Origin of the sequence: Streptomyces sp. STR69 (genome assembly GCF_024519455.1) — a bacterium.
In the GTDB taxonomy this organism is placed as follows: domain Bacteria; phylum Actinomycetota; class Actinomycetes; order Streptomycetales; family Streptomycetaceae; genus Streptomyces.
Window position 1 is genome coordinate 1 of the sequence record NZ_JALJRY010000004.1, and the last position, 113,733, is coordinate 113,733.

The 113,733-nt window shown below is 70.3% G+C and carries 105 protein-coding genes and 2 pseudogenes (1 of these 107 only partly in view); 59 read left to right on the forward strand and 48 right to left on the reverse strand.

All coding sequences use genetic code 11. The features are described from left to right. Positions 1-607, forward strand: a 607-nt coding sequence (locus tag OC490_RS08410) for a GH12 family glycosyl hydrolase domain-containing protein (protein ID WP_262057208.1), incomplete at its 5' end; no start/stop codon positions are given. A gap of 346 nt (positions 608-953) precedes the next feature. On the opposite strand, the gene OC490_RS08415 is transcribed toward OC490_RS08410, so the two are convergent. The 6 genes from OC490_RS08415 to OC490_RS08440 form a co-directional block, all read right to left on the reverse strand. Then, entirely contained in the window at positions 954-1,334 is a 381-nt protein-coding gene (locus OC490_RS08415; RefSeq protein WP_262057209.1) for a nuclear transport factor 2 family protein, read from the reverse strand. Positions 1,335-1,368: 34 nt separating this feature from the next. Then, positions 1,369-1,779, reverse strand: coding sequence for a nuclear transport factor 2 family protein (locus OC490_RS08420; RefSeq protein WP_262057210.1), 411 nt, complete (start codon positions 1,777-1,779; stop codon positions 1,369-1,371). 2 nt (positions 1,780-1,781) lie between these two features. After that, the gene (locus OC490_RS08425) at positions 1,782-2,591 is read right to left on the reverse strand and encodes an MBL fold metallo-hydrolase (protein ID WP_262057211.1); all 810 of its coding nucleotides are present in this window, start codon (positions 2,589-2,591) and stop codon (positions 1,782-1,784) included. A gap of 44 nt (positions 2,592-2,635) precedes the next feature. After that, positions 2,636-3,244: a DsbA family protein gene (locus OC490_RS08430; RefSeq protein WP_262057212.1), complete on the reverse strand. Its 609-nt coding sequence runs from the start codon at positions 3,242-3,244 to the stop codon at positions 2,636-2,638. Positions 3,245-3,399: 155 nt separating this feature from the next. After that, on the reverse strand, positions 3,400-3,894 hold the full coding sequence (locus OC490_RS08435) for a MarR family winged helix-turn-helix transcriptional regulator (RefSeq protein ID WP_262057213.1): 495 nt from the start codon (positions 3,892-3,894) through the stop codon (positions 3,400-3,402). 183 nt (positions 3,895-4,077) lie between these two features. Beyond that, positions 4,078-5,283 carry an FAD-dependent oxidoreductase gene (locus tag OC490_RS08440; RefSeq protein WP_262057214.1) on the reverse strand — a complete coding sequence of 402 codons (1,206 nt, stop codon included), beginning with the start codon at positions 5,281-5,283 and terminating at the stop codon, positions 4,078-4,080. Positions 5,284-6,088: 805 nt separating this feature from the next. Here OC490_RS08440 and OC490_RS08445 point away from each other — a divergent pair. Then, positions 6,089-7,876: an MMPL family transporter gene (locus tag OC490_RS08445; RefSeq protein ID WP_262057215.1), complete on the forward strand. Its 1,788-nt coding sequence runs from the start codon at positions 6,089-6,091 to the stop codon at positions 7,874-7,876. Beyond that, positions 7,873-8,523 carry a response regulator gene (locus OC490_RS08450; RefSeq protein ID WP_262057216.1) on the forward strand — a complete coding sequence of 217 codons (651 nt, stop codon included), beginning with the start codon at positions 7,873-7,875 and terminating at the stop codon, positions 8,521-8,523. The genes OC490_RS08445 and OC490_RS08450 overlap by 4 nt, the downstream gene beginning before the upstream one ends. 100 nt (positions 8,524-8,623) lie before the next feature. On the opposite strand, the gene OC490_RS08455 is transcribed toward OC490_RS08450, so the two are convergent. Then, a complete protein-coding gene (locus OC490_RS08455; RefSeq protein ID WP_262057217.1) occupies positions 8,624-9,046 on the reverse strand; it encodes a YjbQ family protein in 423 nt (140 codons plus the stop codon). Between the two features lie 122 nt (positions 9,047-9,168). Between OC490_RS08455 and OC490_RS49315 the strand changes: the two genes are divergently transcribed. The 6 genes from OC490_RS49315 (at position 9,169) to OC490_RS08480 (ending at position 14,374) form a co-directional block, all read left to right on the forward strand. Then, positions 9,169-9,252 (forward strand): putative leader peptide, encoded by an 84-nt coding sequence (locus OC490_RS49315; RefSeq protein ID WP_315986669.1) that lies wholly within the window; start codon positions 9,169-9,171, stop codon positions 9,250-9,252. 127 nt (positions 9,253-9,379) lie between these two features. After that, positions 9,380-10,273 carry an ABC transporter permease gene (locus tag OC490_RS08460; protein ID WP_262057218.1) on the forward strand — a complete coding sequence of 298 codons (894 nt, stop codon included), beginning with the start codon at positions 9,380-9,382 and terminating at the stop codon, positions 10,271-10,273. Continuing rightward, complete coding sequence (locus tag OC490_RS08465) at positions 10,246-11,013, forward strand: ABC transporter ATP-binding protein (protein ID WP_262057219.1); 768 nt, start codon at positions 10,246-10,248, stop codon at positions 11,011-11,013. Before OC490_RS08460 ends, OC490_RS08465 begins: the two co-directional genes overlap by 28 nt. Positions 11,014-11,087: 74 nt before the next feature. Then, on the forward strand, positions 11,088-12,113 hold the full coding sequence (locus OC490_RS08470; RefSeq protein ID WP_262057220.1) for an ABC transporter substrate-binding protein: 1,026 nt from the start codon (positions 11,088-11,090) through the stop codon (positions 12,111-12,113). A gap of 1 nt (position 12,114) precedes the next feature. Next, positions 12,115-13,257 carry an LLM class flavin-dependent oxidoreductase gene (locus OC490_RS08475; protein WP_262057221.1) on the forward strand — a complete coding sequence of 381 codons (1,143 nt, stop codon included), beginning with the start codon at positions 12,115-12,117 and terminating at the stop codon, positions 13,255-13,257. Between the two features lie 40 nt (positions 13,258-13,297). After that, positions 13,298-14,374, forward strand: a complete 1,077-nt coding sequence (locus OC490_RS08480) for an NAD(P)-binding domain-containing protein (protein WP_262057222.1) — start codon at positions 13,298-13,300, stop codon at positions 14,372-14,374. A 159-nt stretch (positions 14,375-14,533) separates the two neighbouring features. On the opposite strand, the gene mltG is transcribed toward OC490_RS08480, so the two are convergent. Continuing rightward, entirely contained in the window at positions 14,534-15,379 is an 846-nt protein-coding gene (gene mltG / locus OC490_RS08485; protein ID WP_262057223.1) for an endolytic transglycosylase MltG, read from the reverse strand. Positions 15,380-15,422: 43 nt separating this feature from the next. Beyond that, positions 15,423-17,231: an ABC transporter ATP-binding protein gene (locus OC490_RS08490; protein ID WP_262057224.1), complete on the reverse strand. Its 1,809-nt coding sequence runs from the start codon at positions 17,229-17,231 to the stop codon at positions 15,423-15,425. A 131-nt stretch (positions 17,232-17,362) separates the two neighbouring features. Between OC490_RS08490 and OC490_RS08495 the strand changes: the two genes are divergently transcribed. After that, on the forward strand, positions 17,363-17,830 hold the full coding sequence (locus OC490_RS08495; protein ID WP_262057225.1) for a MarR family winged helix-turn-helix transcriptional regulator: 468 nt from the start codon (positions 17,363-17,365) through the stop codon (positions 17,828-17,830). A 21-nt stretch (positions 17,831-17,851) separates the two neighbouring features. Here the strand turns inward: OC490_RS08495 and OC490_RS08500 are convergent, their stop codons facing one another. Then, positions 17,852-18,490: an HD domain-containing protein gene (locus OC490_RS08500; protein ID WP_262057226.1), complete on the reverse strand. Its 639-nt coding sequence runs from the start codon at positions 18,488-18,490 to the stop codon at positions 17,852-17,854. A 109-nt stretch (positions 18,491-18,599) separates the two neighbouring features. On the opposite strand from OC490_RS08500, the gene OC490_RS08505 reads away from it, so the two are divergent. Continuing rightward, the gene (locus OC490_RS08505) at positions 18,600-19,592 is read left to right on the forward strand and encodes a GlxA family transcriptional regulator (RefSeq protein ID WP_262057227.1); all 993 of its coding nucleotides are present in this window, start codon (positions 18,600-18,602) and stop codon (positions 19,590-19,592) included. A 15-nt stretch (positions 19,593-19,607) separates the two neighbouring features. Here OC490_RS08505 and OC490_RS08510 read toward each other — a convergent pair whose 3' ends face one another. Continuing rightward, the gene (locus tag OC490_RS08510; protein ID WP_262057228.1) at positions 19,608-20,285 is read right to left on the reverse strand and encodes a TetR/AcrR family transcriptional regulator; all 678 of its coding nucleotides are present in this window, start codon (positions 20,283-20,285) and stop codon (positions 19,608-19,610) included. A 59-nt stretch (positions 20,286-20,344) separates the two neighbouring features. On the opposite strand from OC490_RS08510, the gene OC490_RS08515 reads away from it, so the two are divergent. Then, positions 20,345-21,205 (forward strand): SDR family NAD(P)-dependent oxidoreductase, encoded by an 861-nt coding sequence (locus OC490_RS08515; RefSeq protein WP_262057229.1) that lies wholly within the window; start codon positions 20,345-20,347, stop codon positions 21,203-21,205. A 64-nt stretch (positions 21,206-21,269) separates the two neighbouring features. Here the strand turns inward: OC490_RS08515 and OC490_RS08520 are convergent, their stop codons facing one another. The 3 genes from OC490_RS08520 to OC490_RS08530 form a co-directional block, all read right to left on the reverse strand. Then, positions 21,270-22,670, reverse strand: coding sequence for a cation:dicarboxylate symporter family transporter (locus OC490_RS08520; protein WP_262057230.1), 1,401 nt, complete (start codon positions 22,668-22,670; stop codon positions 21,270-21,272). A gap of 176 nt (positions 22,671-22,846) precedes the next feature. Next, a complete protein-coding gene (locus tag OC490_RS08525; RefSeq protein ID WP_262057231.1) occupies positions 22,847-24,466 on the reverse strand; it encodes a peptide-N4-asparagine amidase in 1,620 nt (539 codons plus the stop codon). A 10-nt stretch (positions 24,467-24,476) separates the two neighbouring features. After that, positions 24,477-25,205 carry a L,D-transpeptidase family protein gene (locus OC490_RS08530; RefSeq protein ID WP_410098601.1) on the reverse strand — a complete coding sequence of 243 codons (729 nt, stop codon included), beginning with the start codon at positions 25,203-25,205 and terminating at the stop codon, positions 24,477-24,479. Positions 25,206-25,427: 222 nt separating this feature from the next. On the opposite strand from OC490_RS08530, the gene OC490_RS08535 reads away from it, so the two are divergent. The 4 genes from OC490_RS08535 (at position 25,428) to OC490_RS08550 (ending at position 30,220) form a co-directional block, all read left to right on the forward strand. After that, a complete protein-coding gene (locus tag OC490_RS08535; RefSeq protein ID WP_262057233.1) occupies positions 25,428-27,269 on the forward strand; it encodes an ABC transporter ATP-binding protein in 1,842 nt (613 codons plus the stop codon). Continuing rightward, complete coding sequence (locus OC490_RS08540) at positions 27,266-29,047, forward strand: ABC transporter ATP-binding protein (RefSeq protein WP_262057234.1); 1,782 nt, start codon at positions 27,266-27,268, stop codon at positions 29,045-29,047. Before OC490_RS08535 ends, OC490_RS08540 begins: the two co-directional genes overlap by 4 nt. 375 nt (positions 29,048-29,422) lie before the next feature. Then, a complete protein-coding gene (locus tag OC490_RS08545; protein WP_200708992.1) occupies positions 29,423-29,899 on the forward strand; it encodes a DUF5709 domain-containing protein in 477 nt (158 codons plus the stop codon). 51 nt (positions 29,900-29,950) lie between these two features. Then, positions 29,951-30,220 carry a type B 50S ribosomal protein L31 gene (locus tag OC490_RS08550; RefSeq protein ID WP_262057235.1) on the forward strand — a complete coding sequence of 90 codons (270 nt, stop codon included), beginning with the start codon at positions 29,951-29,953 and terminating at the stop codon, positions 30,218-30,220. 44 nt (positions 30,221-30,264) lie between these two features. Here OC490_RS08550 and OC490_RS08555 read toward each other — a convergent pair whose 3' ends face one another. Then, entirely contained in the window at positions 30,265-31,056 is a 792-nt protein-coding gene (locus OC490_RS08555; RefSeq protein WP_262057236.1) for a metal-dependent hydrolase, read from the reverse strand. Between the two features lie 145 nt (positions 31,057-31,201). On the opposite strand from OC490_RS08555, the gene OC490_RS08560 reads away from it, so the two are divergent. Further along, positions 31,202-33,715 (forward strand): DEAD/DEAH box helicase, encoded by a 2,514-nt coding sequence (locus OC490_RS08560; protein WP_262057237.1) that lies wholly within the window; start codon positions 31,202-31,204, stop codon positions 33,713-33,715. 19 nt (positions 33,716-33,734) lie between these two features. Continuing rightward, entirely contained in the window at positions 33,735-34,598 is an 864-nt protein-coding gene (locus OC490_RS08565; protein ID WP_262057238.1) for an acyl-CoA thioesterase, read from the forward strand. A gap of 20 nt (positions 34,599-34,618) precedes the next feature. Here OC490_RS08565 and OC490_RS08570 read toward each other — a convergent pair whose 3' ends face one another. Further along, positions 34,619-35,545 (reverse strand): DUF6397 family protein, encoded by a 927-nt coding sequence (locus OC490_RS08570; RefSeq protein ID WP_262057239.1) that lies wholly within the window; start codon positions 35,543-35,545, stop codon positions 34,619-34,621. A 126-nt stretch (positions 35,546-35,671) separates the two neighbouring features. After that, entirely contained in the window at positions 35,672-36,085 is a 414-nt protein-coding gene (locus OC490_RS08575) for a roadblock/LC7 domain-containing protein (RefSeq protein ID WP_019062680.1), read from the reverse strand. Between the two features lie 92 nt (positions 36,086-36,177). Between OC490_RS08575 and OC490_RS08580 the strand changes: the two genes are divergently transcribed. Continuing rightward, positions 36,178-36,606 carry a PPOX class F420-dependent oxidoreductase gene (locus OC490_RS08580; protein WP_262057240.1) on the forward strand — a complete coding sequence of 143 codons (429 nt, stop codon included), beginning with the start codon at positions 36,178-36,180 and terminating at the stop codon, positions 36,604-36,606. A 10-nt stretch (positions 36,607-36,616) separates the two neighbouring features. On the opposite strand, the gene OC490_RS08585 is transcribed toward OC490_RS08580, so the two are convergent. The 5 genes from OC490_RS08585 to OC490_RS08605 form a co-directional block, all read right to left on the reverse strand. Then, positions 36,617-37,219 carry a GTP-binding protein gene (locus OC490_RS08585; RefSeq protein ID WP_262057241.1) on the reverse strand — a complete coding sequence of 201 codons (603 nt, stop codon included), beginning with the start codon at positions 37,217-37,219 and terminating at the stop codon, positions 36,617-36,619. Positions 37,220-37,401: 182 nt separating this feature from the next. Beyond that, on the reverse strand, positions 37,402-37,815 hold the full coding sequence (locus OC490_RS08590) for a DUF742 domain-containing protein (protein ID WP_262057242.1): 414 nt from the start codon (positions 37,813-37,815) through the stop codon (positions 37,402-37,404). Between the two features lie 22 nt (positions 37,816-37,837). Continuing rightward, positions 37,838-38,275 (reverse strand): roadblock/LC7 domain-containing protein, encoded by a 438-nt coding sequence (locus OC490_RS08595; RefSeq protein WP_262057243.1) that lies wholly within the window; start codon positions 38,273-38,275, stop codon positions 37,838-37,840. Further along, complete coding sequence (locus tag OC490_RS08600) at positions 38,272-40,800, reverse strand: nitrate- and nitrite sensing domain-containing protein (protein ID WP_262057244.1); 2,529 nt, start codon at positions 40,798-40,800, stop codon at positions 38,272-38,274. Before OC490_RS08600 ends, OC490_RS08595 begins: the two co-directional genes overlap by 4 nt. Before the next feature lie 54 nt (positions 40,801-40,854). Further along, positions 40,855-41,628: an MHYT domain-containing protein gene (locus OC490_RS08605; protein ID WP_262057245.1), complete on the reverse strand. Its 774-nt coding sequence runs from the start codon at positions 41,626-41,628 to the stop codon at positions 40,855-40,857. A 152-nt stretch (positions 41,629-41,780) separates the two neighbouring features. On the opposite strand from OC490_RS08605, the gene OC490_RS08610 reads away from it, so the two are divergent. The 3 genes from OC490_RS08610 to OC490_RS08620 all read left to right on the forward strand — a co-directional run bounded on the left by OC490_RS08610 (position 41,781) and on the right by OC490_RS08620 (position 43,837). Further along, positions 41,781-42,380 (forward strand): class I SAM-dependent methyltransferase, encoded by a 600-nt coding sequence (locus OC490_RS08610; protein WP_262057246.1) that lies wholly within the window; start codon positions 41,781-41,783, stop codon positions 42,378-42,380. 134 nt (positions 42,381-42,514) lie between these two features. Continuing rightward, on the forward strand, positions 42,515-42,811 hold the full coding sequence (locus OC490_RS08615) for a hypothetical protein (RefSeq protein WP_262057247.1): 297 nt from the start codon (positions 42,515-42,517) through the stop codon (positions 42,809-42,811). A gap of 135 nt (positions 42,812-42,946) precedes the next feature. After that, complete coding sequence (locus tag OC490_RS08620; protein WP_262057248.1) at positions 42,947-43,837, forward strand: hypothetical protein; 891 nt, start codon at positions 42,947-42,949, stop codon at positions 43,835-43,837. Between the two features lie 130 nt (positions 43,838-43,967). Here OC490_RS08620 and OC490_RS08625 read toward each other — a convergent pair whose 3' ends face one another. Beyond that, entirely contained in the window at positions 43,968-44,150 is a 183-nt protein-coding gene (locus tag OC490_RS08625) for a hypothetical protein (protein ID WP_262057249.1), read from the reverse strand. 153 nt (positions 44,151-44,303) lie between these two features. Next, on the reverse strand, positions 44,304-45,368 hold the full coding sequence (locus OC490_RS08630) for a fatty acid desaturase family protein (protein WP_262057250.1): 1,065 nt from the start codon (positions 45,366-45,368) through the stop codon (positions 44,304-44,306). Between the two features lie 389 nt (positions 45,369-45,757). Here OC490_RS08630 and rox point away from each other — a divergent pair, with 389 nt between their 5' ends. Together rox and OC490_RS08640 are read left to right on the forward strand one after the other, a co-directional pair. Next, positions 45,758-47,194 (forward strand): rifampin monooxygenase, encoded by a 1,437-nt coding sequence (rox, locus tag OC490_RS08635; protein ID WP_262057251.1) that lies wholly within the window; start codon positions 45,758-45,760, stop codon positions 47,192-47,194. A gap of 127 nt (positions 47,195-47,321) precedes the next feature. After that, on the forward strand, positions 47,322-48,668 hold the full coding sequence (locus OC490_RS08640) for an esterase-like activity of phytase family protein (RefSeq protein ID WP_262057252.1): 1,347 nt from the start codon (positions 47,322-47,324) through the stop codon (positions 48,666-48,668). A gap of 22 nt (positions 48,669-48,690) precedes the next feature. Here the strand turns inward: OC490_RS08640 and OC490_RS08645 are convergent, their stop codons facing one another. Both OC490_RS08645 and xylA read right to left on the reverse strand, forming a co-directional pair. After that, positions 48,691-48,936, reverse strand: a complete 246-nt coding sequence (locus OC490_RS08645) for a hypothetical protein (RefSeq protein WP_262057253.1) — start codon at positions 48,934-48,936, stop codon at positions 48,691-48,693. A 362-nt stretch (positions 48,937-49,298) separates the two neighbouring features. After that, the gene (xylA, locus tag OC490_RS08650; RefSeq protein ID WP_262057254.1) at positions 49,299-50,465 is read right to left on the reverse strand and encodes a xylose isomerase; all 1,167 of its coding nucleotides are present in this window, start codon (positions 50,463-50,465) and stop codon (positions 49,299-49,301) included. Between the two features lie 132 nt (positions 50,466-50,597). Between xylA and xylB the strand changes: the two genes are divergently transcribed. The 14 genes from xylB to OC490_RS08720 all read left to right on the forward strand — a co-directional run bounded on the left by xylB (position 50,598) and on the right by OC490_RS08720 (position 65,437). After that, a complete protein-coding gene (gene xylB / locus OC490_RS08655; protein WP_262057255.1) occupies positions 50,598-52,043 on the forward strand; it encodes a xylulokinase in 1,446 nt (481 codons plus the stop codon). A gap of 28 nt (positions 52,044-52,071) precedes the next feature. Further along, entirely contained in the window at positions 52,072-53,304 is a 1,233-nt protein-coding gene (locus tag OC490_RS08660; protein WP_262057256.1) for an ROK family transcriptional regulator, read from the forward strand. Positions 53,305-53,489: 185 nt separating this feature from the next. Continuing rightward, positions 53,490-54,974 (forward strand): APC family permease, encoded by a 1,485-nt coding sequence (locus OC490_RS08665; RefSeq protein ID WP_262057257.1) that lies wholly within the window; start codon positions 53,490-53,492, stop codon positions 54,972-54,974. Continuing rightward, positions 54,971-55,984 carry an acetamidase/formamidase family protein gene (locus OC490_RS08670; RefSeq protein WP_262057258.1) on the forward strand — a complete coding sequence of 338 codons (1,014 nt, stop codon included), beginning with the start codon at positions 54,971-54,973 and terminating at the stop codon, positions 55,982-55,984. Before OC490_RS08665 ends, OC490_RS08670 begins: the two co-directional genes overlap by 4 nt. A gap of 19 nt (positions 55,985-56,003) precedes the next feature. Further along, on the forward strand, positions 56,004-56,603 hold the full coding sequence (locus OC490_RS08675) for an N-acetylmuramoyl-L-alanine amidase (protein ID WP_262057259.1): 600 nt from the start codon (positions 56,004-56,006) through the stop codon (positions 56,601-56,603). Between the two features lie 206 nt (positions 56,604-56,809). Beyond that, complete coding sequence (locus tag OC490_RS08680; protein ID WP_262057260.1) at positions 56,810-58,087, forward strand: GAF domain-containing protein; 1,278 nt, start codon at positions 56,810-56,812, stop codon at positions 58,085-58,087. 120 nt (positions 58,088-58,207) lie between these two features. Continuing rightward, positions 58,208-59,731, forward strand: coding sequence for an aldehyde dehydrogenase family protein (locus OC490_RS08685; protein ID WP_262057261.1), 1,524 nt, complete (start codon positions 58,208-58,210; stop codon positions 59,729-59,731). Positions 59,732-60,013: 282 nt separating this feature from the next. Beyond that, positions 60,014-61,045 carry a cation diffusion facilitator family transporter gene (locus OC490_RS08690; protein ID WP_262057262.1) on the forward strand — a complete coding sequence of 344 codons (1,032 nt, stop codon included), beginning with the start codon at positions 60,014-60,016 and terminating at the stop codon, positions 61,043-61,045. A 73-nt stretch (positions 61,046-61,118) separates the two neighbouring features. Beyond that, positions 61,119-61,454 carry an ArsR/SmtB family transcription factor gene (locus OC490_RS08695; protein WP_262057263.1) on the forward strand — a complete coding sequence of 112 codons (336 nt, stop codon included), beginning with the start codon at positions 61,119-61,121 and terminating at the stop codon, positions 61,452-61,454. Then, a complete protein-coding gene (locus OC490_RS08700; RefSeq protein WP_262057264.1) occupies positions 61,454-62,170 on the forward strand; it encodes a cation transporter in 717 nt (238 codons plus the stop codon). The genes OC490_RS08695 and OC490_RS08700 overlap by 1 nt, the downstream gene beginning before the upstream one ends. After that, on the forward strand, positions 62,140-62,481 hold the full coding sequence (locus OC490_RS08705; protein WP_262057594.1) for a hypothetical protein: 342 nt from the start codon (positions 62,140-62,142) through the stop codon (positions 62,479-62,481). Before OC490_RS08700 ends, OC490_RS08705 begins: the two co-directional genes overlap by 31 nt. Beyond that, positions 62,439-63,395, forward strand: coding sequence for an alpha/beta hydrolase (locus OC490_RS08710; RefSeq protein WP_262057265.1), 957 nt, complete (start codon positions 62,439-62,441; stop codon positions 63,393-63,395). The genes OC490_RS08705 and OC490_RS08710 overlap by 43 nt, the downstream gene beginning before the upstream one ends. 485 nt (positions 63,396-63,880) lie before the next feature. Then, on the forward strand, positions 63,881-64,546 hold the full coding sequence (locus OC490_RS08715; RefSeq protein ID WP_262057266.1) for a DUF4097 domain-containing protein: 666 nt from the start codon (positions 63,881-63,883) through the stop codon (positions 64,544-64,546). Positions 64,547-64,618: 72 nt separating this feature from the next. After that, a complete protein-coding gene (locus OC490_RS08720; protein ID WP_262057267.1) occupies positions 64,619-65,437 on the forward strand; it encodes an alpha/beta fold hydrolase in 819 nt (272 codons plus the stop codon). A gap of 42 nt (positions 65,438-65,479) precedes the next feature. On the opposite strand, the gene OC490_RS08725 is transcribed toward OC490_RS08720, so the two are convergent. Then, positions 65,480-67,030 carry a hypothetical protein gene (locus tag OC490_RS08725; RefSeq protein WP_262057268.1) on the reverse strand — a complete coding sequence of 517 codons (1,551 nt, stop codon included), beginning with the start codon at positions 67,028-67,030 and terminating at the stop codon, positions 65,480-65,482. 493 nt (positions 67,031-67,523) lie between these two features. On the opposite strand from OC490_RS08725, the gene OC490_RS08730 reads away from it, so the two are divergent. The 5 genes from OC490_RS08730 (at position 67,524) to OC490_RS08750 (ending at position 74,172) form a co-directional block, all read left to right on the forward strand. Then, positions 67,524-69,116, forward strand: a complete 1,593-nt coding sequence (locus tag OC490_RS08730) for a hypothetical protein (RefSeq protein WP_262057269.1) — start codon at positions 67,524-67,526, stop codon at positions 69,114-69,116. Positions 69,117-69,159: 43 nt separating this feature from the next. Continuing rightward, positions 69,160-71,910 carry a serine/threonine-protein kinase gene (locus OC490_RS08735; protein ID WP_262057270.1) on the forward strand — a complete coding sequence of 917 codons (2,751 nt, stop codon included), beginning with the start codon at positions 69,160-69,162 and terminating at the stop codon, positions 71,908-71,910. Between the two features lies 1 nt (position 71,911). Beyond that, positions 71,912-72,073: a hypothetical protein gene (locus tag OC490_RS08740; RefSeq protein ID WP_262057271.1), complete on the forward strand. Its 162-nt coding sequence runs from the start codon at positions 71,912-71,914 to the stop codon at positions 72,071-72,073. Between the two features lie 82 nt (positions 72,074-72,155). After that, positions 72,156-73,511: a vWA domain-containing protein gene (locus tag OC490_RS08745; protein WP_262057272.1), complete on the forward strand. Its 1,356-nt coding sequence runs from the start codon at positions 72,156-72,158 to the stop codon at positions 73,509-73,511. 106 nt (positions 73,512-73,617) lie between these two features. Then, positions 73,618-74,172, forward strand: coding sequence for an FHA domain-containing protein (locus OC490_RS08750; RefSeq protein ID WP_262057273.1), 555 nt, complete (start codon positions 73,618-73,620; stop codon positions 74,170-74,172). A gap of 8 nt (positions 74,173-74,180) precedes the next feature. On the opposite strand, the gene OC490_RS08755 is transcribed toward OC490_RS08750, so the two are convergent. The 3 genes from OC490_RS08755 to OC490_RS08765 form a co-directional block, all read right to left on the reverse strand. Further along, positions 74,181-76,151: a potassium transporter Kup gene (locus OC490_RS08755; protein WP_262057274.1), complete on the reverse strand. Its 1,971-nt coding sequence runs from the start codon at positions 76,149-76,151 to the stop codon at positions 74,181-74,183. A gap of 406 nt (positions 76,152-76,557) precedes the next feature. Further along, a complete protein-coding gene (locus OC490_RS08760) occupies positions 76,558-77,304 on the reverse strand; it encodes a phosphotransferase family protein (protein ID WP_262057275.1) in 747 nt (248 codons plus the stop codon). A 267-nt stretch (positions 77,305-77,571) separates the two neighbouring features. Further along, positions 77,572-78,246, reverse strand: a complete 675-nt coding sequence (locus OC490_RS08765) for a hypothetical protein (protein ID WP_262057276.1) — start codon at positions 78,244-78,246, stop codon at positions 77,572-77,574. Positions 78,247-78,768: 522 nt separating this feature from the next. On the opposite strand from OC490_RS08765, the gene OC490_RS08770 reads away from it, so the two are divergent. Further along, complete coding sequence (locus tag OC490_RS08770; protein ID WP_262057277.1) at positions 78,769-79,029, forward strand: hypothetical protein; 261 nt, start codon at positions 78,769-78,771, stop codon at positions 79,027-79,029. A 140-nt stretch (positions 79,030-79,169) separates the two neighbouring features. Here the strand turns inward: OC490_RS08770 and OC490_RS08775 are convergent, their stop codons facing one another. Both OC490_RS08775 and OC490_RS08780 read right to left on the reverse strand, forming a co-directional pair. After that, positions 79,170-79,541, reverse strand: a complete 372-nt coding sequence (locus tag OC490_RS08775) for a hypothetical protein (protein WP_262057278.1) — start codon at positions 79,539-79,541, stop codon at positions 79,170-79,172. A 100-nt stretch (positions 79,542-79,641) separates the two neighbouring features. Then, positions 79,642-79,935, reverse strand: coding sequence for a hypothetical protein (locus OC490_RS08780; protein WP_262057279.1), 294 nt, complete (start codon positions 79,933-79,935; stop codon positions 79,642-79,644). A 48-nt stretch (positions 79,936-79,983) separates the two neighbouring features. On the opposite strand from OC490_RS08780, the pseudogene OC490_RS08785 reads away from it, so the two are divergent. Further along, positions 79,984-80,259, forward strand: a pseudogene (locus OC490_RS08785) (IS5/IS1182 family transposase); the annotation flags it as partial. A 12-nt stretch (positions 80,260-80,271) separates the two neighbouring features. Here OC490_RS08785 and OC490_RS08790 read toward each other — a convergent pair. Both OC490_RS08790 and OC490_RS08795 read right to left on the reverse strand, forming a co-directional pair. After that, positions 80,272-80,766: a hypothetical protein gene (locus OC490_RS08790; RefSeq protein WP_262057280.1), complete on the reverse strand. Its 495-nt coding sequence runs from the start codon at positions 80,764-80,766 to the stop codon at positions 80,272-80,274. 61 nt (positions 80,767-80,827) lie between these two features. Continuing rightward, the gene (locus OC490_RS08795) at positions 80,828-81,586 is read right to left on the reverse strand and encodes an ATP-binding protein (RefSeq protein WP_315986663.1); all 759 of its coding nucleotides are present in this window, start codon (positions 81,584-81,586) and stop codon (positions 80,828-80,830) included. A gap of 93 nt (positions 81,587-81,679) precedes the next feature. On the opposite strand from OC490_RS08795, the gene OC490_RS08800 reads away from it, so the two are divergent. The 3 genes from OC490_RS08800 to OC490_RS08810 all read left to right on the forward strand — a co-directional run bounded on the left by OC490_RS08800 (position 81,680) and on the right by OC490_RS08810 (position 83,671). After that, positions 81,680-82,555 carry a helix-turn-helix domain-containing protein gene (locus OC490_RS08800; RefSeq protein WP_262057282.1) on the forward strand — a complete coding sequence of 292 codons (876 nt, stop codon included), beginning with the start codon at positions 81,680-81,682 and terminating at the stop codon, positions 82,553-82,555. 1 nt (position 82,556) lies between these two features. Then, complete coding sequence (locus OC490_RS08805; protein WP_033279182.1) at positions 82,557-82,793, forward strand: DUF397 domain-containing protein; 237 nt, start codon at positions 82,557-82,559, stop codon at positions 82,791-82,793. Positions 82,794-82,855: 62 nt separating this feature from the next. Beyond that, the gene (locus tag OC490_RS08810) at positions 82,856-83,671 is read left to right on the forward strand and encodes an SAM-dependent methyltransferase (protein ID WP_262057566.1); all 816 of its coding nucleotides are present in this window, start codon (positions 82,856-82,858) and stop codon (positions 83,669-83,671) included. Positions 83,672-83,811: 140 nt separating this feature from the next. On the opposite strand, the gene OC490_RS08815 is transcribed toward OC490_RS08810, so the two are convergent. Then, positions 83,812-84,711 (reverse strand): NAD-dependent protein deacetylase, encoded by a 900-nt coding sequence (locus tag OC490_RS08815; protein ID WP_262057283.1) that lies wholly within the window; start codon positions 84,709-84,711, stop codon positions 83,812-83,814. Positions 84,712-84,920: 209 nt separating this feature from the next. On the opposite strand from OC490_RS08815, the gene OC490_RS08820 reads away from it, so the two are divergent. The 3 genes from OC490_RS08820 (at position 84,921) to OC490_RS08830 (ending at position 89,289) form a co-directional block, all read left to right on the forward strand. Further along, positions 84,921-85,463 (forward strand): EF-hand domain-containing protein, encoded by a 543-nt coding sequence (locus OC490_RS08820; RefSeq protein WP_262057284.1) that lies wholly within the window; start codon positions 84,921-84,923, stop codon positions 85,461-85,463. Between the two features lie 206 nt (positions 85,464-85,669). Then, a complete protein-coding gene (locus OC490_RS08825; protein ID WP_262057285.1) occupies positions 85,670-86,221 on the forward strand; it encodes a hypothetical protein in 552 nt (183 codons plus the stop codon). Continuing rightward, complete coding sequence (locus OC490_RS08830; protein WP_262057286.1) at positions 86,218-89,289, forward strand: M48 family metalloprotease; 3,072 nt, start codon at positions 86,218-86,220, stop codon at positions 89,287-89,289. The genes OC490_RS08825 and OC490_RS08830 overlap by 4 nt, the downstream gene beginning before the upstream one ends. A gap of 13 nt (positions 89,290-89,302) precedes the next feature. Here OC490_RS08830 and OC490_RS08835 read toward each other — a convergent pair whose 3' ends face one another. Next, entirely contained in the window at positions 89,303-90,310 is a 1,008-nt protein-coding gene (locus tag OC490_RS08835) for an ArsR/SmtB family transcription factor (RefSeq protein WP_262057287.1), read from the reverse strand. Between the two features lie 56 nt (positions 90,311-90,366). Between OC490_RS08835 and OC490_RS08840 the strand changes: the two genes are divergently transcribed. The 7 genes and pseudogenes from OC490_RS08840 (at position 90,367) to OC490_RS08870 (ending at position 99,495) form a co-directional block, all read left to right on the forward strand. Beyond that, complete coding sequence (locus tag OC490_RS08840) at positions 90,367-90,540, forward strand: hypothetical protein (protein ID WP_262057288.1); 174 nt, start codon at positions 90,367-90,369, stop codon at positions 90,538-90,540. Between the two features lie 2 nt (positions 90,541-90,542). Continuing rightward, positions 90,543-91,754 carry an MFS transporter gene (locus tag OC490_RS08845; protein ID WP_262057289.1) on the forward strand — a complete coding sequence of 404 codons (1,212 nt, stop codon included), beginning with the start codon at positions 90,543-90,545 and terminating at the stop codon, positions 91,752-91,754. A gap of 198 nt (positions 91,755-91,952) precedes the next feature. Then, positions 91,953-94,181 (forward strand): NEW3 domain-containing protein, encoded by a 2,229-nt coding sequence (locus OC490_RS08850; RefSeq protein WP_262057290.1) that lies wholly within the window; start codon positions 91,953-91,955, stop codon positions 94,179-94,181. A gap of 110 nt (positions 94,182-94,291) precedes the next feature. Beyond that, positions 94,292-94,720 (forward strand): hypothetical protein, encoded by a 429-nt coding sequence (locus OC490_RS08855; RefSeq protein ID WP_262057291.1) that lies wholly within the window; start codon positions 94,292-94,294, stop codon positions 94,718-94,720. Positions 94,721-95,344: 624 nt separating this feature from the next. Then, positions 95,345-97,681 carry a glycosyl hydrolase family 95 catalytic domain-containing protein gene (locus tag OC490_RS08860; RefSeq protein WP_262057567.1) on the forward strand — a complete coding sequence of 779 codons (2,337 nt, stop codon included), beginning with the start codon at positions 95,345-95,347 and terminating at the stop codon, positions 97,679-97,681. Between the two features lie 386 nt (positions 97,682-98,067). Next, a pseudogene (locus tag OC490_RS08865) lies at positions 98,068-98,319 on the forward strand (IS5/IS1182 family transposase); the annotation flags it as partial. A gap of 429 nt (positions 98,320-98,748) precedes the next feature. Then, positions 98,749-99,495 (forward strand): IclR family transcriptional regulator, encoded by a 747-nt coding sequence (locus tag OC490_RS08870; RefSeq protein ID WP_262057568.1) that lies wholly within the window; start codon positions 98,749-98,751, stop codon positions 99,493-99,495. Positions 99,496-99,502: 7 nt separating this feature from the next. Here the strand turns inward: OC490_RS08870 and OC490_RS08875 are convergent, their stop codons facing one another. From OC490_RS08875 to OC490_RS08905, 7 genes are all read right to left on the reverse strand, one after another. After that, a complete protein-coding gene (locus OC490_RS08875; RefSeq protein ID WP_262057292.1) occupies positions 99,503-100,633 on the reverse strand; it encodes an aromatic ring-hydroxylating oxygenase subunit alpha in 1,131 nt (376 codons plus the stop codon). Between the two features lie 76 nt (positions 100,634-100,709). Beyond that, positions 100,710-101,879, reverse strand: coding sequence for an NAD(P)/FAD-dependent oxidoreductase (locus tag OC490_RS08880; RefSeq protein WP_262057293.1), 1,170 nt, complete (start codon positions 101,877-101,879; stop codon positions 100,710-100,712). Then, positions 101,876-102,238, reverse strand: a complete 363-nt coding sequence (locus OC490_RS08885) for a bifunctional 3-phenylpropionate/cinnamic acid dioxygenase ferredoxin subunit (RefSeq protein WP_019069625.1) — start codon at positions 102,236-102,238, stop codon at positions 101,876-101,878. Before OC490_RS08885 ends, OC490_RS08880 begins: the two co-directional genes overlap by 4 nt. Positions 102,239-102,283: 45 nt before the next feature. Further along, on the reverse strand, positions 102,284-102,769 hold the full coding sequence (locus OC490_RS08890) for a DUF2625 domain-containing protein (protein ID WP_262057294.1): 486 nt from the start codon (positions 102,767-102,769) through the stop codon (positions 102,284-102,286). Positions 102,770-102,821: 52 nt separating this feature from the next. Then, positions 102,822-103,490 (reverse strand): hemerythrin domain-containing protein, encoded by a 669-nt coding sequence (locus OC490_RS08895; RefSeq protein WP_262057295.1) that lies wholly within the window; start codon positions 103,488-103,490, stop codon positions 102,822-102,824. Between the two features lie 8 nt (positions 103,491-103,498). After that, positions 103,499-104,416: an LLM class F420-dependent oxidoreductase gene (locus OC490_RS08900; protein ID WP_262057296.1), complete on the reverse strand. Its 918-nt coding sequence runs from the start codon at positions 104,414-104,416 to the stop codon at positions 103,499-103,501. Positions 104,417-104,532: 116 nt separating this feature from the next. Further along, positions 104,533-107,763: a BTAD domain-containing putative transcriptional regulator gene (locus OC490_RS08905; protein ID WP_262057297.1), complete on the reverse strand. Its 3,231-nt coding sequence runs from the start codon at positions 107,761-107,763 to the stop codon at positions 104,533-104,535. A gap of 165 nt (positions 107,764-107,928) precedes the next feature. On the opposite strand from OC490_RS08905, the gene OC490_RS08910 reads away from it, so the two are divergent. Continuing rightward, on the forward strand, positions 107,929-108,618 hold the full coding sequence (locus tag OC490_RS08910) for a phosphatase PAP2 family protein (protein ID WP_262057569.1): 690 nt from the start codon (positions 107,929-107,931) through the stop codon (positions 108,616-108,618). A 7-nt stretch (positions 108,619-108,625) separates the two neighbouring features. Here the strand turns inward: OC490_RS08910 and OC490_RS08915 are convergent, their stop codons facing one another. The 5 genes in view from OC490_RS08915 to OC490_RS08935 are tightly spaced (at most 7 nt apart) and all read right to left on the reverse strand, a layout consistent with a single transcriptional unit that may run on beyond the window. After that, on the reverse strand, positions 108,626-109,957 hold the full coding sequence (locus OC490_RS08915; RefSeq protein WP_262057298.1) for a glutamate-1-semialdehyde 2,1-aminomutase: 1,332 nt from the start codon (positions 109,955-109,957) through the stop codon (positions 108,626-108,628). Between the two features lie 7 nt (positions 109,958-109,964). Beyond that, entirely contained in the window at positions 109,965-110,516 is a 552-nt protein-coding gene (gene rfbC / locus OC490_RS08920) for a dTDP-4-dehydrorhamnose 3,5-epimerase (RefSeq protein ID WP_262057299.1), read from the reverse strand. Continuing rightward, entirely contained in the window at positions 110,513-111,757 is a 1,245-nt protein-coding gene (locus OC490_RS08925; protein ID WP_262057300.1) for a polysaccharide pyruvyl transferase family protein, read from the reverse strand. The genes rfbC and OC490_RS08925 overlap by 4 nt, the downstream gene beginning before the upstream one ends. Beyond that, complete coding sequence (locus OC490_RS08930; RefSeq protein WP_262057301.1) at positions 111,754-112,701, reverse strand: glycosyltransferase family 2 protein; 948 nt, start codon at positions 112,699-112,701, stop codon at positions 111,754-111,756. Before OC490_RS08930 ends, OC490_RS08925 begins: the two co-directional genes overlap by 4 nt. Next, positions 112,698-113,733 carry the 3' portion of a hypothetical protein gene (locus tag OC490_RS08935; RefSeq protein WP_262057302.1) on the reverse strand. 272 nt of this gene lie beyond the right edge of the window, so 1,036 of the gene's 1,308 nt are visible here — the last part of the coding sequence; its start codon lies off the right edge, out of view — the gene reads right to left on this strand; its stop codon occupies positions 112,698-112,700. Before OC490_RS08935 ends, OC490_RS08930 begins: the two co-directional genes overlap by 4 nt.

Here is a 113,733-nt window from a genome sequence, read left to right on the forward strand (position 1 = left end):
GGGCGGCAAGGTCAACTGGGAGACGTCCTTCGACTGGTCGGGCGGCAACCCGACCGGCGTCAAGGCGTACGGGAGCATCGTGCTCGGCTGGCACTGGGGCTGGAAGGACACCACCACCAAGCTGCCGGTCCAGCTCAACAGCCGCCGCAAGATCACCTCGAACTGGTCCTTCGGCATCACCCAGAACACCCCGTCCGTCATGAACGTCTCCTACGACGTCTGGTTCCACCAGAAGTCCAACCCCGACTGGGCCGACCAGCCCCACGACGAGATGATGATCTGGCTCAACCACCAAGGCGGAGCAGGCCCGTTGGGCACCAAGCGAGAGCGGGTCACCATCGGTGGCACGGCCTGGGACCTGTACGTCGGGAAGATCGTCAACAAGGACCAGGCGGGCCGCGTCACCAGCAGCTGGAACGTCTACTCCTACGTCCGCGTCGCCAACACCAACTCCGCGACCACCGACATCACCGCCATGGCCGACGCCCTCGTCCAGCGCAGACTGCTGGCCAACAACGCGTATCTGACCAGCGTCGAGGCCGGCACCGAGGTCTTCCGCGGGAGGGGCAAGCTGAGCAGCAGCTCCTACTCGGTCAACGTCGGCTGACCCACCTGCATCCAGGGGTGTCGTGTGGACCGCCTCAGACCCACAGGCAATCCACACGACACCCCTGGCCTTCGATGTCCGGTTCAACCACGCCCGTGTCTCTCGACACCGGCGCAGCGAAACGACCGTCGCCGACAGCAATAGGTGCGTGGCGCTGACGACGGGCCGCGCGACTCGGGCAGGTGATACAGGGTCACCGCCGAGCTGGACAACTCGTCGGGTATCGGCGCGAGCACCCCGGCCAACGACGCAAGGGCAGCTCACGGCTGGTGGTTCAGGGGCCGATGGCGGGCCGTACGACCTTTGGTGTTGCCTGCCGGTCCGGCGCGGATCGTCGGCGTGGAACTCAGAACATGGTGTTGTCGTTGGCGCTCTTCTCGGGCACTTCCTGGATCACGTCCCAGTGCTCGACGATCTTTCCGTCGGCGACGCGCCAGAAGTCCGCCACGGCCATGCCACGGTCGCCGGGCTTGAGATGCAGGTTGCTGTGGGTGACGACCAAGTCCCCTTCGGCGACAGCCCGCTTGATGTCCAGGCGCAGGTCCGGGAACTGACCGCGCAGCCAGTGGACGTAGCCCACGAACGCCTGCGGACTGTCCTGCGCCTCCGGGTTGTGCTGGGTGTAGCTCTCGCCGAGATGCGCGGCGGCTGCCTGCTCCGGCCGATAGTCGTTGAACGCCTGCTCGTAAAACGCGATGACGAGCGCCTTGTTGTCGGCCGCGGACATGCGCCTCTCCTTTCTTCGAGTGCTGGAAGTACGTCTAGACGGTCATGGCGTCGCGTACGAGCGCGGTGTCGACGAACTGCTCGAAGCGGACGATGTGTCCGCCGCGTACGACGAAGTGGTGGGCGACGCGGACGGCGATCGGCTTCCCGGTCGCCTTGTTGGTCGCGGTGTAGCGGGCGAGGACGACGACGTTCTCACCGTCGACGACGTAGGTGTCGTCGTGGGCGGTCCAGCCGTCCCAGTCCTTGCCGAGTCGTTCCATGACATTGGCGGTGACGCCGTCGGGGGTGCGGTACGTGCCGGCGAGGGGGAAGCCGGCCATCTCCGTCCACTCCACGTCGGGGGCGAGGGTGGCCCGAAGCGCCTCCAGGTCACCTGCCGCGGAGGCGAGGTACTGGCGGCGCACGACATCGGCGGGTGCGGTGGAGGTGGCGAACTCGGACATGGTCAGCCCCACTTCATCTCGCCCTTGGCGACCTTCGCACCGATCTGCGCGGCGATCAGCATGCCGTTGTCGGGGTAGCGCGCGATGAGCGCCTCGGTCAGCGCGGCGCCGTCGGCCGCCTTGCCGAGCTCCTCCTCGAAGGCGAGGAGGTACTCGCGGGTGGCGGTGATGGCGGACGCGTCCGCCGCCGTACCGGGCAGACGGTGGCCCGGCACGACGAGCTGCGGGTCGAGCGCGGCCATCTCGTCCAGCAGGTCGATCCACGCGGCACGGTCACCCGGGGTAGGGGTGTCGGCGACCCAGACGTGCTCCTGCTGGAAGAGCAGGACACCGCCGAGGAGGGCGCGGGCCTCGGCCTGCCACAGGTAGTGGCGGTCGGGCAGCGCGGCCGGGCCGCCCTTGAGTTCGAAGCGGTGGCCCTCCAGGGTCAGGGCGTCGCCGGTCAGCGGGGTGAGGTCGACCAGGCGGGTGGGCAGGTTCGGGCCGAGCGCGGCCCACGCCTTGAGCTTGCCCTCGTAGGAGTCCTGGATGTGCTCGATGACGAGCGGGGTGGCCACGAAGGTCGCCTCGGGGAAGGCGTCGGCAAGGACTTCGGCGCCGAAGTAGAAGTCGGGGTCGGCGTGGCTGACGAAGACGGTGGTCAGCTTCTTGCCGGAGTCGAGGATCTCGGCGGCGAGGCGGTGGCCGTCGGCGCGGGTGAAGGCGGCGTCGACCAGCAGGGCCTCGTTCTCGCCGGTGACGAGGGTGGCGGTCTTGTTCTTGCTGCCGGCCGGGAAGTCGAGGTCGAGGACCTTGAAGGAGAGGCTGCTCATGCGGGGGCTCCTGTACGCAAGGGATGGGGTGGGACAGGGGAAGATCAGTGGGCGGCGAAGCGTGCGTCGACCTCGTCGGCGGTGGCCTGGCCGTAGGCCAGCGGGGTGACGGAGTCGCCGTCGACGGCCAGCAGAGTGGGGAACCCGGTAACGCCGAGCTGGACCGCACGGCGGAAGTCGGCGTGGGCCGCGGTCTGTGCGTCGGGTGCCTCGAAGGCGGCAACGACGGCATCCGCGTCGAGCCCGGCGGCCTGGGCGACCGTCCGGTAGGTGGCCACCTCGGACAGGCTGCGTCCGTCGACGTAGAAGGCGGCCTGCAGGGCCGCGGCCAGCTCCACCATCCGGTCGGGGGCGACCTGGCGCAGGGCGGCGACACCGCGGGCGGCGGCCTCGGAGTCCATCACGAAGGAGCCGTCGGCGATCAGCTGCTCGTAGGCCTCGCCGAACTCGGCGCCGGTCAGCTCGGCGATCTTGGCATTCGCGCCCTGGACGTAGCCGAACTCGCGGATCGGAACCCGTCGCGATCCGGTGAACAGGCCGCCGGAGACGACTTCGACCGGCAGTTCGGGGGGACGGGCGGCGACCTCGCTCAGTGTTCCGGAGAACCCGTGCGACCAGCCGCAGTAGGCGTCGAAGACGTAGACGAGCTTCATCGAGGACCTCGGCAGGGATGTGCGCCCGCGGGTTGCGAGCGATTCATCTGACAGAACAGTAACTGACACGTCAGATATTTCAAGGCACGTGTGAGGTGGCGCACACGGATCGGGCTGACCACGTCATTACACCAGCATCGCCGCTGGTCCGCAGGTCAGGGCAGGCGCGGCAGCAGGTCCCGAGCCGTGTGGCTGAGGATCCGGAGATCCTCCGCGAACCGCTTCCGATCCGCCACGGGCAGGGGATCCACCAGGTACCGCTTGATGTTCTCCAGATGGACCCGGGACGCGCGCACGACCGTCTCCTCGCCCAGCGGCGTCAGCCGCACCAGCTTCCCGCGCCGGTCGTCGGGGGAATCCGCACGCGTCACGAAACCCGCCGCCTCCATGCGATCAACCACCCGGGTCGCACCGCCCGTGGTCAGCACCTGTTCCTGGGCGATGGCACGCATCGAAAGTCCCGGCTCACCCGCACGCCCGAGGATCAGCAGCACCTCGAAGACCAGATGGCTGACGCCGCATTCCGCCTCGAGCGCCCGGCCGAGGATGTACTCCAGCCGGTTCGCCGCCCCCTGCAGCCGCCCGAACGCCAGGATGAGCTCGTGGTCGGCAGCCTCCTTCGCCGTCCCGATCTCCGCTTCCTCACCCACGGCCGCACCGCCCCCTCGTCGTCCCGACACCACCGTACCGATCATGCACGGACGTGCGGGGCAGCGGAGGCACCCGGACCAATCGAGCTACCAGCAGTCTCGTCTCATCCACGCCCACCGCGCCGTGCGAGTGGGTGGTGAGCTCGGGCGGTCCTTTCAGGAACCGCCCGAGCAATGCCGTGCCTATTCGGGCAGCGGCAGGTGCCCAATCACCTTTTGGCCGACGAACGCGGACATGCGCAGGGCGTGGTAGGCGTAGTCGCGCATGGCCTCCTCGTATCCGGCGATGCCGGCGAGGAGCGGCTTGTCGCCGGAGGCGACGGCGAGGAGCTGACCGCCCAGGGTGTGGGCGTCGCGCAGTGCGGTGTTGGCGCCGATGCCCAGGGCGGGGCTCATGGCGTGGATGGCGTCGCCCATGACGGTGATGTTGGACGGTTCCCAGGCGTCCACGGGTACGCAGCTGCGGCACTTGAGGGCTTGCACAGTGGCGGTGTCCCACAGCCGGACGGTGTCGACCAGGGCCGGGTGCCAGCCGGTGACGCGCTCCAGGGCGTGCGCCTTGAGCGTGTCGGGGCCGGCGGTGAACAACTCCTCGTCGGGGAGCATCCGGTCGGGCAGGGAGTTGAAGATGCTCAGCGCGTAGTCGGCGGTGGCCTCGCGCCGGAAGCCGGGGTCCTGCTCGGCGATCAGCGGCGAGGTGGGATCGGTGCGTTCCAGCGGTCCGAGGGTCAGCCCGGTGAAGTCGGCGTCATAGGCCAGCGAGAAGGCGTTGAACAGCTCCGCGGGCAGCTTGGCCTTCGCCTCGTCGGTGAGGTGGATCTTCGCGGCGATGTGCCGGGAGCCGAGGTCGGCGATCCGGACCTGCGGCAGGCGCTGGGCGCGGACGGCCGAGTTGATGCCGTCGGCGGCGATGAGCACGTCGGCCTCGACCGTGGCGCCGTCCTCCAGGAGCACGGTGATCGTCGAGTCGGGGCGGGTGCGGTAGCCGGTGACCCTGGCGCCGAAGTGCACGGCCTTCTCCAGGCCGAGGTAGAGGATGCGGCGCAGGGTCGAGCGGCACACCACCAGGTGTTCAGGGATGTCGACGGGCACACCGGTGCCCTCGGTGGCCGACCTGTCGCGGCCGGGGCGGAGGTTGAGCCGCTCGTCGAAGAGGAGCATGTCCTCACTCGGCATGCCGCAGGTCGCCAGGAACAGCTCCCACAGGCGTGGTTCCAGCGCCGCGTGCAGCGCGGAGGTGCCGGTGGAGTTGATGTGGATCCGGTACCCGGCCTCGCGTGCCGCGATATCGGCGTCGCGTTCATAGACGGCCACGTCCAGGCCGTGCCGGTTCAGGTAGTGGGCCAGTGTCAGCCCGGCGAGCCCGCCGCCGGCGATGACAATTCGCATTTCGGACACAGTACTCCCAGTGCAGAGTTCTTCTCTTACTCGGAGCACACCAGGACTCCCCCGAGGGGGAGGACGTTGACGCAGAACAGGAAAGCAGTGACCTGCGGTCCGGACTACCAACCGGAAAGCAATTTCGTGTGCCTCGGAAGCATACACCGATAACTCGCCGCCAGGGACGGATCAACCCTGCAATATGCGGGAGTTCACTACTTCTGCACTATTGAAGAAAGCCTTCACTCAATTACCGAGTAAGTCCTTGACACATTGCGAGACACCTGGTCAGCCAAACGTGATTTGACGAATGAGGGAATATGCGCTCGTGTTCCACTCGACAGCTGTCATCCAGCACCGTCACCTGTTTCAAGCAGTTGGCGATGAACGGGCACGGGTGAAGGCTCAGGCTGAAGCGATCGCCGCCAACTCTCGACGAATCCGCGGCCCGTACGGAGAATCAAGCACGCTTCGCGCGGCGACATCACGAAGGTGAATACCCTGCTGCCCTCAGCCGAGTACCTGCTCGTCGGACTCTTCCTGGGACGCGACGATCCAGAACTCCGACTTGAAGCGGTAGGCGGTGGCGTTCCGATGGGCTCCTCGATGGCCGTGGTGTGGTACCCGGCGTCCGGACGGACCTTCATGACGCGGGGGTGGACAGCAGGACGGGAAGTAGTACCGCGGTACTAGCCGGCTGCGCCGGATTCCGTTCTTCCGTACGGGATGGTTGCCCAATACCGCTCCTACGTTGAGATCGCGGGTCGGTCAGGCCCAGCTCACCCAATGATCTCTTCTCTTGGTGGGAGTGATCGTGGCCACCTTCCTCTATCGGCTCGGCCGGCTGTCGTTCCGGCAACGACGCATCGTCGTGATGCTGTGGATCGCCGTCCTGGCCGCCATCGGTATCGGCGCCATGAGTGCGCCCGGCACGTCCTCCGGGGCCCTGAGCGTTCCGGGCACGCAATCGCAGAGGGCGATCGACCTGCTGCAGAAGGAGTTCCCGCAGGCCTCCGCCGACGGCGCCACGGCGCGTGTGGTGTTCGAGGCGCCCAGCGGGCAGAAGCTCACCTCCGCCGCCAACAGGGCGGAGGTGGAGTCCCTGGTGGCGAAGCTGGAGAAGTCGCCGCAGGTGTCGGGCGTCGCCGATCCCTTCACCAGCGGCCTGGTCAGCAGGTCCGGCACCATCGCCTATACCCAGGTGTCCTACAAGGTCGCCCAGGCCGACGTGAGCAGCGCGGCCCACACCGTCCAGACCGACGTCGTCCAGCAGGGCGAGAAGGCCGGCCTGAAAGTGAGCCTGGGCGGCAACGCCGTCAAGGACAAGGCCGCGAGCAAGGCGGCCGAGCTGATCGGCGTCGGGGTCGCCGCCGTTGTCCTGGTGATCACCTTCGGCTCGCTGATCACCGCCGGACTGCCCCTGCTCACCGCGATCCTCGGGGTGGCCGCAGCCGTCCTGTCGGTCACGCTCGCCACGCGTTTCTTCGACCTGGCCTCGGCCTCCACGACCCTGGAGCTGATGCTGGGCCTGGCCGTCGCCATCGACTACGCCCTGTTCATCGTCTCGCGCTACCGCAACGAGATCCGCGACGGCCACGAGCCCGAGGAAGCCTGCGGACGTGCCCTGGGCACCGCCGGATCCGCGGTGGTCTTCGCCGGACTGACCGTGATCGTCGCGCTGAGCAGTCTGAGCGTCATCGGCATCGGCACGCTCACCGCCATGGGCCTGGCCTCCGCCTTCGCCGTCGCCGTCGCCGTGGTCATCGCACTGACCCTGCTGCCCGCCGTCCTGGGATTCGCCGGCCTGCGGATCATGAAGGGCAAGCTGCACACCCGCCGTATGAAGGCGCTGGAGCGCGGCGAGGGCGAGTCGATGGGCGTGCGCTGGGCGAAGTTCGTCACCCGCAATCCCGTCAAGGTGCTCGCGGCCTCGGTGGTCGGCCTGGCCCTGCTGGCCATCCCCGCGATGTCCCTGCAGATGGCCCTGAACGACGACTCCATGAAGCCTCCCGGCAGCACCCAGCGCGTCGCCTACGAGACCCTCAGCAAGGGCTTCGGGCCGGGCTTCAACGGACCGCTCACCGTGGTCGTCGACGCCCGGGCCGGCGACAGTCCCAAGGCAGCCGCCCAGGACGCGTACGCCATGCTGAGCAAGCTGGACGATGTCGCCGCCGTTCGTCCCCCCTCCTTCAATCAGGCCGGCGACGTGGCTCTGCTCGGCGCCGTTCCCAAGAGCGCCCCCACCAGCGAGGCCACCAAGAACCTGGTCAACGAGATCCGCGGCCACGGCGCCGCCCTGCACCAGGACACCGGCGCCGAACTGATGGTCACCGGCCTGACCGCCGTCAACATCGACGTCAGCACCAAGCTCTCCGACGCCCTCGTGCCCTATCTGGCCATCGTCGTGGGCCTGGCCCTGGTCCTGCTCCTGCTGGTCTTCCGGTCGATCGTGATCCCGCTCAAGGCCGCCCTCGGCCTGCGGGAACGCGTCACCGCCCTCGGCGGGCATCTGAACTCCGGACCGTCCGGCGGGGGCGCCTGGCGGCTGGCGGCACGCATCCCCCACCCTGCCGACATCGAACAGAACGGCACCCGCTCATGATCCGCGCCATGATCGTCGACGACGACGCCCTGGTCCGCCTCGGCCTGGCCGACCTCCTCAACGACGACCCCGGTATCGAGGTCGTGGCCCAGGCCCCGGACGGCCTGAAGGCCATCGAACAGGCCACGGCCCACCGCATCGACGTCGCATTGGTCGACGTACGCATGCCCCACATGGACGGCATCACCGCCACCGCCCGCCTGCGAGCCCTCCCCCACCCGCCGAAAGTGATCACCCTGACCACCTTCAACCTCGACGAATACGTCTACAACGCCCTCGCCGCCGGAGCCGACGGATTCCTCCTCAAGGACACCGACCCCGCCGAGATACTGCGCGCGGTCCACCTGGTGGCCGCCGGCTCGGCCATGCTCCACCCCACTGCGGCCCGCCGCCTCATCGACCGCTACCACGCCGCCAACCAGCCCCGAGCAATCGCGGCCAGGGACCGGCTGGACCGCCTCACCCCCCGCGAACGCGACGTGCTCGCCCTGCTCGCCCAGGGCGACACCAACGCCGACATCGCCGCCCAACTCGCCATGCGCGAGAGCACCGTCAAGTCCCACGTCAGTCGCATCCTGACCTCGCTGGAGGTCACCAACCGAGTCCAGGCCGCCCTCCTGGCCCGCGACGCGGGCCTCACAGCCTGAGGAACGCAGAGACCTGAGGCGGCCGGTCCCGGATTCGAGCGGAGCGCATTCTTCGGCTCCGACGCCTGGCCTCACATCCACAGTCGTCACGCCTAGGGCCTCATCCAAGGAACGACAGCCGAACCACCCTGTTCAAATTATCCCGGTTCGTGTCGACCAGACACACCGACTGCCACGTCCCCAACTCCAGCCGCCCGCCCAGCACCGGCAACGTCGCGTGCGGCGGTACGAAGGCCGGGAGGACGTGGTCGCGGCCGTGGCCGGGGCTGCCGTGGCGGTGCTGCCAGCGGTCGTCGGCGGGGAGGAGGGTGTGCAGGGCGGCGAGGAGGTCGTCGTCGCTGCCCGCGCCCGTTTCGAGAATCGCGACGCCCGCGGTGGCGTGCGGGACGAAGACGTTGAGGAGGCCGTCACGGCCGGCCGCCACCTCCCGCAGGAAGGCCTCGCAGTCGCCGGTCAGGTCCATGACCCGCTCCCGGGAGCCGGTGGTGATGTTGAGGACTCGGGTGGTGAAGGCAGCTGACATGCCCCCATCCTGACCCATACGTCGGGTCGCCCACCGGGTCGCCCGACCGGCCAGTGATACGAGGGGTCCAGTCCGCGAGACACCGTTGACCGTGGCACGCCATCTGGCCTAGTTTCGCCCGCATGTTGCGTTCAGTTCTGCTCACCACGCGCGGTCACATCGACCTGCTGCGGGTGGCCTCCGCCGCGTGTTGCCGCGGCTGCTGACGCCTTCTTCCGCCTCACCCCTTCTTTTCCCGCACTCCGTCGCGTCCGCGTACACCGTCGTGACGCGGCGGCGTTGAGGCGTATCCCCTTCCTCAGCGGACGCTCTCCCCCACTCCGTGGAGCACCCATGAGCATCAGCCATGCCCCACCCGACTCCTCCGGGCCCGACATTTCTCGTATATCCACCTCGAAGGCCGCCCCGGACGAGCACGCGCCCCTCGATCTCGTCCCGCTCGTCCCCACCTCCTCCCGCCGCACTCGCGTCCCCCGCTGGCTGCGCCGCACCACCGGCCCGCTCGTACTGCTCGCGCTGTGGCAACTCCTCAGCAGCACAGGCGTGTTGACCTCAGACGTGCTCGCCTCGCCGGGGCGGATCGCACATGTCGGCTGGGATCTGATCGACAGCGGTTCACTCACCTCGGCCATGGCCACCTCGCTCCAGCGCGTCGCGATCGGGCTGCTCCTCGGCACCGTCATCGGCACCGGACTCGCCCTCGTCTCCGGTCTGTTCAGGATCGGCGAGGACCTGGTCGACGCACCCGTGCAGATGCTGCGGACCGTGCCCTTCGTCGGACTGATCCCGCTGTTCATCATCTGGTTCGGTATCGGCGAGGCGCCCAAGGTCGCCATCATCACGCTCGGCGTGACCTTCCCCCTCTATCTCAACGTCTACGCCGGAATCCGGGGCGTGGACAGCCAGTTGATCGAGGCCGGGGAGTCGATGGGGCTGTCCCGCTGGGGGCTCGTACGGCATGTGGTGCTGCCGGGTGCGCTGCCCAACGCGATGACCGGGCTGCGCTACTCCCTCGGTATCGCCTGGCTGGCGCTCGTCTTCGCCGAGCAGATCAACGCGGACGCCGGGATCGGCTTCCTCATGGTGCAGGCGCGGGACTTCCTGCAGACCGACGTGATCGTGGTCTGCCTGATCGTCTACGCCTTCCTCGGCCTGCTGGCCGACTTCGTCGTCCGAACCCTCGAAAGGCTGCTGCTGCAATGGCGACCGACGTTCACGGGCCGGTGACCGCGCGATCGGCGGCTGCGGCGCCGGCGACCACGCAGGCGGTACGGGTCGAGGGGCTGACCCGCTCCTTCGACGGCCGTCCCGTCATCGACAAGCTTCAACTCGACGTACGGCAGGGCGAGTTCGTGGCACTGCTCGGCCGCAGCGGCTGCGGCAAGTCCACGTTGCTGCGCATCCTCGCCGGGCTCGACCGGGACATCGAGGGCACCGTCCTCGTGCCGCGCCGCAAGGCCGTCGCGTTCCAGGCGCCCCGGCTGATGCCGTGGAAGAAGGTGTGGCGCAACGTCCTGCTCGGCCTGCCCGGCAAGCCCGAACGGGCCGTGGCGGAGCGGGCGTTGGCGGAGGTCGGGCTCGGGGACCACGCCGACGCCTGGCCCAAGACGCTCTCCGGCGGCGAAGCGCAGCGTGCCTCGCTGGCCCGGGCCCTGGTGCGCGAGCCCGATCTGCTGCTGCTCGACGAGCCGTTCGGCGCGCTCGACGCCCTCACCCGTATCAAGGCCCAGCGGCTGGTGGGCGAGTTGTGGCAACGGCGGGGCTGCGCCGTCCTGTTGGTGACCCACGACGTCGAGGAGGCCGTGCTGCTCGCCGACCGTGTCCTGGTGATGGACGACGGCGTCATCGCACACGAGCAGCGCATCGATCTCGACCGGCCGCGCGACATCACCGACCCCCGGTTCGCCGAACTCCGCGCCGGACTCCTGGAACGCCTCGGCGTCGACACCGCCGCCGAAGCCGCCTGAACTCCCCGACGTATCAGCCCAGTTACCGAAAACAGTTAGTTGCCGAGACCAGTTACCGAGAACGGACTCCCCCCATGCGACGAAGCCTCGTCCCCGCGGCCCTGCTGCTCCCCCTCGCCCTCCTGCTCACCGCCTGTGGCGGGAACTCGGCCGCCGAGACCTCGACCGGCACCGACGGCAAGGGCTCCCTCACGCTCAACGTCGGTGACCAGAAGGGTGGTTCGGAGGCGGTGCTGCGGGCCGCCGGTGAACTCAAGAACCTGGACTACAAGATCAAGTGGTCCACGTTCACCTCCGGCCCGCCACTTCTGGAGGCCGTCAACGCCAAGGCCGTCGACATCGGCGGTGTCGGCAACACTCCGCCGGTGTTCGCGGCGGGCGCGGGCTCGAAGATCAAGGTGGTGGCCGCCTGGCACGGCACGTCCGAGGGCGACGCCGTCCTCGTGCCGAAGGACTCGAAGCTCACCTCGCCGCAACAGCTCAAGGGCAAGTCCATAGCCGTGGCGCAGGGTTCGTCCGCGCACTTCCAGCTCGTCGCCTCCCTCAAGGCGGCCGGGCTCGCGCTGAGCGACGTCAAGGTGAAGTACCTCCAACCGGCCGACGCACTGGCCGCGTTCACCTCCGGCAAGGTGGACGCGTGGGCGGTGTGGGACCCGTACACCTCGCAGATCCTCCAGGCCGAGCAGGGCCGCGTCCTCACCACCGGCCAGGGCGTGACCAACGGGCTCACCTTCCAGGTGGCGGCGCCCGGCGCGCTCCAGGACAAGAAGAAGGCCGCCGCGATCAAGGACTACCTGGACCGGCTGCGGCGGGCCCAGACATGGGTGTTCTCCCATCAGGAGGCGTGGGCCAAGGTGTGGTCGAAGGACACCGGGCTGCCGTACGCGGTGGCGCTGGCCTCGGTGAAGCGGACCAACTCGACCCGGGTGTCGGTCGCGGTCGACCCGCCGCTCATCGCCTCGGAGCAGCAGATCGCCGACACCTTCACCCAACTCAAGCTGATTCCACGGAAGGTGGACTTCGCCGAGTTCGTGGACACGCGCTACAACGGCGACCTGCCGGCCTCCACCTCCGCCCCGCGCACCAGCGGAGGTTCGTGACATGGGTGTGCGTCTGCACTGGTTCCTGCCGACCGGCGGCGACGGCCGTACCCTCGTCGACCGGCACGCCTACGGGCCCAACCGCGCGGGGGCGGTCCGCGGGGTGCGTCCGCCGGACATCGAGTACCTCGCCCAAATCGCCAAGGCCGCCGAGCAGTTGGGCTTCGAGGCGGTACTCACGCCGACCGGCACCTGGTGCGAGGACGCCTGGCTGACCACTGTGGCGCTGGCCCAGCACACCGAGCGGCTGAAGTTCCTGGTGGCGTTCCGGCCCGGGGTGATCTCGCCGACGCTGGCCGCGCAGATGGCGGCGACCTATCAACGCCTTACGCGTGGACGGCTGTTGCTCAACGTCGTCACCGGTGGCGACTCGGCCGAGCAACGGCGCTTCGGCGACCGTCTCGACCACGACCGGCGGTATGCCCGTACGGACGAGTTCCTGTCGGTCGTACGAGGGGTGTGGCGAGGAGAGCCGTACGACTTCGACGGTGTGCACTACCAGGTCGAGGGCGGGCTCACCGCGCTGCCGCCCGATCCGGTGCCGCAGGTGTTCTTCGGTGGGTCGTCGGCGGCGGCCGGGCCGGTGGCCGCCCGGCATGCGGACGTGTATCTCACCTGGGGAGAACCGCCGGCGCAGGTCAAGGAGAAGATCGACTGGATTCGCGGGCTCGCCGAGCGCGAGGGGCGGGACGTGCGGTTCGGGGTGCGGCTGCACACCATCTCGCGGGACTCGTCGGCCGAGGCGTGGGCGACCGCGAACCGGCTGCTCGACGACCTCGACGCGGACACGATCGCGGCGGCGCAGGCCGCCCTCGGGCGCAGTGAGTCGGTGGGCCAGCAGCGGATGCTGGCGCTCCACGGCGGCTCGCGGGACGAGCTGGAGATCCACCCGAACCTGTGGGCAGGGGTCGGTCTCGTCCGGGGCGGCGCGGGCACCGCGCTCGTCGGCAGCCATGCCGAGGTCGCCGATCTGATCGAGGAGTACCACTCGCTGGGTGTCGAGCACTTCGTGCTGTCCGGGTATCCGCATCTGGAGGAGGCGTACTGGTTCGGCGAGGGCGTGATTCCCGAGCTGGCGGCGCGCGGGCTGGTCGAGGGGCCGACGCGGGCGGGTGTGCCGTTTCTCGTGGGCAGCGGGTGCTGAGCGCGGGAAGATCCACGGGCCCGGTGCTGTTCGTAGAAGCGTGAACAACACTCGCGAGGTCGACGTGGTCGTCATAGGCGCCGGGCAGGCAGGACTGGCCGGCGCCTATCACCTGCGGCGCACCGGATTCGAGCCGGAGCGCGACTTCGTGGTGCTGGACCACGCGCCCGCGCCGGGTGGCGCCTGGCAGTTCCGGTGGCCGTCACTGACGTACGGCAAGGTGCACGGGATGCACGCGCTGCCTGGCATGGAGCTCACCGACGCCGATCCGGCCCGCCCGTCCGCCGAGGTCATCGCCGAGTACTTCACCGCCTACGAGCGCGCCTTCGACCTGCGGGTGCGGCGGCCGGTGGACGTGCAGGCGGTGCGGGAGGGCGAGGGCGGGCGGCTGCTCGTCGAGACGTCCGACGGGGTGTGGTCGACACGGGCGCTGATCAACGCGACCGGCACCTGGGACCGGCCGTTCTGGCCTCGCTATCCGGGCCAGGAGACGTTTCGGGGGCGGCAGTTGCACACCGCGCAGTACCCGGGGCCCGAGGAGTTCGCCGGGCTGCGGGTGGTCGTGGTGGGCGGGGGCGCGTCCGGTACGCAGCATCTGATGGAGCTGGCGCCGTATGCGGCGGCGACGACGTGGGTGACGCGGCGTCCGCCGGTCTTCCGCGAGGGGCCCTTCACCGAGGATGTGGGGCGGGCGGCCGTCGCGCTGGTGGAGGAGCGGGTGCGGCAGGGGCTGCCGCCGAGGAGTGTCGTCTCCGTGACGGGGCTGCCGCTGAACGACGCGATCCGGCAGGCGATCGCGGACGGGGTCCTGGACCGGCAGCCGATGTTCGACCGGATCACGCCCGAGGGCGTGGCCTGGGACGACAGCCGGCATGTGGACGCCGATGTCATCCTGTGGGCGACCGGGTTCCGGGCCGCGATCGACCACCTGGCACCGCTGAAGCTGCGCGGCCCGGGCGGCGGAATCCGCCTCGACGGCACCCGGGTGGCCGCCGATCCACGCATCCATCTGGTCGGCTACGGGCCGTCCGCGAGCACCATCGGCGCCAACCGCGCGGGGCGTGCGGCCGTACGGGACATCAGGCGGCTGTTGGCCGGGGAGCCGGTCGCGGTCTGAGGTCGTTCCTCCGGGGTCACTTCGTGGGCGGCATGGGGTGCCGGGGTCAAGAGCGCGCGGACCGGCTCCGATACGGCGCCGTTCTCGCGGCCGTTGGCGACGTCGGGCGGCTGTCGGCCCGAAAGCCGAGCGCCGCTGCCCGACGTCGTCCCGGGCGGGTCACTTCGTGGGCTGGGAACTGCCGCTCTTCTGGGCCGCGTTGAACTCGGCGACATTGCGCTGGTGTTCCTCGTAGGTGGCCGCGAAGCGGGTGTCGCCGGGCTTGACCGTGACGAAGTAGAGCCAGTCGCCCGGGGGCGGGTTGATCGCGGCGCGCATCGCGTCCTCGCCCGGGTTGTCGATCGGGGTGGGCGGCAGGCCCATGCGCTGGTAGGAGTTGTAGGGGCTGTCGAGGCGGGTGTCGCTGGAGGTCGTCCGCAACGTGGCCCGGTTCAGGGCGTAGTTGATGGTCGAGTCCATCTGCAGGGGCATCCCGCGTTCGAGGCGGTTGAAGATGACCCTGGCCACCTTCCCCATGTCGGCCTTGGTCGCCGCCTCGGCCTGCACGATGCTCGCGATGGTGACCGCCTGGTAGACGTTCATCGCGTTGCGCTGCGCGCCGGCGGCGACCGGCGCTCCGTTGAACTTCTGGCTCGCGATGTTGACCATGAACGACAGGAGCGATTCCGGCGTCGCCTTCTCCTTCAGCGGATAGGTCGCCGGGAAGAGGTAGCCCTCGGGGTTGCCCTCCGCGTCGTTCGGCAGTTTGAGGCCGGCTTTCGGGATGGACTTCTTGGTGGTGCCGGCCGGGAGCGCGAGGGCCTTGTCGACGGCGTCGTAGATCTGGCCCGAGCGCCAGCCCTCCGGGATGACCAGTGAGGTGGGGCGTGCGTCTCCCCCGTCTTCCAGGCTGAGCAGCGGCACCGCCACGGCGGTACCGGCCACGACGGCCCCGGTCGCGATGAGGGCGACCCGGCCCCGGCGGGTCAGTCGAATCGTGCTCCGTGGCGGAGTGTTCATCTGCATGCGGGCACGGTAACCCGCATATCGTCACAATCCCGGCATATCTTCAGCTTGTCGGTTCCAGTTGGGCATCCCGGCGTACGAGGGCCGCGTACCGCCCGTCCAGTTCCAGCAGTTCTTCGTGCGTGCCCCGTTCCGCCACGTGCCCGGAGTCGAGGACCACGATCTGGTCGGCGCTGCGGACGGTGGACAGGCGGTGGGCGATGGTGAGCGTGGTGCGGTTGGCCGAGAGGGCGTCGATGGCGTCCTGGACGGCCGCTTCGGTGCGGTTGTCGAGGGCGCTGGTCGCCTCGTCGAGGATGAGCACCGGCGGGTCGCGCAGGATCGTGCGCGCGATGGCCAGCCGCTGCTTCTCGCCGCCGGAGAACCGGTGGCCGCGCTCGCCGACGACCGTGTCGTACCCGTCGGGCAGGCCCGCGATGTGCTCGTGGATCTGCGCAGCCCGCGCTGCCGCGTACAGCTCTTCGTCCGTGGCGTCCGGCTTCGCGAAGCGGAGGTTGTCGGCGACCGTGGCGTGGAAGAGGTACGTCTCCTGGGAGACGACGCCGACGGCACGCGCGAGCGTGTCGAAGTCCAGGTCGCGGACGTCGACCCCGTCGAGGGTGACCCGGCCGCCCGTCACGTCGTAGAGCCGGGGCACGAGATAGCCGAGAGTCGACTTTCCGGCGCCGGTCGGGCCGACGATCGCGAGGCTGTTGCCTGCCGGGACGGTGATGTCGATGCCGTCGAGGATCGCACGGCGCTTGTCGTTGCTTTCGTATCGGAACTCGACGTCCTGGAAGGCGACTTCACCCTTGATGCTGTCCAGGTGGACCGGGTTCTCGCGTTCGGTGATGTCGATCGGGAGGTCGAGGTACTCGAAGATGCGGGCGAAGAGCGCCAGCGAGGTCTGGATCTGGACGCCGGTCGACAGCAGGCTGACGGCCGGGCGGAACAGGCCCTGCTGGAGCGAGACGAAGGCGACGATGGTGCCGATCGAGACGTCCGGGCCGCCCGCCTGGAGGGCGATTCCGGCGGTCCAGTAGATGACGGCGGGCATCGCGGCCATGACGATCGAGATGACGGCCATGCGCCAGCGCCCCGCCATGTTCGACCTGACCTCCAGGTCGACCAGGCCCTCGGACTCCTCCGAGAAGGACTGGGTGAGCGAGTCGGAGCGGCCCATGGTGCGGCCGAGCAGGATGCCGCTGACGGACAGCGACTCGGTGACCGTGGCGGCCATCACGGCCATCTGCTTCTGGCGCTGGGTGGCGATCTTCTTGCGTTCGTTGCCGACCCGGCGGCTGATCCACACGAAGACCGGGAGCAGCAGCAGCGAGACGACGGTGAGGCGCCAGTCCAGCGCGATCATCGCGATGATCGTGGCGACCACGCTGGTCAGGTTGGAGACCAGGGAGGTGGCCGTGGAGGTGACGGTGGCCTGCATGCCGCCGATGTCGTTGGCTATGCGGGACTGGACCTCGCCGGTGCGGGTCCGGGTGAAGAAGGCGAGTGACATGCGCTGCAGCCGGCCGTAGACGGCCGTGCGCAGGTCGTGCATGACGCGCTGGCCGACCGTCGTGGAGATGAGGGTCTGCAGTACGCCGAAGATGCTGGTCAGGACGGCGCTCAGGATCATGCCGAGCGCCAGCAGACTCAGCAGTCCGGTGCGGCCCTGCGGGATGGCGACGTCCAGCGTCTCCTTCAGCAGGAACGGGGTCGCCACGGTGACCAGGGACGCGGCGCCGACCAGGAGGCCGACGACCGCGAGCCGGGCGCGGTAGGGCTTGAAGAGCTTGAGGATGCGGCGCACCTGCCGGGGTTGGTCGGTCGAGGTGCCTGGGGACGGCTTCCAGTTGATTTCGTCGCGGGGCATGGTCTCCTACGGGATGGTGAGGCGATCAGGACTGGTCAGGCACTCAGAGCTCGTGGAGCAATGAGAACTCGTGGAGCATAGCTCATTGTTACCTATACTCACAATGAACCAGGTCCTGATATTGTTCCCGCATGACCACCCCCGATTCCGACGGCCTCCTCGCGGAGCAGCTGCTGCGGCTCACCCGCCGGGTGCACCGCATCCAGAAGCGCCATCTGGAGCAGCGCGACCTCGGCATCACCCCGGCCCAGTCCCGGCTGCTGCGCACCCTCGCGCACTTCGGCTCGCCACCGCGCATGGCCGACCTCGCCGAGCGCCTTGAGGTGGTGCCGCGTGCCGTGACGACGCTGGTCGACGGCCTGGAGGCGAGCGGCAAGGTGCGGCGGGTGCCCGACCCGTCCAACCGGCGGGTCATCCGGATCGAGATCACGGACGACGGCCGCAAGGCACTCAGCGAGCTGCGCAGTGCGCGGCGGGGCGCCGCGGACGAGATCCTCGCGCCGCTCACGGATGTGGAGCGCGAGGTGTTGCGGACGCTGCTGGACACGCTGGTGGACGGAGCACCCGGCGCCCATGAGGAGCACGGGCGGCCCTGCTGACCGGCGGCGGTCGCCGGGGCGTCACTCCGGCCAGTTCGAGTCCTTGATCTTCTCGACGAAGTCGCCGCGCACGAAGCCGGGAACGAAGTGGGCCAGTACGTCCGCCTTGATGTTGCCGAAGGTGGTATCGGGGCGGTCCTTGATGCCCTCGGTGAAGGCGGCGAGGATCCCGTTCTTGAAGTCCGGGCGGGGATGCGCCGCCACCACGGCCGCGCGCTGCTCGTCGGAGACGGCGTCGTAGCCGATGCCCACGACGTCCAGCGACACACCCCGGTTGACCAGGGCGATCTCGGCCGACATGTGCAGCGGGATCTCCTGCGTGGTGTGCAGGGCGATGCTCGTCCAGACCCGGTCGGCCGGCTCACCGGTGATGCCGTGCGCATGCAGGAACCGGCGGGCCTCGTCGGCACCGTCGATCTCGAAGCGCTGGTCGGTCCGGCGGAACTTCTCGGTGAGCCCGAGGTCGTGGAACATCGCGGCGACATAGAGCAGTTCGGGGTCGTAGCGGACCCCCTGCTCCCGGCCGCGCAGGGCGCCCCACAGGAACACCCGTCGCGAGTGGTCGAACAGCAGCGGCGACGCGGTCTCGCGCACCAGCTCGGTCGCCTCCCGCGCCAGAGCGGTGTCCGGGATCTCCACGCCTGCGATCACTTCACTCATCGTTCTGCCCTCTTCTCGATGACCTGCCTCGATGTCCTGTGCCTCCAGGATCTTCGGCGGCGTACGCTGGGGCCATGTCCTCAGAGCCACGAAACCCACGGATTCGGACATGACGGCGACCGGGACCGCGGACAGGCCGCACCGCGTGGGATTCGTCGTCTTCGACGGAGTGACCATGCTCGACGTCAGCGGCCCCGCCGAGGTGCTGCACCAGTCGGGCAAACTCGGGCACCCGTACGAACTGGTGCTGGTGTCTCCCGGCGGCGGGGCGGTGACCGCCGCCAACGGGCTGACGCTGAGCGGCACGGTGACCGCACCGGACGCCGGCCCGGTCGGGACCGTCGTGGTGGCCGGGGGCGACCGGCTGGCCCAACAGCCCGCCGAGGAGGAGCTGTTGTGCACGACCCGCACCCTCGCCGACCGCGCGACACGGGTCACGTCCGTGTGCACGGGCGCCTTCGTCCTCGCCGAACTCGGCCTGCTCGACGGCCGTTCGGCCACGACCCACTGGCGGCAGGCCGGAACACTGGCCCGCCGCTACCCCCTGGTGCGCGTCGAGCCGGACGCCATCCACGTCCGCGACGGCCGCTTCGTCACCTCGGCGGGCATCAGTGCCGGGATCGACCTGGCGCTCGCGCTGGTCGAGGACGACCATGGAGCGGCCGTGGCCCGGGACGTCGCCCGCGAGCTGGTCGTCTTCATGCAACGCCCGGGCGGCCAGTCGCAGTTCTCCGCGGCGACCACCACCCCGCCACCGCGCACCGATCCGCTACGGTCACTGATCGCGTCCGTACTGGCCGACCCCGCCGCCGACCACAGCCTGCCCGCCATGGCAGCGACCGCGGCCGTCAGCACCCGGCACCTGACACGGCTCTTCCGCACGGAACTCGGGACCACACCCGCCCGTTGGGTAGAACGGGTCCGTCTCGACCGCGCCCAACACCTGCTCCTCGAAGGCCACAGCGTCACCTCCGCGGCACACCACAGCGGGCTCGGCACGGACGAGACCCTTCGCCGCGCCTTCGCCCGCCATCTGGACACCACACCGACGCACTACCGCAGCCGTTTCGCGAGCACGCGCGGGCGGTCGTCGACGGCATGAGTCACTGGCGGCACTTCACCTCTCCGTCGACGGCATGCCGTTCAGCAACGCCGTGAGGATGCGGGTCAGTTGGGGCTCGACGTCGACCAGCGCGTGCGCCAACTCGGGACGGGTCTCGTAGAGCGTGCGGAGTCGGGTACCGGGGGCGGCCATCTGGAGGAGCGCCCCGGCCATGCTCGTGGCCGTGGCGATCACGTCCACGGCGGCCCGCTCGGTGATCGCGAGCAGTCGGCACAACTCGGCCGCCACTGCGGCGACTTCACCGAGTACGACGGTCTTGAACGCGTACACGGACTCCATCGAGACATTGCGTTCCAGGTTCAACGGCGCCTGAGCGAGCAGGTCGCAGAAGAACGGTCGCGCGACGAGTGACTGCGCGATGACGGCCGCGATCGTGCCGCGATCCCCGCCGCCGGCTTCGGTGACGTCGCCGAATTCCTTCAGCCGCGCGCGGAGCGCCGCCGACCAGTCCTCCCAGCCCTCGGCGGTCAGCGCCAGGAAGATCTGCTCCCGCGTCTCGAAGTACCTCAGCATGGCGGACTTGTGCATGCCCACGGCCGCGGCGATGTCGGTGAGCGTGACCTCGCGCACGCTGCGTTCGGCGCCGAGGGACCGGGCGGCGTCGAGAATCGCCCGCTCGCGCTGCTGCTTGGCCGCGGCGCTGCGGGCGCGTTGTGGACTGGGCGTGCTCATGACGCAGAGCATAGCGCAACCCGGTTGCACTAATAACGAAACAGTGTTTTGCTAGACCCATGACACAGACATGGTTCATCACCGGTTCATCCCGTGGCTTCGGCCGCAACCTCACCGTCGCCGCCCTGGAGGCCGGCGACCGGGTCGTCGCCACGGCACGCAAGCCGGAGCAGTTGGACGACCTCGTGAAGGAGTACGGCGACCGCGTACTGCCCGTCGCGCTCGACGTCACCGACCGAGCGGCGGCAACGGCGGCTCTCCAGGCGGGAGTCGACCGCTTCGGCCGTATCGACGTGGTCGTGAACAACGCCGGATACGCCAACCTCTCCCCGGTCGAGACGACCCCCGAGGAGGACTTCCGCCGCCAGTTCGACACGAACTTCTGGGGGGTCTACAACGTCTCGACGGCAGCGCTCCCGATCCTCAAGGCACAGCGCGCGGGCACGGTCGTGCAGTTCTCGTCCGTCGGCGGCCGGGTCGGCGGCACGCCCGGACTCGGGTCGTACCAGGCGGCGAAGTTCGCGGTCGACGGCTTCACCCGCGTGCTCGCGGCCGAGACCGCGCCGTTCGGCATCAGGTACCTCGTCGTGGAACCGGGCGGCTTCGCGACGGACTGGTCCGGGTCGTCGATGCAGGTCCCGGAAGTGCCGCCGGAGTACGACGAGACCGTCGGCGCGCGGATCCGCCTCTTCGACAGTCCGGTGGTCACAGCGGGCGACCCGAGGCGCGCCGGGGAGATCCTGGTCCGGATCGTCAAGCAGCCGACCCTGCCCTCCCACCTCCTCCTGGGCGCCTTCGCCGTGGAGCTAGCGCAGAACTACTCGCGCGACCAAATCGCGCAGGCAGCCGCATGGGAACCGGTGAGCCGCTCGGCCGACTTCGACCAGCCCTACCCGGTCGACCTCGTCGACCACGCGTAGAAGGACGGGCCGCAACTCCCCACCGCACGGGCGGATCAGAAGCCGCGGCCCGTCACGACAGGGGTCAACCGGCCTCGGAGGCAGATTCCTTGACGAGCTGCGCGGGGACCTCCGCGTCCCCCTCCCCATCGATCTCCACGACATCGTTCGCCACGACATCGTCTTCTACGACCGTGATCTCGCCGTCCAGGACCTTCTTCGCCCGCTCGATGTCCAGCGCGCCCTCCCAGCGGGAGACCGCGAAGACGGCGACGCAGTTGCCGAGGAGGTTGGTGACGACCCGCATCGAGTCCATGATGCGGTCCACGCCCAGGAGCAGGGCGACCGCGCCGGCCGGGATCGCGCCCAGCGAGGAGGCCGTCGCGGACAGGGCGAGGAAGGCCGAACCGGGGATGCCGGCCATGCCCTTGCTGGTGAGCATGAGCACAAGGATCACGGTGATCTGCTGGCCGAGGCTGAGGTCGACACCGACGGCCTGGGCGATGAACAGCGTGCCGATGGACAGGTAGAGGGAGGCTCCGTCGAGGTTGAAGGAGTAGCCGGTGGGCAGCACCAGACCCACGGCGTCGTCACGGGCGCCGGCCTTGCGCAGCTTCTGCATCACGCGCGGCATGACGGACTCGGTGGAGGCGGTGCCGAGCGCGAGAAGCATCTCCTCACGGATGTAGCGGAGGAACTTCCAGAGGCTGAGCCCGGTGACCAGCCGTAGCGCGACGGCGAGCAGGGCGACGAAGAGCGCGGCGGCGACGTAGCAGAGGATGATCAGCTTGGCGTAGGTCTTGATCACGCCGAGCCCGTACTGGCCGACGAGCACGGCCATCGCGCCGAACACGGCGAGCGGGGCGAGGCGCATGACGAAGCCGACGATCGCGAAGATGATCTCCTGGGCCTGCTCGATCGCGGGCAGGACCTTCGGCACCTTGGTGTGGCCGAGGTGGAGCAGCGCGGCGCCCACCAGGCAGGCCAGGATGAGGACTTGGAGCAGGGAGTTCTCGGCGAAGGCGCCGACGAAGCTGGTGGGCAGCGCGTTGACGATGAACTCGGTCGTCGAGGGCAGCGCGGCACCGCCCGTCTTCGCGTCCACCGCCGAGGTGTTGAGGGTGGACGGGTCGACGTGCATCCCGGAGCCCGGCCGGACAACGTTGGCGAGGACGAGACCGATGATGAGCGCCGCGGTGCTGGCGACCTCGAACCAGATCAGCGCCTTGAGGCCGATCCGGCCGAAGGCCTTGAGGTCACCGGCCTTGGCGATGCCGACGACGACCACGCAGAACACGAGCGGCGAGATGATCGTCTTGATCAGCCGGGTGAATCCGTCGCCGAGGGGCTGGAAGTCCGTGGCCACGTCGGGCCACAGCTTTCCGACGAGGATTCCGAGGACAAGCGCGCAGGCGACCTGCGCGAAGAGAGAGGTACGCAATATGCGTGCGACGCGTCGCGGCAGGGACGGGACGGACGGCGGCACGGGCACTCCTTGGAGGGGGGACGGTCGTCCGCGGAAGTCGAGTGGGGTGACTTCTGCGATACGGAAAGCGGCTTCCGTGTGGATCACTTTGGAGCCGTTGTTGATCCCCCGGAAAACCTCCGTGTGACAGCCGTGTAAATCACGAACCCGAGGTGACGCGTCGCACGCACGACGGCTCAGCAGCCGCTGCGGTCCTCGGTCAGCACCCCCTGCGCGGTCGCCAGCGAACGGTCGTAGCAGCCGCCCGAGCCGTACAGCCGATAGCGCTCGCTCGACGTCCCCACCGCATGCCGCTGATCACGGGGCACATTGAGCGTGTACGTCGCGTCCCCGCTGTAGGTGTCGTCGAGCCGCGACCACCCGGTCCGCCGGCCGTCCCGCGTATCGACGACGGCCGCCCGGTCGCCCAGCGTGAGTACGGTACGCAGCCGGTCGTCCGTCCCGATCGTCGTCGCGCCGTTCATCGTGTACGTCCGATGCGTGGCGGTCGTCCGGGCCGGTCCCCGTCCGTCGACGGTCACCGACTCGTCGTCCGTCCAGGTCGCGTCGAGCCCGTCCATGTTCTCGCCGTCGATCCAGCGGTGCACGGAGGTGTTCGTGAGCTTCCGGTCGACAGCGGTCGCAACCCGCCCGTGCGAGGTGTCGACGTAACCGGCGACGGTCAGCCGATGGCCCGCGTCGGTGTCCACACGTTCCTCCGAACCGGGCGTGTAGGTCGAGGAGTTGGCGAGCTCACCGGCCCGGTCGAGGGTGAGCTTCCCGGTGACGTGGGCACGGTGCGCGTCCTGCCAGACGAGCACGTTCACCGGCGCGCTCCAACCGCTCTGCCCCTCGGGCACGCCCACGACGGAGACGTCGACGTGGTGCGGGCGGCCGTCGTTGAGCAGCCCGGCGAAGGGTGTGAGGTCGTATTCGATCGGCTTCACGTCGAAGGCGCGCGGGCCCGGAATGACGTACCAGAGGAAGGGGTCGGACCAGCCACCGGTCCACACGTTCGGGAACGGCGCGGCGATTCCCGCGAGTTGGCCGTCGACCTTGATCTGCACCTCGCGGTAGGGGCCCTTGTCGGCCTGGCAGGAGTAGGGCGCCGAGGCGGGCACCGCGAGATACCAGAACTCCTCGCAGCCGCCGCCGGATCCGGTGGCGTACACCTCGGCGACGATGCGTTCGCTGTTGCGCGGGGTGGTGACGGTCGAATCGGTGCCGAGGGTGAGGACGCGGTCGGGGGTCTGCGCCGCCGCCGGTCTCCCCTCGTAGAACGTCAGCGTGGCCTTGACGCCGATGACTCCGGTGTAGGTGTCGTCGACGACGTTGCCGATGAGCATCTCCACGTCCTGCGTGCTGCGGAAGGTGGCGCTGTAGCGCGTGACGTCCTTCTCGACGGACCACGCGATGCCGTCGGGCGAGGGCTCCGGTGTCGACGTGCGCAGGATCTCGACGCCGCCGACATGCAGGTAGCCGAGGCGGTCGTACTGGCGGCCCTTGACCGTGCCGTCGAGGCGTAGCACGACCTTGCTCCAGTGGTCGCCGCAGGCCTTGGGCGGCGTGTAGGTGCCCTCGTACGGGGTGAAGTCACGGAACTCTGTGTCGGCGAGGGTGACTTGGCAGGACTTCGTCGCGGGCCTGGCGATGGGCGGGGTCGCGGTGAGGGGGTCGTGCCAGTCGGTGCCGAACTCGGCGGGGACGTCGGCGACTTGGGCCTTCGCATCGGCCGCCTGAGCGGGGCCGACCCCGAGGAGGGTGCTCGCCAGGAGGGTCGCTCCGGCGAGCATGGACATGACTATCCGGTTTCTCATGGGCGGTGTTCTACCCCTTGAGGTCCACCCTGTCCCCCATGAGCACCACGGGATGCTGCTCAGGGTCGAGTGTGCGCAGCAGGTACTCCATCGCCTCCTTGGGCAGGCTGACGCAGGCCGACGTACCGCTGCCGTGGTCCAGATGCAGCCAGATCCCGCCGCCCTTGTCCTCGCCCTCGGGCTGCTCCGCGTCGTCGGGCGGGGTGCCCTTGACGCGGTTGTAGTCGATGGCGATGACGTAGTCGAAGTCGTGCCAGTGCGACTCGTCCCAGTCGCGCGGCGCCGCGTACGACTCGTCCTGCGTGTACGGCAGTGCCGTGCCCGGGTCGTCGAGCACACCGGCCGCGGCGGTCAGGGTGAACACGCCGACGGGGCTGCGTTCGTCCCCGAGGTGGTGGTCGAGGGTCCAGCCCTTCTTGCCGTTGTGCGCGGGCCAGCTGCGGGTCCGGTTCCAGGTGGAGCCCCGCTTCGTGAACAGGACGGCGGTGGAGTACGGGGAATCCTTGCCGGCTCCGTAGACCGCGAGGACCTGACGTGTCCCGGCGGGAATCTCGCGGTGGAGCCGGTCGCCGACTTCCGGGATGCGGGTCGGGGCGGGGGTGGCGACAGCCTTTCTCGGGTGGGTCGCCCGGGGCCCCGGTCTCCCCTCCCTGCCGCTGGTGTGTCGTGTGTCCGTGCTTCCGCACGCGGACAGGGTCGTCATCGTCAGGAGGGAAGCGAGAGCCGCCATCGCGACCATCGCACGTCGTGTGCCGCCACTCTGCATCGGCCCATGGTCACATCGCGTTCAGTGACATTGCGTGAGGTCACGGACATCTCACCACGGATGGGTGAACGCCGGTTCTGACCCGCGGCGGGGAAAACCGCTTGCTTCCGACCACGCTGCGAGGCGAACCTTTCACGGTTTGTTGCCGCACTCCGCGGTTCCTTCCGCCGCCCCGACCAGAGCCACTGGGACGTCATGCAGATTCAAGACCTTCCGTATCCCGACCCGGGTGTCCCGGACGCCCGCTCGGGGCCCCGATTCCTGTGGTGGCTCGGCCGGAACCAGCTCGGCGGACAGTTCAAGTCACTCGCCTGGGGACTGCTGCACTTCGTGTCCGTCTGCGCGCTGCCGTTCTGCGTGGGACTCGCCGTCCAGGCCGTGGTCGACCGCTCCGGCAGCCGGCTCGCCCTGACCGGTGGGCTGATGGCGCTGTGCGGAGCGGGCATCGCCGTGGGCGACACCTTCCTGCACCGGGCCGCCGTCACCAACTGGATCACGGCCGCAGCCCGCGTCCAGCAACTGCTCGGCCGCCAGGCCGCCCATCTCGGCTCGGCACTGACCCGGCGGGTCGCGGCCGGTGAGGTCGTGGCCGTGTCCACGGGCGACGTCGAGAAGATCGGCTGGTTCGTGGAGGCACTGTCCCGCTTCCTGGCCGCCGCGCTGACCGTCGTCGTCGTGTGCGTCGGCCTCTTCGTGTATCAACCGGCACTCGGTGTCGTCGTCGCCGTGGGCATGCCCGTGCTGGCGGTCTCCGTGCTGCCGCTGCTGCCCCGTGCCACCCGGCGTGCGGACGTGCAGCGCGAGAAGGCGGGACGCGCCACAGAGCTGGCCTCCGACACGGTCGCCGGGCTGCGGGTGCTGCGTGGCATCGGCGGTGAGGAACTCTTCCTCGACCGCTACCGCCGTGCCTCCCAGGAAGTGCGCCATGCGGCCGTGCGCAGCGCCCGGATGTGGTCGCTGATCTCCGCGATCCAGGTGCTGCTGCCGGGTCTGCTGCTGATCGTCGTCGTCTGGCACGGTGTGCACCTGGCCCGCGAGGGCCGGATCACGGTGGGTGAACTGGTCACCGTCTACAGCTCGGTGATGGTCCTGTCCTACCCGCTGCGGCACTTCGAGGAGATCGCCATGGCGTACTCCTTCTCCCGTCCCTCGGCCAAACGCGCCGCGCGCGTGCTGTCCCTGGAGCGGGTCACCGACACCGTGGGAACGCGCGCGGCCGAGGTGCCGGCCGGGGATCTGTACGACCCGGCCACCGGTCTGCTCGTGCCGTCCGGCCGGTTCACCGCCGTGGTGTGCGGCGACCCCGACGCGGCCGGACGGCTGGCGGAACGCCTCGGCGGACACCCCGCCGAGGCGGGCACCTCGGTGCTCCTGGACGGCGTGGCGCTCGACGAACTCCCCCTCGCCTCGGCACGCACCGCCGTCCTCGTCCAGGACAAGGACCCGGTACTGCTGTCCGGCTCGCTGCGCGAACTGCTCGATGTGCCCTCCTCGGGTGCGGTCGGCGCGGAGGAGGCCCTGGCCGCCGCGCAGTGCGGTGACGTGCTGGTGGCGCTGGCGCAGGGTTCGCTCGACACCGACGACCCCATGGACGCCCGCATCACCGAACGCGGACGCTCCCTGTCCGGCGGCCAGCGCCAGCGGCTCGCCCTGGCCCGGTCGCTGATCACCGATCCCGAGGTACTCGTCCTGGACGAGCCGACCTCCGCCGTCGACTCCCACACCGAGGCCCGGATCGCGGACGGCGTACGGAAGTTGCGGGCCGGCCGGACCACGGCGGTGTTCACCTCCTCGCCCCTGCTCCTGGACCACGCGGACCGGGTGGTCCTCGTGCACGAGGACGAGGTCGTGGCGGTCGGCACCCACCGCGAACTGCTCCGCAGCGAGCCGCGGTACCGGGCCGTGGTGACCCGCGAGACGGAGGACGAGACGGCGCTGAGGAACGCCGTCAACGACGAGGCCGCTCTGCGGAGCACCCTGGACGACCACGATGTCGCGCTGCGTGGCGCACTGGAAGAAATCGAGGAGACCGCATGATCGGCGTGGCGCCCCCGGCGTACGACCCGGCGGCCCCGACCACGGCCAACACCCTGCCGGTCGGCGCCCCCGCGACCGTACGCGCCTACGTGTCCGAACTGTTCCGTCGCCATCGCCGAGCCTTCCTTGTCCTCGTCACGGTGAACACGGTCGCGGTGGTCGCGTCGATGGTGGGCCCCTATCTCCTCGGCGACCTGGTCGAGCGGGTCTCGGACGGAGCGCGGGAACTTCATCTGGGCCTCACCATCGGGCTGTTCGGGATCGCGCTCGCCGTCCAGGCCTTCTTCATCCGGCAGGTACGGCTGCGCGGCGCGATGCTCGGCGAACGGATGCTGGCCGATCTGCGCGAGGACTTCCTCGTACGGTCGGTCGGACTGCCTCCAGGTGTCCTGGAACGGGCGGGCACCGGCGACCTCCTGTCTCGCATCACCACCGACATCGACCGGCTCGCCAACGCGATGCGCGAGGCCGTACCGCAGTTGGCGATCGGTGTCGTGTGGGCACTGCTGCTCCTCGGCGGCCTTGTCGTGACCGTGCCGGCGCTGGCGCCCGCCGTACTGATCGCGGTGCCGCTGCTGGTCGTCGGCTGCCGTTGGTACTACAAGCGCGCACCCGCCGGTTACCGCTCCGAGGCCGCCGGGTACGCCGCCGTGGCCGCGGCCCTCGCCGAGACCGTGGACGCGGGACGCACCGTCGAGGCGCACCGGCTCGGCGACCGGCGCATCGCCCTCTCGGAGCGCCGCGTCAAGGAGTGGACGGCCTGGGAGAACTACACGCTCTGGCTGCGGTCGGTGCTCTTCCCGGTCATCAACATCACTCATGTCACGGTGCTCTGCTCGGTCCTGATGCTCGGCGGGGTGTACGTCCTGCACGGCTGGATCGGCGTGGGCGAGCTGACGACGGGCGCCCTGCTCGCGCAGATGCTCGTCGACCCGGTGAACCTGATCCTGCGCTGGTACGACGAGCTCCAGGTCGCCCAGGTCTCGCTGGCCCGGCTGGTCGGCGTCCGTGACATCGAGCCCGATGCCGGGGACACCGCACTGTCCCCCGAGGGCCGGGACGTGCACGCGGACCGGGTGCACTTCGGCTACCGCGAGGGCGTCGACGTGCTGCGCAAGGTCTCCCTGGAGGTCGCGCCCGGCACCCGACTGGCCCTGGTCGGCCCTTCGGGCGCGGGCAAGTCCACCCTGGGCAGGCTCCTCGCCGGTATCTACGCGCCCCGGGACGGCCGGATCACCCTCGGCGGCGCCGAACTCTCCCGGATGACCGCAGAACACGTCCGCTCCCATGTGGCCCTCGTCAACCAGGAGCACCACGTCTTCGTGGGCTCCCTGCGCGACAACCTCCTGCTCGCCCGGACGGACGCGCCGGACGCGGAGCTGTGGGCGGCGCTGGGCGCGGTCGACGCGGACGGATGGGCGCGGGCGCTGGACGACGGCCTCGACACCGAGGTGGGTTCGGGCGGGCTGGCGCTCACCCCTGCCCAGGCCCAGCAGATCGCGCTGGCCCGGCTGGTGCTGGCCGATCCGCACACGCTGGTCCTGGACGAGGCGACCTCGCTCCTCGACCCGCGTGCGGCCCGCCATCTGGAACGGTCCCTGGCCCGTGTCCTCGACGGCCGCACGGTCGTCGCGATCGCCCACCGTCTGCACACCGCCCACGACGCGGACGTCATCGCCGTGGTCGAGAACGGCCGGATCAGCGAGTTGGGCAGCCACGACGAGTTGGTGGCGGCGGAGGGGGCGTACGCGGCGCTCTGGCGGTCGTGGCACGGGTAGCTCCGCCGGTGGAGCGGTGACTGCCCTGCGGACCGGTTGGGGCGCTGGTCGGGACGGGAGGTGACTTGGCTGCGGGCCGGTGGGGGCTGGTCGCGCCCACGCGGCGGAGCGGCACATGTCGCAGCCCCGCGCCCCCTTCGGGGCGCGATGCCGTTCCGGTGTTGAGAAGGCCGAGGGGACTGGTGGGAAGCCAGTCCACTCGGGCCGTGCCGTTGCGCGGTGGGGAAAAGGGGTGGAAGTCTGGGGGACGGCACCGGTTCGGGGAGTGCCCGGGAACCATGTGGTTCGTGCCGGGCTCCGCCTGTGCCCCGCACAGCGGCGGCCCGCCGCCGAGCGCGGTGAGTACGGGCCGGTCCCCACCACCTGGAGGTACCCGTGAACAGCGTCGACGGATGGGGAGACGACGTCTACCAGCCCGACGGATCCGAGGTTCAGGACGACGCGGGCCTGCTCGACGCGGAGGACACGCTCCTGGCCGACGGTGTCGAGGACCCGCTCGACCGCGGCTGGTCCCCACCGGACCGCCCCTGGGCGGTGGAACGCGCCGATGTCACGGCCGCCGAACGTCAGCACGGTGAGACGCTCGACCAGCGCCTCGCCGAGGAGGTCCCGGATCTCGTGGTGCCCGACGGCGACGGTCTCGGCGACTCCGAGGACACCGACGGCGAACTCCGGGACACCGAGGTCGGTGACCTTCGCTCCGGCCGACTCGTGGCACCCGACGAAGGGGCGCACGAGGACGAGGAGAGCGGTCTGATCGCCACCGACGTGGGCATCGACGGCGCGGCGGCCTCCGCCGAGGAGGCCGCGATGCACATCGTCGACGAGGACGAGGACTCGCTCTACGGCTGACCTCGCCGTCCCCTGGCCCTCACCCACACCCCCGCCGCAGGAGGAGCAGCCATGCAGCAGGACAAGCAGCCCGACTACCACCCCGTGGTCTTCCGCGACCGCTCCGCCGGATACGCCTTCCTGACCCGGTCCACCGCGACCAGCGACCGGACCATCGACTGGGACGACGGCGAGACCTACCCGGTCGTGGACGTGGAGATCTCCTCGGAGAGCCACCCCTTCTACACCGGCAAGGCCAGAACGGTGGACTCGGAGGGCCGTATCGCCCAGTTCGAGCGACGCTACGGCGGCGGCGCGGGCCAGGGCTCCGGCGGGGCGTGAGCCGCTGCCCGCGTCGACGCCGGAACCGGGGTCGGGACCGGACCTCAGATCACGTTGAGCGCCGCCGCACAGCCCACTCCCCCGAGCAGTATGAACACCGGCATCAGCACCTTGAGCTCGATCCAGCTGCCCGCACGGAACCGCATCACCTTCGGCGGCCCGATCGGGTACCAGCGCTTGCGGCCCAGCGGGATCGGCCACAGGATCGGGCAGCCGGAGACGGTCAGCGCGTCCCCGATGTCGTGCACCAGCGCGCCCAGCACGACCGGCAGGCCGAGCCAGAGGTACTGGTGCTGGTCCGTGAACAGCCAGTCCGAACCGTTGCCCGGCTTGTCCAGCACTCCGGCCAGGATCCACGCGCTGGTCGCCGCCAGCAGCCACACCAGGATGTCGCTGCTGGAACCGCGGGCCGCCCGCCACAGCAGTCCCTCGATGGCCAGCACCATGTGCACGAAGAGGATCGCCAGCACTCCCCAGCGACCGCCCAGGATCGCCACGCCCGCACTCCCCGCGCCGATCATGACCGCCCACAACCAGGTGTGGGTGAGCGTGCGGTGCCCGCCGTTGCGGCGCGGGTCGCCCTGCTTCCTGGTCCCCTTGTAGACGGCGTACGAGAGCTTGTCGACGACCTCGCACACGGTCCGGGAGACGGGTCCGAAGGCCCGCGAGATGGTCGCCGCCTTGTGGTCGAGGTCCGGGGCGAGCGCGGCGCCGGCGCAGATCAGGGCGCCGACCAGGATCACCGGCCAGGGCATCGGATGCCCGGCCGCGGCCGTCGCCGCTCCGACGCCGAGCCAGGCCGCCGCTCCCGACAGTGAGTGTGCTGGTCCCATCATGGCCGTTCCCCGCCCCATTCCTCTTACGCCGCCGGTCAGTTGCTCGGGCGCCCTGACACTCTGTCGGCGCCACAGCGTAGCGGTAGCGATCTTCATCTCCGCAGCCGATTCCCCCATCGACCGGGACGCCAGGCAAGATGGGGTCGTGACCCTCATCGACCAGTTGCCGCCGACCGCAGATCCCGACGCCCTCTACGAAGCCTTCGAGTCGTGGGCCAAGGAGCGCGGTCTCACGCTCTACCCCCATCAGGAGGAGGCGCTGATCGAGGTGGTCTCCGGTGCGAACGTGATCGTGTCGACGCCCACCGGCTCCGGCAAGAGCATGATCGCCGCCGGTGCGCACTTCGCCGCACTCGCCCGGGACGAGGTCACCTTCTACACCGCCCCGATCAAGGCACTGGTCTCGGAGAAGTTCTTCGAGCTGTGCAAGATGTTCGGCACCGAGAACGTCGGCATGCTGACCGGCGACGCGTCCGTCAACTCGGACGCGCCCATCATCTGCTGCACCGCGGAGGTCCTCGCGTCGATCGCGCTGCGCGACGGCAAGCACGCGGACGTCGGCCAGGTCGTCATGGACGAGTTCCACTTCTACGCGGAGGCGGACCGCGGCTGGGCCTGGCAGATCCCGATCCTGGAGCTGCCGCAGGCGCAGTTCATCCTGATGTCGGCCACGCTCGGCGACGTCGCGATGTTCGAGAAGGACCTCACTCGCCGCACCGGGCGCCCCACTTCGGTGGTCCGCTCGGCGGTCCGGCCGGTGCCGCTGTCCTACGAGTACAAGCTGACTCCGCTCACCGAGACGCTGACCGAGCTGCTGGAGACCCGGCAGGCGCCGGTCTACATCGTGCACTTCACGCAGGCGCAGGCCGTGGAGCGGGCGCAGGCGCTGATGAGCATCAACATGTCCTCGCGCGAGGAGAAGGACCAGATCGCCGAACTGATCGGCAACTTCCGCTTCACCACCAAGTTCGGGCGCAATCTCTCCCGTTACGTGCGGCACGGCATCGGTGTGCACCACGCCGGCATGCTGCCCAAGTACCGGCGCCTGGTGGAAAAGCTGGCGCAAGCGGGCCTGTTGAAGGTCATCTGCGGTACGGACACGCTCGGGGTGGGCGTCAACGTGCCCATCCGCACGGTGCTGTTCACGGCACTGGCCAAGTACGACGGGATCCGGGTACGTACGCTGCGCGCCCGTGAGTTCCACCAGATCGCGGGCCGCGCGGGCCGCGCCGGTTTCGACACTGCGGGGCTGGTGGTCGCTCAGGCACCCGAACACGTCGTCGAGAACGAGAAGGCGCTCACCAAGGCGGGCGACGACCCGAAGAAGCGCCGGAAGGTCGTCCGCAAGAAGGCGCCCGAGGGTTTCGTCGGGTGGACGGAAGGCACCTTCGAGAAGCTCATCACCTCCGAGCCGGAGCCGCTCACGTCCCGGTTCCGAGTCACGCACACGATGCTGCTGTCGGTCATCGCCCGTCCGGGCAACGCCTTCGAGGCGATGCGGCATCTCCTGGAGGACAACCACGAGCCGCGCAAGCAGCAGTTGCGGCACATCCGGCGCGCGATCGCGATCTACCGCTCGCTCCTGGACGGCGGCATCGTCGAGAAGCTCGACACCCCGGACGCCGAAGGCCGCATCGTGCGCCTCACAGTCGATCTGCAGCAGGACTTCGCGCTCAACCAGCCGCTGTCGACCTTCGCGCTCGCCGCGTTCGAACTGCTGGACCCCGAGTCGCCGTCGTACGCGCTGGACATGGTGTCCGTCGTCGAGTCCACGCTGGACGACCCTCGGCAGATCCTCGCCGCCCAGCAGAACAAGGCACGCGGCGAGGCCGTCGCGGCGATGAAGGCGGACGGCGTCGAGTACGAGGACCGCATGGAGCGCCTCCAGGACGTCAGCTACCCCAAGCCGCTGGAGGAGTTGCTCTTCCACGCGTACAACACGTACCGCAAGAGCCACCCGTGGGTCGGCGACCACCCGCTGTCGCCGAAGTCCGTGATCCGGGACATGTACGAACGGGCCATGTCCTTCACGGAGTTGACCTCGTACTACGAGCTGGCCCGCACCGAGGGCATCGTGCTGCGCTACCTCGCCGGCGCCTTCAAGGCCCTCGATCACACCGTCCCGGACGACCTCAAGTCCGAGGATCTGGAGGATCTGATCGCCTGGCTCGGTGAGATGGTGCGTCAGGTCGACTCCAGTCTGCTGGACGAGTGGGAGCAGCTGGCCAACCCGGCGGAGATGACCGCCGAGGAGGCCCAGGAGAAGGCCGACCAGGTCAAGCCGGTCACCGCGAACGCGCGCGCCTTCCGGGTGCTGGTGCGCAACGCGATGTTCCGTCGCGTGGAGCTCGCCGCCCTCGACCATGTCGGGGAGTTGGGCGAGTTGGACGCCGAAGCCGGCTGGGACGCGGACGCCTGGGGCGAGGCGATGGACAAGTACTGGGACGAGTACGAGGACCTCGGCACCGGTCCCGACGCCCGCGGGCCCAAGCTCCTGCTCATCGAGGAGGAGCCGCAACACAGCCTGTGGCGCGTTCGACAGATTTTCGCCGACCCGAACGGCGATCATGACTGGGGCATCAGCGCGGAGATCGATCTCGCGGCCTCCGACGCGGAGGGCCGTGCGGTCGTCCGCGTCACCGACGTCGGCCAGCTGTGAGCACAGGAGAATCCCACCCATGACGAACCCGGCAGAGCGGCTCGTCGACCTGCTCGACCTGGAGCAGATCGAGGTCAACATCTTCCGTGGCCGCAGCCCGCACGAGTCCCTGCAGCGGGTCTTCGGCGGCCAGGTGGCCGGCCAGGCGCTGGTCGCCGCGGGGCGCACCACGGAGGGCGACCGGCCCGTGCACTCGTTGCACGCGTACTTCCTGCGCCCGGGCCGGCCGGGCGTGCCGATCGTGTACCAGGTCGAGCGGGTGCGGGACGGACGGTCGTTCACCACCCGCCGGGTCACCGCCGTGCAGCAGGGCCGCACGATTTTCAATCTCACCGCCTCCTTCCACAAGCCTGAGCAAGGTCCTTTCGAGCACCAGCTGCCGACCCGCGAGGTCCCGGACCCGGAGTCCCTGCCGACGGTGTCGGAGGAGGTCCGGGCCCATCTGGGCGTGCTGCCCGAGCAGTTGGAGCGGATGGCACGCCGTCAGCCCTTCGACATCCGGTACGCGGACGGGCTGCGCTGGAGCGCCGAGGAGATCAAGGACACCGAGCCGCGCAGCGCCGTGTGGATGCGCGCGGTGGGACCGCTCGGCGACGATCCGCTGGTGCACACCTGCGCGTTGACGTACGCCAGTGACATGACGCTCCTGGACGCCGTCCGGATCCCCGTCGAACCCCTGTGGGGGCCGCGGAACTTCGACATGGCGTCGCTGGACCACGCCATGTGGTTCCACCGGCCGTTCCGCGCGGACGAGTGGTTCCTGTACGACCAGGAGTCCCCGATCGCGACGGGCGGACGCGGTCTGGCCCGCGGGCGCATCTACGACCTGGAGGGACGCCTGCTCGTCTCGGTCGTCCAGGAAGGGCTGTTCAGGGCGCTGTGACCGGTGGGTGTGCGCCGCGGTCACGCGTTTCTGCGGCGCAGCCAGCTCAACATGACGCGCGATCGCTCGGGTTCCGGCGCCGGCTCGGGCGGGTGCTCACTCGGGGACGGCGGTGGTCCGGCCGAGTACTCGCTCGGGGACAACCCTGATCCGGCCGCTTGGGAAGCGGGTCGCGGTGCCGGGCGATGGCGGCGTGCCTCGTCCAGCACCTGGGCCAGGTCCGCCCGCAGCCAGCTGATCTCGTCCGGGTCGTCCGCCGTCATGATCCGCTCGGCGAGGTGAGCGGAGGGCGAGCCCGGAGCGCCGTGGGTGGGCGGGTCCGGCCTGAACCGGTTCAGGTGGGCGCGCTCGTAGGGGTCCCGAACGATTTCGGCCACCTGGACGGGGGCGAGCAAGGCGGACAGGGCGCCCGCGCGTTCCCACGGGCCGTCCGCCTCGCGCAGCAGGAATCCCAGATGACGTCCGCGCCAGTTGCGGGGCCGTCGGTCCAGCCCCTCTCGGAGTTGGTCGCGCAGGCCTTCGGGTGTACGGCCGTTCAGTAGTGAGGTGTGGTTCCTGTCGGTGGCGAACTGCCGTAGTTCTTCGGCGAGATAGAGCCAGACCACTGCTCGGTAGCGGTTCAGATAGAACCTCACCGGCACCACCAGTCCCAGCCGGGCTAGGCGGGTGAACCTGGCGGAGGTGATCTCCATGAGGGCCGCGCCGTCCGTGGTGCCCACGGTCCTGACGCTCTCCACGAGCGATTCCGGGAACCCCTCGGCCGAGCGCAGTCGGTCGATCTCGGTGCGGGCGACGCGCCGGCCGCCGCCCCCTTCGTCGGGCACGGTGCGGATGCGTCCGAGATGGACGGCGAGGTCGAACTCGCCTCGTTTGAGGCCGAGTTCCCGTGCCGCGCGACTCGGCGTGCACGAGAGTTCCGGCGGTGTGGTGATGGTGTTGCCTGCCATGGTCGATCTCCCCCGTGGAGTCCGTTGCTCACGCTGTGTGCGTTCGCGATGGACAAACCGTAGCCGGTTCGGAGAATCTCGTGGCGAGCCTGTGGATAACTCCGCAGAAACGGGTGAACTCGCAGGTCAGAGGTCTGTGACGGGAGTTCGCTCGGGCTGCCGGGCGTCCACGCCGAGGTGCTCGCCGACGCGGTTGACGAGCAGTGTCATCTCGTACGCGATCTGGCCGATGTCCGCGTCCGCGCCGCTGAGGACGCACAGACAGCTGCCGCTGCCCGCGGCCGTGACGAACAGGACGGCGTCGTCGAACTCGATCATCGTCTGCCGCACCCCGCCGGCGCCGAAGTGGCGTCCCGAGCCCTTGGCCAGGCTGTGCAGTCCGGACGAGACGGCGGCGAGGTGTTCGGCGTCCTCGCGGCGAAGTCCCGTGCTCGCGCCGGTCACCAGTCCGTCGTTGGAGAGGACCAGAGCATGGCGTACATGCTCGACGCGCTCGGTCAGATCGTCCAGCAGCCAGCTCAGTCCCTGGTTCTGCGCCATGTTCCGGCCTCCCCGTGTCGCGTCTCCCCCTGGCCGGAGGATCTCCCGTCAGCCTTCACCACGCCCGTCGCCCGGGCAAGGAGGATAGGGGCATGGCACAGAACATGACCGACGAGGAGTGGCGGGCGTTCGTCTCGCACGGCACGCGCACGGGCAAGCTGTCGACCGTTCGCGCCGATGGGAGCCCACATGTCGCACCGATCTGGTTCCTGCTCGACGGGGACGACGTGGTGTTCAACACCGCGAAAGGAACGGTAAAAGGGCGCAATCTGGCCCGTGATGGGCGAGTCGCCCTCTGCGTGGACGACGATCGGCCGCCGTTCGACTTCGTGGTGCTGCAGGGGCGCGCCACATTGTCGGAGGAACCGGGCGAACTCCGCTACTGGGCCGCCCGGATCGGGGCCCGGTACATGGGCGAGGAGCGTGCCGAGGAGTTCGGCGCCCGCAACGGAGTGCCGGGCGAACTCCTCGTCCGCGTCACGGTCGAGAAGGTCGTGGCGCTGAAGGGCATTTCGGAGTGAGGGCTCCCGCTCAGCCCACCGAGTCGAGCATCCTGGCGGTGTGCATCCGTCCGGCGTACTCGACGAGCCGGATCAACACCTCCTTCCCCGAGTCGCGGTCCCGGGCGTCGCACAGGACCACCGGTGTTCCCCGGTCGAGGTCCAGGGCGCGGGAGACGTCGTGGGCGCCGTAACTGCGGGCGCCCGTGAAGCAGTTGACGGCCACCACGAACGGGATGTGCCGGTGCTCGAAATAGTCGACAGCGGGGAAGCAGTCCTCCAGTCGCCGGGTGTCCGCGAGGACCACGGCTCCCAGGGCCCCCTGCGACAATTCGTCCCACAGGAACCAGAAGCGGTCCTGGCCCGGTGTGCCGAACAGGTAGAGGGAGAGGCCGGACCTGATGGTGATGCGGCCGAAGTCCATGGCGACGGTCGTCGTGACCTTCTGGTCCACGCCGTCGGTGTCGTCCACCAACTGGCCTGCCTCGCTGAGCAGTTCCTCGGTGCGCAGCGGCCTGATCTCACTGACCGCGCCCACCATGGTGGTCTTGCCCACGCCGAATCCACCGGCGACCAGGATCTTCAACGCCAGGGCGGTCTCGCCGCCTTCGGCATCGGAGTGCTCGGAGACCATCGATCACTTCTCTCGGGAGTACCGGCAACGGTCGACGTCCGTAGGAGTGCATCCTGACAAGTACGGCCTCGCACTGGGCGGTTGGACCACTATTTGCCCGATGTGACCGTCTCGCACCTGTTCGGTGTCCAGATGGCTGCACAAGTCGGCGTCGTACGCGTTCGAGTGGTGCTGAAGTTTCATCACAGTGCCCGGAGTCCCTCGATCACCTCGCGCAGAATCCGTTCGTCAGGAAGCTGCGCGGGCGGCACCGGACGGCTGACGGTGACACAGCCGAGCTCCAGGAGGTCGCCCAGGAGCACCCTGACCACCCCCAGGGGAAGGTCGGCTCCGGCGGCCAGCTCGGCGACGGACTGTGTTTCCACGCGGCACAGGTCGATGAGGGCCCGGTGTTCCGGTCCGAGCCCGGTGTCGTCGTCGAAGCCGGGCGCGCCCGCGTCCAGCGTGACCAGCGCGATCAGGTCGAACCGCACTCCTGTAGGGCCTGATTTGGTACGTCCGCCCGTCATGGCGTAAGGGCGGACGAGAGGCCCGGCCTCCTGGTCGTACCACTGGCTGCCCGGCTCATGCGGGACACCGGTCATGTCTTCGGTCATCGGAACGGACCGCCTTCTCGCCTCATCCGGCGGCGGGTGGCCGCGCACCGACGCGCGGCGGCGTGTACAGGTGCTCGCCGACGCGCTTGACCAGCCGTGCCATCTCGTACGCCACCAGGCCTATGTCGGCGGTCACAGAGGTGAGGACGGCGAGGCAGGAGCCGTCTCCGGCCGCTGCCACGAACAGGAAGCCGTCGTCCATCTCCACCATGGTCTGCCGCACTCCGCCGGCGCCGAAGTGCCTCCCGGCGCCCTTGGCCAGGCTGTTGAATCCGGAGGCCACCGCGGCGAGGTGTTCCGCGTCCTCGCGATCGAGGTCGGTGGAGGCGCCGATGGCGAGGCCGTCGTTGGACAGCACGACCGCGTGCCGTACTTCGCCGACGCGCAGCACCAAGTCGTCCAGCAGCCAGTCGAGTTCACCGGACCGCTGGGCGGCCCTCATACTCGGGTCCTGGATCATGCGGGGTCTCCTTCGCTGCTGTCGCTGCCCGTTGCGGGGCCTGGGGTGGCGCCACGGCCCGGTTTCCTGCCGCCGCCGCGCGTCCAGCCTTCGCGGTAGGCCGCCATCCGGTCCCGTACGACCTCCGGACTGCGGTGCTCATCGCGTGGCGCCGCGGGCGCCCGTTCCCGGTCCGCGGCGGGCTGTTCGCGGAGCTGGGGAGCGAGGCTCGCCTGCCGTACCCGGCGGGGGAGGTCGTCGCCGTCCTCGGGGCCTTCGGTGTCCTCGGGAGGACGGTGCAGTCGCAAGGTGGTGACTCCAGGGGGCGGGGTGCCGTTCGCCGGCTCCGCCGAGGCCCGGGGCGGGGACGCCAGGGCGGGCCGGTCGGCCGGTGCCGGTACGGACTCCTGGTGCTGGGGCGCGGTGGGCACGCGCGCGTACTCGCGTTCCACGGCCCGCTGTCCCTCGTCCACTGCCGCGCGGGGGGCGCGTTCGGCCGCGCCGCCGTGCAGCAGGGCCGTCGGCAGCAGCACGACCGCTGTCGTTCCGCCGTAGGGCGAGGTCCGCAGATGCACCTTGATGCCGTGGCGTGCGGCGAGTCTGCTGACCACGAAGAGGCCGAGCCGGTCGCTGTCGAAGAGGTCGAGGGCCTCGGACTGCTCGATGCGCCGGTTTGCCTCGGCCAGCGTCTCCGGGCCCATGCCCAGGCCCCGGTCCTCGACCTCGACGGCATACCCGTTGCCGACGGGTTCGCCGGTCACGCGCACGCGGGTGTGCGGCGGCGAGAACTGGGCGGCGTTCTCCACGATCTCGGCGAGCAGGTGCGTGAGGTCGGCGACGGCCGTGCCGAGGACGGAGGCTTCGGGGAGTTGGCGTACCTCCACGCGCGCGTAGTCCTCGACTTCGGAGACGGCGGCGCGGACGACGTTGGTCAGGGAGACCGGCATGCGCCAGGCCCGGCCGGGTGCCGCGCCGGAGAGGATGATCAGGCTCTCGGCGTGCCGTCGCATGCGGGTGGTGAGGTGGTCGAGGCGGAACAGATCGCTCAGTTCGTTCGGGTCCTCGGAGCGGCGCTCCATGCTGTCCAGAAGGCTGAGTTGACGGTGCACCAGGACCTGGCTGCGGCGGGCGAGGTTGACGAAGACTCCGGAGATGCCGCTTGCGAGTTCGGCGCGTTCCACGGCGGCCCGCAGGGCGGCTCGGTGCACGATGCCCAGGGCCTCGGCAACCTGTCCGGTCTCGTCCTCCGCGGCCGGTCCGGGCGGGGCCTCCGCCCTGATGTCGATGTCCTCCCCGGCACGCAGTCTCCGCATGGCTTCGGGGAGTTTGTGGCGGGCGATCGCCAGGGCGTCGTTGCGCAGACTCACCAGCTCGACGACGAGACCGCGTCCGATGCGTACCGAGATGACGAGCGAAGCGATGACGGCGGCGAGGCCGAGCAGGACGGCGGCGCCGGCCGGGGTGAGCAGTCCTCGTGCGAACGGATCGGCGCGGTCCGCGACTCCGCTGCCCGCGTCCGCCTCGATGGCGCGCATACCGTCCTGCACGCGTGCGTGCGCGTTGTTCCAGGTGGTCTCGGGAGCCGAACCGATCGCGCGGGTGGCCGAGTTGGCGGCGAGGACCTTGTCCTCGACCGTACCGACCACGGTGTAGGCACCGGTGTCGGCGAGGTTCCGCCAGGCGGTGCGTTCGGAACCGCGCAGATCCGCGGTGGCGGAGTCGGTGAGGGTGCGGCGCGTGTCGACGGCGCCGGTGAACAGCCGCAGCCGCTCCCCGTCGAGGCGGCCGTCGAGCCGGGCACCGGCGAGCACCACGTCCTCCTGGGACAGCGATTCCGCGGCCCGGGAGAACTCCAGCAGTACGCGCGCGTCGGAGCCGAGATCGGCGTCCTGGATTCCGGTGAGCGCCCCACCCACGGCGAAGGCCGACGAGATGGTCTTCGTGTACAGCCCGTACGTCTCGTCCCATCCCGCGCGGTGGGCAAGCACGTCGGCCCGCAGCGAGCGCAGTCGCTCGGCACCGGTGACGAAGGTCTCCAGGCGCTGGGCGACTCCGGCCGGCAGTTCCTCGCCGTCGGCGACGGTGCTGGTGTCGCCGAGCCGCAGCCCGGCGACGGCCCGGTCCGTGTTCGCGGCCAGCTTCTTCAGGTCACCGCTCGGCTCGGCGCCGGGGTCGGTGGCGTAGCGCACCGCGGCCGACCGCTCGGCCTGCAGCGCGGCGACGGCGACGGCGACGGGGCTGCGCACCGCCGAGTCCACGCGTTGCAACTGCCGTAGCCGGGCGACGTCCTGGGCCGTGCTGACGGTCGCGTACGCCCACAGGGCGAGAAGTGAGACGACCGGCACCATCAGCAGGCAGACGATCTTGGCTCGTACGGTGCGGGGACGCATTCGCCAGCGTCCCGCGCGCGGGGGCACCTCGTCCTGCGGTGCGTCGAGGGGCTCGTCGAAGAGCTCGTCGGCGGGTGGTCCGGCGTGTGCGCGGCGACCGCGCACGGGCGGCGGCGTCTCGGCGCCGGCTCTGGGGGTCCTACGGGGGTTACGCATGGCCTCCTCGCTCGGGAGTGGTTCGGGGCGTGCCGTGGTCGGTCGGGCCGCTTGTCAGTGGGCGACGCTTTCGACCGGCCGCTCGGCCGAGGCGGTCGCCTCGCGTTCTCCCGTCGTCGGTGACAGTGCGACGAACGCCGAGGTCAGGAACAGGTAGGACCCGAGGCCGACGGCGAGGGGGAAGATGAACTGCATCGCCGTGGCCCCGGGCAGGACCTCACCGGAGGGGGTGACATGCACGCGCACCGCGAACATCCCGGTGTAGTGCATGCTGGCGACGGCCGCCCCCATGACGAGTGAGGCGACGGTGACCGCGATGGGCGACTTGATGTTGAGGGCCGCCCACAGGGCCGCGGTCGCCGCGACGACGGCGATGACGACGGAGAGCCCGACGAGCATCGGGTCGTAGGTCACGTCGCCGTGCAGTCGCACCGCCGCCATTCCCAGGTAGTGCATGCTCGCGACGCCCAGTCCGGTGGCCAGGCCGCCGAGGAAGAGCGCACGGCCACGGTCGCGGCCGTAGCCGACCACGAAGACACCCGCGCAGACGACGACGATGGCGACGACGAGGCTGAGCACGGTCAGTGGCACGTCGTAGCGGATGTCCGTGCCGCTGACGCCGAAGCCGAGCATGGCCACGAAGTGCATGGTCCAGATGCCGGTGCCGAGCGCGGAGGCCGCGGTGATGAGCCAGTTGCGGCGCGACCTGCCGGTGGCGCCGAGCGCGCGGACGGTGCAGCGCAGCCCGAGCGCGGAGCCCATGCAGGCCATCACGTATGACAGCACTGGGGTGAGCCAGCCGAAGGTCGCGTGGTCCAGGTGTCCCATGACCAGGGGACGCTAGTAGGGGCATGGGCGCACAAAGGGGGCGCATTTCGAAAGGTGTTGCAATATGACACAGAGAGGTGCCTGAACGACCGCGTCACGCTCGAACGTGTGCACCGAAGCGTCATCCGTGTCGGTGAGGGATCATGCGGAACATGAACGACGACCACACGCATGTCCGGGAGTTCTTCGGTGCGCGCGCCGCGCACTGGGACAGCCGCTTCCCGGACGACGGTCCCGCCTACGCGGCTGCCGTTGCCGAACTGACGCTGCACACGGGGGACCGTGTGCTCGACGCGGGCTGCGGGACGGGACGCGCACTGCCGCCGCTCCGTGCGGCCGTGGGGCCCTCGGGAGTGGTGGTGGGGGCCGATCTGACCCCGGCCATGCTGGAGGCCGCCGTACGGGCCGGACGCGGTCTCGATGGGTGCCTGCTGCTCGCCGATGTGGCCGCGTTGCCGCTTCGGTCGGAATCGCTCGATGCCGTGTTCGCGGCGGGCCTGATCGCACACCTGCCTCAACCGGAGGCGAATCTGCGGGAGTTGGCGCGTGTGGTACGCCCCGGCGGCACGCTGGCCCTGTTCCATCCGATCGGCCGCGCGGCACTCGCGGCGCGTCAGGGGCGGCAGATCACCCCGGAGGACCTGCGCGCGGAGCCCAATCTCCGTCCGCTGCTTGCCGGTTCGGGGTGGCGCATGACGTCGTACGCCGACGAGGACACCCGCTTCCTGGCGCTGGCCGTGCGGGAGGGATGAGCCGCACCACTGCGGGAGGCCGGAAACGCTTCACCGCGACGTCCCCCTCCTGTCGCCGCAACTCCAACTCTATGTTGGGTAGCAGTAGATGGACGGTCGACGACGGAACACCACGCAGGGGGAAGGTGGTCAGCATGTTCGACAGGCCCCGCAAGACCTTCGCCAGAATTCTCGCCTCCACGCGCACGGAGGCCGGCGCCGGCCCCGAACGGCGGGCGCACAACCTGTTCGAGGCCGCGGCCGTCTATGTCTCGGCGCGCGCGGAGGACGACCAGGACCGGATCGACGAGGCCGCGGGCTGGGTGTCGCCGGAGGCACTTTCCTTCGGGGTGAGTGAGCTGGCGTGCCGGGCCGTGGTCGCGCTCGCCAGGGAACGCGACGAGTCGCCGCGGACGGTGGCCCGGGCCCTTCTCGGGCTCCCCGCGGCCTGACACTTCGGGTTGCCGGTGGTCGTTTCGCCCTGTCCAGACGGAAAACTGCAGCTCCGGGTGTACTTGGGAGTCGTGACAAGCGGCTTCCGCGCACACTAGGGTGCGCGCCGTTGGACGAACGATGGGGAGGCTGGGATGGCCGACACGGATGAAGAGGCCGTCGCCGCCGAGGACGACGCGCTCTATGTGCTCACGGCGGTGCTGCTGACGCCGGCGAAGTTCCCGAGTGTGCTGGGTGACGACTATCCGGAGGCCTGCGCCGCGCTCGGTATGGCGCCGCTCGCCGACGGCTACGGCCTGGTGCTCGGCCAGGACGGCGAAGGTGCGCGGTGGACGGTCGTCATCGACGACGTGTCGCTGGTCGCGGTCGCCATCGCGTCCTGGGACTGCGGCATGGAGTACGACCTGTCGCCGAGCGAGCGCACCGTGGTCGCGGCGCTGCCGGGCTGGCCGCTCGCGGTCGCGGTCGCGGCTCCCAATGTGCCCGCGCCGCACGATCCGGACCCCGACCTCGTGGACCGGCCGCCGTTGGCTCCGCCGGACACCACCACATGGGGCCCGGCGCAGCGACGGCTGGGTGCCGACGAGATCGCGCTGCAGTGGGCCCTGTGGCGGGAGCAGATCGACGACTCGGCCTTCCCGGTCCAGGGCAAGGTGGGCGAGGCTTCGGAGTCGTCGCCTGACGACGTCACCCCCGAAGACGCGTCAGAAGCGGACGAGGTCGCTTCGGACGGCGATGGGGAAGGCGCGCAGACGGGCCACAGCGGGGTCCGCAGGGTGCTGACGGAGGCCCGGGCGTATGTTGACGCCCCGCCGCCTCTCGGCCGCGTCAGATCGTCCTTCGCGCCGGGCGAGGCGCGCACGCTGCGTGCCGACGGCCCCGGCTGGTCGATGGTGGCCCGGACCGACGACATCGCGTTCGTCCTGCTCGACGAAGAGCCGGGTGAGGTGCTGCCGGTGGGGCGGGGCCCCGAGTTGCCGGGTCTCTTGGAGGCGCTGGACAAGCTCGCCGTACGGCCCAGTTGAGCCCTCGGGTGCGCGCGTCAGATGGGGCCGGGCACCGTCCGCGAAGCTGCTGTCGGCAGCCCCCCGGACGGTGCTGTGCTCTGCTTCCTCGCACCGGGCGGAAGCGCGGTGGGGCATCGGTGTGTCGGTGTCAGCGGCCGATCTCCTTGCCCGCGGCGCGGCGCAACCGACGCCGCTGCGCGGGATCCAGCGTGAGATACGCGGCCGTCGGCACTCCCACGACTATCAGGAATGAGACCCACCAGGGCAGCCAGATCAACAGGATCAGTCCGACCGCCACGCCTCCTACAACGACCTTCGTGTTTCTCGACATGTGTCGCCTCCTCCGCGGCCACGGCCGCTCTCTGATCTGAAAACGGGTCCGCGCTTCCCACAGTTCCGGACCGCGACCCTGAAACATCCCTGAGACGTCTCCCCTACTGGCTCCCGAGGGCCGCCTGTCCCCGAGCCGTCGACTGTTCCGTCGTCACTCCGTCCACTCCGGCCTCAGCGGCTCCCCCACCTCGTGGAGGTGGTGCAGGGCCTGTCGGTAGGAGTCGACGAGCCCGGTCTCCACGTAGGGGATACCCACATCCTGGCAGTGGGCGCGCACCAAGGGCTGGGCGAGCCGCAGACTGGGCCGCGGCATGCTCGGGAAGAGGTGGTGTTCGACCTGATAGTTGAGCCCGCCGAGGAACCAGTCTGTCAGGAGGCCGCCCCGGATGTTCCGTGAGGTGAGCACCTGGCGGCGGAGATGGCCCCATCGCTCGCCGTTCGGGTCCGGCATCTCCATGCCCTTGTGGTTGGGGGCGAAGGCAAGACCGAGGTGCAGTCCGAACAGGGCCTGGTGCAGTGCGGCGAACGCGAGCGCCTTCCCTGGGGACATCGAGGTCAGCAGCAGCGTGGCGTAGGACGCGACATGGCTCACCAGGAGCGCGCCTTCGACGGTCCGTTCGCGCCGGGGCTGTCGTCGCAGGTCCTGGAAACCGTGCACCTTGAGGGCGACGCCTTCGAGCAGGGTGAGCGGGAAGAACAGCCACGCCTGGTTGCGGGTGAGCCAACGCCGGAAACCGGAACGGTCCTTGGCCTGTTCACCGGTGAACACGAGGATGTCGGCGACGACGTCCGGGTCCTTGTCGACGTGGTTGGGGTTGGCGTGGTGGCGGTTGTGCTTGTCGTTCCACCAGGAGTAACTCATTCCCAGCAGCAGGTTGCCGTGGATCAGGCCGATGAGGCGGTTGGCGGCCTTGCCGCCGGCGATCTGGGAGTGGCCCGCGTCGTGGCCTATGAAGGCCGTCCGGGCCCCGAATACGGCGAGCAGCGGGGCCAGGAGCAGGGTCGCCCAGGAGTCGCCGATCAGGACGATGCCGGTCACGATGCCGGCCAGCGCGAGGGCGTTGACGGAGACGCAGAACGTGTACCAGACGCGCCGCCGCTTCAGTAGGCCTCGGCTCTTGACCGTGCGCAGGAGGGGCGCGAACTCGCTTCCGGGGGACGCCACTACGGCATCCCCGGGATCATGCGCGCCGACGACTGCGGTGGTCTGGGACATGTCCGGTCTCCGGCTCTCTCAGGCAACGGGGTGACCTGAGCAAACGTACGAATCGGTGACCGGTCGCGACCATGGCGGCACCCCCCGTGTCCGTACGGGGGTCACCCGGGTCCTCGCAGGGGGGTTGCCGACACCCCAAGCGACCCGGTCCCAAGAAAACGAACGCGCGCAGAAGTGCGTCGGAAAAGGCATCGGAAAAACGCGATGGCAAGGAGGTTGTCCGCTCCTTGCCACACCCAACTTATAGCGCACCACGGGGCTTGCGGCAAGGCCCCTGTAGTGCCGCAAAATGGCCGACCGAGGCCAGGACCTGCGGAAACGCTGGGTTCGCGAGGCAACTGCCCTCAGGGCGCCCGACCGGAAGCCAATCTCGTTGAATGGGTGTTTCGATGACAGACGTGATCGTGGTCGGCGGCGGACCGACCGGCTTGATGCTGGCCTGCGAATTGCGGTTGCACGGCGTGCGCGTGGTCGTTCTGGAGAAGTTGACCGAGCCGACCGGGGAGTCCCGTGGGCAGGGTCTGCACGCGCGCAGCGTCGAGATCATGGACCAGCGCGGTCTTCTCGACCGGTTTCTCGCGGTGAGTGAGACGTTCGCGGTCGGTGGTCTCTTCGGAGGCATCGTCAAGCCCTGGCCGGACCGCTTGGACACAGCACATCCCTATGGCGTCGCCACCCCGCAGCCGGTCACCGAGCGGCTGCTCGGCGAGCGTGCCGTCGAACTCGGTGCAGAGATCCGGCGCGGCTGCGAGGTCGTCGGGCTGAGTCAGGACCCGGCCGGGGTCACCGCCGAGTTGGCGGACGGCTCGCGCCTGCGCTCGCGCTACCTCGTCGGGTGCGACGGTGGCCGCAGTGCCGTGCGCAAGGCGCTCGGCGTCGGTTTCCCCGGGGAGCCCGCCACGGTCGAGACGCTGCTGGGGGAAATGGCGGTGACCGCGGATCCGGCCACCATCGCCGCCGTCGTCGAGGAAGTCCGCAAGACCCAACTGCGGTTCGGCGTCGGCCCCGGCGAGAACGGGACGTACCGCGTTGTGGTGCCCGCCGACGGCGTGGCCGAGGACCGTGCGACCCCGCCGACCCTGGACGACTTCAAGCGGCAGCTGCGGGCCGTCGCGGGCACCGACTTCGGCGTGCACTCGCCGCGCTGGCTGTCCCGGTTCGGCGACGCCACGCGGCAGGCCGAGCGCTACCGGGTCGACCGGGTACTGCTGGCCGGCGACGCGGCGCACGTCCATCCGCCGACCGGTGGGCAGGGGCTCAACCTCGGTGTGCAGGACGCCTTCAACCTCGGCTGGAAACTGGCCGCCGCGGTCAACGGTTGGGCTCCGGAAGGGCTGTTGGACAGCTACCACACCGAACGGCATCCGGTGGGCGCGCGCGTTCTCGACAACACGCGCGCGCAGATCACGCTCCTGGGGACCGATCCGGGTGCGACCGCACTACGGGAGCTGTTCTCCACCCTGATGGACTTCGAGGAGGTGAACCGGTACGTGACCGAGATGATCACCGCGGTGGGCATCCGCTACGACTTCGGCTTCGGCGAGGAACATGAACTCCTCGGCCGGCGGATGCGGGACGTGAAGTTGACGCAAGGGCACCTCTACGGGCTGATGCACGGCGGCCGGGGGCTGCTGCTCGACCGGACCGGCAAGCTCTCGGTGACCGGGTGGACGGATCGCGTCGACCACGTCGTCGATGTCGGCGAGGAAGCCGAACTGGACGTACCCGCTGTCCTCCTGAGGCCGGACGGCCACGTGGCCTGGGTCGGTGACGATCAGGAGGACCTGCTCATGCGGCTGCCCAAGTGGTTCGGCCCCGCGCGCTGAGTGCAGCCTTCGAACTCGCGCCTGCCCGACGAGCGGCCGACACCCTGGATTCATCCAGCCGTCGACCGCGGTTCCTCATGGGGACCAACTCTGGCCGCTGTCAACGAATTTGTCCTCAGGAGGCCAGATGTCCCCGCACGCCCCCGTCCGGCGCCGTGTCCGTCGTCCCGTCGTGGCGGGCGTTCCGCTCGCCGTGGCAGTCGCCCTCATGGCGGCCGGTACGGCCTCCGGAGCCCCTTCCGGGAGCGGGGCCGCCCATGTCACCCGCACGGCGACACTGGGCGACATCCCGCTCGGCGCGTTCAGCAACGCGCTGCTGCCCGGGTCGGTGGACAACGACCGGGGAGTGGACCTCGGCGGCATCGGCAGCGACATCTACCCGGCCGGCCGCAAGGGCGAGTACTGGACGATCACCGACCGCGGGCCCAACGGCCAGATCAAGGTGAGCGGGACGAAGCGCCGTACGTTCCCTGTGCCCGGTTTCGACCCGGCGATCGTGAAGATCCGCGTCTCCGGGGACACGGTGAAGGTCCTGGACGCCATCCCGATCACCACGTCCTCCGGGAAGGGCGTCACCGGGCTGTCGAACCAGCAGGGACGCGACGAGGCGCCGTACTCCTACGACGCGCAGACGCCGCTGTCGTACAACCCGAACGGGCTGGACACCGAGGGCATCGTGCGGGCCGGGGACGGCTCCTTCTGGATCGTCGACGAATACGGCCCTTCCCTGGTGCATGTCTCCGTGCGCGGGAAGGTGCTCACGCGGTACGTGCCCAAGGGGCTGCAGTTGACCGGGGCCGACTACCCGGTGGTGGAGGCGCTGCCGGCCGTCCTGCTGCACCGGAAGATCAACCGCGGCTTCGAGGGGATCGCCCAACTGCCCGGCGGTGACCTGGTGATGGCCCTGCAGAGCCCGCTGTCGCTGCCGGACGGGGATGCCGGGGGCGCGTGGCTCAACACCCGTCTGCTGCGCTTCTCCACGAAGAAGAAGGCGGTCACGGCGGAGTACGCGTACCGCTTCGACCCGGTGAACGTGGTCGACCCCAGCGAGGACGACACTTCCGAACTCAAGATCTCCTCGGTGGTCGCCGTGGGCGACGACCGGCTTCTGGTCGAGGAGCGCACCGACAAGGCTGCCCGGCTCCAACTCGTCAAGCTGGAGCGGAAGTCGAACATCCTGGGCGGGCGCTACGACGACGACACGACGTCCCCGTCGCTGGAGCAGCTCGACGACCCCGCCTCCGCGGGTGTCCCGGTGCTGGCCAAGAAGCTGGTCGTGGACCTGGGGACTGTTTCCGGGGTGCCCCAGAAGATCGAGGGCATCGCGCGCGTGGACCACGACACACTCGCCCTGATCAATGACAACGACTTCGGGATGACGGACGGTGCGGGCGCGTTCGACGCACAGGGGCGACTGGTCGACAGCGGTATCGAGACGACACTGGTGTACCTGAAGCTCCCCCACGGCATCTAGGACTCGCCGGCTCCTGAGGAAACTAGCCGAGCAGGGACGGGAGCAGCGACTCGATGTCGCTCGGGATCTCGCTCGGCAGTTCCGAGGGGAGGTTCGAGGGAAGCGCTGTCGGGAGCTTGGTCGGCAGGCTGGTGGGGAGTTTCGTCGGGAGGCTCAGGGACGGGCTCTTGCTCGAACTGCCGTCCGCCGGCTGCTTCTTGTCCGGTGAGTCGTGTCCCCCGAAGACCATCAGCGCGACGGCCACGACGGCTCCGACCGCCACGATCACGGTGAGCAGGATGAACAGCGGTCGGGGGCGCCTACGGGGCGGCGGTTCGTAGTCTCCGTAGCTCCCTCCCGATCCGTGCCCGAAGTCTCCGGGAGGTGGTCCGAAGCCGCCTCCTTGAGGCGGGGTGGCGTCCGGTGGCCCGGGCGGTCGAGGCGGTACGGGCGGCATGGCCATACCGTCAAGAGTCGCCTCGTGGAGGTCATGACGCGACCCCCGCGCGGTGGTTGATACGGACCCATGCCATGGATCGCATGATTCCGGAGCACTTCGCGCGGAGGTCGGTCAGAAAGGGGAACTCACGAAAACCGAGGGCGAACCTACGAAAACCGGCGGGCTCGTGAGTGACGCACGCGTGCGTGCCGTCAGCCGCGTGCTCCCAGGAGGTGGTCCATGGCGAGCTGATCGAGCTGCTCGAAGGCCATCCCGCGCTTGGCGGCGGCCTCCACGTCGAAGTCCTCGAACGCCGAGCGGTCCGCGAGCAGCGCCTTGAGGCCGTCCGCCGCGGTCTGCTGGGCCAGTTCGTCCAGACGCGAGGCGCGCAGCGCCTCCTGGACCACCGGGTCGGCGCGGAAGGCGGCCGAACGCTCCTTCAGGATCAGGTAGTTGCGCATGCAGCCCGCCGCCGACGCCCACACGCCGTCGAGGTCCTCGGTGCGCGGCGGCTTGAAGTCGAAGTGCTTCGGGCCGGCGTAACCGGCGCTCTCCAGGAGGTCGACCAGCCAGAAGGCGGCACGCAGGTCGCCGTTGCCGAAGCGCAGGTCCTGGTCGTACTTGATGCCGGACTGGCCGTTGAGGTCGATGTGGAAGAGCTTGCCCGCCCACAGGGCCTGGGCGATGCCGTGCGGGAAGTTGAGCCCGGCCATCTGCTCGTGGCCGACCTCGGGGTTGACGCCGTAGAGCTCGGGGCGCTCCAGGCGCTCGATGAACGCCAGGGCGTGGCCGACGGTGGGGAGCAGGATGTCGCCGCGGGGCTCGTTCGGCTTGGGCTCGATGGCGAACTTCAGGCTGTAGCCCTGTTCGGTGACGTACTCGCCGAGGAGGTCGAAGGCCTCCTTCATGCGGTCGAGGGCGACGCGCACGTCCTTGGCGGCGCCGGACTCGGCGCCCTCACGGCCGCCCCAGGCGACGTAGGTCTCGGCGCCCAGCTCGGCGGCGAGATCGATGTTGCGGATCGTCTTGCGCAGGGCGTAGCGGCGCACGTCGCGGTCGTTCGCGGTGAACGCGCCGTCCTTGAAGACGGGGTGTGTGAAGAGGTTGGTGGTCGCCATCGGCACCTTCATGCCGGTCGCGTCGAGGGCCTCGCGGAAGCGCTTGATGTGCGCCTCGCGCTCGGTGTCCGAGGACCCGAAGGGGATCAGGTCGTCGTCGTGGAAGGTCACACCGTGGGCACCGAGCTCGGACAGGCGCTGCACCGTCTCGACCGGGTCGAGGGCGCGGCGGGTGGCGTCGCCGAACGGGTCCCTTCCCTGCCAGCCGACGGTCCACAGGCCGAAGGTGAACCTGTCCTCGGGGGTGGGCTGGTAGTTCATGACGCGGCTCCTTGTTGCTTCGCTCCGACTATTTCGTCATGGCGGTTTACAAATTAGTATGCCGGAGCGTCTCTGGGAAGGGACAATGTGTCTCCGGGCGGAGACACATGCCGCACACAAGGGAGAAACCCGATGTCAGCAGCCGAGGGTCCGCTCGTCGTCGGCGTGGATTCGTCCACGCAGTCCACCAAGGCACTGGTCGTCGACGTGTCCACCGGCCAGATCGTCGCGAGTGGCCAGGCGCCGCACACCGTCTCCTCGGGGGCCGGCCGGGAGAGCGACCCCCGGCAATGGTGGGACGCCCTGTGCGAGGCCCTGCGCCAGTGCGGGGACGCGGCCCACGAAGCGGCGGCCGTGTCGATCGGCGGCCAGCAGCACGGCCTGGTCACCCTGGACGCCCGGGGCGAGCCGGTGCGCCCTGCCATGCTGTGGAACGACGTGCGGTCGGCGCCGCAGGCCACCCGTCTGATCGAGGAACTGGGCGGTCCGAAGTCCTGGGCGGAGCGCACCGGCAGCGTGCCCGGCGCTTCCTTCACGGTCACTAAATGGGCCTGGCTCGCCGAGCACGAACCGGAGTCGGTACGGGCCACGGCGGCCGTACGTCTCCCCCACGACTACCTCACCGAGCGGCTCACGGGCCAGGGCACCACCGACCGCGGCGACGCCTCCGGCACGGGCTGGTGGGCCTCGGGGACCGAGTCGTACGACGAGGAGATCCTCCGGCACGTCGGGCTCGACCCGGCGCTGCTGCCCCGGGTGGTGCGGCCGGGCGAGGTAGCTGGGACGGTGCGGGACTGCCACGACCTGCCGTTCTCCAAGGGCACCCTGGTGGCCCCCGGAACCGGCGACAACGCCGCCGCCGCACTGGGCCTCGGGCTCCGCCCCGGCGTGCCCGTGCTCAGCCTCGGCACCTCGGGCACGGTGTACGCGGTGTCGAAACACCGCCCCGCCGACCCGTCCGGCACGGTCGCGGGCTTCGCCGACGCGCACGGTGACTGGCTGCCCCTGGCCTGCACCCTGAACTGCACCCTCGCCGTCGACCGGATCGCGGCCCTGCTCGGCCTGGACCGGGAGGCCGTGGAACCCGGCACGTCGGTCACGCTGCTCCCCTACCTGGACGGCGAGCGCACCCCGAACCTCCCCAACGCCTCGGGACTCCTGCACGGCCTGCGCCACGACACCACCGGCGGCCAGCTTCTCCAGGCCGCCTACGACGGTGCCGTACACGCGCTGCTGGGCGCGCTCGACCTGGTCCTCGACGAGGACGCGGACCGCACCACACCGCTGTTGCTGATCGGCGGGGGCGCGCGCGGCACGGCCTGGCAGGAGACGGTACGGCGACTGTCGGGACGTCCCGTCCAGGTGCCCGAGGCGAAGGAGCTGGTCGCGCTCGGCGCCGCCGCGCAAGCCGCGGGCCTGCTGACCGGCGAGGACCCGGCCGCGGTGGCCCGGCGTTGGAACACGGCCGCCGGGCCGGTGCTGGACGCCGTGGAGCGGGACGAGGCGACGTTCGCCAGGATCTCCGGGGTACTCTCCGACGCGGCTCCGCTGCTCGAACGCGACCCGAGCGGCCGTTGACGCACACCGATCGAGGACTGAGCGAGGCATGACCGCACCGCTGCACGAGGCGCACCCCAACGGGCCCGGGCGTGCCCTGCCCGACACCCAGCAGGGCATGCGCCGCCGCAACCTCGCCCGGGTGATGCACACGGTGAGCGCCGAGGGTCCGCTCTCCCGTGCGGCCGTCGCCTCGCGCATCGGGCTGACCCGTGCGGCGGTGTCGACGCTGGTGGACGAGCTGATCCGGTCGGGGCTCATCGAAGAGCTGGGCCCCGAGCGGCCCGGCCGGGTGGGCCGCCCCGGATCGGCGCTCGCCGTCAGCGGGCGCGGTCCGGCCGGGATCGGCGCGGAGATCGGGGTCGACCATCTCGCGGTCTGCGCGGTCGATCTGCGCGGCGAGATACGGGCCCGGGCGGTGCGGCACGGTGTGAACCGCGGCCGTTCCCCCGAGCCGGTACTCGCCGAACTCACCGCGCTGGTACGGCGGGTCGTCGCCGAGGCGGACGCGGAGGGCCTGTGGCCGGCCGGGCTCGCGGTCGCCGTGCCCGGTCTGGTGGCCCGCGACGGCCGTACGGTCGTCCGCGCCCCGAACCTCGACTGGCACGACACGGATCTCGGCGCCCTGCTGCCCGCCGAGCTCCCGCCCACTGTGGACAACGAGGCCAACTTCGGCGGGCTCGCCGAACTCTGGCTGGGCGAGACCACCCCGCGTGACTTCCTGCATGTGTCGGCCGAGATCGGTATCGGCGCGGCGGTCGTCGTGGACGGCGGGCTGCTGCGCGGAACGCGTGGATTCGCGGGCGAGTTGGGGCATGTGCCGGTGCGTCCGGACGGGCCGGAGTGCGCGTGCGGCGGGCGCGGTTGTCTCGAACAGTACGCGGGCGAGGAGGCGGTGCTGCGCGCCGCCGGTCTTGAGCCCGGCGCGGACCGGGTCGGGCTGCTGGCCACCCGCGCCGCCGACGGCGACGAGGCGGTACGACGTGCCCTGCACGACGCCGGCACGGCGCTCGGTATCGCGCTGACCGGCGCGGTCAATCTGCTCGATCCTCAGCTTGTGGTGCTGGGCGGCGCCCTGTCCGGGCTCGCGCCCTGGCTTCTGCCGTCGCTGGAGGCCGAGTTGGCGCGGCGCACCGCGGGCCCGGCCTGTCCGGTGTCGGTGTCGCGGCTGGGGCCCGAGGGTCCGCTGCTGGGGGCCGCGCACTCGGTGGTGCGGGCCGTGCTCGACGACCCGGCGGCGGTGGCCGAACGGACTGTGGACATCGCGACCGAACGGGCCTGAAACACAACCGACTTCACTCGTCCGAGTGGCCGGGTTTTCCACAGTTCCTCCGTCGTCCACGGAAGCACGCCACGCCCTACTGCCCAACCCGCAAGCGCCGTACCGTGATTCACGCGAGGCGCAGCCGTCGTGACGTGACAACGGCGGGCGTGCACGGATGGACAGGTGGACGAGGGGGGATTCACGTGTCGGCGGAGACAGTTCAGGGGCTGCGGCGGGATGCCGTCGGCCTGCGCGAGGTTCTCTTCCAGAGCGTCACGGCGATGGCGCCGGCCGCGGCGGTCGCCGCGTCGATCCCGTCGGGCGCGGCCTTCGCGGGCGGCAGTCTGCCGCTGTCGGTACTGATCGCGCTGGTGGCCTGCCTGTTCACCGCGTCCTGCGTGGCGGAGCTGGCCCGGGAGTTGCCCGCCGCCGGTTCGGTCGCCACGTACGCGGCACAGGGACTGCATCCGGCCGTCGGCTTCCTGGTCGGCTGGGGCTATGTCTTCGTGGAGGCACTGGTGCCACCGCTGCTGCTCCTTCAACTCGGCTTCACCACGGCGGGCACCCTGCACCAGGAGTGGTCCTCGTATCCGGAGAGCCTGTGGTGGCCGTGGGCGCTCGCGGGCGCAGCGGTCATCGCGGCGGCGGGCTGGTTCGGAGTGCGCGCCTCCGCCCGCTTCGGCACGGTGCTCGGGGTCTTCGAGATCCTTGTCTTCCTGGTGTTCGCCGTGTGGCTGATCGGCAAGGCCGGCAGCGCCAACTCCCTGTCCGTGTTCGGCACTTCGCACACAGGTAAGGACTACTCGGGCCTCGGCGGGGTCTTCGCCGGCTCGGTCTACACGGTGCTCGCGTTCGCCGGGTTCGAGGCCGCGGCGCCGCTCGCCGAGGAGACCCGGGACCCGCGCCGGACGATGCACCGCGCGGTGCTCGGCGCGGCCCTCGGTATCGGCCTCTTCTACGTGCTGACGACCTACGCCATGACGGTGTACTTCGGCCCGGACCGCTTCGCCGAGTTCGGTGCCTCCGGCGCGGCGTCCTGGGAGGGGGTGGCACGCGCGTCGTTCGGGCTGTTCTGGGTCCTGGTGTTCCTGGCCGTGGTCAACTCGACGATCGCCAACGCCAACGCGTGCGCCACCGTCTCGACCCGCACCGCCTTCGCCCTGGCTCGCATCCGGGTACTCCCCCGCGTCCTCGCAACGCTGCACCCCCGCCACCGCTCCCCCGTCGTCGGAATCGCCGTGCAGACCGTCGTCGCGGTGGGCGCCGTACTGGGCCTCGGCCTCGGCTACGACCCGGTGACCGCGTTCCTCCTGCTGGCCACGGTGATCGTCACGGTCGTCATCGCCGTCTACATCGTCGTGAACCTGGCCTGTGCGGGCTACTTCCTGCGCCGCAGACGCGAGTTGCTCAAGCCGCTACGACACCTGCTGGTGCCCCTCCTCGGGATCGCGGCATTCGTCCCGGCCCTGCTCACCGCGGCGGGTCTCCCGGTCTTCGACTTCGTCACCGAGTTGACCACTCCCGTCTCCTACGCCGGACCGGTCGTCGGCGTCTGGATGGCGGCAGGCGTCGTAGTACTACTGGTCCTGCTACGGCGTCACCCCGAGCGAATAGCCGAGACCGCCCGTGTCCATCTCGACGAAACCGCCGCAGGCGGTCCTCCTCAGAACGGAGCAGTACAGCCATGAACGACCCCCGGATCCTGACGGTGCGGCCCGAACCGGGCGAGTACGCCTGGACGTTCGGCGGTGCGCCGCCCGTGGCGCGCATCGCGCCCGGCACGGTTCTCGACCTGTACACGGAGGACTGCTTCGCCGGGCGGGTACGGTCCGAGAAGGACCTGGTGTCCGAGGTGTGCGAGTTCCCGTTCCTCAACCCGCAGACCGGCCCCTTCCATGTGGAGGGCGCGGAGCCGGGTGACACCGTCGCCGTGCACTTCGTGTCGATCGAACCGGCCCGCGACTGGGCCGCCTCGACCACGGTCCCCCTCTTCGGCGCGCTCACGTCGACGCACACCACGGCGACACTGCAGCCGCCGCTTCCGGAGACCGTCTGGATCTGGCAGTTGGACCGCACCCGCCGTACGGCGTTGTTCCGCGCGCGGGACAGCGACATCGAGATCGAGCTGCCTCTCGACCCGATGCACGGCACGGTGGGTGTGGCCCCCGCCAACCTGGAGGTGCGGTCGGCACTGGTGCCCGACGCGCACGGCGGGAACATGGACACACCCGAGATGCGGGCCGGAGTCACCTGCTATCTCGGGGTCAACGTCGAGGGCGCGCTCCTCAGTCTCGGCGACGGGCACGCCCGGCAGGGCGAGGGCGAGACCTGTGGTGTCGCAGTCGAGTGCGCGATGAACACCATGGTGATCGTGGAGCTGCTCAAGGGCGTCGCCACGCCCTGGCCGCGCATCGAGTCGGACACGCACATCATCTCGACGGGTTCGGCACGTCCGTTGGAGGACGCGTTCCGGATCTCGCAGCTCGACCTGGTGCGCTGGCTGGTGCGGGACTACGGGTTCAGCGAACTGGACGCCTACCAATTCGCCACCCAGGCGGTCGAATCGCCGTTGGCCAACGTGTGCGACACCAACTACACCTGCGTCGCCAAGATCCGCAAAGAGTGGCTGCCCGCGCGCGAGACTCACCGAGGACTGCACGCGCGGTTGCGTGAGACCGCGGCGGCCCTCCGCCACTGAACCGAAAGGCAACGCCACCATGGAACGGGCAACACCGCTCCCGAGCAGGCGATGGCTCCTGAAGGGCGCCGCCCTCGCCGCCGTCCCCTACGCGTTACTCCCCGCCCCACAGGCCGACGCGCAGCCGCAGGCCGTCGACTATCCGTCGGCCGAGTGGCAGCCGGCGACCTCCTCCAACTACACGGCGTCCAGCCGCCCCAGCACCTATCCCGTCGACTACGTGGTCATTCACGTCACCCAGGAGACGTACTCCTCGACGTTGTCCATCTTCCAGAATCCGAAGAAGAAGGTGTCCGCGCACTACCTCGTACGGTCGACCGACGGGCATGTGGCGCAGTGCGTGCGGGAGGCCAACATCGCCTGGCACGCGGGGAACTGGGACTACAACACCCGCAGCATCGGTATCGAGCACGAGGGCTGGGTGGACCAGCCCGCGTACTTCACCGACGCGCTCTACGAGCAGTCGGCCAGACTGACGGCGGCGATCTGCGCGAAGTACGGGCTCCCCAGGGACCGGTCCCACATCATCGGGCACTACGAGGTGCCGGGCACCGACCACACCGATCCGGGGCCGAACTGGGACTGGACCCGCTATATGAGGCTGGTCGGTTCCGTCTGATCCGACCCGGGCCGGGGCCCGATCCGCGCCTGCTCCACGCCTGATCCGACCGGGATGTGCCGCGTTCGGACCGGCCCGGTCGAAACGGTTGTCCGTACCCTTCCCCGGAGTGACGATGTCCGCAGGCGTTTCCCCGCCGTATCGCGGGCGTGTCACCGCTGTATCGCGGTACTCGCGACGCTGTATCGCCTTCCTGGGAGGCCGAGTTGACCGATCCATGGGTGGCCCTGGAGCCGGGGGCCGACCCTGCCGAGCGGGTGCGGGTGCTTCGCCGGGCGCACGAGACGTTCGCCGTGGCGGGCACGGTACCGCCGCCGGTGCGCTCGGTGGTGGCGGATTCCTGGCGGCGTTCGGCACGTGCCGGTGTCGGTCCCGAAGGCACGGCGAACGTCGAACTCACGGACGGCGACCTGGGCGTCTATCGCGCGCAGCATCCGCTGGCGCGGGTGATGCCGCTGATCCGGGAGCTGATGGGCACGTTCGCCGCGGACGGCGAGCACCTGCTCGCGGTGTGCGACGCGCAGGGCAGGCTGTTGTGGGTCGAGGGGCATCCGGCGACCCGGCGGAAGGCAGACCGGATGAACTTCGTGCCGGGTGCGCGCTGGTCGGAGAGCGCGGTCGGAACGAACGCGCCGGGTACGGCGGTCGCCGTGGACCGGCCGGTGCAGGTGTTCGCGGCCGAGCACTTCATCCGGCGGGTCCAGCCGTGGACGTGCGCGGCGGCTCCGGTGCACGATCCGCGCACCGGGCGGGTCCTCGGAGCCGTGGACATCACCGGCGGGAACGGGCTGGCGCATCCGCACAGCCTGGGCTTCGTGCAGGCGGTGGCGCGTGCCGCCGAGTCCCAGTTGGCGCTGCTCGCCCCGGAGCAGACGTCGGTCGACGGACCCGAGCTGTCCGCACTCGGCCGGGACGAGGCCCAACTGTGCTTCGGCGGACGCAAGATGAGGCTGAGCCGTCGGCACAGCGAGATCCTGGTGCTGCTGGCCCGGCATCCCGAGGGGCTGACCGGCGACGAGCTGCTGTGCGCGCTCTACGAGGACGAGTCGGTGCCGCCGGTGACGCTGCGGGCCGAACTGGCGCGGCTGCGCAGGCTGTTGGGCCCCGGTCTGCTCGCCTCGCGTCCTTACCGGCTCACGCTGCCGGTCGAGTCCGATGTGGCGATCGTCGAACGGCGACTGGAAGGAGGTGCGGTCACGGGGGCCGCGACGGCGTACACGGGTCCGTTGCTGCCGGGTTCGCAGGCCCCGGCGGTGGTACGGCTCAGGGCCCGCCTGGCGGACGGCGTCCGTACGGCGTTGATCGCCCGCCGTGACCCCGACCTGCTGGCCGACTGGGCGCACGCGCCCTGGGGCGAGGACGACCTCGACGTCTGGCGGGCGCTCGCGGCGATACGTCCGACGGCACCGGTGCGCTCCCGGCTCGCCGCCCTGGAGTCGGAGTTGGCGGCACCGGGTCCTTGGTCCCGGGGGACGGGCCGCTGACGTGACTCGGCTGACGTACCTCACGGGAGGCACCGCAACGTACATGCAACGTCCCGCTCCCTAGCCTCGCGCCGAGAGCTGCCCAACGGCGGGCAGCGCTGCTCCGGGAGGCACATCAGCATGACCCGTTACGCGGCACCCGGCACCGAGGGCGCGATCGTCTCCTACCAGTCGCGCTACGACCACTTCATCGGCGGCGAGTACGTGCCGCCGGCTCGCGGGCAGTACTTCGAGAACCCGTCCCCGGTGAACGGGCAGCCGTTCACGGAGATCGCGCGTGGCACCGCGGAGGACGTGGAGCGGGCGTTGGACGCGGCGCACGCCGCCGCGCCGGGCTGGGGGCGCTCCTCGGTGACCGAGCGTTCCGACATCCTGCTCAAGATCGCCGACCGGATGGAAGCGAACCTGGAGCCCCTCGCGGTCGCGGAGAGCTGGGAGAACGGCAAGCCGATCCGCGAGACCCTCGCCGCCGACATCCCGCTGGCCATCGATCACTTCCGCTACTTCGCGGGGGCGATCCGGGCGCAGGAGGGTTCGCTGGGTGAGGTCGACGACGACACGGTGGCGTACCACTTCCACGAGCCGCTCGGGGTCGTGGCGCAGATCATCCCGTGGAACTTCCCCATCCTGATGGCGACTTGGAAGCTTGCCCCGGCCCTCGCGGCGGGCAACGCGGTCGTCATCAAGCCGGCCGAGCAGACCCCGGCATCCATCCACTACTGGATGAGCCTGATCGCGGACCTGTTGCCGCCGGGTGTGGTGAACATCGTCAACGGCTTCGGAGTCGAGGCGGGCAAGCCGCTCGCGTCCAGCCCGCGCGTGGCGAAGGTCGCCTTCACCGGTGAGACCACCACGGGGCGGTTGATCATGCAGTACGCCTCCGAGAACATCAAGCCGGTCACGCTGGAACTGGGCGGCAAGTCGCCGAACATCTTCTTCGACGACGTGTCGTCGGCGAACGACGACTTCCTGGACAAGGCGCTCGAAGGCTTCACGATGTTCGCGCTCAACCAGGGCGAGGTGTGCACCTGCCCGTCCCGGGCGCTGATCCAGCGCGGCCACTACTCCGACTTCCTCCAGGCGGCCATCGCCCGCACGGAGTTGATCAAGCCGGGGCACCCGCTCGACACCGACACGATGATCGGCGCCCAGGCCTCCAACGACCAGCTGGAGAAGATCCTCTCCTACCTGGACATCGGTCGGCAGGAGGGTGCGAAGATCCTCACGGGTGGTGAACGTCTCGACTACGACGGCGAGTTGAAGGGCGGCTACTACGTCCAGCCGACGATCTTCGAGGGGGACAACCGGATGCGGATCTTCCAGGAGGAGATCTTCGGGCCGGTGGTCTCGGTGACGTCGTTCGACGACTTCGACGACGCGATCAAGGTCGCGAACGACACGCTGTACGGTCTCGGCGCCGGTGTGTGGACCCGGGACATCAACACGGCGTACCGCGCGGGCCGGGCGATCCAGGCGGGCCGGGTGTGGACGAACTGCTACCACGCGTACCCCGCGCACGCGGCGTTCGGCGGCTACAAGCAGTCCGGTATCGGCCGTGAGAACCACAAGATGATGCTGGAGCACTACCAGCAGACGAAGAACCTGCTGGTGAGCTACTCGCCGAAGAAGCTCGGCTTCTTCTAGGCCCACAAGCTCGGACAAAAGGGTGCCTGAACTGGGAGAACTCCCGTCAGGCACCCTTCGTCACAGCCGCTCACGCAGCGCTGTCGCCGAGCCGGTTCCGGCCGGTCGGCAGGGGAGCCCGGACTCGGGAGTGAACCGCTCGCGGCCGGCGTAAGGCACGGGGTCCCGGCATCGCCGCAGGTGACAGTGGTAACGGTGCTCATTGCAGTCTTTGGTGAAACCCTCCGGGGCGCGGTTGACTTGCTCTCCGCCGACGCAGAACCGCGACTCCTGGGAGTTCCCGTGTCCGACCATCACGACCACGAGCACGGCGGCCACGACCACGAGAGCGGTGGCGGTCATTCCGGTCACTCCCACGGGGTGTCCGCGGACGCCGACCGGCGCTGGCTGACGATCGCCCTGGTGCTGATCAGTGTGTTCATGCTCGCCGAGGTCGTGGTCGGGGTGGCGGCCAACTCGCTGGCGCTGATCTCGGACGCCGCGCACATGCTCACCGACGTCGCGTCCATCGTGCTGGCACTGGTCGCGATGCGACTGGCGGCCCGCCCGGCGAAGGGGCAGTTCACCTACGGTCTCAAGCGCGTGGAGATCCTGTCCGCGCAGGCCAACGGCCTGACCCTGCTGCTCCTTTCGGTGTGGCTGGCCTACGAGGCGGTGAGTCGCCTCGTCTCCCCGCCGGAGGTCACCGGCGGCCTGGTCCTGGTCACCGCCCTGGTCGGAGTGGTGGTCAACCTGGTGGCCACCTGGTGCATCTCAAGGGCCAACCGCACCTCCTTGAACGTCGAGGGCACCTACCAGCACATCCTCACCGACCTGTTCGGCTTCATCGCGACCGCCGTCGCCGGAGCCGTCGTCCTCACCACCGGCTTCGCCCGCGCGGACGCGATCGCCTCCCTGCTCGTGGTGGTCCTGATGCTCAAGGCCGGCTACGGCCTGGTCCGCGACTCCGGACGGATCTTCCTCGAAGCCGCGCCCGCCGGGATCGACCCCGACGCCGTCGGCGACCGCCTGGCCGCGCAGGACACCGTGGTCGAGGTTCACGACCTGCACGTCTGGACGATCACCTCCGGCCAGAGCGCCCTGTCCGCCCACGTCCTGGTCGAGCCGGGCGGCGACTGCCACGCCGTGCGCCGCGGCCTGCAGAAGATGCTCCTGGAGGACTACCGCATCAGCCATGCCACGCTGCAGGTCGACCACCTGGGCGAGGACACACCGGACCTGCTGCAGATCACCAGCGCCACCGGCGACGACCGGGACGCGCACTGCGACGACGCCCACGGTCCCGTCCACCGACCCGGCCCGCACGACCACTGACCGGCCGACCGCCCGCCCGCCCGCCCGCCAGTACAGGATTTCCTGAATTCAGGATCTCCTGTACCGTCGCCGTATGCTGAGTCTCGCCCCCGAGGTCGAGGTGCTGGCCCGCTTCGGCCGTGCCCTCGCCGACCCGATCCGCTGCCGTCTGCTGCTCGCCCTGCGCGAGGCCCCGGCCCATCCCTCCGATCTGGCGGAGGAGTTGGGCATCTCCCGGACCCGGCTCTCCAACCATCTGGCGTGTCTGCGCGACTGCGGTCTCGTCGTCGCCGTGCCGGTCGGCCGCCGTACCCGCTACGAGCTCGCCGATCCCCGCCTCGGTCACGCGCTGCAGGACCTGCGGACCGCGGTGTTGGCGGTGGAGAGCGACCGCACCTGCCCGGACGCCGCCGCCAAGGGCTGCTGCTGATGAGCGCCGGGACGCCCCTGGCCCCGCCGGGCCCGTCCCCTGTCCGCCGCGACCAACTGGCCCGCCGCATAAGGCTGTTGGTGGGCGCGACCATCGCTTACAACGTCGTCGAGGCGGTCATCGCCCTGGCCGCCGGGACCGCCGCGTCGTCCAGCGCGCTCATCGGCTTCGGCCTCGATTCCGTGGTCGAGGTGTCCTCGGCGGCGGCGGTCGCCTGGCAGTTCTCCGCGGCCGATCACGGGGTGCGCGAGGCCCGGGAGGCGCGGGCGCTGCGGATCATCGCCCTCTCGTTCTTCGCCCTGGCGCTCTATGTGGCCGTGGATTCCGTACGTGCCTTCGTCGGGGCCGGTGAGGCGGACCGTTCGTTCGTCGGTATCGCCCTCGCCGCCGTGTCGCTCGCGGTGATGCCGTTCCTGTCCGCCGCCCAGCGCCGGGCCGGGCGCGAACTCGGGTCGGCATCGGCCGTCGCCGACTCCAAGCAGACCCTGTTGTGCACCTACCTGTCGGCGGTGCTGCTGACCGGCCTGGTCGCCAACGCCGTACTGGGCTGGTCCTGGGCCGACCCGGCAGCCGCCCTGGTGATCGCGGCCGTCGCGGTCAAGGAGGGCCGCGACGCCTGGCAGGGCAAGGGATGTTGCGCTCCGACTTCGGCCGCCGTACTGCCCGTTGAGGCCGCGGACGACCTGTGCGGCTGTCGCCCCGGCTGCGGCTGCTGACGGTGGTCCTTGCCAACGTCGCCGAGGCGGAGACCGTGGCCCAGAGCCGCGGGAAGGCGCAGGCAGGCACCTTGCGCAGGGCCCGGCGGCAGATCACCGCCCGGCGGCTCGTGGGCGGGGAGTCCGGCACGGTCGAGGGGTCGTACGTCGAAGAAGGCGTTGCCGCCGCAGAGTTGAGGCGCGACGGGCGGCGGTACCGGGTTCTCGCCGACTACCTCGCCTGCTCCGTCTGCCTCGTCGTACGGATCACGATGGCATCCTGGCCCGCATGGCCGAACCGATCGACGCTCCGCTCGCCGATGTCGAACTGACCTCTTTCATCAAGGCGGTTCGGCGGGATCCCGGACCTCCCGCCCGGGCCGTGGGCGCGGCGGAGCTGCGTCGCGCGCAGCGAGTCCGTGCCGAAGCCCGGCCGCCGGGTCCCGAGATCGCCCACGTCGAGGATCTGACGGTTGGCTCGGCTGCCGGGGGGGCCCGCCTCTACCGGCCCTCGGCGAAGGGCGGGCCGCCCGTGGTGTTCCTTCATGGCGGGATGTGGACGATCGGCGATCTGGAGTCGCACGACCGGGCATGCCGACGATTGGCGCTCGGCGCCGAGACGGCCGTGCTGAGCGTCGACTTCCGGCGGGCCCCGGAGCACCCGTGGCCGGCCGCTGTCGACGACTGCGTGGATGCCGTCCGGTGGGCAGCGGCGGGTGGAGTTCCCGGGGCTGGGAGCGCAGACCCGATCGTCGTCATGGGTGACAGTTCCGGCGGCAACCTCGCCGCACTCGCCTGTCTGCGCCTGCGTGACGAGGGCGGACCGCTACCGGCCGCCCAGATCCTGCTGTACCCCAACACCGATCTGACGCTCTCCTGTCCCAGCACGCGGTCGAAGGGCACGGGCTGGGGTCTGACGACCGACGATGTCGCATGGGGCGTCGAGCAATGGGTCCCCGATCCGGCCCGGCGCGCCGACCCCGAGGTCAGCCCGCTGCACGCCGTCGACCTCGGCGGGCTGCCGCCCGCCGTTGTCGTCACCGCCGAGCATGATCCGCTTCGGGACGAGGGCGACGCCTACGCCGCTCGGCTGGCCGCAGCGAACGTTCCCGTCAGACATCGCCGCGAGGCCGGGATGGTCCACGGATTCCTCACCCTCGACACCCTCTCGCCGGCCGCCGCGGCTGCGGGAGAGAGGGTGTTCGCGGACGTCACCGACATGCTCGGCTACGCCCGCTTCCGCTGACGCCTCGTCGAGCAGCGGCTGCTCGGCCGCGATCCGAACCTGGTGGGTCGTCTCACCTCGCGCCATTTCGGGTTTCGGGTGGCGCTGCGGGCTTCGCACAGAGGACTTCGCGAACCCGACGCCCTGGCGCGCGATCGTCTTGGAGACAGACGCCTCGCCGTCACGCCCGTGCCCCTGCGCCGGCGCCCCCTGCCCGGGCGCGGGGTGTGCTTGCGCCGGTGGGCGCGGCGTTCGGTAGGGCGGTGGGCCAGGTCGGCGCAGGGGGCTGTCGGTCGGTCCCTGATCTCCTCACCATAGCGTTCACTTTTCATCCATTGCAATGGAACACTTCCTCACCGTTGCATTATCTCCAAATCCGTTGCAACGATATCTCGACACTGACCTGCATAGATATAGATTGAGCGCAACGAGCATGTTGCCCAGTCACGAAAGGCAACGTAGCGTTTCCGGTGTCAGAAACAACGAGCCGACACCCGGAGTACACGATGCAGAAGTTCGACACCACCTCCCCGATCTCCGTCGTCCTGGACATCCCCGCAGGACACATCCAGTTCATCGCCGCGGACCGCGCCGACACCACCGTCGAGGTCCTGCCCGCCGACCCGTCCAAGAGCCGCGACACCAAGACCGCCGAGCAGACGGAGGTCGCCTACGCCGACGGTGTCCTGCGCATCACGACCCGGACCCCCGACAACAAGCTCTTCGGCACCTCCGGATCCCTGAAGGTCACGGTCCAGCTGCCCGCCGGCTCCCGTATCGAGGGCACGGCCGCCGGTGCCGAGCTCCGTGCCGTCGGACGCCTCGGCGACATCGCCTTCGAAGGCGCGTACCGCCGGATCAAGATCGACGAGGCCGCGGACGTCCGCCTCACCGCGGTCGACGGCGACGTCGAGGTCGGTCGGCTGGGCGGCCCCGCCGAGATCAGCACCCCGAGGGGCGACATCCGGATCGCCGAGGCCGTACGCGGCACGGTCGTGCTGCGCACCGGCTCCGGCGACATCACGGTCGGCGCCGCCGCCGACGTCTCGGCCGCGCTGGACGCCGGCACCGGCTACGGCCGCGTCAGCAACTCCCTCAAGAACGACGGCGTCACCGCGCTCGACATCCGCGCCACCACCTCCCGCGGCGACATCACCGCCCGCAGCCTCTGAAACACCACAAGCCGGAGCACCACAAGCCGGAAGCCGTACCAGAAGCTCTCACACGACCAGGAGAAACAGAGCATGACGAAGAACAGCACTTCCTCGACCGGTTCGGCGTGGACCGGCATGGTGCCGGTCGACGACACGGCCCTGGCCGTCACCGACACCGGCGGTACCGGAATCCCCGTGGTCTACCTCAACGGCCAGTTCGCCACCCAGGGTTACTGGGGGCGGGTCATCGCCGAACTGGGCACGGAGTGGCGGCACATCACCTACGACGAGCGGGCCCGCGGCAGGAAGTCGAAACGTTCCGCGGACTACTCCTTCGAGGCCGCCGTCGGGGATGTCGACGCCGTCCTCAAGGCCCGGGGCGTGGAACGGGCGCTGGTGGTGGGCTGGTCCTACGGGGCGTTCGTCGGGGCGCACTGGGCCGCCCGCAATCCCGACCGCGCCCTGGGCGCGGTCCTGGTCGACGGCGCGCAGCCGCACGACTGGCTGGACGAGGCCATGGAGCAGCGGATCCGGAAGACCTTCCGGCGCTTGAACCTGTTCATGCCGCTGCTGCGCCCGACGGGCCTGACCCCGCGGATGAACGCCGGGCAGATGGCGGAGAGCAACATCGAACTCGGCAGGATCGCCCGCGAGCGGGAGTTGGGCCCCGTCCTGGACAGCATCACCGTCCCGGCACGCTATGTCGTCGCTTCGGGGGCGTCCCTCGGAAGCAAGGGCGACGAGCAGGAACAGATCCGCGCCAGCCTCGACGGAGTGGTCGCCCGCAACGCGAACATCAAGATCAGCGCGAAGGTCGCCAGCAATCACGACGCGATCCTCAAGAAGGACGCCCCGGCCGTCGCCGACGCCGTACGCGAGGTCGCCGCTCTCGCCCGCGACCGGCGCTGAGGAGCACGGGTCTCCGGGGCGGCGCCGAGACCCTCGTGCCCCTCAGCGGAACTCGGCGAAGCGTGGCCGCAGTCCGAGGACGGTGAGTGCGGCTGCGGCGAGGAGGGCTCCGAGCGCCCAGGGCAGCAGTCCGGTGACGTCCGAGCGGCCGGCGTCGGCGAACCCGTCGAAGTGCCGTTCGTTGATGGCCGTCACCTTGTCCAGCGCGTCCATCCAGGCTTCGAAGTGCGCGTTCGAGGTGCCCGGCTCCCAGCCCATGCAGAACTCAATGGCCTCGCGCTCCTTTCCGGCCGCCAGCAGCGCCCGGATCTTGCGGTCGTCGCGCTGGTAGACGGCGTACGTGTCGACGGTCTTCTCGGCGGCGTCCCGCTCCCCCGCGAAGGTGATGTTGTCCAGTTCGCGCCGGAACTCGCCGGTGAAGCGGAGGTCGTGGTGGTCGGTCCGGTACGCCTGCCAGGTGGCGGAGAGTTGGGCGTCGTACGTCGTGAGGGTCGCGCCCTCCAAGCCGTACAGCTCCTGGGACTTGGCGAGGAACGACCCCGCGTACTGGTCGCGGCGCCGCGGGTCCAGGAGGTAGCGACTCTCGTCGGCATTGGCGTCGTAGGCGATCGCTCGGGCCCGGGAGAGCGCGACGACGGAGTCGAAGGCGTCGCGGCGGGCGCCACGCAGGTTCTCCCCGGTGGCGGAGAGGAGTTGGGTGCCGAGGAGGACGGCGAGGAGAGTGCAGGAGGTGGCGGCCAACATGCTCGCGTTCAGGGTCCGTTGGAAGCGGCGGGACAGGTACCACTGCAGCAGGCCGAGTACGGCGAGCAGCAGCACGCCGAGCACGACGACGGCGACGAGCTGGGCGGAGAGCGCGGAACGGGCCGCCGTGTACTCCGAGTTGAAGACCGTGTTGTTGGAGTTCACCAAGTCCCTTGCCTCGGGCAGGAGTCGGCGCTGCAGCAGATCCGTTGCCCGCCGGTAGTCGGCGAGCGCGGACGTCTTGCCGCCGGTGCGGTCGTCGTTCTCCAGGGCGCGGCCCACGAGTTCCTGGTACTCGGCGAAGGAATCGGTGAGGGACTCGACGGTCTTCTCGTCGGCCCGGTCGCCCTGCGCCGCCACGGCGAGCGTCCGCAGATCGTGCCCGATCCCGTCCCGGGCGTCGCCGTAGAACCCGACCGCCTTCTCGTACGGCGTCTGCAGTCGCCCCCTGCCCGCGTCGCCGTTGGCGAGCAGGAGGTTGGCGACCTGGGCGTCCATGTCGTTCAGGGCGAGTTCGAGGTCGGCGGCGCTGGTGGTGCGGGGCGCGTCGCGGCCGGTCACGGTGTTCCAGGTGCCGGAGGCTGCGAAACCGGCCAGCGTGAGAAGCACGATCAGGGCGGCGGCGAGCAGGACCGTGGCCGCGCGCAGGAGGCGCAGCCGCGCGGGCACATGGGCCCAGTAGCGGCGGCGCAGAGCGGCCCGCGCGGCCACGATCCGTTGCCGGAGGCGGCTCCCCAGGGCGCCCGGCCGCCGGCCGGGGGCGCCCGCGGGCGGGACGACCGCTTCCCCCTGCGGCGGCGCGGTGGCCTCGGGCCGAGGTCTCCGCGATGTTCCGGCCGTGATGGTCACGGTCCCTCCCCTGCCACGCCACGGACGGTCGTCCGTCCCCCGTGCCGATCAGTCTGCGACCGGAAGCGGCCGGGAATGACGCGCGTTGACACCCTCCTGACGCGTTCTCAGGCGGGTTTGACGGGACCTTGACGGCGTCCGCCTCACGGGCTGTTGACCGACCGTGCAGCACGGAATCCCCGAACGCCTTCTGCGCCCTCCGGCGCATCGCCCACTCCTCCTCCTGCGCACGGGGCTGCTCCTCGGACGGCTCGGACGGCTCCGACGGCTCCGACGGCTCCGACGGCTCCGACAGTCGGCGTACCGCCACCGCGCCGCACCCGCCCCACCCGGCACCTCTGTCACGTCCACCCCGCCCGCATCGCGTCAAGGACGCGACGACGCGGCGTCAAAGTCGCGACAAGACAGGGTTGTTCCGCGTTCGAGGCGTAAGAGTGGCGCTCGCGGAAGGCGCGGCGCGGGCCGCTCCGCAGCGCGAAGGGGACTCAACGCAATGCCGGACACCACCGCCACGGAACAGCGCCTCGCGGCGCCGTCCCACGCGTCGGCTCCGATGGGGCCCAACTCCCCCCGGCCTTCGAGAGGGAGACACCGCGAACCGCGTATCTCCCCCGACAGCCGAATACGCCGGCCGCTCCGCAGCATACGTCGGCCGCGTCCCGGGCCGCCGAAGCTGTGGCGCGGCCACCTCCCCACGACCGTCCCCCAGTGGCTCAGACTGCTGCGCGGTGCCACGTTGGGCGCCTCGGCCCTGGTCGTCATCGCGCTCGTCGTGACCGGTCTGTTCGCGCGTTCCTCCTGGTCGGACATCCGGAACCACTCCGCACCCCAGATCACCAGCGCCACCGGCCTGTACTTCACGCTCAACGACATGGACGCCCAGCTGGCCAACCAGCTGATGTTCGGCACCAATCCGGAACTCGCCGACGACCGCGCCACCGCCGCCCACGTCTACAACCAGCGGCGCAGCCAGGCCGGCGTCTACCTCCGTGACCTCTCGGTCGCGGCCCAGGGCGATCCGGTCGCCGAGGCGTCCGTCGCCCAGGCCATCGCCGACTTCGGCAGCTACGAGGAGGGCGCCTCCCACGCGCTGCTCCTCGGCAAGCAGAAGGGTTACGCGGCAGGGAGGACCGACCCCGCCACGCTGGCCGGCTACCGGTCCACCACCGAGCTGATGCGGACCCGACTGCTCCCGGAGGCCGACCAGTTGGTCACGGCGAACAACATCGCCTTCAACACGACGTACTCCACGACGACGGACAACCTGTCCTCGGCCCGGATCGCCGTCCTGGCCGCCGGTCTGCTGCTGGTCGCCGTACTGCTCGCCCTCCAGCTCTTCCTCGCCCTCCGCTTCCGGCGCCTGGTGAATCCGGCGCTGGCAGCCGCCGTCCTGATCGCTTTCGGCGTCTCCATCGCCGCGAGCGTGCAGATCTCCGACCAGCAGGACCACCTGCATGTCGCCCGCCGCGACGCCTACGACTCGGTCGTCGCCCTCACCCGGGCCCGTGCCGTCGCCTACGACGCCAACGCCGACGAGTCCCGCTATCTGCTGGACCAGCCGAACGCCGCCGAACACGAACAGCACTTCTTCGAGAAGACGCAGCAGCTCATGAACCTGCCCGGAGCCACCATCCACACCTACGACGCCCGGGCGGCCACCGCCATGAACGCCTACCGCGCCGACAACGGCGACCTGCGCTTCACCGGCTTCTTCGGCGACGAGTTCCGCAACATCACCTTCCGCGGCGAGCGCGCGGCGGCCGAGGAGGTCGTCGCCCGCTACCAGGTGTACGAGAAGGACGACCGCAAGATCCGCGCCCTCGCCGCCTCCGGTGACGTGACCGCCGCGATCGCGTACTGCGTCAGCTACAAGCCGGGCGACTCCAACTGGGCCTTCGGGCAACTGGACACGGCACTGCAGAAAATCATCGGCATCAACACCGGCGCCTACGAAAAGGCCTCCTCCGAAGGTGCCGGCAGCGCACTGTCCGGAGCGCTCGGCCTCGCCGGCGGCGCGGTCCTCGTCGCGGCTCTCGCCGTCGTCGGGCTGCGCCGTCCGCTGGCCGAGTTCCCGACGACGGGCTGAGGGTGTACGCCCACGGGCTTCCGACGCAGAACAGGTGGACACCATGAGCAAGTGCCAACGCCCGGGCTGCACCGGGACCATGGAGGACGTCGGCGACGGCGAGCTGTACTGCGACATCTGCGGACGCGCCCCGGTGCCGCAGCGGGCGAGCGCCAAGAGCGCAGGGGCGTCGTCCGGCGGCGGGGGCCCGAGCCACGGCGACTCCGACGGCGGCCCGCCCTCACCCCGCTCCGCTCTCTCCCGGCTGTCCCACACCCTCACCGGTGGCGTCGGGACCTCGGTGACCGTACGCCGGTCGGCTTCCGGCGGGAGCGGCGCGATCCGCTCCGGGCTCGGCGCGGGCCTGGTCGCCGTGCCGACCGTCCCTCGTCCCGACCCGGCCACCACGATCCTGAAGAACGCCCAGGTGCCCGAGCGGAACCGGTACTGCGGCAAGAGCGACTGCGGCGCGCCGGTCGGCCGCAGCCGCGCTGGCCATCCGGCACGCGCGGACGGCTTCTGCGCCAAGTGCGGCCACCAGTACTCCTTCACTCCCAAGCTGCGGGCGGGCGATGTCCTGCACGGCCAGTACGAGGTCGTGGGCTGTCTGGCGTACGGCGGGCTCGGCTGGATCTATCTCGCCGTCGACCGCGCGGTCAGCGACCGTTGGGTGGTGCTGAAGGGTCTGCTCGACACCGGCGACGAGGACGCGCTGGCCGCGGCCCTCTCGGAGCGCCGGTTCCTCGCCGAGATCAAGCACCCCAACATCGTCCGCATCTACAACTTCGTCGAGCATCTCGACCAGCGCACGGGCTCGCTCGACGGCTACATCGTCATGGAATACGTCGGCGGCAAGTCGTTGAAGGAGATCGCCGACGAGCGGCGCGGGCCGGACGGCAGGCGCGAGCCGCTGCCGGTCGAGCAGGCGATCGCGTATGCCGTCGAGGCCCTCGAAGCGCTCGGGCACCTCCACAAGAACGGGCTGCTGTACTGCGACTTCAAGATCGACAACGCCATTCAGCAGGAGGACCGGCTCGAACTCATCGACATGGGCGCGGTCCGCCACATGGACGACGAGGACTCGGCGGTCTACGGCACGGTCGGCTACCAGGCCCCGGAAGTCGCGGAGTCGGGCCCGTCCGTGGCCTCCGACCTCTATACGGTGGCCCGTGCCCTCGCGATCCTCACGTTCGACTTCCAGGGCTACACGACCGTCTTCGTCGACAGTCTTCCCGGCCCCGACAAGATCCCCGTCTTCGCACGGTACGAGTCCTTCTACCGGCTGCTCGTCCGGGCCACCGAGCCCGACCCCGGCAAACGCTTCGGTTCGGCCGAGGAGTTGGCCGACCAGCTCCTCGGCGTCCTGCGCGAGATCGTGGCCTCGCAGACCGGCAAGTCCCGCCCCGCCCTGTCCGCCGTCTTCGGACAGGAACTCCGGGTCGTCGAGGACAAGTTGGTCGAGCCCCTGGAGGGCGACACCTCCGTCCTCGGCGCACACAAGTTCGCGGTACGGCGCGGTGCGCTGCGCCGGTCGGCGAGCAGATCCACCGGCGTTGGGCCCGTGCACCCTGCGGTCGAGGCAGCCGCGTCCGGCTCCGGCCGGGCGGCGGGCGGCGACCTCTTCGGCAACACCCCGGCCCCGCCCGGAGGTTCGGCGGTCAACGCCGCCGCGTCCAGCTCCGGGCCGGCCCCGGAGGCCGCCCCCTTCGGAAACACCCCAACTCCCCTCGGACGCCCGGCAGTCACCACAGCCGTGCCCAGCTCCGGCTCGACACCAGACATGGACCTCTTCGGCAACACCCGGACCACACCCGGTCCGTCGTACCCGGTGTCCGCGCGGGCCTCCGGCCGTATCGGGGACGCGGAGGCAACGGCCGGGGTCACCGTCGCGCGGCTCAACGCCCGGGCCGCCTCCCTCGCGCTGCCGGTGCCGCTGGTGGACCCGACCGATCCCAACGCCAAGTTCCTGGCGGGCCTGGCCGCCGCGGCGCCGACGGAACTGGTAACTGCCTTGCGGACAGCGCCCGTCGACTCGGTCGAGATCCGGCTGCGGGATCTGCGGGCGCGGCTGGAGATGGACGACATCGACGCGGCTTCGCGCATGCTGACCGCGCTGGCCGACGACGACCTCGACGACTGGCGGGTGGTGTGGCACCGGGGCCTGACCGCGCTGGCGACCGGTGATCACCAGACAGCCGCGCTGGCCTTCGACGCCGTCTACGACGCCTTCCCGGGCGAGTCCGCGCCCAAGCTGGCGCTGGGCATCTGCGCCGAGATGCTGGGACGGCTGGACAAGGCCGCCGAGTACTACCGGCTGGTGTGGACGACCGACGAACGGTACGTCAGCGCGGCGTTCGGACTCGCCCGCGTGCTGCTGGCCTCGGGCCAACGGGCCCGGTCCGTGGCGGTGTTGGAGTCGGTGCCGGAGGCGTCGATCCACTTCACGGCGGCCCGGGTCGCCGCGATCCGCGCCCGGCTGCGCGAACGGTCGCCGCGGGAACCGCTGTTGGAGGACCTGCGGTCGGCCGCCGCCCAGGTGGAGGAGTTGCGGGAGCTCGGTATCGACGCCGACCGCCGCGAGCGGCTCTCCACCGAAGTTCTGGGCAGCGCACTCGACTGGGTGCTCTCCGGCAGCCCGGGCGCCGGTCCGGAGGCGGCCGGGACCAGGCTGCTGGACTGCGGTCTGACCGAGCGTGAGCTGCGGTTCGGCATGGAGCGCTCCTACCGTGTGCTGTCCCGGCTCGCCCAGCAGAACAGCTCGGCGACCGAACTGGTGGAGCGGGCCAATCGCTTCCGTCCCTGGACGTGGGTGTGACATGCGGCGACAGACCGTCTGCCCCGTCTGCGCCGAGCCTCTGGAGCCCGACGACAGGTTCTGCGGCGCGTGCGACGGGGTGTCGTACGCCCACCGTCCGGACGACGCGTCGGCGGCAGCCGCCGAGAGCGCCGACGGGTCACTGCCCCGCACGACAACGTGACGGTCGCCGTCCTGCCGATCCCCACGCCTGCCGGGCGGACCGAACACGAACCTGCCTGACGCAGGCTTAAGGAGCGCAAGCGATGGCTGTCTTCTCCAAATCGGACGTGCCGCAGTTCGCCGTCGACATCTACCAGAACGAGTACCTTCCCGAGGGCGGCCGTGAGGTCAACGCGATCGTCACCGTGACCGCGACCGGCGGCGGCACCCTCGGCGGCCTGCCGCTGGGAGCCCAGAGCCCGAGCCCGGCCCAGGCGTACGGGACCGGTCCAGACGCTGCTGTGGTCGTCATGGTCGACTGCTCCGGCTCGATGGACAACCCGCCGACCAAGATGCGCAACGCCCGTGACGCGACCGCCGCCGCGATCGACACCATCCGCGACGGTGTGGCCTTCGGCGTGATCGCCGGAACCCATGAGGCCTACGAGGTCTACCCCGCCGACGGCCGGCTCGCCGTCGCCGATTCCGCCACCCGGCATCAGGCCAAGCAGGCCGTGGGCAAGCTCGCCGCGAACGGCGGTACCGCGATCGGCAGTTGGCTGTGGCTCGCCGACGAGCTGCTCGCCACCGCCGACGTCCCCATCCGCCACGGCATCCTGCTCACCGACGGCCGCAACGAGCACGAGGCTCCCGGGGCGCTACGGGCCGTGCTCGACGCCTGCGCCGGACGCTTCACCTGTGACGCGCGAGGGGTCGGTACGGACTGGGAGGTCAAGGAACTGACCGACGTCGCCTCGGCGTTGCTCGGTACCGTGGACATCGTCGCCGATCCCTCGGGCCTGGCCGACGACTTCCGGCAGATGATGGAGAACGCGATGGGCAAAGGCGTCGCCGATGTGGCACTGCGCGTGTGGACCCCGCAGGGCTCCGAGGTCAAATGGGTCAAGCAGGTCGCCCCCACGGTCGAGGACCTGACCCTCCGCCGCGCCGAGGTCGGCCCGCGCGCCGGTGACTACCCCACCGGTTCCTGGGGCGACGAGTCCCGCGACTACCACGTCTGCATCAAGGTCCCCCGCTCGGAAGTCGGCGAGGAGATGCTGGCGGGCCGGATCTCCCTCGTGGTTCCCCAGCCCGACGGTACGGCGCAGGCCGTCGCCCAGGGACTCGTGCGTGCCTGCTGGACCGACGACATGGCCGCGTCCACCCGCATCAACGCCCAGGTCGCGCACTACACCGGGCAGGCCGAACTGGCCCAGGTCATCCAGGAGGGCCTGGAGGCCCGCAAACAGGGCGACTTCGACTCCGCGACCGCCAAGCTCGGCCGGGCCGTCCAGCTCGCCAGTGTCTCCGGCAACGAGGAGACCTCGAAGCTGCTGGCCAAGGTGGTGGACGTCGTCGACGCGGCGAGCGGCACCGTGCGGCTCAAGGCGAGGGTGGCCGACGCGGACGAGATGACACTGGAAACGCGCTCGACGAAAACCGTGCGCGTCAAGAAGTAGCGCACACGGCGCGCAGCGGGGCGAAGAGAGAAAGAACGACATGTCGAACTGCCCGAATGGTCACCGGTCCGAAACCGACGACTGGTGCGAAGTGTGCGGCCACCGCATGTCCGCCGCACCCGCCCCATCCGCGCCATCCGCGCCATCCGCCGCCGAACTCTGTCCCGACTGCGGATCACCCCGCGCGGACCTCGCCCGGTTCTGCGAGGGGTGCCGCTACGACTTCGTCACCCGGGCCGGCACCCTCACCTCCGGCACGACCTGGACCGCCACCGTCCATGTCGACCACGACTACTTCACCAGGGTGATGGCCCGCAGCGAGCCCGAGGACCAGGGACTGTACGTCCCCACCTACTCCCCCGACCTCCACATCCCGCTCACCCGCAACGTGATCACGATCGGCCGTCGCCGCCGGTCCACGGGCGAGGCCCCGTTCATCGACCTCGACAGCGGCTCCGAGGACCCGGGCGTCTCCCACGAACACGCCCTCCTCGTCCGGCAACCGGACTTCACCTGGTCCCTCATCGACAAGGGCTCCACCAACGGCACCACGATGAACGGCGCCGAGGACTCCGTCCCGCCCTATGTGCCCGTGCCGTTGAAGGACGGTGACCGCGTCCACGTCGGACTCTGGACGACGATCACCGTCCACCGGGACTGACACCGCCGCTACACCTCGATGTGCCAGCCCATGATGACCGTACGGTCGCGGGGCAGTCCGAAGTGCTCGGCGGCGTCGGCCGTGATGTGGGAGGTGGCGATGAACAGCCGTTTGCGCCAGGGCGCCATCGTCGGTGCCGGGCCGCGCCGGAGCTCGATCGTCGACAGGAAGTAGGTCGCCTCGTCGAGCAGCAACGGCCCCTCCGTGTCGGCCGGTTCGAGGAGCGCCAGCGTGCCGGGCACATCCGGTGTCTCCATGTAGCCGAACCGGGCGGTGACGTGGACGATGCCGTCGTCGGCGTAGCCGAGGCCGTCGACGACGATCCGCCGGTCGGCCGGGACGCGGGGCACGGGCTCGGTCTCGATGGACAGGATCACGACCTGATCGTGCCGCACATGGTTGCGTTCCACGTTGGCCCGCATGGCCAACGGCGCCGTCTGCTTGCCCCGGTTGAGGAACACCGCCGTGCCGGGGACCTGGAGCACCGGCCTGTCCCCGCTGCGGAGTTCGTCGACGAACTCGCGCACGGAACCCTCGTGCTCGGCCCGTTCGGCGGTGACGACCTCACGGCCGCGCTGCCAGGTCGTCATGACGGTGAACGCGGTGAGGCCGATCAGCAGCGGCAGCCACGCGCCGTGGACGAGCTTGGTCAGATTGGCCGCCACGAACAGCAGGTCGACGCAGAGCAGCAGGGTCGCGCCGGTGACGACGAGCCACACGGGAGTGCCCCATTTCGCGCGGGCGACGTAGAAGAACAGCAGCGTGGTGATGGTGATGGTGCCGGTGACCGCCATGCCGAACGCGAAGGCCAGCGCCGCGGAGCTGCGGAACGCGAAGACCAGGGTGAGGACCGAGACCATCAGCAGCCAGTTGATCCAGGGGACGTAGATCTGGCCGATCGTGGACTCGGAGGTGTGCGCGATCCGCAGCCTCGGCAGATAGCCGAGCTGGGCCGCCTGGGAGGCCACCGAGTAGGCGCCGGTGATCACCGCCTGGGAGGCGATGACCGTGGCCGCCGTGGCGAGCAGGACCATCGGCCACCGTCCCCAGTGGGGCACGAGGAGGAAGAACGGGCTGCTGATGTTGTCCGGGTTGTCGAGGATCAGCGCGCCCTGGCCGAAGTAGCTCAGGATGCAGGCGGGGAAGACGAGGAACAGCCAGGCGCGGGTGATGGCCCGCCGGCCGAAGTGCCCCATGTCCGCGTAGAGCGCCTCCGCACCGGTGACCGCGAGCACGACCGCGGCGAGCGCGAAGAAGGCGGTGCCGAAGTGGCCGAAGAGAAAGCCCAGCGCGTAACTCGGCCACAGCGCCCGGAGGATGGCCGGGTGGTCGGCGATGCCTACGACACCGCACGCGCCGATGGCCGTGAACCAGAGGATCATGATCGGCCCGAACACCCGGCCCACCGCGGCGGTTCCACGCCGCTGCACCAGGAACAGCACCACGATGATCACCGCGGTGACGGGCACGACCGCACTGTCCAGCGACGGCTCGACGACCTTGAGGCCCTCGACCGCCGACAGCACCGAGATCGCCGGCGTGATCATGCTGTCGCCGAAGAACAGCGAGGCGCCGAAGATGCCAAGTCCGGTCAGGACGACGGTAGTTCGCCCGCCGTGCTGTGAACCCCACCGTCGCAGCAGGGTGATCAGCGCCATGATGCCGCCCTCGCCCTCGTTGTCCGCGCGCATCGCCAGCAGCACATACGTGACCGTGACGATGACGACCACCGACCAGAACACCAGCGACACCACCCCGTACACGTTCTGGGTGCTGACCGGGACCGGATGCGGGTCGCTCGGGCTGAACACGGTCTGGAGGGTGTAGATCGGGCTGGTCCCGATGTCGCCGAAGACGACGCCGAGAGCGCCGATCACCACCGCGAGCCGTACCGCGTCCCGAACGCTCGTGGGACGGGCCTCCGGTGGCCGTGCTGCGGATACCTCGTCCGCCTCGGCCCCCTGCCGACCATCCGCCATGGTGATCCTCCTCGTCGCGGACCGCGGTGCCGCAGGCCCGGTGCGTCGGGGCGGACACTACCGATACCCCGGCGCGATCACCCGCAGGTGTGGGCCGCTCCCCCTCGCATCGTGTCGCCGTGCGCGGCCGGAGACGATGCAGTCCACGCCCGCCCGGAGACATGCCGCGAGGTTGCCGGCCGGGAGTACGGGGCGGTGGCTTCAAGTACCCGCCCAGCGACACGAGTCCGTCGGCCTACGCGTCGATGGACGGGCTGCGCGCGGTAGTTGGCGAAGGTTCACCGCCACTCCGCCGAACCAAGGCTGTCGGCCTCGCGCTCGGACGAACCGGCCGAGGAGGTCCCGGAGTTCCTCACGTGTGATCGTCGCCATCGGGCACCTTCCGCCGGGCCGGGCCCGCGCTGCCTCACATCCGGGATCTCAGTACGTCGACCTCGCAGCCCGGCGCGAACGGGTCGAAGCCGTGTTCGCTCAGCCAGCGAACCACCAGCAGGCTGCGCAACGACCACCACGCGCGGATCACGCCGAGGTCGACGTCGGTGCCGTAGCCGGCGAGGACGTCGTCGAGGTGATCCTCGTGCCCGAGCGTGAAGGTGGCGAGGTCGTACAGGGGATCGCCCCGGCCCGCCTCGGACCAGTCGATGATGCCGGTGACCTCGTCGTCGTCGACGAAGACGTGCGCGATCTGCAGGTCGCCGTGCGTGAACGCGGGAGTCCAGGGCCGAAGCGCGGCCTCTGCCACCTGGCGGTTGCGGGTGACCAGGTCGGTGGGCAGGACGCCGTTCGTCACGAGCGACTCGCACTCGGTGTCGAGTTCCGCTGTCAGCGCGTCGATGCTTCGTCCGGCTCCGCCGGGCCGGGTCGGCAGGGGCGCGTCGTGCAGTTTCCGGATGGCGGCGCCCGCCGCGGCCCACTCCGCCGGCGACCCGGTCGACGGCCCGCCGAGGCGCCCGAGTGTCGTCCCCGGGAGTGCGGCGAGCGCGAGCACGTGCGGTTTGTGCCACAGGACCTGTGGGGTCGGGACCGGCGCGAGGGACAGCGCCTCGACCTCGTTGTCGATGCGCGCCTGATCGGCGTCCACCTTCAGGAACACGTCGCCGACGCGCAGGGTGGCGCGCTCGGAATGGGCGACGACGACTTCGACCTCATCCATGGGCGACCAGTATCCCGGGGACGATCGCCGACGTCGCCGGGTTTGTCGCACGCGACGGCGCGGTCGGCGTTCGGTGAGGGCTCACGCGAAGGCGACGGGCTTGGCCTGGACGAGCTTGGTCCTGGCGATCGGCCTGCCGAACTGCTGCCCGGACGTGCACCTCGGGCTCATCACCCGGGCCGAGTACCTTGCTCCTCGTATCGCCCGCTTCTTCGGACACCCGTCCGACCGGACCGAATCCGCCGCACGAGGGAAACGAGCTGACGCCTACCAGCCCATCAGCGGCTCGCCGAGAGCCAGGCCGGTGGCGGCGAGCCACTCGTCCTGCACGTCCCGGTTCTTGGTCCCGATGGAGAGGTAGACACCGTGCGTTCCCGGCGCCGGTTCTGAACTCTGGGAGGTCCAGACGCTGTTGAGACACAGTTGGACACCGCACAGCTTGCTGTGGGGCAGTCCGCGCAGCGCTGCGTCCCAGCCCACGTCGAAGGACAGCGGACCGACGTCCGCGACCAGGACGTCGATGTCGGCTTCCCTGCAGGTCTCCTCCAAGCGCGAGAGCACGAGCGGCGGCCAGGCATCCCGCCACGGTTCCAGACATATCTCCGGAGGAAGCGGCCAAAGCCCCTCAAGCTCGGGTATCAGCTCCACCTCCACCTCGTACGGGCTCTCCCCACGCGGCACGCCCAGCGCGTGCAGCCGCGTCCAGAAGTCCTCCAGGCCCGTCTCCGGGAAGCGCCTACCGGCCCGAGTCGTGAACCGGCCCGCGCGAAAGAAGGTGAGCGCGTGAGCGTACTGCTCCGCCGTGACGACCTGGCCGATCTCGGGAATGTCCGGGTCGTCCGCCCAGTCGGCGAAGTCCCTCAGGAGTTCACGGGCACGACGCAGAGCGCTCTCCGCGTCCGGCAGCGGTTCCAAAACCTCGTACAGCAACGACATCCCCACGGGCGGCCTCCGCGGGCAGACTAACGGCAACCGAGCAGCCCGATCACCTCGTTTTGACGCGACCGTCGACCCGCGGCCGGGTGCAGCCCGTCGACGGAGACCAGCAGGACGTGTCGGGTGCCGGACTCATCGGAGTCGCGCCTTGTCCATCGGAGACGGACGCGCTGAGACGTGCGAGCAGGTGGCCGCGTGGTCCGGGTGGAAGGAGCGGCGACGGCAAGTGTCGCGGGCCCGGTTGCCGGGCGGCTTCTGGACTCCGCTGGAAGGAGTCCCGTAGGTTCCCCGGTGATCTCGCCCGGTGGGAGGCGAACGCGATGGAACAGGCTCGGGATCGAGAATTCGCGCAGGCGGCGGCGCGGATGCGGCGGCGGCTGATGGCCCATCCGACCGAAGGGCGCTGGCAGGAACTGCGGTACTGGGATCCCTTGCCCAGCGCCCGCGAGCTCACCGACTCGATGGGCAACGGTCGCTGGGAGGACCGCAGTTGGCCCAGCGTACCGCCAGCCCGCCAATCCCCGCGAGGTGGCGGGACTGGTGGAGATCGCCGCCGACGAACCGTTCGGCGGCTACGCCTGGGACGGCGACCAACGGTGGACGCCCGAAGCGGTGCGACTGTGGTGGGCCGGACGTGAGTCGGTCCGCGCCTGGTCAGCCGAGGAACTCGACGACCGCCCGAACGAGAAGGACGACGGCCTGGAGGACTACCTGCGCGGCTACCTGTTCTGGCTGATCGAGAACCGCGAGCCCCGCACCGACGAGGAACTCCCCACGCTGAGCCTGTAACGGACTGGTGAGTCCGCGGGACGATGCTGACCACATCGAGAGGGTCCGCGCGATGGTCGGCGTCCGGCTGTTCGGCGGCTGCCGCGTCGACGGGATCCGCCGGCTCAGCCCGACCTGGGCGAGGGCTACTGCGGCTACGACTACGACTTCTTCGCCAAGTGCCCCCACCGGCGGGCCTGCGCACGCTGCCCGGCGAATGTGATGCCGATCCCCGCAGCTCCGTACAGGACGAACAGCGCGCCCTCGCGCCTCAGGCTCCGGCGCTTCACTTCCTGGGCGAACTTCAGCTGGTCGTACGTGCTCGTGCCGGTCGAGCGGCCGGTGGCGGTGTCGTAGGAGAGCGCGCAGCGGTCGCCCTCGTGCATGTGCCCCGGGGCACTCTCGCCCTCGGCGTCCATATGGAGCCCCGGGCAGTCAGGGGCGCCGTAGGCCGCGCCGGCTCTCAACAGCGACAAGGCCCCCCACAGCAGCGGCAACAGGAACAGCACGAGTAACACGCCTCGGAATCTCATCGAGTCACCCTACGAGTCGTCCCACAACACTGGGCCTGTCCCCAGCGCCTTCCGAACTGCCGGCTCACACCCCTTCGCGCCGGGGTCCGCAGGAAGGTGCTCAGTCCAGAGCAGCGATCACCGCCTCGGACACCATTACTCCCGCCTCCTGGATCCGCTGCCGCATGTCCCCTTCGTACAGCCAGGCGCAGGCCTCGATGGCCGGGTGGAGTTCGGCGAGGATCAACGCCGCACGCTTCGGTACGTGGGCGGCTCCCCTCCATGCCGTCCCGCAGCGGTCGATCTCCTCCTCCAGCTTGAGGAGCGCTTGCCCATCGAACCCCTCGTTCATACGCAGTGGGGCCACGAAGCGATCGGCCGCCTCTTCCAGACGACTGACCAAGTCTGTCTCCATGTGTGCCTCCCTCTCGGGCAGTTCGCAGCGCGGGGGCACGATCTTCTCGTGGTTGGCGTGATCACGGCGCCGCAGCCGTCCCGGACAGGCCCGTTCACCGGGCTGAACCCGCGCTGCTTCGGCAAGGTGGTGAACGCCCTGCGCATCGACCGCCTCGCACCCCTGCTCGCCCTCTGGCCGCGCCGACGGTTCCGCGAGGACAGCGTGCTCGTCGTGGACGGCACCTTGGTCCCCGCACGTGACCATGCGGTGGCCGAGCAGTCGAAAGCCCACCGGTACTCCACCGGTCACCGGGTCGTCATCGCCGTATCGCCGCGACCTGCCGGATGCGGCTGGTCAGTTCGCCGTGTCCAGGGACCAGAGCGGAGTGCTGCCGGCGACGCGGCAGGTGAGGAAGTACAAGGGTATCGGCGGCGTGTAGGGCTGCCCGGTCGCGGGGGAATGGATCAGACGGGGATGCTCCAGGCCCGGTTTCGGGCGGGTGCTCGTCCAGGAGGGGTCGGCCATCTGGGCGCCGACCGCGTAGCTGATGGACGGTGGCCAGATGACGCCGATGTGCGAACCGGCCGGCACGATCCACCACCAGCGCCGGGCGTCGGCGAAGATGCAGCCGACGCGCTGCAGCCGGTCCAGGATGCGTTCCCCGTGTTCCCGGGGCATGCCTACGGCGTCGTATCCGAGGCTCGCGCGTAACCGCGCGGGGATCACCAGGCGTCCGGAGCGGGTGCGGTCGTGCGTCGACGGCACGGCGGGATTCGGGGGCGGGGCGAGGTGGTGAGCCGACGGCTCGGAGGGGGACGGGATCGGGTCGCGGCTGCGCGGTCGGTACATGGGGGGGGGGACCCTTCGGCCGGGTGTGGGGATGGGCCGGGCGGGGAAGCAGGAGCGGGCGTCAGGGCGGGAAGGATTCGTCGGCGTCCGTGGCCAGTTCGGCCCATACGATCCGCCCGGACCGGTGTGGGACGTCCGCCGTTCCCCAGTCGCTGCTGAGCACGGAGACGAGCAGGAGACCGCGCCCGCCCTGGTCGTCGGGGCCGGGCCGACCGGGTACCGGGAGTGTGGAACCGCGACTCTGGTCCTCGACCTCGATCCGGAGGACTCCGTCCGCGCTCCGCACCTCGCAGACGATCCAGTCGCTCGCGGAGTGCGTGAGCGCGTTGGTGACGAGTTCGGAAGTCACGACGACAGCGTTGTCCCGGACGTCTTCGCGGACGCCCCACGCGATGAGCAGTTCGTCCACGGTTCTGCGGGCCAGACCGGCCGACGCCGGGGTCGCCGGCAGGCCGAACAGATGGCTGTGGCGGGGGTGTTGGTTCCCGGAGGCGAGCCGGCCGGGGCCTTGGGGCCCAGGGAGTCGGCCAGGACGCCCGCCTCCGGGAGGTCGATCCAACGGCTGGGGGAAAGAGGGCGGAACCATCGCCGTACGCCTTTCGTGTGCCTTCGCACCCTGGGCGGTGCCGGTGTCGGGCCGGCCGGCCGCGCACGAGGCGCGGATGGCGACCCGGCCGGGCCAACGCAGGTCGCAACCCTTTTCCCCCAACTGGGCTGCGCCGTCTCGCTCTTCGACGAGCTGTGACGACGTGCTTACTGTGACACCTGCCAACAACGCATCGCAACCGGCAAGTTGAAAATTGCACGTCGCGAAGTGCATGCTGCTTCCGCCAGGAAGTGATCGAAAAAGTCTGTGAAGAGCGAAACCCTGCCAGACTGCCGCCCGGAGCTGGAGGCGCAAGGGAGGTAGACCGTGACCGCAGAGACCGACTGGGGCGGAGTCCCCTCCGTCCTGCGCATGATCCTCGGCCGCCAGCTGGAGGAACTGCGGACCCGGGCAGGCCTCACGTACGAGCAGGCGGGCGAGGCCATCGGTGTCAGCCACTCCACGATCCGCCGGATGGAGGCCGCCAAGGTGGCCCGGCTGCGCCTGGCGGATGCGGAAAAGCTGCTGCAGGTCTACGGGGTGACGGACCGTCAGGAGATCGACACCTTCCTGAAGTCGGTCCGCGAGGCCAGCAAGCGCGGCTGGTGGCACACGTACCGCGACGTCATGCCGGACTGGTTCGCCGCGTATCTGAGCCTGGAGCAGGCAGCGTTGCAGGTCCGCGCCTACGAGAACGAGTTCGTCCACGGGCTGCTGCAGACCGAGGAGTACGCGCGGGCCCTGCTCGGCGCGGGCAACCCGCACGCCCCCACCGAGGCCACGGAGCGCCGGGTCGCCCTACGCATGCGCCGCCAGGAACTGCTGACCCGCGAGGCGCCGCCGCGGGTGTGGGTCGTGATGGACGAGACGGTGCTGAGGTGGCCGGTCGGGGGTGCCGCGGTGATGCGCGCCCAGGTCGCCCACTTGATCGAGGTCAACCGGCTGCCCCATGTGACTCTGCAGATCATGCCGTTCGCCAACGGCCCGCACCCCGCCATGCGGGCCGGGGCGTTCCACCTCTTCCGGTTCCGGGCACCCGAACTGCCCGACGTCGTCTATCTCAACGGCCTGGTGGGCGCTGTCTACCTGGACAAGGGCGACGACGTCGTGGTGTACCGCGAGGCCCTGGACCGGCTGGGCGCGCAGGCGGCGCCCGCCCGCAAGACCGAGGCCCTCCTCGGTGCGATTCGCAAGGAGCTCTGACGTGCACCACCCCATACGCAACGGCATACCGTCCCGAAACCTGGGCGCACGCGGCTGGACCAAGCCGTGGAGCGACGACGCCGGGGGCGCCTGCGTGGAAGTGAAGAAGCTCGCCGACGGACGCGTCGCCGTACGTCAGTCGACCGACCCCGACGGACCGGCGCTGGTTTTCACACCCCGCGAGATGACGAGCTTCGTCACGGGCGTGAAGGCGGGGGACGCCGACTTCCTCCTGTGAACCCCCCTTGTTTTACTGAGCGTTCATCCCGAAACTCCACAACTCGCATGGGAGACACGGCGTTGCCCGACAACGGATGGCCGGCCGACCGCATCGACACCGAGCACGCGCACTCCGCGCGGATCTACGACTACATCATGGGCGGGAAGGACTACTACCCCGCCGACAAGGAGGCGGGCGACGCCATGTCCCGGGAGTGGCCCGCGCTCCCGATCCACATGCGCGCCAACCGGGACTGGATGAACCGGGCCGTGCGCTGGCTCGCCGAGGAGGCGGGCGTACGCCAGTTCCTGGACGTCGGCACCGGCATCCCCACCTCCCCGAACCTGCACGAGATCGCCCAGCAGGTGGCTCCCGAGTCACGGGTGGTCTATGTCGACAACGACCCCATCGTCCTCACCCTGTCCCAGGGTCTGCTCTCCAGTACGGCCGAGGGCAGGACGTCGTACATCGAGGCCGACTTCCGTGAGCCGTCCACGATCCTCGACGCGCCGGAGCTGCGAGAGACCCTGGACCTCTCCCGGCCGGTGGCGCTGACCGTGATCGCCATCGTGCACTTCATGCTCGACGCGGACGACGCGGTGGGCGTCGTACGGCGCCTGCTGGAGCCGCTCCCCTCGGGCAGTTACCTCGCGATGTCGATCGGCACCGCCGAGTTCGCGCCGCAGGAGGTGGGACGCGTCGCCCGCGAGTACGCGGCCCGCGACATGCCGATGCGGCTGCGCACCATCGACGAGGCCCACGAGTTCTTCGACGGGCTGGAGCTGGTCGAACCCGGCATCGTCCAGGTCCACAAGTGGCACCCGGACGGTACGGGCGAGCAGAACATACGCGACGAGGACATCGCGATGTACGGGGCGGTCGCGCGCAAGCCGTGAACCTCTCGGTGCCGGGGCCGGCCGTACAGCCGTTCCCGGCACACCGGCCCCAACTGCGAGGCCCGTGACCGAGATCCCGCACGTCGACGTCGATCCCGGTGAACCCGGCTCCGTTCCAGGCCGTCGTCCAGCCCTGTTCCTCAGTCCGCCGGCCCGCCGACCGGGATGCCGAGTCGGTCGGCGACGGCCGTCAGGGCCGTACCCAGCGGCAGCGCGACCCGGGCGCGGGCGTGCGGGTCGCCCCGGGTGGGGTCCCGGTTGACGATCAGCACCGGCTTGCCCTCCTGCGACGCCTGACGGACGAACCGCAGCCCGGACATCACCGTCAGCGACGAGCCGAGGACCAGCAGCGCGGTCGACTCGCGGACCAGCCGTCGGCAGTGCTCGACGCGCTGCGGTGGAACCGTCTCGCCGAAGAACACCACGTCCGGTTTGAGGACGCCGCCGCAGTCGGCGCACGGCACGACGCCGAAGTCCCCGACCTGCGCGTCGGTGAGGTCCGCGTCACCGTCCGGGTTGATCCCGGCGGCGACCGGGTCGAAGCCCGGGTTCTCCGCCTCCAGGCGCCGGGCGAGTTCGCGGCGCGGGCTGAGGGCGCGGCAGGAGAGGCAGACGACCCGGTCCAGGCTGCCGTGGAGTTCCACGACGCCCTCGCTGCCGGCGGCCTGGTGCAGGCCGTCGACGTTCTGGGTGATCACGCCCGAGACGCGGGCGTCCCGGGCGAAGGCGGCCACCGCCAGGTGTCCCGCGTTGGGGCGGGCCCGCCCGAAGGTGCGCCAACCCAGGTGGCTGCGCGCCCAGTACCGGCGCCGCGCGTGCGCGCTGCCGGTGAAGTCCTGGTAGGTCATCGGGGTGTGCCGGCTCAGGCTCCCGCCCTCGCCCCGGTAGTCGGGGATGCCCGACTCCGTGGAGATGCCCGCGCCGCTGAGCACCAGCACACCGCCGGCACTCAGCGCGTCGACGACCGGCTCCAGGTCGGTGGTGCCCGGCAGCAGGTCCGCCGCCGCGGGGGTCCAGCTCAGGGTGGGGCGCATGCGCATGGAGCCAGGGTACGGAATCGGCGGCGGCTCCCGGCGGGCATGAACGGTTGCCGGGGCACGGTCCACCATCCGCCGCCGACAAACCGGCGCCCGGCGCACCGGGCGGGCTCGTGGGCGCGCGGACACCCGTCGCGGTGAGCGCGAGCGCCGTTGCGGGGCGGCCGGCGGCGGAAAGCATGTCCTCAGTACTGCGAGTGAGGAGACATGTGATGTCCAGCGAGTTCCAGCGGGCCAAGCTCCGGGCCATGTTCGAGGCGTTCGACGCGGACGGCAACGGCTATCTGGAGGAGGCGGACTTCGTGTCCCTGGCGGACCGCTGGGGCCGGCTGCCGCGCGTGAGAGAGGGATCGGAACTGGCCGCGCGCGTGGACGGCGTGCTGAAGGGCTGGTGGCAGCAGCTGGCGGAGAGCGTGGACACGGACCGGGACGGCCGGATCGACCTGGACGACCTCCTCGCCATGGTGGACCTGCTGCCGACCATCCCCGAGGCCGTCACCGCCACCGCCGACACCATCTTCGACGCGGTCGACGAGAACGCCGACGGGCGCATCTCGCGCGGCGAGCACCAGCGTCTCGTCGACACCTGGCACGGGCGGCCCGTGGAGACCGGCGGCGCCTTCGACCGGCTCGACCACGACGCCGACGGCTACCTCAGCCGCCCCGAGTTCGCCGCGCTGTGGACCCAGTTCTGGATCAGCGACGATCCTGCCGAACCCGGCAACCTGATGTGCGGCCCGATCGGCGCCGGGTGAGACACCGACGGCGACTTCCCGGACGCTAACGGGGCCGGCGGGAATCCCCTACATCACCGCGATGCACATCACCACCTATTTGCTGATATTCACGGCACTTCGGCGCAATTCCCCTAGTGTCAGGCGCCGTAGGAGCTGAGCAGACGATCCGTGTCAGGGACGCGTCTGCGGGGTCTCGTGGTGACTGACTCTGGTCTGGGGGCGGCGTGAAGACATCGCGTCATGTGTACGACTCCGAAGCGGTGGACGTGGCGGAAGCGGCACGGGGAATGCTCGATCGGGCCGCCGCTGTGGCACCCGAACGGGTCGCCGCCGAACGCCGGGCGTTCGACATGCTGTGCGCGGCCTACTTCACTGATCCGCAGCAGGCGCTGGCGCCCAGCACCGAGGCGCGCGGAAGCGGGCCTCTTGGGTTCGGTGGGCCGGAGGCGGAGCAGTTGCTGACCCCCGTGTTCCTGGCTGCGGCGTCCGCTGTGGGGGCGTATCTGGGCGACAAGGCGGTCGGCGCGTCACGGGGTGTGATCCGCAGGATGTTCGCCCGCCCGACCGCCGAAGGCTCCGCGGAGGAGGGAGCGCGGGATGCCGGTTCGGCGGGAGAACCGACCGAGGTGGTGCGGCTGGATCCCGAGCAGTGGCGCGAGGTACGGCGGATCGTGCTGCGCACGCTGGTTCGCCACGGTGGGATGCCGCAGGACAGAGCAGAGCTCATGGCCGCGGCGGTGGTGGGCGACGGGCTGGCCGGGGAGCCGCCGCAGTGACCGAACGTGCAGGGGTCTTCGAAGACATGACTCCTCGCGCGGTCCCGCCCGGTCCCGCCACGGTGCCGGGGCGACTGCTGCGGGCCAGAACGGACCTGCGGTTCGCGCTCCTGGTGGGCGCGGTGCTGGCGTCCAGTGTCGTGGCGTTCAGTGTGGTGTGCGCCGCGTTGCCGTCCTCCGAGCGCCTTTCCCGGGTCCAGGTCCGTCCCTGCTTGGCCCGGATCGATCCGGCGACCGCCTGGATCATGGAGCAGAGTGACCGTCTGAACGCACAGATCACGATGGCCAACGCGTGCGAGCGGCCGTACTTCCTGCACGAGGCCGGGTGCATCGCGACCGGGCTCATGGTCGAAGCGGCTGTCGCCGTCCTTCTGTACGCGGTCCACCCCTGGTGGCCGCGGCTCATGCGGCGGCCGACCTCGCGCGTCGGGTCCGGCCCGCGGTGGCGCCGGGCCGGGAGCGTTCGTCTGCCGCGATGGTCCAGGAAGGTCCGGCTGACCGGGGACGAGAACGCCGACGTACTGGAGGAACTGGATTCCCTGGCCCGCGCGACCGGGCTGTCCCGGCTTCCCCTCTGGCTGGTCGATCCCTACGCGCCCAGGACGGGCGGCCGGGCGTACGGTCTGCCGGGACGTCCCCGGATCTGTCTCGACGTAGGACTGCTGGTCCGCTACGACCTGGACCGGGACGGCTTCCGCGCCGTCGTGAGACACGAACTGGCCCACCATCGCCATCGCGATGTCGGCCGCACCTATCTGACGGTCGCGCTCTGGTGGTCCTTCGTCGCGACGGCGCTCATACCCTGCGTGCTGCTGTCCGTGTATCCCCGCGCGCTGCTGGAGGCCGGAGGCGCGGGCGGCCTGCCGGGCACCATGTCCCCGGGCGGCGCGGAGAAGCCGGCGTACCGGCTGGTCGCCCTCGTGGTGCTGAGTGTCACTGCCTACCTGGCCAGGAACATGATCCTGCGTGCACGGGAACTGCACGCCGACGCGGTCGCCCACTCCTGGGACTCCACCCGGAGCTCCCTCCCCCGGATGGTCGCCGCCCTGCCCCGGCCGCGTACGCGTGCGGCGTGGCGGTGGGTTCCGGCCGCATGGCTGCGCTGGGCAGCTCCTACCGGAACTCATCCCAGTCCCGGTCAGCGGGTGGCGGCGATGCTCGATCCCGTACGGCTGCTGCGCACCGGTGCCTGGGAGATGGCCGGAATCGGACTCCTGGCCGGCCTGGCCCTCCACAATCTCGCGTTGCTGACGGGGAATGTCACGGGGCGCTTCGTCACGGTGGGCCTGACGCTGCTCGCGCTGCCCGTCGGTGTCGTCGTCACGTCGACGCTGGCCTCGGCACTGGTCGCAACGGCGGGCCGCCGCACGCCTGTTGCCCCGGAGGCGGCCCGTTCCCGGTGGGACGTCGTCGTCCTGCCGGCCGCGCTCACGGGCGGCATGGTGTGCAGCGGGAAGATCTCGCTGGGAACGGCCGACCTGACGGCGGTCGAACCGTCCCTCGGCCAGTACGCGCTGATCGGTCTCGTCCAGCTGGCGATCCTGCTCCCGCTCGCACTGTGGACGCGGTCGGTGCACCGCCGGGTTTCCCCGGAGGAGTCGGCCGTGACACGTGGGCTGCGCCCACGCGCGATCGTCGCCACCGCCGGAGCCGTCTGGGGACCGCTTCTTGCCCTGTGGTACAGCCGCCGGCTGGACCCGGCCGACCTCACGAGGACGCCCCTGCACGCGGTACCGGCCGTGGGCCGGACGATCGGCTGGTACACCGCTCTCACCGGCGGCCTCGGCGACGCCTACTTCTACGTCCCACTCGTCCTCGTCCGCGCCACCCCCTTCCTGCCCGTCGGACTCGTCCTCGTCTGGGCGGTCCCGCTGCTGCTGGCCCGCCGACGGCGCGGGTCCCTCGCCTCGGCCGAAGGCGTCGGGAGAGCTCTGGCGGTCGGCGCGGTCGCGGGCCTCGCGGCGGTCGCGGCCGGGATCGCCCTGCCCTATGCCGCCCGGGGCGCGCTGCCGCCCGAGGTCCGCCGGATCGCCGACCCGTCGGCCGCCCTCGGGACCCTGCCGTTCTCCGTCGTGCGCGCAAGCACGTACCTGGCGGTCACTGCCCTGCTCCAGGCGGCAGCGGCGGCCGGGACCGCTCTCGTCTGCCGTGGGCGGCGGCCCGTGCTGGTTCCGCTGGCCGTGACCGTGACCGCGGTCCTGGGCACTCTGGGCTTCTACGTCAGCCGGGGGACATCCCTGTGCGTCGCCGTCACCGGCGTCGCTCCGGACGCCTGCCGCGCGAGGGTGTTCCTGCCCGATGCCGACGCCGCCTTCCATCTGCACGAAGTCGTCGCCTGGGGAGTGGTCGCCGCGGTACCCGCCGGACTGCTCGGCGCCGCGGTCGCGGCACTGTCCGGACACCGTCGACGGCCGTCGGACGGCGGGGCGGACACGGCACGCGGGGACACCCGCCGCCCGGCGTTCCTGCCGCCGATGCTGGGGCTCCTGGCGGTGCTTCCTCTCGTGGGCGCGGCTGCGGGGGTCCCACAGGACTACCTCGTCTGGCGACCTGCCGCCCCCGTGGTGGTCGCACAGTCCCCGATGAACCGTCAGGACACCTCAGGTTCGTCCGGCCGGAGCAACGACCCCTGTCTCCTCGGAAGTTGGCGTGCGTTCCCGGCCCGGCAACGTGTGCGCATCGACGGAAGCAGCGTGTGGCTGACCGGTGAGGGCGGCACCTGGACGTTCCGGCCCGACGGCACCCTGATCATCGACCACGGCAAGGGCGTCTCGGAGACGGCAACTCTCCACGGCCGCCCCGTGGTTCTTCGAACAAGCGGCAGCGTCACCACCCGGTACCGCACGGCAAACGGCAAGATCGGTTACTACGGTTCAGCTCTACGCCGCCCCGGCGAGCTCAGTCTCCGCGTGGGCGAGACCTACGTCGTCCGCGAAAAACGCACCGCGTCCTTCTCCCCCGATCGCTACCGCTGCGGAGGCAGAGCCGTTCGTCTGACGCCCGCGTCTCCAACCACCGACTTCCCCTACGAGTTGACACTCACCCGGCTGCCCTCGGAACGGAACTGACCACGGCCGAACCTCAACTGCCTTGGGTTCGCGGTCCGGTCGCGGTGGTCGTGAGTCGGTCGCCGAGTGTGCTTCTCCGGTACAGCACATGCCGTCCGTCACGTGTCCGGGTGACCAGTCCTGTGGCGTGCAGGACACGCAGGTGCTGGGAGACGGCGCTCGGGGTGACCCTGAGACGGCGGGCGAGTTCTACGGTGGGCAGCGGCTCTTCCAGGAGGCCGAGCAGTCTCGCTCGGGATGAACCGAGCAGGGACACCAGGGCGGTTGTGTCGACGGTCGGTATCTCCGAGCCCCACAGCGTGGCCACCCCCCGGCTGGGATAGGCGAGGCTCGGCGGCTCGTCAGGGCTCACGGGTGGCGCGGGCTTGTGTGCGAACACGGACGGCAGGAGCAGCAGCCCCCGGCCGGATGCCGCAACCCGGTGCCTGCCGATCATCTTGTGGATGTACAGCTCCCCGCCCTGCCAGCGCAGGTTCGGGTGCATGTCGGCGAACAGCAGTCGGGCGCCCCCCAGGGCGAGTTGGCGGGCTCGGTAGGTCATGTCGGCTTCCAGCACCAGCCGCATCTGCGGCCACACCGGCTCGATGGCCACCTCCCAGTACTGCCTCAGGAGATCGCAGATGGCGTCGCGGAGTGCGGCGACAGGTGCGTCTTCGGCGGCGGTGGCGTCGCGGAGCGCCTCGGGAAGAGGGTCGGGCGCGTGCGCGAGCAGCAGGTCGTGGCGGACCCGGGCGCAGGACGCCTGACGGACGACGAGGAGTTCTTCTTCGAAGGCCGGCGCGAAGCTCGCGGGATTCGGGGTCAGGAAGTCGGGGAGGGTACGCCGCTGGGCGACCAAGGACATCAGCAGACCGGTGTCGAGCGCGCCGAGTCTGCCGAGTACGGACCTGCGCCAGGGCAGATGCAGCGCCGACAGGCCCGGATCCTGCAGCACCCGCAGGCTGCACAGGGTTTCGTGCAGTGGCGACAGGGCGAAGCGGGTGTCCGCGAGGTCCTCGACGCCGAGCACAAAGCTGATCATTAAGCCATACGCTACATCGATTGGCGACGCACCGTCGATGGCGTGGACTTCCTCCCATGACACCCACAACTCATGTGCGGCGGACGGCCGTTGTCACCGGTGCTGCCCGCGGTATCGGCGCCGCGTTCGGACCGCCGACGGCCGCACGTACCGCCTCCTTCCTCGTCGGTCCCGGGGCGGGGTTCGTGTCCAGACAAGTCATCCGCGTCGCGGGCGGGCCGGTGGACTGAGGATGAGCCGCCGGATGGTCCTGATCCTGGCTGTCACCTGCGCCGTGGCAGTGGGCAACATCTACTTTCCGCAGGCCATCGGTCCGCTGATCGCCGCCGGGCTGCACGTGTCGCCCGATTCGGCCGCTGCGGTGGTGACCGCCACACAAGTCGGCTACACGGCCGGGATGGTCCTGCTGGTGCCGCTCGGCGACCGGCTCCCGCACCGCTCGTTCCTCGTCGTCCTCTTCGCCCTGACCGGACTGGCACTGCTCGCGGCGGGTTGCGCACCGGCCCTGCCGGCCCTCATCGCCGCCGGCACCCTCGTCGGCCTGACCACCGTGGGCGCCCAGATCGTCGGCCCCCTGGCGGCTGGTCTCGTGGCCGCCGACCGCCAAGGAGCGGTGATCGGCACCCTGTTGAGCGGATCGACCGGCGGCATGCTGCTGGCCCGCACCTTCAGCGGCACGCTCGGTGAGTGGCTGGGCTGGCGGGCCCCCTATCTGGTCGCCGCGGTCCTGGCCCTGGTCCTCGCCACCGTCCTGGCGTTCGCGGTGCCGACCACGACCCCGTCCTCCCGCCAGCCGTACACAGCGCTCCTGGCCGAGCCGCTGCGCCTGCTGCGCACCGAGCCGGAGCTGCGCCGCTCGTGCTTCTACCAGGCAACCGTCTTCGCCGGGTTCTCCGCGGTCTGGACCTGCCTGGCTCTCCTGCTCGCCGGACCGGCCTACCGGCTGGGTGCCCCGGCGGTGGGAATGATCGCCCTGGTCGGCGCCGCGACCATGGTCTGCACCCCGCTCGCCGGCCGTCTCGTGGACCGCTACGGCCCCGATCCGGTGAACCTGGTCTGCCTGCTCGCCGTCCTCGTCTCGGCCGCGATCCTCACCATGGGTACCCGGGGCGGCACGCTGGGCCTGGCCGCCCTGACACTCGGCACACTGCTCCTCGACACCGCGATGCAGTCCGGCATGGTCGCCAATCAAGTCCGCGTCTACGCCGTGTGCGTCGAGGCCCGCAGCAGGCTCAACACCGCCTACATGACCTGCGCCTACCTGGGCGGCAGCGCAGGTTCCTGGCTCGGGCTCCGCGTCTGGAGCCGGGCCGGCTGGTGGGGCGTGTGCGTGCTCGTCGCACTGCTTGCGGCACTCGCGGCCCTGAGGGCGAACCGTGTGCCACGTCGTCGGCGATCGGGGCGGACCTGGGACTGCCCGACTGCAGAAACCCGGCCATCGTGAGGCGCCTCTCAATGATTCATCGGATGAATGTGTTGACGTAGCAGTGGATCGCGCATAGAACATGTGCGGTTCGACCGGTAAGGACAAGGCAAGTTGCCGCTGGCCATTCTGAGGAGCCGTTCGATGTATGCGAGATTGATCAGATGTCTGCTGCCTCTACTGCTCTTACTCGGGCTTGCGGCGGGAACGTCGCCCGCGGTGGCCGGGCCCGCATCCGTGGCCCCGCCGGACGCAGCCACCCCCATCTCGTCCACACCGCCCATGGGCTGGAGCAGTTGGAGCGCGCTGCGCGAAGGCAGCGGCCTGACCCAGGACGGGATCAAGGCTCAGGCGCGGGTCATGCACGACAAGCTGCGGCGCTACGGCTACCGCTACATCAACATCGACGCCGGCTGGTCCGACCACCTGGACGCATACGGGCGGAACGCCTGGGACACCACCCGTTTTCCCGACGGAATCCCCGCCCTCGCCGCGTATCTGCACCGCCTGGGGCTCAAGTTCGGCATCTACCTCACGCCGGGCATCCCGATCGAGGCGTATCAGAAGAACCTGCCGGTCCAGGGCACCGCGTACCACATGCAGGACATCGCGGACCCGACACAGCCCGGCAACACCCACAACGACTCCTACCGCATCGACTTCGGCAAGCCTGGTGCGGAGGAGTACGTGCAGGGCTACGCCGACCTGTTCGCCTCCTGGGGCGTCGACTACATCAAGATGGACTTCGTCGGCCCCGGCGGCGGCCTCGTCCCCGCCGACAACCGCCCCGAGATGCGGGTGTGGCACCAGGCGATCGTCGCCACCGGCCGTCCGATGCACCTGGAACTTTCCAACTCACTCAGCATCGCCGACGCCGCCACCTGGCAGGCCACCAGCAACGGCTGGCGTACCGGCGGCGACATCGAGTGCTATTGCGGCGTGAACGGATCCAGTACCCCGTTGACCAGTTGGCAACGGATGTCGGCCCGGTTCGACCAGGTCGCGGCCTGGCAACCGTTCGGCGGCTCCGGCGCGTTCAACGACTACGACTCGATCGAGGTCGGCAACGGCAGCGACGGCGGGCTGACCCCCGACGAGCGGCAGACCCAGCTGAGCCTGTGGTCGCTGGCCTCCTCCCCCTTGCTCCTGGGCACGGACCTGACGAGGCTCGACTCCGCCGATCTGAGGCTGCTGGCGAATCGTGACGTGATCGCCGTGGACCAGGACACCGTCAATGCCAGTCGGGTGAGCAGGAGCGCGACCACGCAGGTCTTCGCGAAAACGGAGCCGAACGGCGAGGTGATCCTGGGGCTGTTCAACACCGGGTCCGTAGCACAGACCGTATCCATCGCCGCGGACACAGCCGGCCTGCCCCCGTCCTCCTCGTACCGCCTCGACAACCTGTGGACGCACGAGGTCACCCGGTCCTCCGGCGCCACCGTCGCCGCCTCGGTCCCCGTCCACGGCGTGGCACTGTTCCGGGTACGTCCGTGGGCCGAAGGCAAGGCGCCGGGACGCCCGCAGACCGGCCTCACCGTGACCGCCCCCGGCACCCTGGGGACCGGTCAACAGACCACCGCCAACGCGGACTTCACCAACTGGGGCACCGTCGCCGCGACCGGAGTCCACGTGGCCCTGCCCGTCCCGAAGGGCTGGACAGCCACCCCCGTCTCGCCCACCTCCTTCGCCTCCGTCGCACCCGGCGCGACCGTCCGCGCCACTTACCGTGTTACGCCACCGGCGTCCATCAACCAGCTCTTCCCGACGGTCCGGCTCGACGCCTTCGCCCACTTCCGCTGGAACACCGGCACCGGGGCACGGGCCAAAGGCTCGGCCGGCGGCCACACGTCCGTTCTGCTCGACGAGCCCGTCCAGGCCCCGTTTCAGACCTTTTCCTCTTCGCCGGAGCCCGCGAACTTCTCACAGGTCGGTTCAGCCCTCGGCATTCGCGCGGCCGGCGCCGATGTCTACGGACCGAAGAACGAATACGGCGCGCTCTATGTCCCCGGCGCGGAACACGACGGCTCCGTCACGACGGTTCGTGTCACCTGGCAGCGGTACCAGAACTCCGGGGCCAAGACGGGAATCATGGTGCGCAACGACATCACCGGCGCGAGCAACTCGCCCGGCTTCGTGACCGTGGGAGTCAGCGCGAAGAAGGGCTACTTCATGCAGTGGGACGCCGACGGCGACGGGCGGCTCGACGCCGGCACCGCGCCCAACGGCTCCGGCGTCGGCAAGCCCGTCCTGCCCAGTTGGATCCGGCTGGTCCGCTCTGGCACCACCTTCGTCGGCTACTACTCGACTGACAGCACCAGTTGGACCCGACTGAGTACCGCGAACGTTCCCTCCGCCGCCCCTACCCAGGACGTAGGCCTCTTCGGCACCGCCGCCAACCCGGGCTACCCGAGCGAAGACGATTTCACCGACTTCACGACCAGCGGCTGACGGCCGGTATGTGCTGTCGTGGGAGACAGCAGGCTCCGACTTCGCTCCCTGGCCGGCACCGGCCGGTATGAGTGATCTCGTGTTCATGGGGTGTCCTTTTCGGTGCGGGAATGGAGGTTGATCTTGGCGGCCGTCGCCTGCGGCCCGGTGTCATCGAAGTACAGGTGGTCGCGGCAGTCGAAGGCCGACAGGGCCCGGTCCCGGACGTCGGGATCACGGACGGCGGCGTCGAAGATTCCGCCGCACCGGATCAGGTCGGCGACGAACCGACGTACGCCTTCGCGGGCCTCGGCCCAGCCGCCGTTCCCGCCGTACGGGGTGATCGTGCCGCCGACGACACGGATGCCGCGGGCGTGGTGGCGAGCCGGTCGGGCCGGCGGTGGTTCGCGCTCGCCGTCGATCCGTACCCGTCGGTGACCGGGTCGCCCGGCGCGACGACGCTGCCCGTGGTCCTGGAGCTGACCATGTCGACGGCGGGCAGTCAGTACCAGGAACCGGTGGTCGCGGCGTATGCGGTGCCGACCTGCCCCGCTGTCTGATCACCGTCCGGGGCGAGGAACGAGGCCTGCAGGGCGGCGCGGTGCTACGTCGCCGGGCCACGCGGGGCCGAGCCGTGGGGCTCGTACAGGCTGCCCAGCAGGTTGGCGTCCGAGGGCACCCGTACGCGGACCGCCTCGCTCACGGCATCCCGGCCGGCCGGGATGCCGTGAGGGATGCGGCGCCGTGCCGAGCCGGTTGGAGACGCGGATGCGGGCCGCGCGGCCCGCCGACGCCGGTGTGGATCACGTTGCGCACCGACTGGCCGACAGGTTGGTGGTGGTCGCGCATGTGGCGGCCTCCCACGTGCCGGTTCAGCAGGGTCGGCCGGTGGCGGGTCCGGCGCAGCCGTGCTCGCGGGAAGCGGCAGGAGGGCCGCTGTCTGTGCTCCCAGGAGAGTGCGGAGCAAGTGCCGGAACGTGAACGCACGTAACCGCAATACATCGGAGGAGTGAAGGACTCGGGGTGGGGGTTGCAGATGTGTACACCGCTTCCCAAATAGCCGAAAATGGCTGTTCTTTCGGCATGGAAGCCCCTCGGTTGCGGTCATTGACAGGCATGCGGGACATGCCTAGGTTCCTCAATACACCCGATGTATAAAGGACTGTCAGTTCTGGAGGACGATGATGACCTCGCAGCCGGGAAAGCACTCACCGCTGCCTCGCAGAGTCTTACTCGGCACCGCGTTGGGGGGAGCTGCGGCCGCGGCCCTGCCCGCTGGGACGGCCCACGCCGACGAGCTTGTACGGGCGGAGGGGGTGGCCGACGTTGTTCCGCCGGCCCGGGCCCGCAGAAGCCCCTGGAGACTCCGCGACACCATGCGTACCGACGGTGCCTGGGAAGAATTTCTGCGGGGCCAGGATCTGTTGTGGAGCAGACTGCCCACCCTCTGGCACGAGGGCCCGTTCCTGGGGGACGGCCTGCTCGGCAGCATGGTGTACCAGGAGCCGGGCGCCAACCAGCTCCGCTTCACCGTCCAGCACGGCCGGGTCCAGGACCATCGGCCCGAGTTCGGCAGCGGCTGGGGCACCTGTCGCCTGCCGGTCGGCCACCTCACACTCGAACCGGTCGGCACCATCACCTCAGTCGACTGGCGGCTGAGCCTGTGGAACGCCGAGCTCACCGGTACCGTCACCACCACCGCGGGCACGCTCACCCTCTCCGCTCTCATCCACGACGAGGTGTTCGCCGCCCGTGTGACGGCCGGCGGCGATGAACGGGTCACCTGGACGTTCCACCCCGAGGAAGCGCTCAGCCCCCGACGCATCAGCGAAGCTCCGCCCGCGGGCTACACCGCCAACCCGCCCTGGACCACCCGGACTTCCGCCGACGGCACCGAGCAGGTGCTCCAGCCCCTCACCGGAGGCCAGACCGCCACCGCCTATCGCCGCACCGGCCACGACCTGCTGCTCAGCGTCGGACACAGCTCGCCCTCCGACACCGCCGCGGCGACCGCCTCGTTGCGCAATCTCCGGCGCGCGGTCTCGTACACCGCCCTCAGGCGGCGCCACACCCAGTGGTGGCACGCGTTCTACCGCAAGAGTTTCGTCTCGTTCCCCGACCAGCGACTGCAGAGCTTCCACTGGATCCAGCTCTACAAGGTCGCCTCCGCCAGCCGCGCCGACGGCCCCGTCATGGCCACCTCCGGGCCATGGCTGGAACCCACGCCCTGGCCCGCGGTCTGGTGGAACCTCAACGTTCAGTTGGAGTACTGGCTCATCCACGGCTTCAACCACCCTGAGCTGGACTCGCTCGCCACCACGCTGCGCCAGAACCAGGAACAGCTCGCCGCCAACGTGCCCACCGCCTACCGGGCGGACAGCTCCGGCATCGGCCGCAGCTCCGACATGTTCGCCAACCGCGAAGTGGGCCGACCGGGAACAGGCGCCGAGACCGGCGACCTCACCTGGGCGCTGCACAACGTGTGGCTGTCCTACCGGCACTCCATGGACAAGGCACTCCTGCGCGACACGATCTATCCCGTGCTGCGCCGGGCGATCAACTACTACCTGCACTTCCTCGCCCCGGGCGGCGACGGCAGACTCCACCTGCCGAGCACGCTCTCGCCCGAATACCCCGTCGTGCCGCCGCAGGACACGAACTACGACCTGGCTCTGATCCGATGGGGCTGCCAGACGCTCATCGAGTCCGCCGAACTGCTCGCAGTCGACGACGAGTTGATCCCACAGTGGCAGGGGGTGCTGGCCAGGCTCACGCCGTACCCGGTCGACGACAACGGCTTCATGATCGGCGCCGACACCCCGTACGCACAGTCCCACCGGCACTACTCGCACCTGCTGATGGTGTATCCGCTGTATCTCGTGAACTGGGACCAGCCCGGCAGCCGCGACCTGATCGCGAAGTCGGTGACCCACTGGCACGCGCTGACCGGCGCTCACCGCGGCTACAGCTACACCGGGGCCGCTTCCATGTACGCGATGACCGGTGACGGAGACACCGCGATCACGTACCTGCGGAAGTTCTTCGATCCCACCACGCGCTACCCCTGCCGTGCCAACACGCACTACACCGAGGCCGGGCCGGTCATCGAGACGCCGCTGTCCGCCTCGCAGTCCCTGCACGACATGTTCTGCCAGAGCTGGGGCGGCGTGATCCGCGTCTTCCCGGCCGTCCCGTCCTCCTGGGCGGACGTGACCCTGCACGACTTCCGCACCCAGGGCGCCTTCTTGGTCAGCGCCGTCCGAAAGGCCGGGGTGACCCGGTTCATCAGGATCAGAAGCCTGGCGGGCGAACCGCTCAAGCTCCGGCACGGCCTCACCGGGGCCCTCACCGTGCTCCTGGACGACGGCACTCCCGCCCACACCCACGATCTGGGCGACGGCACCCTCGCCATCGACCTTCCCCGGGGCCGTGAGGTGCTGGTTCACGCCGGTTCCCGTCCCGATCTCGTCATCGCGCCCGTCGCCGTCAGTGAACCGGGGTCGCCCTGGGGTCTGCCGTAGCGAAGCCGGAGGACATGGCCGTGTCGTCGAGTGTCAGGCGGCCCACCCGGCCGGCCCCGGCCTCGACGACACGCTCTCTCACATCGCCGGTGAGGGCCTGTACCGCACCCCTGAGCGGCCCGGCAGAACAATGCGTCAAACGATGTCTCCTTCATCGGAGCACGAGAAAATGAGAGTGGAGGAACTGTGAGCGACCATTTCCTTGGAATCTCTTGGTGATCGAGCGATGATCGGTCGCGGCGACGGACCCGCGAGGGCAGTTCGCCGTCGGGGGGCTGAGTAGTACCTCACGCGCTCGGCCGAGAATTGACAGTTTGTTACTCGCAACCATTGGGTTCTCTGCCAGGTCTGGCCGAAACGGTAGAAACGTGACAGGACACGCGCCCGGTGTCTTCGCAGGGCTGGAGCAGATCGTGTTGGCGACCAACGACCGTATCGTGGGCCTGGACCTGGCCGACATCACCGTCGACGGGCAGATCACCAATGCGCTTTGCGGTGGCGAGGTCGCCGGGAAATCACCGATCGACCGAGGAAAACTCGGGATCAAGTGGTCGCGGATGACCGACGGACGCGGGATCCCGCTGGGCTGTGTCGTGACCGGCGCGAACCGGCACGACTACCCGTTCCTGCGCCCGACGCAAGGGAACGGGTGAGTCGTCGAGGGCAACGCCGGCGACGGCGACGGCTTCCAACAGCCCCACCGTCGCCAAGAGCAGCAACCCGTCGACCTACAGCGGCCACAACCAGAGCGCACAGAGGTCGAATCCAGGCGTCGAGATCGAAGGCCCGACTCGTGACCGCGCCCTCCCGCTGTGCCGCGGCAGCGGTCATCGAGCCCACCACCCACCACCCGGACCCAGTGCACAACCAGTGCACATTTCCGCGGGAACTTCCGGGAACTCGCAGGTAGAAGCGGGATGTCCTCCGACCCTCGAATCAGCCGCTACCAGCCCAAAAGACCTGGTCAGAGTCCCCACAGTAAACACCTTGTAGCGTACTACGCGTATAGTTTCGCTGTGAGCAACTACAGTCCAGATACTGAAACGACAGGTTCGCCGTCCGGCGGGGTGCAGTCCGTGGACCGCGCGATCAGCGTGCTGGAGATTCTCGCGCAGCGCGGCGAGGCCGGGGTGAGTGAGGTGGCCGGTGAGATCGACGTGCACAAGTCGACCGCGTTCCGGCTGCTCGGCGCCCTGGAGGCGCGGGGGTTGGTGGAGCAGGCGGGTGAGCGCGGCAAGTACCGGCTCGGCTTCGGGATCGTGCGGCTGGCCGGCGCCGTCACCGGGCGCATCGACATCACCCAGCAGGGCCGCCCGGTCTGCGAGCGTCTCGCCGAGGAGATCGGCGAGACGGTCAACATCGCGGTGATGCAGGAGCAGTACGCGATCAACCTGTACGAGGTCCGCGGCCCCGGCGCCGTCACCGCGCACAACTGGGTCGGTGAACTCACCCCGTTGCACGCCACGTCCAGCGGCAAGGTCCTGCTGGCGCACCTGCCCGCCAAGGAGCGCGCCACGCTGCTGTCGGAGGCCGGCCTCAAGAAGGTGACCCCGCAGACCATCACCTCGAAGACGAAGCTGGAGAAGAACCTCGCCGAGGCCAGGGAGCGCGGATACGCCTGGACGCTCGAGGAGTTGGAGGTCGGGCTGCACGCCGTGGCCGCGCCGGTGCGCAACCGGGACGGCGAGGTCATCGCGGCGGTCAGTGCCTCGGGTCCCGCCTACCGGTTCACCGAGGAGCGGCTGCACGAACTCGCCCCGATCCTGGTCAAGGGCGCCGAGGAGATCAGCCACCGCATGGGCTACCTGGGCTGAGCCCACATCACCCCTGCGGGCCCCCCAGGCGCTCGTTCACCCAGTCGTGGAAGGCGCCGATGTGATGCTCGCTGGGCACCAGCACCCCGCCCTTGGCGTACATCCGTGAGCTCATTCCGGGCTGTGTGCGCTCGCAGGCCTCGAAGTCCTGGCGGTTGACCCGGTCGAAGAGTTCCACGGACCGGCTGACGTCCTTGCCGCTCTCGACGACGTGCGGGAGGTAGAGCCAGTCGCACTCGACGATCGTGCGGTCGACGGCCACCGGGTACATCCGGTGGAAGATCACATGGTCGGGGACGAGGTTGATGAACACCTGCGGCTTGATGGTGATCGCGTAGTAACGGCGGTCCTGGTCCTCGCTGACCCCCGGGATACGGTCGAGTCCCTCCGAGCCGTCCACCGTGAATCCCTGGACCTCCTCGCCGAACTCCGCGCCGTGGCCGACGTAGTACTGCGCGGCGTAGCCGTCGGCGAACTCCGGGAGTACTTCGGTGAGTTCGGGGTGGATCGTGGCGCAGTGGTAGCACTCCATGAAGTTCTCGATGATGAGCTTCCAGTTGGCCTTGACGTCGTAGACGATGCGCTTGCCCACCGAGAGGTGGTCGATGTCGTAGTGCTCCAGCGACTCCACGTCGCCGAGCCTGGTGACGACCTCGCTGATGACGTCCTCGTCGAACGACGGCGGGTTCTCCGCCAGGTTGACCCACACATAGCCGAGCCATTCCCGGACGGCGACACTCATCAGCCCGAACTCGGTACGGCCGACGTCGGGCATCTTCGTCAGGTTGGGCGCCGCGACGAGCTTGCCGTTCAGGTCGTACGTCCAGGCGTGGTACGGGCATTGGAAGGCCCGCTTGACCTCGCCGGCCTCCTCGGTGCAGAGCTTGGCGCCGCGGTGCCGGCACACGTTGAAGTAGGCGCGTATCGAGTTGTCGCGGGCCCGTGTGATCAGGATGCTCTCGCGGCCCACGTCCACGGTCCGGAAGGCGCCCGGTTTGGCGAGTTCGGAGGAGCGCACGGCGCAGAACCACATCGTCTCGAAGATGCGTTCCTGTTCCTGGGCGAAGATGGCCGGGTCCGTGTAGGAGGAGCCGGGCAGGGTGGCGATCAGGCTGTCCGGCAGGCTGGTCGAGGTCACAGTGCACTCCTCGGAGAACGTCGTGGATCGGTCGGTCACGCGCCGGGACGAACGACTCCGGACGGCGTAGTTACGGTCAACTCACCGTGGCGGCAAGCTGTTTGCGCCACCGCATGAACAGCCGCGGCTGGTTCATCGCGAGCACGGCGACCGGCTGCCCGGCACACCGGTAGACGGCGAGGAAACTCCGGTCGCCCGGGGCGCCCTCCTCTACGGTCACACTGTCGGCACCGGCCGCGTGACCGGCGAACTGGATCTTCACGCCGTACTGGTCCGACCAGAAGTACGGCGGCCGGGGCACACCCGGCTCCACCGCCCCCCACGACAGCAGCGCGGCCACCGCGGCCTCGGGCCGCTCCCGCGCACCGGTCCAGTGCTCGACCCGCCGATGGAACCCCGCCCGCTGGTCGTACCAGGACGCACAGTCTCCTACGGCGACGACGCCGGCGAGGCTGGTACGGCCGTCCGCACCGCATTTGACGCCGTTGTCGAGCTCGACGCCGGAGCCTTCCAGCCACTCGACGCACGGCCGCGCGCCCACCCCGACGACGACGATGTCGGCGGGGACCGTTCGCCCGTCCTCCAGGAGAACGCCGTCGACGCGGGCCTCACCGCTCAGCCCTTTCACGCCGACACCGCACAACAGCCGTACGCCGTGGGCCTCGTGGAGGTCGGAGACGATGCCGCCCATGGTCTCGCCGAGGGGACCGGCGAGGGGGGTCGGTGCCGCTTCGATCACCGTCACGTCGAGGCCGAGGGCGTACGCGGTGGAGGCGACCTCGGCGCCGATGAAGCCGCCGCCGATCACCACCAGCCGTCCGCCCAGGGCGAGTTCGTCGCGCAGGGCGCGGGCGTCGTCCAGGGTGCGCAGGGTGTGCACGCCGGCCAGTCCGTCCGTGCCCGGCAGATCGCGCGCGACCGCGCCGGTCGCGAGGACGACGCCGTCGGCCCGGATCTCCCGGCCGTCGTCGAGGGCCAACACCCGCTCCGTACCGTCGACTTGGAGTGCGACGGCACGGGCACCGAGCAGCCACTCGGCGCGGAGGTCCTCGTCGTCCGACTCCAGCGCGAGTTCGGCCTCGTCGAGGGTGCCTGCCAGGAATTCCTTGGACAAGGGCGGCCTGTCGTACGGGCGATGGGGTTCGTCGCCGATGACGACGAGCCGTCCGCCGTAGCCCTGTTTCCTCAGCGAGCGTGCCGCCGACAGCCCGGCCAGCGAGGCGCCGACCACGGCCACGGTCCTCACGCGGGTCCGCCGGCGAGCCGGGACGCGACGCAGGGCGGCAGGTTCGGGGCGTCCGTGGACGGCACGACGTAGATCATGCCGTCCTGGACGAGCACCTCGTGGGTACGCACCGGGCGCTTGGCCGGCGGGGCGTCGACGGCTCCCGTCCGCAGGTCGAACTTCGAAGCGTGCAGCGGGCATTCCACCTCGCAGCCCTCCAACCAGCCGTCGGCGAGCGAGGCGTCCTGGTGAGTGCACGTGTCGTCGATGGCGAAGACCTCGCCGTCGTCGGTGTGGAACACCGAAACCGGCGGATCGATGTCGAGCCGGTAGGCCTCGCCTCGCGGCAGATCCACGAGAAGGCACGCGGGAATCATCATGACACCTCGGTGCGTATAGCGAAACGGATTGCGGTAAGCGCAACGTCAGTTTGAGGGCGCCCCCAAACCCTTGTCAAGGCATCCAGAGGACAGGCGAACCCCGGGTTCGACGTTGCCTCTCACGCAACATGCCGCACGATAAGCAACTCGGCAGGCGGGCGAAGCCGGCTCATGCGACGCCGAGGGAGCTCGGGTCCACGCCGTCGGGCTGAGGCATGTGTCACGGCTCAGCCCGGGGAGTTCCGCCACGGGCACCGCGCGACGGCTGGTCTCCGACAACTCCCGGCGTCCCTCCGCCGACCGCAGCGGCGGGAAGAACGACAGCCCCTGCCGGCCGTTCAGCGCAGCGACCTCGGCCGGGCCGGGCAGCCCGGTGACGCCGACATCACTCGGGCTGCCGTAGATCCGCGGCCATCCGCCGTCCACGAGCGGACCGCCGCAGTTCAGCACGATGCCGCCCAGAAACGATCGGGCGGAGATCTGCGGTTGCAGCAGGCAGGCGCGGCCCGACTCGGTATCGCCGGGCAGCACCTCGACCGGTACGTCACCGACCCTCAGTGGCTCGGTCCCGGTGCGCCATGGCTCAGCTCGCGTGCCCTGCGTGCAGGCGGGCCTCCCGGCGGGCGTGGGAGCGGCGGCCGGACAGGCGCCACAGGAGGCGGGCGGGTGCCGGGGCCTTGGTGAGGAGCGTTCGCTGCTCTTCGGGGGTCGCTACGGCCATCAACGCGCTGAACGCGCGCAGCAGGTGCTTCTTGTCCAGCTTCGCCAGGCTGATCTCGCCGAGTTCCTCCCATTCGGCGACGCTCAGATACTCGGCGGCCAACGGGAGGATGGTGTTCTCCTCCTCGTCCATGTGCGTGGTCAACACCGAGCCCAGTGCGGTGAGTTGATCCGCGACCCGCTCGGCGAGGGAGGGTCGGGGGTCGGCGGCCAGTCCGTCCAGCGCGCCCCGCACGTCCGTGACCAGTTCCTCGAGGCGGTGGTGCTGTTCCTCCATGCGCGCGACCGCCTCGGCGCGCACCCCCGTCCGGGCCGTGAGCAGGGGCCAGAGGTATTCGTCCTCGCTGACGTGGTGGGCTTCCAGGCCCATGAGCATGAACCGCACCGCGTCGACGACCAGCGCGGCCCGGGCGGTGTCGCCGGGCCGCAGCCCGCGCACCAGGTCCGGCAGTTCCGCGCACGACTGCCGGAACGTGCGGTGCACCACCACCATGTCGTGGACATCCGGTTTCGAGGTGACTACGTCGGACATGGTGCTCCCTAACCCTTGCTCAGCTGCTCGTGGAAACGGTGTGCCAGGTCCGTCAGCTCTTCCGCGCTGCGCGCGGTCTGCTGCAGGTCGACGAGGACCTCGTCGGCCCCTGCCGCGTGGGCGGCGAGCAGGTAGTCCGAGACCTGGACGACCGTTCCCCGGTGCGGAACGGCGTCGTCGGGCGCGGCCTCGGCCGTCACCACGGGGTTCACGCGGACGACGGTGCGCAAGACGTCGGGGTCACGTCCGGCCGCCTCCGCGATCTGCCGGATCTGGCTGATGACGTAGGCCAGTTGGGGCACCGGCAGGGCGACTCCGGCCCAGCCGTCCGCACGGCGGCCGATGCGTTCCAGCGTGGCCGGGGTGAAACCGCCCAGAAGCACCGGCGGGCGCGGGCGCTGCACGGGGAGGGTTTCGATGTGGGCGCTCGGGATCGTCCACAGCTCGCCCTTGTACTCGGCCGAGGAACCGGACCAGACGTGTTCCAGGACGTCCAGGATCTCCTCCAGCCGGGCCCCGCGCCCACGCCACGGCACCCCGATCGCCTCGTACTCGTCGGACGACCAGCCGAGCCCGAACCCGAGATCGAGCCGCCCCCCGCTCAGGATGTCCACGGACGCCAGCGCGCGGGCCAGCAGGAGCGGGGAGTAGAAGGGGGCGTTGAGCGTGCTGGTCCCGAGGCGCAGCCGTCGGGTGGCGTGTGCCAGGAAGGACAGGGTGACGACGGGGTCCAGGAAGGTGCGGTACTCCTCCGGTACGGGACCTCCGCCGGGATAGGGGTCCTTGGGCCGCGTCGGTACGAGGGCCCGGTCGCCCACCCACAGACTGTCGAAGCCGATCTCTTCGACGGCGGCGGCGAACCCGGAGATGGTCGCGGGGTCCGTGAACAACCCGTACTGGGGAGATCCCAGTCCGATCTTGAGCATGTGTGTCACCTGTTCGAGAAGCTGGTGCGGTCCGTTCTCGGATCACCGTGCCGAACGCGGATCGACGTCCGGTCGACGGCGTGTGAAAGCGGGGTCGACCCGACGGGCGAACAGGCTCAGCGCCCCGCCGCTTCCTTCCGCAGCCGGTCGCTCACCTCGTGCACATGCTCAGCCGCGGAGATGTCGACCTCGGCCCGGTCCGAACTCAGCGCGGTGAACAGGCGGGCCACTTCCTGAGCGAAGCAGGCCGGGCTGCTCGGATCGTCCTCCGCGCCGCCGACGGCCTCCGACTCGGCGAAGAAGTCGACTGCCTCCGCGCTCCGCCCCTGGTCCACGAGCACGACCGACAGCAGCCGGGTGGACATGAAGAGCGTCAGCGGGTCGTCACCGTCGCGGGACCGCCGGATCCCCTCCCGCAGATCGGTTTCCGACGCTGTCAGATCACCGCGGATGAAGCCGAGCCAGGCCCTGATGTGCCGGGTCTGCGACGGCAGCGCCGGGTCGTCGCCCAGGTCCGCCGCCGCGACCGCGTGGTCCGTGACGCGTTCCAGTTCCCGCTGATGCGCGGGCCCGGCGAAGAGCCCGCTCGACGCGATCACCGACAGCGCGGCGACGACGATCTGCGAGGCGTCCGGGATGTCGCGCAACACTCTGGAGAACACCGCGACCAGCAGGGTGTGCTCGGCCAGCAGCCAGCTGCGCGCCTCGGCGGCGTCGGCGAACCGCAGTCCGGTCAGCGGCACGGAGAAGAGATGGATGCTGAGCGAGCCGGCCTGCTCGGTCGCGCTCATGGCCTGGAGCAGGGTGGCGTGCAGGAACATCGTCAGCCGTACGAGTGCCGCCTCGCGGTCCGCGACAGGATCCTCGCGGTCGGCGCGACGGGCGGCGAACGCCCGTACCAGATCGTGGAACCGGTAGCGGTCGGCCGAATGCGGTTCCAGCAGACCGGCCTCCACCAGATGCTCCAGCTGGTCCTCCGTCTCCGCTTCCGGCTGGTCGAGCAGTACCGCCGCGACCGCGACCGGGAAGTCCGCGGCGTCGAGCAGCGCGCACAGGCGCATCGCCCGGGCCTGGGCGGGGGCGAGGGCCCGGTAGCCGACCTGGAAGGTGGCCTCCACCGAGATGCCTCCGGCCCGCAACTCGTCGAGCTGGTGCTCCTCGGCGCGCAGCCGCAGCAGCTGCGCACCGAGCCCGCGTCCGGGACGGGCCGCCGCGCGCGCACCGATGATGCGCAGCGCCAACGGCAACTGCCCGCACGCGTGCACCAGTTCCAGCGCGAGTTCCGGGTCGGCGGCGATCTCGGCGTCGCCGGTGAACCGGCCCAGCATGGCCACCGCCTCCTCCTGATCGGGCACCGGTACCTCGAAACGCGTCGCGCCCGGCGGTACGAGCGAGCGGTGCCGGGTCGTGATCAGCGCGGCGTTGCCGGGTGTGCCCGGGAGCAGCGGGGTCACCTGGGCGGTGTCGGACGCGTTGTCCAGGAGCACCAGGATCCGGCGGTCCGCGGTCAGGGTGCGGTAGGCCCCGGCGCGGGCGGTGGGCGTCGTGGGGATGGCGGCGGCGGGCATGCCGAGCGCGAGGAGGAAGTCGACCAGTACGTCCGCGGGATCGGCGGGTCGGCCGCCGTCGCCCCGCAGATCCACGTAGAGCTGTCCGTCCGGATAGTCGCCGCGGATGCCGTGGGCGAAGCGCAGTGCGAGCGCGGTCTTCCCCACACCGCCGATACCGCTGAGCACCGCGAGCGCTACGGCTTCCCCGCTGGGCCGCAACGCCAGCCGAAGCCGCTCCCACAACCGTTCCCGCCCGACGAAGTCGCCCGGCGCCGGGGGCAGTTGCTGCGGTCGCACACCGGCCGGGGCCTCCTCGGCCCGCACCGCCGTCGTGCCGGACCGGTCGCGTCCGTGGGCGGCGCCCGCTGCGATGTGCCGGCCCTGGTCGACTGACCGCGGCGGGGCGTCGCCGGACGCGGCGAGGGGCGTAGGTGCGCCGACGTCGGTCGGCGTCGCGGCAGTGGGCCACAGTGCGGGGCCGGTGTCCGGTGCGGCAGGGGGCGGTGGCATGGCACCGGTCGTGGTTGCGGCGTCGGTCTGCGGTATGGCAGCGGTCGGTGGCACAACACCGGTCGTGAATCCGGCGTCGGCTGGCGTTGCGGTACAGGTCGGTGGCGTGACGCCGCTCGTGGATACGGCATCGGTCGTCCCCGGAGAATCGGGAGAGGGCGCGGCATCGGGAGAGGGCGCGGCATCGGTCGAGAACATGAAGCCGGCCGAAGGCACAGCATCGGTCGAAGGCAGGGCACCGGCCGAAGGCACAACGCCGGCCGAAGGCACAACGCCGGCCGACGTCGTAGCACCGGTTGGGAACGCGGCACCAGCCGGGGCCGAGGCGTCACTCGCTGCCGTGGCCCCGGCCAACGCGTCGGCGCCGATCGCCGGTACGCCACCGGCCGATGTCGTGGCACCGCTGGGAAACGCGGCGCCAGCCGGGATCACCGCGGCGCCACTCGGCATCGTGGCCCCGGACGAGGCGCCGGCGCCGAGCGTCGGCACGCCACCGGGGTGTTCTCCCCCGAACCTCGACTCGACGGGGTCGGGCTCGGTGCCGTTGAGGATGCGGGTCTGCAACTCGCGGAGTTCCGGTCCCGGGTCCATGCCCAGTTCGGCGACCATGGTGTCGCGGGCCGCGGCGTAGACCGCGAGGGCCTCCGCCGCCCGTCCGGCACGGTGGAGCGCACGCATGCGGAGCGCGTACAGGTCCTCCCGCAGCGGATGGTCGGCGATCAGTGAGATCAGTTCCGTCGCCACGCGGGCGTGCTCACCCAGTTCGTCGGCGCAACTCAACCGCGCCACCTGGGCGTTCAGCCGCAGTTCGGTGAACCGTCGGCGGTGCCGCTGGGCGTAGGGACCGGGCACGCCGGACAGCGGTTCCCCCGACCACAGTGCCAGCGCGGCGTCGAACGCGCGCAGGGCGGGGCCGGTCTGCCGCGCGGCTCGCAGTTCCTCGCCGTCACGGACGAGCCGCTCGAAGCGCAGGGCGTCGACGGCCCGCTCCGGGATGTCGAACCGGTATCCGCCCTGCGTGGTCTCCAGTCGGGCACGCTCCTCGCCCAACGAGAGACGGATGCGGTAGACGTACGTCTGCACCGAGCGCACCGCGTTGCCGGGCGGCTCCTCCCACAGCGCGTCGATGAGGTGGTCGAGACCGCACTGGCGTCCTTCGCCGAGCAGGAGCCGGACCAGGACCGCGCACTGCAGCGGACTGCCCGGATCCAGTCGGCGCCCGTCATGGCGAGCGCTCAGCGACCCCAGCAGCCCGAACTCGTACCCCTCCACCGCCCCCGTTGCCACCCGCCGGAGTCTAGCGGCCCCGACCCCCACCTCATCTGCAGCGCCCGGCCTCGTGAGCCGGATTGCGGTTAGGGTGCTGGTGGCTCGCGAAACGGACATGACGGGGGGCTCGCGTTGGATCGTCCGGCAGGAGCAGGAGAGGGCCTGGCAGCCGACGCGGGCCAGTTGGGGGCGCGTGCCGTACTGCCCCCGTCGCTGCGCCCCCGGCTCGCCCTGATCGCGGTCCTCGCCGCACTGGTGGTCGTCGCGCTCGGGGTCCTGTACTCGGGCCACAGCGCACCCGGCGCGGTGGACAGGTGGATCTTCCCGCCGACGGCGGACAGTGTGGGGCCGCCGTGGCGCCAAGTCGCCCTGGTCCTGGACTTCTTGGGCGAGCCCGCGGGATCGGCGATGGTGATCGTGGCCGGTGTGGTGGGCTGTCTGCTGGTACGGCGTCCCCGTGCGGCGGTGCTCGTCGTGGTCGGCGCCGGTGCGACCGTGGGGACGACCACGGTGCTCAAGCACGTGGTGGGACGGACCATCCACGGGCCCGGCAACCTGTCGTACCCGAGCGGGCACACCGCCTTCGCCACCGCACTCGCCGTCATGGCGGCGCTGTTGGCGACGGACCGGCTCGGCCTCGGCAGGACGGCCGGTACGTCACTCGTGCTCGCGGCGGGGCTGGTGGCCGGCGCGATCATGGGCTGGGCCGAGGTCGGGCTGGGCGCGCACTACCCGACCGACGCCCTCGGCGGCTGGTGCACCGCGCTGGCGGTGATCCCGGCGTCCGCGTGGCTGGTCGACCGGACGGCCGACCTGCTGAGCGATCGGTCGGCCGGACGGACGGCCGACGCCGGTCGGCGCGCGCCCCGCTGACGTCACCTCACGCCAGGCGGCGGAACACCGGCTTCACCGCTCGCCCGGCCAGCCAGGGGTTGGGGTCGGCGGCGTCCAGTGCCTTCCGGTACACCGCGCAGGCCTGGGCCACCACGTCGACGGTGCGGTCGATGTCCTCGTCGTCGAGCGCGCTGCTCACCACGAAGGACGGGGCCAGCACGCCGCCCGCGAGGAGGCGGCGCAGGAACAGGGTGCGGTACTGCTGCGACGGCCGCAGGTTCTCGTCGAGGGTGGCGAAGACCAGGTTGCTGGCCCGGCCCCGGACGACGACGTGGTCGCCGACGCCCATGGCGGTGGCGGCATCGCGGACACCGGCGGCCAGCCGCTCGCCGAGGGCGTGCAGCCGCGCGGTGATGCCCTCCTCGACGTAGGTGGTCTGCACGGCCATCGCCGCTGCCAGGGAGTGCGTCTCCGCACCGTGTGTGGTGGACAGCAGGAACACCCGGTCGCGGGCGCCGGAGCCGCGCAGCCCGCCCCGCTCCATCAGGTCGCGGCGCCCGGCCAGCGCGGAGACGGCGAATCCGTTGCCCAGCGCCTTGCCGAACGTGGAGAGGTCGGGGACGACGCCGTAGAGGCCCTGGGCGCCCGCCTCGGACCAGCGGAAGCCGGTGATCATCTCGTCGAAGATCAGGACGCAGCCGTGCCGGTCGGCCAGTTCGCGCAGGCCGGCGAGGTAGCCGGGCGGCGGCTCGGTGTGGGTGGCGGGTTCGAGGATCAGGCAGGCGATCTCGTCCGGGTACCGGGTGAGCATCTCCTCCGTGGCGGCCAGGTCGCCGTAGGGGAAGGACGCGATGAGCTCGGTGGTCGTCGACGGGATGCCGGCGGACATCGGGGTGGTGCCGATGAACCAGTCGTCGACGGAGAAGAACGGATGGTCGGAGCAGAGGGCCACCCGTGAGCGGCCGGTGGCGGCGCGGGCGAGGCGTACCGCGGCGGAGGTGGCGTCGGAGCCGTTCTTCGCGAACTTCACCATTTCGGCGGTCGGCACGGTGGCCAGGAAGCGTTCGGCGGCCTCGACCTCCAGGATGGAGGGCCGGACGAAGTTGCTGCCGCGGCCGAGTTCGCGCCGCACGGCCTCGATCACGCGCGGGTGGGCGTGACCGAGGCTGACCGACCGCAGGCCGGAGCCGTACTCGATGTAGCGGTTGCCGTCGACGTCCCACACGTGGGCACCGCTGCCGTGGCTGATGACCGGGGCCAGGTTCTCGGGGTACTGGTCGTCGCCCTTGGCGTAGGTGTGAGCGCCCCCGGGGATCATGGCGTGCAGCCGCTCGTTGGCTGTCCGCGACAGGGGCAGGTCAAGCACTTCGGTGTCCACGAGGACCTCAACTTTCTCTGTGCTTCAGGACCTCGGCGAGGCTCGGCGCCTCACGGTCCCGTTGGGACATCAGTGCAACCGGCAGCGGCCAGGGAATGGCCAGCTCCGGGTCGTCGAAGGCGATGGTCACGTCCTCGGTCGGATCGTGCGGGCGGTCGATCCGGTACGAGGTGTCAGCGGTGTCGGTCAGTGCCTGAAAACCGTGCGCGCATCCCGCGGGAATGTAAAGAGTTGGCTGTGATTCTCCTGTGAGTTCAAAGGAAACCCAATGGCGGTAGGTCGGGGAATCCGGCCGCAGGTCCACGACGACGTCGAAGATCCGCCCGTACGAGCACCGCACCAACTTGGCCTCGCCGGCGCCGGATCGCAGGTGCAGACCGCGCACCACGCCCCGGACCGAGCGGGACAGGCTGTCCTGGACGAAGGCGTCCGGGTCCAGGCCCACCGAGCGGACCACGTCGGCGTCGAAGGTGCGGCAGAAGAAGCCGCGTTCGTCGGTGTACGGCGTCGGTTCGAAGAGGAACGCGCCGGTGATCTCCGGGACTTCGGTCGCTTTCATGGAGACTCCTGGCGGGCGTCGGCGTGGGCGTGGGTGTGGCCGGTCGCGAGGAACACGGCCGCGGTCAACGAGCCGAACTGGTCCCGCAGTTGGCGGGCGGCGGCCAGGTTCCGCTCGGCGAGGGTCTGCCGCAGTTCGGGCGATCGCTTCTCCAGCGCCCGGAATTGCTCCAGCAACCTGTCGGCGTCGACCTCGCGCGCCGGGTGGCAGTACGCGCCCAGGCCCATGCGGTCCATGAGCGCGTCGCTCTTCGCCGCGTAGCTGAGCGCGAGCACCGGCGTTCCCGTCTTCAGCGCGCAGATCAGGTTGTGGTACCTGACTGCCACCACGGTGTCGGCGGCCGTCATCTCCTTCATCAGGTCGGCCAGGGAGGTCGGTTCGGCCGCGGTGACCAGCGGTGAGTCGACCGCGTCGAGGATCGCGGCGACCACCGAGGCGTCGCACTGGTCGCCGGTGAGCAGCCGGACGGGCCTGCCCTCCTCGACCAGCGTGCGGACGAACCGGATCGTGCCGTCGAGGTAGCGCCGGTAGATCTCGTCGGCCCGGGCGCGGTCGTCGTTGCCGCCGTGGAAGTCCATGACGCCGACGCAGACCGTGCCCGGCGCGTCCGAGGGTGCGCTCGGCGGCGGTGACGGCAGGGAGAAGGCGAGGTCCGGATAGACCTCGTCGCGCGCGGTGTCCACGCCCATCGCCCGCATCGCGTCCCGGGACTGGGCGTCCCGGTAGGACCGGTAGGCGGCCAGCCGCCCCGACCAGCGGACCAGGGCGCGGGTGGGCCGGTTGCGGATCTCGGCGGCGCCGACGCTGACCAGCGCGACCCGGGTGCGCGTCAGTCGGCCGCTCGCGCAGAGCAGGAACAGGGAGTAGGGGAAGCCCCAGGGCCGTAGCGGCAGGGTGGCTTCCAGGACGCCCATGCCCGGCACGATCACCACGTCGTGGCGGCGTACCCAGGCGGCGGTGCGGAAGATGTCGACGAACTTGCCCAGGCCCTTCGACGCGATCGAGCTCACGCGGGACGCGGTCCGGTACTCGGCGCGGTTCCAGTGCATCCGGGTGGCGGGTATGCCGAACCGGGCCGTCACGGCCTCGGGTCCGCCGCAGAAGGCGTCCACGGCCGCGTCCGGGTGGTCGGCGCGGAGGTAGCCGAGGACGGCTTCGAGCGATCCGTCGTTGCCGAGGTTGCCGGAGCCGAGCAGGCCGAACACCCCGACGCGCACCGGCCGTTCGGGCGCGGAGGTCATGCGTGCCTCCCCTCGCGGCCGGCGACGAGGGCGTCCACGGAGACCGTGAGCTGGGACGGGTCGACCGGGGCGCGGTCCTCGACCCGCTCGCCGGCGCCCGGGCGGACCCGGCTGGTCATCCACGAGGCCAGGTGGCGGTAGCAGGCACGCCGGTCGGCCGGGGACAGCGGTGCCCGCCGGATCGCCGAGGCGAAGCCCCAGATGTACTCGGCGAGCAGCCGGGGCGTCGGGTGCAGCGCGCCTGCCCGGCGCGGGTCCAGGTTGACGCAGCGGGCGCGCTTGGAGGGGTTCGCGCGCTCGGCGCGGGTGGGGTGGTCGCGGCGGAAGTACAGCAGTTCCGGCACCTGGTGGAAGCGTCCGTGCAGAGTGATCTCGGCGACGAACGTGCGGTCCGCGTGGTGGTAACTGTCCATCGGTTTCACCCGGCGCAGCACGTCGGCCCGGATCACCCCGTAGAAGTCGTCGCCGCCCGGCTCGAACAGCAGGCTGCGGAAGCGCTCCGGCGCGTGCGGGGAGCCGGTGGCGAGCGTGTACTCGTAGGGCACCGTCACCTGACCGTCGCCGTCGATGACCGCCTGGTCGGTGTGCGCGAGGATCACGTCCGGCCGCTCGTCCAGCGCTTCTATGCAGCGCGTCAGCAGGTCGCGGCCGTAGAGGTCGTCGTGCGAGGCCCACTTGAAGAGTTCGCCGCGGGACTCGGCGAAGACGTGGTTGTGGTTCGGGGTGGCGCCGATGTTGCGGGGCAGCCGGAGATAGCGGATGCGGGAGTCCTGCGCGGCGTACTTGCGGCAGATGTCTTCGGTGGCGTCGGTCGAGGCGTTGTCGGAGACGACCAGTTCGAAGTCCTCGTAGGTCTGGCCGAGGAGGGCGTCGAACGACTCGGCCAGGTACTCCTCGCCGTTGTACACGGGCAGGCCGATGCTCAGCCGCGGTCGGTCGGTCATGAGGTCCTCACTTCGGGGATGGGTTCGCGGTGGCGCTCGCGCAGGGCGGAGCGCAGTTGCAGCCACCACACGGCCGAGCCGCTGATGGTCGCGGCGGCGACGCCCCAGGCCGAGCCGGACGTGCCGCCGAGGGCCGCTCCGCCGAGCCCGCCGCCGACGTAGCAGGCGGAGGCGAACAGCTGGCAGCGCAGGCTGCGGCGGGCCGCGCCGAGCGCGCGCAGTCCGGCCGCGGCGCCGGTGCCGAGGCCCGCCCCGGCGACGCTGAGGGTGATCTGCACGATGAGGTGCGAGGAGGAGCGCCAGACGTCGCCGAGCGCCAACTCGCCGAGCCGGTCCGGCATCAGCAGCAGGGCCGAGCCCCAGAGCAGCGCCCCGGTGGCCTGTCCCCCGCCGAGGAAGAGGCAGAACCTGCCCAGCCGCTGCGGGGCCTGCCGCAGCACGCGGGCCGCCTCGGGGACGGTGACCAGGGACAGCCCCATCAGTACGGCGAGGAAGGGGCCGAGGAGGAGTTCGGCGCCGCGCACCGCGCCGACCGCGCTCACTCCGACGATCACGCCGAGGCCGTACGCCCGCAGTTGGCTGGCGCCGCTGAGGCTGACGTTCTCGACCAGGTACCGGTAGCCGAGGTCCCGCTGCGCGCGCAGCCACTCGCGGGCCTGTGCCGTGCGGGGCCGGATGCCGGACTGGATACAGCCGTATCCCGCCGCGACCGTGGCGGACGCGCCCCAGGCGAGCACGAAGGCGGCCACGGTGCCGACATGGGCCGCCACCACCATGGCGGGGATGAGCGCGATGCCCCACACGATGTCGTTGACGAACGCCTTCCGGCCGTCGCCCGCGGCGAAGAACGAGAACCGCCAGGCGTCCTGGAGCAGCAGCCCCGGCATCATCAGACCGAGGGCGGCGAAGGCGGGCCCCACCCGGCCGCCGAGCCCGAGCCCGGCCGCCAGACACAGCACGCCGAGGGCCGTGCCGACGCAGAGCGCGGTACCCGTCGAGCGGGCCACCGCCCCGCGCCAGGACGCCCGCGGC

Bases quoted from the DNA above. Each gene is read 5' to 3' on its own strand.
- OC490_RS08795 (WP_315986663.1), bottom strand. From the start codon at position 81,586: ATGCACTTCGCGACGTGCAATTTTCAACTTGCCGGTTGCGATGCGTTG.
- OC490_RS08675 (WP_262057259.1), top strand. From the start codon at position 56,004: ATGGAACGGGCAACACCGCTCCCGAGCAGGCGATGGCTCCTGAAGGGC.
- OC490_RS08790 (WP_262057280.1), bottom strand. From the start codon at position 80,766: ATGTACCGACCGCGCAGCCGCGACCCGATCCCGTCCCCCTCCGAGCCG.
- OC490_RS08885 (WP_019069625.1), bottom strand. From the start codon at position 102,238: ATGATGATTCCCGCGTGCCTTCTCGTGGATCTGCCGCGAGGCGAGGCC.
- OC490_RS08660 (WP_262057256.1), top strand. From the start codon at position 52,072: ATGACCGCACCGCTGCACGAGGCGCACCCCAACGGGCCCGGGCGTGCC.
- OC490_RS08775 (WP_262057278.1), bottom strand. From the start codon at position 79,541: ATGAGATTCCGAGGCGTGTTACTCGTGCTGTTCCTGTTGCCGCTGCTG.
- OC490_RS49315 (WP_315986669.1), top strand. From the start codon at position 9,169: ATGTTGCGTTCAGTTCTGCTCACCACGCGCGGTCACATCGACCTGCTG.
- OC490_RS08430 (WP_262057212.1), bottom strand. From the start codon at position 3,244: ATGAAGCTCGTCTACGTCTTCGACGCCTACTGCGGCTGGTCGCACGGG.
- OC490_RS08710 (WP_262057265.1), top strand. From the start codon at position 62,439: ATGGCCGAACCGATCGACGCTCCGCTCGCCGATGTCGAACTGACCTCT.
- OC490_RS08455 (WP_262057217.1), bottom strand. From the start codon at position 9,046: ATGTCAGCTGCCTTCACCACCCGAGTCCTCAACATCACCACCGGCTCC.
- OC490_RS08840 (WP_262057288.1), top strand. From the start codon at position 90,367: ATGACACCCACAACTCATGTGCGGCGGACGGCCGTTGTCACCGGTGCT.
- OC490_RS08440 (WP_262057214.1), bottom strand. From the start codon at position 5,283: ATGCGAATTGTCATCGCCGGCGGCGGGCTCGCCGGGCTGACACTGGCC.
- xylB (WP_262057255.1), top strand. From the start codon at position 50,598: ATGTCAGCAGCCGAGGGTCCGCTCGTCGTCGGCGTGGATTCGTCCACG.
- OC490_RS08855 (WP_262057291.1), top strand. From the start codon at position 94,292: ATGGAGGTTGATCTTGGCGGCCGTCGCCTGCGGCCCGGTGTCATCGAA.
- OC490_RS08575 (WP_019062680.1), bottom strand. From the start codon at position 36,085: ATGGCGCAGAACCAGGGACTGAGCTGGCTGCTGGACGATCTGACCGAG.
- OC490_RS08845 (WP_262057289.1), top strand. From the start codon at position 90,543: ATGAGCCGCCGGATGGTCCTGATCCTGGCTGTCACCTGCGCCGTGGCA.
- OC490_RS08500 (WP_262057226.1), bottom strand. From the start codon at position 18,490: ATGAGTGAAGTGATCGCAGGCGTGGAGATCCCGGACACCGCTCTGGCG.
- OC490_RS08530 (WP_410098601.1), bottom strand. From the start codon at position 25,205: ATGGTCGCGATGGCGGCTCTCGCTTCCCTCCTGACGATGACGACCCTG.
- OC490_RS08465 (WP_262057219.1), top strand. From the start codon at position 10,246: ATGGCGACCGACGTTCACGGGCCGGTGACCGCGCGATCGGCGGCTGCG.
- OC490_RS08740 (WP_262057271.1), top strand. From the start codon at position 71,912: ATGCGGCGACAGACCGTCTGCCCCGTCTGCGCCGAGCCTCTGGAGCCC.
- OC490_RS08815 (WP_262057283.1), bottom strand. From the start codon at position 84,711: ATGCGCATGCGCCCCACCCTGAGCTGGACCCCCGCGGCGGCGGACCTG.
- OC490_RS08495 (WP_262057225.1), top strand. From the start codon at position 17,363: ATGACCACCCCCGATTCCGACGGCCTCCTCGCGGAGCAGCTGCTGCGG.
- OC490_RS08720 (WP_262057267.1), top strand. From the start codon at position 64,619: ATGACGAAGAACAGCACTTCCTCGACCGGTTCGGCGTGGACCGGCATG.
- OC490_RS08595 (WP_262057243.1), bottom strand. From the start codon at position 38,275: ATGATCCAGGACCCGAGTATGAGGGCCGCCCAGCGGTCCGGTGAACTC.
- OC490_RS08780 (WP_262057279.1), bottom strand. From the start codon at position 79,935: ATGGAGACAGACTTGGTCAGTCGTCTGGAAGAGGCGGCCGATCGCTTC.
- OC490_RS08590 (WP_262057242.1), bottom strand. From the start codon at position 37,815: ATGACCGAAGACATGACCGGTGTCCCGCATGAGCCGGGCAGCCAGTGG.
- OC490_RS08415 (WP_262057209.1), bottom strand. From the start codon at position 1,334: ATGTCCGCGGCCGACAACAAGGCGCTCGTCATCGCGTTTTACGAGCAG.
- OC490_RS08930 (WP_262057301.1), bottom strand. From the start codon at position 112,701: ATGACCGACCGACCGCGGCTGAGCATCGGCCTGCCCGTGTACAACGGC.
- OC490_RS08600 (WP_262057244.1), bottom strand. From the start codon at position 40,800: ATGCGTAACCCCCGTAGGACCCCCAGAGCCGGCGCCGAGACGCCGCCG.
- OC490_RS08460 (WP_262057218.1), top strand. From the start codon at position 9,380: ATGAGCATCAGCCATGCCCCACCCGACTCCTCCGGGCCCGACATTTCT.
- OC490_RS08640 (WP_262057252.1), top strand. From the start codon at position 47,322: ATGTCCCCGCACGCCCCCGTCCGGCGCCGTGTCCGTCGTCCCGTCGTG.
- OC490_RS08860 (WP_262057567.1), top strand. From the start codon at position 95,345: ATGACCTCGCAGCCGGGAAAGCACTCACCGCTGCCTCGCAGAGTCTTA.
- OC490_RS08620 (WP_262057248.1), top strand. From the start codon at position 42,947: ATGGCCGACACGGATGAAGAGGCCGTCGCCGCCGAGGACGACGCGCTC.
- OC490_RS08475 (WP_262057221.1), top strand. From the start codon at position 12,115: ATGGGTGTGCGTCTGCACTGGTTCCTGCCGACCGGCGGCGACGGCCGT.
- OC490_RS08695 (WP_262057263.1), top strand. From the start codon at position 61,119: ATGCTGAGTCTCGCCCCCGAGGTCGAGGTGCTGGCCCGCTTCGGCCGT.
- OC490_RS08895 (WP_262057295.1), bottom strand. From the start codon at position 103,490: ATGTCCGACGTAGTCACCTCGAAACCGGATGTCCACGACATGGTGGTG.
- OC490_RS08550 (WP_262057235.1), top strand. From the start codon at position 29,951: ATGCAGCAGGACAAGCAGCCCGACTACCACCCCGTGGTCTTCCGCGAC.
- OC490_RS08900 (WP_262057296.1), bottom strand. From the start codon at position 104,416: ATGCTCAAGATCGGACTGGGATCTCCCCAGTACGGGTTGTTCACGGAC.
- OC490_RS08585 (WP_262057241.1), bottom strand. From the start codon at position 37,219: ATGGTCTCCGAGCACTCCGATGCCGAAGGCGGCGAGACCGCCCTGGCG.
- OC490_RS08700 (WP_262057264.1), top strand. From the start codon at position 61,454: ATGAGCGCCGGGACGCCCCTGGCCCCGCCGGGCCCGTCCCCTGTCCGC.
- OC490_RS08755 (WP_262057274.1), bottom strand. From the start codon at position 76,151: ATGGCGGATGGTCGGCAGGGGGCCGAGGCGGACGAGGTATCCGCAGCA.
- OC490_RS08835 (WP_262057287.1), bottom strand. From the start codon at position 90,310: ATGATCAGCTTTGTGCTCGGCGTCGAGGACCTCGCGGACACCCGCTTC.
- OC490_RS08525 (WP_262057231.1), bottom strand. From the start codon at position 24,466: ATGAGAAACCGGATAGTCATGTCCATGCTCGCCGGAGCGACCCTCCTG.
- OC490_RS08580 (WP_262057240.1), top strand. From the start codon at position 36,178: ATGGCACAGAACATGACCGACGAGGAGTGGCGGGCGTTCGTCTCGCAC.
- rox (WP_262057251.1), top strand. From the start codon at position 45,758: ATGACAGACGTGATCGTGGTCGGCGGCGGACCGACCGGCTTGATGCTG.
- OC490_RS08515 (WP_262057229.1), top strand. From the start codon at position 20,345: ATGACACAGACATGGTTCATCACCGGTTCATCCCGTGGCTTCGGCCGC.
- mltG (WP_262057223.1), bottom strand. From the start codon at position 15,379: ATGCAGATGAACACTCCGCCACGGAGCACGATTCGACTGACCCGCCGG.
- OC490_RS08715 (WP_262057266.1), top strand. From the start codon at position 63,881: ATGCAGAAGTTCGACACCACCTCCCCGATCTCCGTCGTCCTGGACATC.
- OC490_RS08505 (WP_262057227.1), top strand. From the start codon at position 18,600: ATGACGGCGACCGGGACCGCGGACAGGCCGCACCGCGTGGGATTCGTC.
- OC490_RS08760 (WP_262057275.1), bottom strand. From the start codon at position 77,304: ATGGATGAGGTCGAAGTCGTCGTCGCCCATTCCGAGCGCGCCACCCTG.
- OC490_RS08425 (WP_262057211.1), bottom strand. From the start codon at position 2,591: ATGAGCAGCCTCTCCTTCAAGGTCCTCGACCTCGACTTCCCGGCCGGC.
- rfbC (WP_262057299.1), bottom strand. From the start codon at position 110,516: ATGAAAGCGACCGAAGTCCCGGAGATCACCGGCGCGTTCCTCTTCGAA.
- OC490_RS08625 (WP_262057249.1), bottom strand. From the start codon at position 44,150: ATGTCGAGAAACACGAAGGTCGTTGTAGGAGGCGTGGCGGTCGGACTG.
- xylA (WP_262057254.1), bottom strand. From the start codon at position 50,465: ATGAACTACCAGCCCACCCCCGAGGACAGGTTCACCTTCGGCCTGTGG.
- OC490_RS08730 (WP_262057269.1), top strand. From the start codon at position 67,524: ATGCCGGACACCACCGCCACGGAACAGCGCCTCGCGGCGCCGTCCCAC.
- OC490_RS08570 (WP_262057239.1), bottom strand. From the start codon at position 35,545: ATGGCAGGCAACACCATCACCACACCGCCGGAACTCTCGTGCACGCCG.
- OC490_RS08630 (WP_262057250.1), bottom strand. From the start codon at position 45,368: ATGTCCCAGACCACCGCAGTCGTCGGCGCGCATGATCCCGGGGATGCC.
- OC490_RS08605 (WP_262057245.1), bottom strand. From the start codon at position 41,628: ATGGGACACCTGGACCACGCGACCTTCGGCTGGCTCACCCCAGTGCTG.
- OC490_RS08925 (WP_262057300.1), bottom strand. From the start codon at position 111,757: ATGACCTCCGCGCCCGAACGGCCGGTGCGCGTCGGGGTGTTCGGCCTG.
- OC490_RS08610 (WP_262057246.1), top strand. From the start codon at position 41,781: ATGAACGACGACCACACGCATGTCCGGGAGTTCTTCGGTGCGCGCGCC.
- OC490_RS08615 (WP_262057247.1), top strand. From the start codon at position 42,515: ATGTTCGACAGGCCCCGCAAGACCTTCGCCAGAATTCTCGCCTCCACG.
- OC490_RS08555 (WP_262057236.1), bottom strand. From the start codon at position 31,056: ATGATGGGACCAGCACACTCACTGTCGGGAGCGGCGGCCTGGCTCGGC.
- OC490_RS08540 (WP_262057234.1), top strand. From the start codon at position 27,266: ATGATCGGCGTGGCGCCCCCGGCGTACGACCCGGCGGCCCCGACCACG.
- OC490_RS08745 (WP_262057272.1), top strand. From the start codon at position 72,156: ATGGCTGTCTTCTCCAAATCGGACGTGCCGCAGTTCGCCGTCGACATC.
- OC490_RS08535 (WP_262057233.1), top strand. From the start codon at position 25,428: ATGCAGATTCAAGACCTTCCGTATCCCGACCCGGGTGTCCCGGACGCC.
- OC490_RS08470 (WP_262057220.1), top strand. From the start codon at position 11,088: ATGCGACGAAGCCTCGTCCCCGCGGCCCTGCTGCTCCCCCTCGCCCTC.
- OC490_RS08565 (WP_262057238.1), top strand. From the start codon at position 33,735: ATGACGAACCCGGCAGAGCGGCTCGTCGACCTGCTCGACCTGGAGCAG.
- OC490_RS08685 (WP_262057261.1), top strand. From the start codon at position 58,208: ATGACCCGTTACGCGGCACCCGGCACCGAGGGCGCGATCGTCTCCTAC.
- OC490_RS08735 (WP_262057270.1), top strand. From the start codon at position 69,160: ATGAGCAAGTGCCAACGCCCGGGCTGCACCGGGACCATGGAGGACGTC.
- OC490_RS08670 (WP_262057258.1), top strand. From the start codon at position 54,971: ATGAACGACCCCCGGATCCTGACGGTGCGGCCCGAACCGGGCGAGTAC.
- OC490_RS08510 (WP_262057228.1), bottom strand. From the start codon at position 20,285: ATGAGCACGCCCAGTCCACAACGCGCCCGCAGCGCCGCGGCCAAGCAG.
- OC490_RS08820 (WP_262057284.1), top strand. From the start codon at position 84,921: ATGTCCAGCGAGTTCCAGCGGGCCAAGCTCCGGGCCATGTTCGAGGCG.
- OC490_RS08450 (WP_262057216.1), top strand. From the start codon at position 7,873: ATGATCCGCGCCATGATCGTCGACGACGACGCCCTGGTCCGCCTCGGC.
- OC490_RS08750 (WP_262057273.1), top strand. From the start codon at position 73,618: ATGTCCGCCGCACCCGCCCCATCCGCGCCATCCGCGCCATCCGCCGCC.
- OC490_RS08490 (WP_262057224.1), bottom strand. From the start codon at position 17,231: ATGCCCCGCGACGAAATCAACTGGAAGCCGTCCCCAGGCACCTCGACC.
- OC490_RS08420 (WP_262057210.1), bottom strand. From the start codon at position 1,779: ATGTCCGAGTTCGCCACCTCCACCGCACCCGCCGATGTCGTGCGCCGC.